This window comes from Mesobacillus jeotgali (genome assembly GCF_900166585.1).
Classification (GTDB): domain Bacteria; phylum Bacillota; class Bacilli; order Bacillales; family Cytobacillaceae; genus Mesobacillus; species Mesobacillus jeotgali_A.
Window position 1 is genome coordinate 57,672 of the sequence record NZ_FVZC01000008.1, and the last position, 115,343, is coordinate 173,014.

General features: G+C 42.4%; 107 protein-coding genes and 1 riboswitch (2 of these 108 cut by a window edge). Of the genes, 65 read left to right on the forward strand and 42 right to left on the reverse strand.

Translation table 11 applies throughout. The annotated features are described in order from the left end of the window. The 7 genes from B5X77_RS05630 to B5X77_RS05665 form a co-directional block, all read left to right on the forward strand. A protein-coding gene (locus B5X77_RS05630) for a hypothetical protein (protein WP_079506013.1) crosses the window boundary here: on the forward strand, positions 1–107 show its 3' portion. 1,333 nt of this gene lie to the left of the window's left edge; only the last 107 of its 1,440 coding nucleotides appear in the window; its start codon lies off the left edge, out of view; the stop codon is at positions 105–107. A 153-nt stretch (positions 108–260) separates the two neighbouring features. Continuing rightward, positions 261–839 (forward strand): hypothetical protein, encoded by a 579-nt coding sequence (locus B5X77_RS05635; protein WP_079506015.1) that lies wholly within the window; start codon positions 261–263, stop codon positions 837–839. Positions 840–846: 7 nt separating this feature from the next. Continuing rightward, entirely contained in the window at positions 847–2,535 is a 1,689-nt protein-coding gene (locus B5X77_RS05640) for a DNA primase family protein (RefSeq protein ID WP_079506017.1), read from the forward strand. Positions 2,536–2,900: 365 nt separating this feature from the next. Next, positions 2,901–4,511, forward strand: coding sequence for a recombinase family protein (locus B5X77_RS05645; protein ID WP_079506019.1), 1,611 nt, complete (start codon positions 2,901–2,903; stop codon positions 4,509–4,511). Between the two features lie 34 nt (positions 4,512–4,545). Then, a complete protein-coding gene (radC, locus tag B5X77_RS05650) occupies positions 4,546–5,055 on the forward strand; it encodes a RadC family protein (protein WP_079506021.1) in 510 nt (169 codons plus the stop codon). A gap of 186 nt (positions 5,056–5,241) precedes the next feature. After that, positions 5,242–5,502 carry a hypothetical protein gene (locus B5X77_RS05655; RefSeq protein ID WP_176167246.1) on the forward strand — a complete coding sequence of 87 codons (261 nt, stop codon included), beginning with the start codon at positions 5,242–5,244 and terminating at the stop codon, positions 5,500–5,502. 281 nt (positions 5,503–5,783) lie between these two features. Beyond that, positions 5,784–7,532 carry a DUF262 domain-containing protein gene (locus B5X77_RS05665; protein ID WP_079506027.1) on the forward strand — a complete coding sequence of 583 codons (1,749 nt, stop codon included), beginning with the start codon at positions 5,784–5,786 and terminating at the stop codon, positions 7,530–7,532. A 340-nt stretch (positions 7,533–7,872) separates the two neighbouring features. On the opposite strand, the gene B5X77_RS05670 is transcribed toward B5X77_RS05665, so the two are convergent. Further along, positions 7,873–8,151, reverse strand: coding sequence for a hypothetical protein (locus B5X77_RS05670; protein WP_079506029.1), 279 nt, complete (start codon positions 8,149–8,151; stop codon positions 7,873–7,875). Between the two features lie 591 nt (positions 8,152–8,742). On the opposite strand from B5X77_RS05670, the gene B5X77_RS05675 reads away from it, so the two are divergent. Beyond that, complete coding sequence (locus B5X77_RS05675; RefSeq protein ID WP_079506031.1) at positions 8,743–9,405, forward strand: hypothetical protein; 663 nt, start codon at positions 8,743–8,745, stop codon at positions 9,403–9,405. A 456-nt stretch (positions 9,406–9,861) separates the two neighbouring features. After that, positions 9,862–10,248 carry a GNAT family N-acetyltransferase gene (locus B5X77_RS05680; protein WP_257391774.1) on the forward strand — a complete coding sequence of 129 codons (387 nt, stop codon included), beginning with the start codon at positions 9,862–9,864 and terminating at the stop codon, positions 10,246–10,248. Between the two features lie 229 nt (positions 10,249–10,477). Here B5X77_RS05680 and B5X77_RS05685 read toward each other — a convergent pair whose 3' ends face one another. Next, positions 10,478–11,080 (reverse strand): TetR/AcrR family transcriptional regulator, encoded by a 603-nt coding sequence (locus B5X77_RS05685; protein ID WP_079506033.1) that lies wholly within the window; start codon positions 11,078–11,080, stop codon positions 10,478–10,480. 200 nt (positions 11,081–11,280) lie between these two features. On the opposite strand from B5X77_RS05685, the gene B5X77_RS05690 reads away from it, so the two are divergent. The 4 genes from B5X77_RS05690 (at position 11,281) to B5X77_RS05705 (ending at position 14,830) form a co-directional block, all read left to right on the forward strand. Beyond that, positions 11,281–12,018 (forward strand): SDR family NAD(P)-dependent oxidoreductase, encoded by a 738-nt coding sequence (locus tag B5X77_RS05690; protein WP_079506035.1) that lies wholly within the window; start codon positions 11,281–11,283, stop codon positions 12,016–12,018. 71 nt (positions 12,019–12,089) lie between these two features. Beyond that, the gene (locus B5X77_RS05695; protein ID WP_079506037.1) at positions 12,090–12,863 is read left to right on the forward strand and encodes an SDR family NAD(P)-dependent oxidoreductase; all 774 of its coding nucleotides are present in this window, start codon (positions 12,090–12,092) and stop codon (positions 12,861–12,863) included. Positions 12,864–13,193: 330 nt separating this feature from the next. Continuing rightward, positions 13,194–14,042 carry an MBL fold metallo-hydrolase gene (locus B5X77_RS05700; RefSeq protein ID WP_079506039.1) on the forward strand — a complete coding sequence of 283 codons (849 nt, stop codon included), beginning with the start codon at positions 13,194–13,196 and terminating at the stop codon, positions 14,040–14,042. A gap of 182 nt (positions 14,043–14,224) precedes the next feature. Beyond that, positions 14,225–14,830, forward strand: a complete 606-nt coding sequence (locus B5X77_RS05705; RefSeq protein WP_079506041.1) for a prolyl hydroxylase family protein — start codon at positions 14,225–14,227, stop codon at positions 14,828–14,830. Between the two features lie 152 nt (positions 14,831–14,982). Here B5X77_RS05705 and B5X77_RS05710 read toward each other — a convergent pair whose 3' ends face one another. Continuing rightward, the gene (locus B5X77_RS05710; protein WP_079506043.1) at positions 14,983–16,500 is read right to left on the reverse strand and encodes a PxKF domain-containing protein; all 1,518 of its coding nucleotides are present in this window, start codon (positions 16,498–16,500) and stop codon (positions 14,983–14,985) included. 23 nt (positions 16,501–16,523) lie between these two features. Beyond that, a riboswitch (cyclic di-GMP riboswitch) is annotated at positions 16,524–16,607 on the reverse strand. Positions 16,608–17,040: 433 nt separating this feature from the next. Here B5X77_RS05710 and B5X77_RS05715 point away from each other — a divergent pair. Further along, positions 17,041–17,610: a hypothetical protein gene (locus B5X77_RS05715; RefSeq protein ID WP_079506045.1), complete on the forward strand. Its 570-nt coding sequence runs from the start codon at positions 17,041–17,043 to the stop codon at positions 17,608–17,610. Positions 17,611–17,939: 329 nt separating this feature from the next. After that, positions 17,940–19,523 carry a malate:quinone oxidoreductase gene (locus tag B5X77_RS05720; RefSeq protein WP_079506047.1) on the forward strand — a complete coding sequence of 528 codons (1,584 nt, stop codon included), beginning with the start codon at positions 17,940–17,942 and terminating at the stop codon, positions 19,521–19,523. Positions 19,524–19,882: 359 nt separating this feature from the next. On the opposite strand, the gene ahpF is transcribed toward B5X77_RS05720, so the two are convergent. After that, on the reverse strand, positions 19,883–21,412 hold the full coding sequence (gene ahpF / locus B5X77_RS05725; protein WP_079506049.1) for an alkyl hydroperoxide reductase subunit F: 1,530 nt from the start codon (positions 21,410–21,412) through the stop codon (positions 19,883–19,885). 13 nt (positions 21,413–21,425) lie between these two features. Beyond that, positions 21,426–21,989 (reverse strand): alkyl hydroperoxide reductase subunit C, encoded by a 564-nt coding sequence (ahpC, locus tag B5X77_RS05730; RefSeq protein ID WP_079506051.1) that lies wholly within the window; start codon positions 21,987–21,989, stop codon positions 21,426–21,428. A 593-nt stretch (positions 21,990–22,582) separates the two neighbouring features. Here ahpC and B5X77_RS05735 point away from each other — a divergent pair. The 3 genes from B5X77_RS05735 to B5X77_RS05745 all read left to right on the forward strand — a co-directional run bounded on the left by B5X77_RS05735 (position 22,583) and on the right by B5X77_RS05745 (position 24,437). Beyond that, complete coding sequence (locus B5X77_RS05735) at positions 22,583–23,365, forward strand: hypothetical protein (protein ID WP_176167247.1); 783 nt, start codon at positions 22,583–22,585, stop codon at positions 23,363–23,365. A gap of 19 nt (positions 23,366–23,384) precedes the next feature. Beyond that, positions 23,385–23,723: a helix-turn-helix domain-containing protein gene (locus tag B5X77_RS05740; protein ID WP_079506055.1), complete on the forward strand. Its 339-nt coding sequence runs from the start codon at positions 23,385–23,387 to the stop codon at positions 23,721–23,723. Positions 23,724–23,819: 96 nt separating this feature from the next. Then, positions 23,820–24,437, forward strand: a complete 618-nt coding sequence (locus B5X77_RS05745; RefSeq protein ID WP_079506057.1) for a DUF3298 and DUF4163 domain-containing protein — start codon at positions 23,820–23,822, stop codon at positions 24,435–24,437. Between the two features lie 96 nt (positions 24,438–24,533). On the opposite strand, the gene B5X77_RS05750 is transcribed toward B5X77_RS05745, so the two are convergent. Further along, positions 24,534–25,763 carry a dicarboxylate/amino acid:cation symporter gene (locus B5X77_RS05750; RefSeq protein WP_079506059.1) on the reverse strand — a complete coding sequence of 410 codons (1,230 nt, stop codon included), beginning with the start codon at positions 25,761–25,763 and terminating at the stop codon, positions 24,534–24,536. Positions 25,764–25,986: 223 nt separating this feature from the next. Then, a complete protein-coding gene (locus tag B5X77_RS05755; protein WP_079506061.1) occupies positions 25,987–26,979 on the reverse strand; it encodes a DUF3231 family protein in 993 nt (330 codons plus the stop codon). Positions 26,980–27,109: 130 nt separating this feature from the next. On the opposite strand from B5X77_RS05755, the gene B5X77_RS23230 reads away from it, so the two are divergent. From B5X77_RS23230 to B5X77_RS05770, 4 genes are all read left to right on the forward strand, one after another. After that, on the forward strand, positions 27,110–27,259 hold the full coding sequence (locus tag B5X77_RS23230; RefSeq protein ID WP_176167248.1) for a lipoprotein: 150 nt from the start codon (positions 27,110–27,112) through the stop codon (positions 27,257–27,259). A gap of 120 nt (positions 27,260–27,379) precedes the next feature. Further along, positions 27,380–30,463, forward strand: a complete 3,084-nt coding sequence (locus B5X77_RS05760) for an efflux RND transporter permease subunit (RefSeq protein WP_079506063.1) — start codon at positions 27,380–27,382, stop codon at positions 30,461–30,463. A gap of 750 nt (positions 30,464–31,213) precedes the next feature. Then, a complete protein-coding gene (locus tag B5X77_RS05765) occupies positions 31,214–32,386 on the forward strand; it encodes a ParM/StbA family protein (protein ID WP_079506065.1) in 1,173 nt (390 codons plus the stop codon). Between the two features lie 14 nt (positions 32,387–32,400). Continuing rightward, positions 32,401–32,988: a hypothetical protein gene (locus B5X77_RS05770; protein WP_079506067.1), complete on the forward strand. Its 588-nt coding sequence runs from the start codon at positions 32,401–32,403 to the stop codon at positions 32,986–32,988. Positions 32,989–33,029: 41 nt separating this feature from the next. Here B5X77_RS05770 and pepF read toward each other — a convergent pair whose 3' ends face one another. Continuing rightward, the gene (gene pepF / locus B5X77_RS05775; RefSeq protein WP_079506068.1) at positions 33,030–34,847 is read right to left on the reverse strand and encodes an oligoendopeptidase F; all 1,818 of its coding nucleotides are present in this window, start codon (positions 34,845–34,847) and stop codon (positions 33,030–33,032) included. Between the two features lie 179 nt (positions 34,848–35,026). On the opposite strand from pepF, the gene B5X77_RS05780 reads away from it, so the two are divergent. Next, positions 35,027–36,652, forward strand: a complete 1,626-nt coding sequence (locus B5X77_RS05780; RefSeq protein WP_079506069.1) for an ATP-binding protein — start codon at positions 35,027–35,029, stop codon at positions 36,650–36,652. Positions 36,653–36,707: 55 nt separating this feature from the next. On the opposite strand, the gene B5X77_RS05785 is transcribed toward B5X77_RS05780, so the two are convergent. After that, complete coding sequence (locus B5X77_RS05785; protein ID WP_079506070.1) at positions 36,708–37,880, reverse strand: MFS transporter; 1,173 nt, start codon at positions 37,878–37,880, stop codon at positions 36,708–36,710. Positions 37,881–38,074: 194 nt separating this feature from the next. Here B5X77_RS05785 and B5X77_RS05790 point away from each other — a divergent pair, with 194 nt between their 5' ends. From B5X77_RS05790 to B5X77_RS05820, 7 genes are all read left to right on the forward strand, one after another. Next, positions 38,075–38,542, forward strand: a complete 468-nt coding sequence (locus B5X77_RS05790) for a DUF2243 domain-containing protein (protein ID WP_079506072.1) — start codon at positions 38,075–38,077, stop codon at positions 38,540–38,542. Positions 38,543–38,555: 13 nt separating this feature from the next. Next, on the forward strand, positions 38,556–39,011 hold the full coding sequence (locus B5X77_RS05795; protein WP_079506074.1) for a hypothetical protein: 456 nt from the start codon (positions 38,556–38,558) through the stop codon (positions 39,009–39,011). 128 nt (positions 39,012–39,139) lie between these two features. After that, on the forward strand, positions 39,140–40,267 hold the full coding sequence (locus tag B5X77_RS05800; RefSeq protein ID WP_079506076.1) for an NAD(P)/FAD-dependent oxidoreductase: 1,128 nt from the start codon (positions 39,140–39,142) through the stop codon (positions 40,265–40,267). Positions 40,268–40,517: 250 nt separating this feature from the next. After that, on the forward strand, positions 40,518–41,366 hold the full coding sequence (gene ypfJ, locus B5X77_RS05805) for a KPN_02809 family neutral zinc metallopeptidase (RefSeq protein ID WP_079506078.1): 849 nt from the start codon (positions 40,518–40,520) through the stop codon (positions 41,364–41,366). Between the two features lie 264 nt (positions 41,367–41,630). Then, a complete protein-coding gene (locus B5X77_RS05810) occupies positions 41,631–42,128 on the forward strand; it encodes a cupin domain-containing protein (protein ID WP_079506080.1) in 498 nt (165 codons plus the stop codon). Between the two features lie 154 nt (positions 42,129–42,282). Next, positions 42,283–42,630 carry a DsrE/DsrF/DrsH-like family protein gene (locus B5X77_RS05815; RefSeq protein ID WP_079506082.1) on the forward strand — a complete coding sequence of 116 codons (348 nt, stop codon included), beginning with the start codon at positions 42,283–42,285 and terminating at the stop codon, positions 42,628–42,630. Positions 42,631–42,645: 15 nt separating this feature from the next. Then, complete coding sequence (locus tag B5X77_RS05820; protein ID WP_079506084.1) at positions 42,646–43,026, forward strand: peroxiredoxin family protein; 381 nt, start codon at positions 42,646–42,648, stop codon at positions 43,024–43,026. 278 nt (positions 43,027–43,304) lie between these two features. On the opposite strand, the gene B5X77_RS05825 is transcribed toward B5X77_RS05820, so the two are convergent. After that, positions 43,305–44,561, reverse strand: a complete 1,257-nt coding sequence (locus B5X77_RS05825; protein ID WP_079506086.1) for a GGDEF domain-containing protein — start codon at positions 44,559–44,561, stop codon at positions 43,305–43,307. A 256-nt stretch (positions 44,562–44,817) separates the two neighbouring features. On the opposite strand from B5X77_RS05825, the gene B5X77_RS05830 reads away from it, so the two are divergent. Further along, positions 44,818–45,693, forward strand: a complete 876-nt coding sequence (locus B5X77_RS05830) for an SGNH/GDSL hydrolase family protein (RefSeq protein ID WP_079506088.1) — start codon at positions 44,818–44,820, stop codon at positions 45,691–45,693. A gap of 38 nt (positions 45,694–45,731) precedes the next feature. Here B5X77_RS05830 and B5X77_RS05835 read toward each other — a convergent pair whose 3' ends face one another. After that, positions 45,732–46,109, reverse strand: coding sequence for a VOC family protein (locus tag B5X77_RS05835; protein ID WP_079506090.1), 378 nt, complete (start codon positions 46,107–46,109; stop codon positions 45,732–45,734). 276 nt (positions 46,110–46,385) lie between these two features. Between B5X77_RS05835 and B5X77_RS05840 the strand changes: the two genes are divergently transcribed. After that, on the forward strand, positions 46,386–46,919 hold the full coding sequence (locus tag B5X77_RS05840) for a sigma-70 family RNA polymerase sigma factor (protein ID WP_079506092.1): 534 nt from the start codon (positions 46,386–46,388) through the stop codon (positions 46,917–46,919). Then, a complete protein-coding gene (locus B5X77_RS05845) occupies positions 46,897–47,883 on the forward strand; it encodes a DUF4179 domain-containing protein (protein ID WP_079506094.1) in 987 nt (328 codons plus the stop codon). Before B5X77_RS05840 ends, B5X77_RS05845 begins: the two co-directional genes overlap by 23 nt. Positions 47,884–47,886: 3 nt before the next feature. On the opposite strand, the gene B5X77_RS23235 is transcribed toward B5X77_RS05845, so the two are convergent. Both B5X77_RS23235 and B5X77_RS05850 read right to left on the reverse strand, forming a co-directional pair. Continuing rightward, positions 47,887–48,036 (reverse strand): hypothetical protein, encoded by a 150-nt coding sequence (locus B5X77_RS23235; protein ID WP_176167249.1) that lies wholly within the window; start codon positions 48,034–48,036, stop codon positions 47,887–47,889. A gap of 15 nt (positions 48,037–48,051) precedes the next feature. Next, a complete protein-coding gene (locus tag B5X77_RS05850) occupies positions 48,052–49,713 on the reverse strand; it encodes an SWIM zinc finger family protein (RefSeq protein WP_079506096.1) in 1,662 nt (553 codons plus the stop codon). A 213-nt stretch (positions 49,714–49,926) separates the two neighbouring features. On the opposite strand from B5X77_RS05850, the gene B5X77_RS05855 reads away from it, so the two are divergent. Then, positions 49,927–50,619, forward strand: a complete 693-nt coding sequence (locus tag B5X77_RS05855; RefSeq protein ID WP_079506098.1) for a response regulator transcription factor — start codon at positions 49,927–49,929, stop codon at positions 50,617–50,619. Continuing rightward, positions 50,597–52,831 carry a sensor histidine kinase gene (locus B5X77_RS05860; RefSeq protein WP_079506100.1) on the forward strand — a complete coding sequence of 745 codons (2,235 nt, stop codon included), beginning with the start codon at positions 50,597–50,599 and terminating at the stop codon, positions 52,829–52,831. The genes B5X77_RS05855 and B5X77_RS05860 overlap by 23 nt, the downstream gene beginning before the upstream one ends. Here the strand turns inward: B5X77_RS05860 and B5X77_RS05865 are convergent. Further along, on the reverse strand, positions 52,828–53,697 hold the full coding sequence (locus tag B5X77_RS05865; RefSeq protein ID WP_079506102.1) for a hypothetical protein: 870 nt from the start codon (positions 53,695–53,697) through the stop codon (positions 52,828–52,830). The genes B5X77_RS05860 and B5X77_RS05865 overlap by 4 nt on opposite strands. A 200-nt stretch (positions 53,698–53,897) precedes the next feature. Between B5X77_RS05865 and B5X77_RS05870 the strand changes: the two genes are divergently transcribed. Beyond that, complete coding sequence (locus B5X77_RS05870) at positions 53,898–55,103, forward strand: MFS transporter (RefSeq protein WP_079506104.1); 1,206 nt, start codon at positions 53,898–53,900, stop codon at positions 55,101–55,103. Between the two features lie 73 nt (positions 55,104–55,176). Here the strand turns inward: B5X77_RS05870 and B5X77_RS05875 are convergent, their stop codons facing one another. Further along, positions 55,177–55,545, reverse strand: coding sequence for a cbb3-type cytochrome c oxidase subunit I (locus tag B5X77_RS05875; protein ID WP_079506106.1), 369 nt, complete (start codon positions 55,543–55,545; stop codon positions 55,177–55,179). Positions 55,546–55,784: 239 nt separating this feature from the next. On the opposite strand from B5X77_RS05875, the gene B5X77_RS05880 reads away from it, so the two are divergent. Both B5X77_RS05880 and pgmB read left to right on the forward strand, forming a co-directional pair. Continuing rightward, positions 55,785–58,076, forward strand: coding sequence for a glycoside hydrolase family 65 protein (locus B5X77_RS05880; RefSeq protein WP_079506108.1), 2,292 nt, complete (start codon positions 55,785–55,787; stop codon positions 58,074–58,076). A gap of 302 nt (positions 58,077–58,378) precedes the next feature. Continuing rightward, a complete protein-coding gene (gene pgmB, locus B5X77_RS05885; protein WP_079506110.1) occupies positions 58,379–59,047 on the forward strand; it encodes a beta-phosphoglucomutase in 669 nt (222 codons plus the stop codon). Positions 59,048–59,232: 185 nt separating this feature from the next. On the opposite strand, the gene B5X77_RS05890 is transcribed toward pgmB, so the two are convergent. After that, a complete protein-coding gene (locus B5X77_RS05890) occupies positions 59,233–60,294 on the reverse strand; it encodes a hypothetical protein (protein WP_079506112.1) in 1,062 nt (353 codons plus the stop codon). A 175-nt stretch (positions 60,295–60,469) separates the two neighbouring features. Here B5X77_RS05890 and B5X77_RS05895 point away from each other — a divergent pair, with 175 nt between their 5' ends. Then, positions 60,470–61,372: an NAD(P)/FAD-dependent oxidoreductase gene (locus B5X77_RS05895; protein ID WP_079506114.1), complete on the forward strand. Its 903-nt coding sequence runs from the start codon at positions 60,470–60,472 to the stop codon at positions 61,370–61,372. A gap of 56 nt (positions 61,373–61,428) precedes the next feature. Here B5X77_RS05895 and B5X77_RS05900 read toward each other — a convergent pair whose 3' ends face one another. Then, on the reverse strand, positions 61,429–62,964 hold the full coding sequence (locus B5X77_RS05900; protein ID WP_079506116.1) for an FAD-dependent oxidoreductase: 1,536 nt from the start codon (positions 62,962–62,964) through the stop codon (positions 61,429–61,431). Between the two features lie 180 nt (positions 62,965–63,144). Between B5X77_RS05900 and B5X77_RS05905 the strand changes: the two genes are divergently transcribed. The 4 genes from B5X77_RS05905 (at position 63,145) to B5X77_RS22985 (ending at position 66,865) form a co-directional block, all read left to right on the forward strand. Further along, on the forward strand, positions 63,145–64,479 hold the full coding sequence (locus tag B5X77_RS05905; RefSeq protein ID WP_079506118.1) for a UDP-glucose dehydrogenase family protein: 1,335 nt from the start codon (positions 63,145–63,147) through the stop codon (positions 64,477–64,479). Between the two features lie 69 nt (positions 64,480–64,548). Then, positions 64,549–65,025, forward strand: a complete 477-nt coding sequence (ybaK, locus tag B5X77_RS05910; RefSeq protein ID WP_079506120.1) for a Cys-tRNA(Pro) deacylase — start codon at positions 64,549–64,551, stop codon at positions 65,023–65,025. 173 nt (positions 65,026–65,198) lie between these two features. Next, positions 65,199–66,296 (forward strand): PRK06851 family protein, encoded by a 1,098-nt coding sequence (locus tag B5X77_RS05915; protein ID WP_079506122.1) that lies wholly within the window; start codon positions 65,199–65,201, stop codon positions 66,294–66,296. A gap of 59 nt (positions 66,297–66,355) precedes the next feature. Beyond that, on the forward strand, positions 66,356–66,865 hold the full coding sequence (locus tag B5X77_RS22985) for a transporter (protein WP_373887800.1): 510 nt from the start codon (positions 66,356–66,358) through the stop codon (positions 66,863–66,865). 229 nt (positions 66,866–67,094) lie between these two features. Here B5X77_RS22985 and B5X77_RS05925 read toward each other — a convergent pair whose 3' ends face one another. The 6 genes from B5X77_RS05925 to B5X77_RS05950 all read right to left on the reverse strand — a co-directional run bounded on the left by B5X77_RS05925 (position 67,095) and on the right by B5X77_RS05950 (position 74,756). Beyond that, a complete protein-coding gene (locus B5X77_RS05925; RefSeq protein ID WP_176167285.1) occupies positions 67,095–68,372 on the reverse strand; it encodes a YjiH family protein in 1,278 nt (425 codons plus the stop codon). Between the two features lie 310 nt (positions 68,373–68,682). Then, the gene (locus tag B5X77_RS05930; RefSeq protein WP_079506128.1) at positions 68,683–70,341 is read right to left on the reverse strand and encodes a glycoside hydrolase family 13 protein; all 1,659 of its coding nucleotides are present in this window, start codon (positions 70,339–70,341) and stop codon (positions 68,683–68,685) included. 171 nt (positions 70,342–70,512) lie between these two features. Beyond that, a complete protein-coding gene (locus B5X77_RS05935; protein ID WP_079506130.1) occupies positions 70,513–71,538 on the reverse strand; it encodes a LacI family DNA-binding transcriptional regulator in 1,026 nt (341 codons plus the stop codon). Positions 71,539–71,562: 24 nt separating this feature from the next. Continuing rightward, a complete protein-coding gene (locus B5X77_RS05940) occupies positions 71,563–72,384 on the reverse strand; it encodes a carbohydrate ABC transporter permease (RefSeq protein ID WP_079506132.1) in 822 nt (273 codons plus the stop codon). Continuing rightward, positions 72,384–73,244, reverse strand: a complete 861-nt coding sequence (locus B5X77_RS05945) for a carbohydrate ABC transporter permease (RefSeq protein ID WP_079506134.1) — start codon at positions 73,242–73,244, stop codon at positions 72,384–72,386. Before B5X77_RS05945 ends, B5X77_RS05940 begins: the two co-directional genes overlap by 1 nt. Positions 73,245–73,451: 207 nt before the next feature. Continuing rightward, on the reverse strand, positions 73,452–74,756 hold the full coding sequence (locus tag B5X77_RS05950; RefSeq protein WP_079506136.1) for an ABC transporter substrate-binding protein: 1,305 nt from the start codon (positions 74,754–74,756) through the stop codon (positions 73,452–73,454). Between the two features lie 397 nt (positions 74,757–75,153). On the opposite strand from B5X77_RS05950, the gene B5X77_RS05955 reads away from it, so the two are divergent. Beyond that, entirely contained in the window at positions 75,154–76,014 is an 861-nt protein-coding gene (locus tag B5X77_RS05955; RefSeq protein WP_079506138.1) for a Cof-type HAD-IIB family hydrolase, read from the forward strand. A gap of 19 nt (positions 76,015–76,033) precedes the next feature. Then, a complete protein-coding gene (locus B5X77_RS05960; protein ID WP_079507588.1) occupies positions 76,034–77,131 on the forward strand; it encodes a PQQ-dependent sugar dehydrogenase in 1,098 nt (365 codons plus the stop codon). A 116-nt stretch (positions 77,132–77,247) separates the two neighbouring features. Here B5X77_RS05960 and B5X77_RS05965 read toward each other — a convergent pair whose 3' ends face one another. The 10 genes from B5X77_RS05965 to B5X77_RS06010 form a co-directional block, all read right to left on the reverse strand. Next, positions 77,248–77,904 (reverse strand): TetR/AcrR family transcriptional regulator, encoded by a 657-nt coding sequence (locus tag B5X77_RS05965; RefSeq protein ID WP_079506140.1) that lies wholly within the window; start codon positions 77,902–77,904, stop codon positions 77,248–77,250. A 22-nt stretch (positions 77,905–77,926) separates the two neighbouring features. Beyond that, positions 77,927–78,958 carry an ABC transporter permease gene (locus B5X77_RS05970; protein ID WP_079506142.1) on the reverse strand — a complete coding sequence of 344 codons (1,032 nt, stop codon included), beginning with the start codon at positions 78,956–78,958 and terminating at the stop codon, positions 77,927–77,929. Then, complete coding sequence (locus B5X77_RS05975) at positions 78,948–79,670, reverse strand: ABC transporter ATP-binding protein (RefSeq protein ID WP_079506144.1); 723 nt, start codon at positions 79,668–79,670, stop codon at positions 78,948–78,950. The genes B5X77_RS05970 and B5X77_RS05975 overlap by 11 nt, the downstream gene beginning before the upstream one ends. A 135-nt stretch (positions 79,671–79,805) precedes the next feature. Beyond that, positions 79,806–80,705 (reverse strand): FixH family protein, encoded by a 900-nt coding sequence (locus B5X77_RS05980; RefSeq protein WP_079506146.1) that lies wholly within the window; start codon positions 80,703–80,705, stop codon positions 79,806–79,808. Next, positions 80,702–81,376, reverse strand: a complete 675-nt coding sequence (locus tag B5X77_RS05985) for an ABC transporter ATP-binding protein (protein ID WP_079506148.1) — start codon at positions 81,374–81,376, stop codon at positions 80,702–80,704. Before B5X77_RS05985 ends, B5X77_RS05980 begins: the two co-directional genes overlap by 4 nt. Continuing rightward, on the reverse strand, positions 81,373–82,170 hold the full coding sequence (locus B5X77_RS05990; RefSeq protein WP_176167250.1) for an ABC transporter permease: 798 nt from the start codon (positions 82,168–82,170) through the stop codon (positions 81,373–81,375). The genes B5X77_RS05985 and B5X77_RS05990 overlap by 4 nt, the downstream gene beginning before the upstream one ends. After that, positions 82,134–83,462: a nitrous oxide reductase family maturation protein NosD gene (gene nosD / locus B5X77_RS05995; RefSeq protein WP_079506152.1), complete on the reverse strand. Its 1,329-nt coding sequence runs from the start codon at positions 83,460–83,462 to the stop codon at positions 82,134–82,136. Before nosD ends, B5X77_RS05990 begins: the two co-directional genes overlap by 37 nt. Before the next feature lie 2 nt (positions 83,463–83,464). Then, positions 83,465–84,025, reverse strand: coding sequence for a hypothetical protein (locus tag B5X77_RS06000; RefSeq protein WP_079506154.1), 561 nt, complete (start codon positions 84,023–84,025; stop codon positions 83,465–83,467). 281 nt (positions 84,026–84,306) lie between these two features. Next, on the reverse strand, positions 84,307–86,178 hold the full coding sequence (gene nosZ / locus B5X77_RS06005) for a Sec-dependent nitrous-oxide reductase (protein ID WP_139378311.1): 1,872 nt from the start codon (positions 86,176–86,178) through the stop codon (positions 84,307–84,309). A 175-nt stretch (positions 86,179–86,353) separates the two neighbouring features. Continuing rightward, complete coding sequence (locus tag B5X77_RS06010) at positions 86,354–86,803, reverse strand: cytochrome C (protein ID WP_079506158.1); 450 nt, start codon at positions 86,801–86,803, stop codon at positions 86,354–86,356. Between the two features lie 300 nt (positions 86,804–87,103). Here B5X77_RS06010 and B5X77_RS06015 point away from each other — a divergent pair, with 300 nt between their 5' ends. Then, on the forward strand, positions 87,104–87,436 hold the full coding sequence (locus B5X77_RS06015; RefSeq protein WP_079506160.1) for a hypothetical protein: 333 nt from the start codon (positions 87,104–87,106) through the stop codon (positions 87,434–87,436). A 24-nt stretch (positions 87,437–87,460) separates the two neighbouring features. Here the strand turns inward: B5X77_RS06015 and bshB2 are convergent, their stop codons facing one another. Together bshB2 and B5X77_RS06025 are read right to left on the reverse strand one after the other, a co-directional pair. After that, positions 87,461–88,126 (reverse strand): bacillithiol biosynthesis deacetylase BshB2, encoded by a 666-nt coding sequence (bshB2, locus tag B5X77_RS06020; RefSeq protein ID WP_079506162.1) that lies wholly within the window; start codon positions 88,124–88,126, stop codon positions 87,461–87,463. A 38-nt stretch (positions 88,127–88,164) separates the two neighbouring features. After that, on the reverse strand, positions 88,165–88,512 hold the full coding sequence (locus B5X77_RS06025) for a YojF family protein (protein WP_079506164.1): 348 nt from the start codon (positions 88,510–88,512) through the stop codon (positions 88,165–88,167). A gap of 268 nt (positions 88,513–88,780) precedes the next feature. Between B5X77_RS06025 and B5X77_RS06030 the strand changes: the two genes are divergently transcribed. Continuing rightward, positions 88,781–89,137 carry a DUF2512 family protein gene (locus B5X77_RS06030; protein ID WP_079506166.1) on the forward strand — a complete coding sequence of 119 codons (357 nt, stop codon included), beginning with the start codon at positions 88,781–88,783 and terminating at the stop codon, positions 89,135–89,137. Positions 89,138–89,361: 224 nt separating this feature from the next. Here B5X77_RS06030 and pdxK read toward each other — a convergent pair whose 3' ends face one another. After that, a complete protein-coding gene (gene pdxK / locus B5X77_RS06035) occupies positions 89,362–90,186 on the reverse strand; it encodes a pyridoxine/pyridoxal/pyridoxamine kinase (protein ID WP_079506168.1) in 825 nt (274 codons plus the stop codon). Between the two features lie 594 nt (positions 90,187–90,780). Here pdxK and fdhD point away from each other — a divergent pair. The 11 genes from fdhD to B5X77_RS06095 all read left to right on the forward strand — a co-directional run bounded on the left by fdhD (position 90,781) and on the right by B5X77_RS06095 (position 103,843). Continuing rightward, the gene (fdhD, locus tag B5X77_RS06040) at positions 90,781–91,575 is read left to right on the forward strand and encodes a formate dehydrogenase accessory sulfurtransferase FdhD (RefSeq protein ID WP_079506170.1); all 795 of its coding nucleotides are present in this window, start codon (positions 90,781–90,783) and stop codon (positions 91,573–91,575) included. Positions 91,576–91,639: 64 nt separating this feature from the next. Then, a complete protein-coding gene (gene fdnG / locus B5X77_RS06050; RefSeq protein WP_139378330.1) occupies positions 91,640–94,612 on the forward strand; it encodes a formate dehydrogenase-N subunit alpha in 2,973 nt (990 codons plus the stop codon). Continuing rightward, a complete protein-coding gene (locus tag B5X77_RS06055; protein ID WP_079506176.1) occupies positions 94,612–95,445 on the forward strand; it encodes a 4Fe-4S dicluster domain-containing protein in 834 nt (277 codons plus the stop codon). Before fdnG ends, B5X77_RS06055 begins: the two co-directional genes overlap by 1 nt. Further along, complete coding sequence (locus B5X77_RS06060) at positions 95,438–96,145, forward strand: formate dehydrogenase subunit gamma (RefSeq protein ID WP_079506178.1); 708 nt, start codon at positions 95,438–95,440, stop codon at positions 96,143–96,145. Before B5X77_RS06055 ends, B5X77_RS06060 begins: the two co-directional genes overlap by 8 nt. An 85-nt stretch (positions 96,146–96,230) precedes the next feature. Beyond that, the gene (locus tag B5X77_RS06065; RefSeq protein WP_079506180.1) at positions 96,231–97,040 is read left to right on the forward strand and encodes a formate dehydrogenase accessory protein FdhE; all 810 of its coding nucleotides are present in this window, start codon (positions 96,231–96,233) and stop codon (positions 97,038–97,040) included. A gap of 115 nt (positions 97,041–97,155) precedes the next feature. After that, on the forward strand, positions 97,156–97,755 hold the full coding sequence (gene mobA / locus B5X77_RS06070; protein WP_079506182.1) for a molybdenum cofactor guanylyltransferase: 600 nt from the start codon (positions 97,156–97,158) through the stop codon (positions 97,753–97,755). 31 nt (positions 97,756–97,786) lie between these two features. Next, positions 97,787–99,019: a molybdopterin molybdotransferase MoeA gene (locus tag B5X77_RS06075; protein ID WP_079506184.1), complete on the forward strand. Its 1,233-nt coding sequence runs from the start codon at positions 97,787–97,789 to the stop codon at positions 99,017–99,019. A gap of 13 nt (positions 99,020–99,032) precedes the next feature. Further along, on the forward strand, positions 99,033–100,952 hold the full coding sequence (locus B5X77_RS06080) for a molybdopterin biosynthesis protein (protein WP_079506186.1): 1,920 nt from the start codon (positions 99,033–99,035) through the stop codon (positions 100,950–100,952). Positions 100,953–101,998: 1,046 nt separating this feature from the next. Then, complete coding sequence (locus tag B5X77_RS06085; RefSeq protein WP_079506188.1) at positions 101,999–102,463, forward strand: molybdenum cofactor biosynthesis protein MoaE; 465 nt, start codon at positions 101,999–102,001, stop codon at positions 102,461–102,463. Then, positions 102,456–102,689 carry a molybdopterin converting factor subunit 1 gene (moaD, locus tag B5X77_RS06090; RefSeq protein ID WP_079506190.1) on the forward strand — a complete coding sequence of 78 codons (234 nt, stop codon included), beginning with the start codon at positions 102,456–102,458 and terminating at the stop codon, positions 102,687–102,689. Before B5X77_RS06085 ends, moaD begins: the two co-directional genes overlap by 8 nt. 134 nt (positions 102,690–102,823) lie before the next feature. Further along, the gene (locus B5X77_RS06095; protein WP_079506192.1) at positions 102,824–103,843 is read left to right on the forward strand and encodes a thiazole biosynthesis adenylyltransferase ThiF; all 1,020 of its coding nucleotides are present in this window, start codon (positions 102,824–102,826) and stop codon (positions 103,841–103,843) included. Between the two features lie 105 nt (positions 103,844–103,948). Here the strand turns inward: B5X77_RS06095 and B5X77_RS06100 are convergent, their stop codons facing one another. Further along, positions 103,949–104,278 (reverse strand): YflT domain-containing protein, encoded by a 330-nt coding sequence (locus B5X77_RS06100; RefSeq protein ID WP_079506194.1) that lies wholly within the window; start codon positions 104,276–104,278, stop codon positions 103,949–103,951. Positions 104,279–104,453: 175 nt separating this feature from the next. Here B5X77_RS06100 and B5X77_RS06105 point away from each other — a divergent pair, with 175 nt between their 5' ends. The 3 genes from B5X77_RS06105 to B5X77_RS06115 all read left to right on the forward strand — a co-directional run bounded on the left by B5X77_RS06105 (position 104,454) and on the right by B5X77_RS06115 (position 106,042). Further along, a complete protein-coding gene (locus B5X77_RS06105; protein WP_079506196.1) occupies positions 104,454–105,134 on the forward strand; it encodes a uracil-DNA glycosylase in 681 nt (226 codons plus the stop codon). Positions 105,135–105,318: 184 nt separating this feature from the next. Further along, positions 105,319–105,648, forward strand: coding sequence for a YwdI family protein (locus tag B5X77_RS06110; RefSeq protein ID WP_079506198.1), 330 nt, complete (start codon positions 105,319–105,321; stop codon positions 105,646–105,648). A gap of 22 nt (positions 105,649–105,670) precedes the next feature. Further along, the gene (locus B5X77_RS06115; protein WP_079506200.1) at positions 105,671–106,042 is read left to right on the forward strand and encodes a DUF423 domain-containing protein; all 372 of its coding nucleotides are present in this window, start codon (positions 105,671–105,673) and stop codon (positions 106,040–106,042) included. A 41-nt stretch (positions 106,043–106,083) separates the two neighbouring features. Here the strand turns inward: B5X77_RS06115 and B5X77_RS06120 are convergent, their stop codons facing one another. From B5X77_RS06120 to hemQ, 3 genes are all read right to left on the reverse strand, one after another. Then, a complete protein-coding gene (locus B5X77_RS06120) occupies positions 106,084–107,601 on the reverse strand; it encodes an MDR family MFS transporter (protein ID WP_079506202.1) in 1,518 nt (505 codons plus the stop codon). Between the two features lie 239 nt (positions 107,602–107,840). Then, positions 107,841–108,404, reverse strand: coding sequence for a spore coat protein GerQ (gerQ, locus tag B5X77_RS06125; protein ID WP_257391742.1), 564 nt, complete (start codon positions 108,402–108,404; stop codon positions 107,841–107,843). A 374-nt stretch (positions 108,405–108,778) separates the two neighbouring features. Beyond that, complete coding sequence (gene hemQ, locus B5X77_RS06135) at positions 108,779–109,522, reverse strand: hydrogen peroxide-dependent heme synthase (RefSeq protein WP_079506206.1); 744 nt, start codon at positions 109,520–109,522, stop codon at positions 108,779–108,781. Positions 109,523–109,776: 254 nt separating this feature from the next. Between hemQ and pta the strand changes: the two genes are divergently transcribed. Both pta and B5X77_RS06145 read left to right on the forward strand, forming a co-directional pair. Continuing rightward, positions 109,777–110,754 (forward strand): phosphate acetyltransferase, encoded by a 978-nt coding sequence (gene pta, locus B5X77_RS06140; RefSeq protein WP_079506208.1) that lies wholly within the window; start codon positions 109,777–109,779, stop codon positions 110,752–110,754. Between the two features lie 131 nt (positions 110,755–110,885). After that, entirely contained in the window at positions 110,886–111,731 is an 846-nt protein-coding gene (locus tag B5X77_RS06145; RefSeq protein ID WP_079506210.1) for an octanoyl-[GcvH]:protein N-octanoyltransferase, read from the forward strand. 158 nt (positions 111,732–111,889) lie between these two features. Here B5X77_RS06145 and B5X77_RS06150 read toward each other — a convergent pair. Both B5X77_RS06150 and B5X77_RS06155 read right to left on the reverse strand, forming a co-directional pair. Then, positions 111,890–113,238 (reverse strand): IS1182 family transposase gene (locus B5X77_RS06150; RefSeq protein ID WP_139378312.1). Its coding sequence is split into 2 segments (ribosomal slippage): positions 111,890–112,674 and positions 112,674–113,238, totalling 1,350 coding nucleotides; the frame shifts between segments, so codons are not numbered across the junction. Positions 113,239–113,451: 213 nt separating this feature from the next. Then, complete coding sequence (locus tag B5X77_RS06155; protein ID WP_079506212.1) at positions 113,452–114,306, reverse strand: RsfA family transcriptional regulator; 855 nt, start codon at positions 114,304–114,306, stop codon at positions 113,452–113,454. Between the two features lie 338 nt (positions 114,307–114,644). On the opposite strand from B5X77_RS06155, the gene B5X77_RS06160 reads away from it, so the two are divergent. Both B5X77_RS06160 and B5X77_RS06165 read left to right on the forward strand, forming a co-directional pair. Then, positions 114,645–114,866: a YuzB family protein gene (locus tag B5X77_RS06160; protein WP_079506214.1), complete on the forward strand. Its 222-nt coding sequence runs from the start codon at positions 114,645–114,647 to the stop codon at positions 114,864–114,866. Positions 114,867–115,144: 278 nt separating this feature from the next. After that, positions 115,145–115,343: the beginning of an HD domain-containing protein gene (locus B5X77_RS06165; protein WP_079506216.1), read on the forward strand. Its footprint extends 1,118 nt past the window's final position; the window shows 199 of its 1,317 coding nt (coding positions 1–199); it begins with the start codon at positions 115,145–115,147; its stop codon lies beyond the right edge, outside the window.

A 115,343-nucleotide genomic window follows, 5' to 3' on the forward strand; every position in this document is an offset into this window, starting at 1 on the left:
AAGTTTTGCAGGTCTTTAGTAGCTTTGAGGTTGATCCTGGCTTAATGAAAGATAAATTCCATAATGTAAATATAGATTTAGACAAATTATTTTTTGAAAAAAAATAAATTAAAAATAGTAAAGCCGCTCTCTTTCTCTGAGAGCGGCTTTACTATTATTAGGCTTTATGGGTGTTTATTTTGAATATTCCAAATAAACATCATGAAAACAGGGGTGTTACTTTTAGTTTGTAAGTAATAACTAAAAGGAGAGATAAGAATATGGCTCTTGTAAATGAATTGACTAAAGCAGAAGAAAAACTTATTGAGAAAATGACAGAAGGAAATTCTAACATTCAACTATTAGCAAGTGACGGTGTAAATTCATTTGTATGCATAGGTGACAAAAGAATTGATCCTATAGTTCTTCTGCTTTGTCACATTACACCAAGCGGAAAGGTTTGTAATGGAAATATTGGTAGTAGAAAAATAGCATTGTCAAACGAACAAAATATAACAAACCATGAGGTACGAATAATTGTGGACCGAAGGGATTCAGATGGAAAGCGTTTTTATTGTTATAGCAAAGAAGCAGCTTTTGTTCTCAAAGACGAAGATGAAGAAAATGAAAAAAATCTGCTGATTGCTTATATAGAAAACCAGTCATTTGCTCAATTAACAATTTTCAATAGTACATTACAAGGTAAGATTAGCGAAATAATTGTAAGAAAGGAATCCCTGCTAAAAGACCTACGTAACAATGCATTTACTTTAGTAACTACTCTTTTTCCTGCTATTCATAATTTACTTCTTGAAGATGAGGATGCTGAAATTTGCAAAATTAAAATGTTGAAGGAGTAATTAATGAATGAATAAAGCAGGCGATTTTCAGGATGTTATCCGAAAAAAAATAAACAGTTTACCAATTGACTTGGTCTCAGACGAATACTTATACGATCATGAATTAAGTGATTTAAAGGAATATAAAAGTTTATCAAAGGTAGTATTTAATGATATTCCAGAAGACTATTTAAGAAATCACGAGATTAATTCCGAATCGCTGGGAAGAACTCAAATACTTACCTTAGAGTATGGGGAATTAGATGATGGGTTCTTAGCCAATAATTCGTTGGATGAAGAACAAAGGAAGGTCTGGGATATAGTTTCTAAAATTGGCACAGCTGAGAAAGTTATTGTAAATGAAAAAAACATTAAGGGTGAGCCACACAAGGATTCAAATAATAAAAGCATCGAATATGATATTTATTCAAAAATACTCAATAGATATACCCTTAAATGTTTGAAAGGGAGCCTTTACCTTTATAACAGTAGCAAGGGCTGCTTCTTTGAACTTGAAGAATATCAAATTAGAACGTTAGTACGAAGCGGATGGTCAGATAAAGTGGAAAGACTTCTATCTAAGGGCAGAGTTGACGATATAATTGATCGTTTAAAGAGTAGTGAGGCAATTCAAATACAGGAAGACAATCTAGATTCCTACTCCCACTTAATTAATTTTAGTAATTGTGTATTGGACCTAAGAACAGGCAGGGAGTTAAGCCATTCTCCAAAATATCACTTTACTAGTTTTATAAATGCTAATTACAATACGCATCGGACGGAAGGGAAACACTTCTTACACTTCATCAATCAATGTACAAAAGGTGATAAGCAAAAGATAATGCAGATTCAGGAACTTACAGGGTATACAATCTCGAATTATACTAATGCAAAAAAATGGTTTGCACTTATTGGAGCCCCACACACTGGAAAAAGTACAATTCTTGAAGTATTAACAGAGATTATTGGAGAGGATTACACAAGTAACGTACCTCTTCATGAATTAAGCGGAAGATTTTCTTTATCCGATTTATTTAAGAAGAAGTTAAATGTTTGTGGTGAATTAAATGACAATGCCTTAAAAAATATAAATACAATAAAAGCGTTAACAGGAAATGATAGATTAAGAGCTGATATCAAATATAAAACTGCCATCAATTTTATTAATAAAGCAAAAATAATCATGGCTGGTAATGCCATGCCTCAATTACAGACATTGGACAATACCACTGCATTTACAGACAGAATTTTATTTGTAGTTTTTAATAATACGATTCAAGAGGATAAAAGAGACTACAAATTGAAGGAAAAGCTTCTTTCCGAAAAGGATTATATTGTCCAATGGGCTGTAGAGGGTTTGGAGCGTTTAATAAACAATAATTTTGTTTTTACTGAGTGTAGTGATTCTATTGAATTTAAAAAGCAGTATCAAAATGAAATGAGCAATATAAATGATTTCATAACGGTGATGTGTGAGTTAGAGCCTAATAACGATGAATGTAGGGTTCATAAGAGAGATCTTTATTCAGCATATATAAACTATGCCAGAGATAACTGCCATAATTTACTAAGCAAAAAAGATTTTTTTAATGAAATTAAAAAACTACCTATTCGACAATCAAAATTCCGATTTAGGAAGTCTACACCACTGGATGGATTCATTGGAATTACATTGAAACAAATAGTCCAAGAGCGTGAGCATTTAAAAGAATTTTGATAAATAAGCGGCTACTTTATCTACACAAATCATTGAAGGAGCCTAATTTACTCGCTTTACAACAACAAAGCCGTAGTTTTTAAGGTTAAGAATTTACTACGTTTTCTCTACAATTGGCTACAAATATGAAAGAGTTAAGATGCATGCATACTCAGTATATAAATAGAGTATTTACCAGGATATGAAATATATATTATAACATTGAGCAATGGTACAAGTCCTGATATGCATGTATTCCTACTAAAATTAAAAGGGGGAATACAGGTGGTCGAGAGTAATGAAAAAAACATATATACAGTTTTAATTGAATTAATAAGTGATTTGCTTTATCAAGAATTAATTGATGAAATGGAGGTGAAAGAAAAGTGATAAGAGCTGTTATATATGCAAGGGTTTCTACGGCAGAACAGGCAGAAGAAGGATATTCTATTGATGCACAAATTGATACGGTAAGAAAAAGGATTGAGTTGGATGGAAAGCAAGTAATATCTAACTATATTGATCGTGGCATCAGCGGTAAATCAATGGAGAAGAGGTTACAACTACAGCAGCTCCTTAAAGATGCAAAAGAAAAGAAATTTGATGAAGTATGGGTCTGGAAAACAAACAGATTAGCAAGAAATCACTTAGATTTACTTAAGATAGTAGAAGAGTTAAACAAAAGTAATGTGAATTTTAAAAGTTGTTCAGAACACTTTGACACAACAACTCCGCAAGGAAGACTAATGATGAATGTATTAGCATCTATTGGTGAGTTCGAAAGGGAGACCATAGTAGATAACGTGAAAATGGGAATGAAACAAAGAGCAAGACTTGGGAAATGGAATGGAGGTCAGGTATTAGGATATATAAGTGCCAAGAGTAATAAGGATGATACTAAAACAAGGTTAGAGGTAGTAGAAGAAGAAGCATTCACTGTTAGAGAAATATTTAAACTATATTCCGAAGGGAGGGGATTAAAGAGTCTTACAAATCATATTAATAAGCTTGGGTATAAATCAAAAAAGGGAAATATGTTTTCAATAAATGCAGTAAAAGAAATTCTGATGAATCCTATATACATTGGAAAGATTAGATATAATCGAAGGGAAAATTGGAGTGAGAAGAGGAGAAAGGGAACAAATAAAAATCCCATTATTGTGGATGGAGAGCATGATGCAATAATCACTATGGATTTATGGGAAAAGGTTCAGAAGTTGTATAGTCAGAGATCCCATAAGCCCAATAGAGTCTATAGTGGTTCTTATCCATTAACTGGCTTATTAAAGTGCCCTGCCTGTGGCTCGTCTATGGTCGCAGGAAGGGTTAAGAAAAAGCATAAGGATGGTAGTTATGTTATTCACAGATATTATCATTGTGGAGCTTGGAGAAATAAAGGTACTGCAGCATGTAGGTCAAATGGTGTAAAAGCAGATGAAGTAGAACAGTTTGTATTTAATAAGGTACAGAGTAGTTTAGTAAATGAAAGTGTACTAAGGGACATTGTAAATAATTTAAATGAGAAAAGGAAACGCACGATAAAACCTTTAGAGGAACAATTACAGCAAATGGAAAGAGATATTGGGGGATATGACAACAAAAAGAATAAATGGTTTGAGCTATTTGAGGACGGTATGATTACGAAAGAAGATCTTTCAAAAAGGCTTGGATCTATTTCAGAGGATATTGAAACGAAAAGGAAACATAAAGAATCAATTCAAGAAAAACTCCGATTAAATAATTCTGACCCTATTGAATTTCAAGTAGTTAAGAATTTAATGAATAATTTAAACGATATAATTAGAAATGCTAATCATGATCAGAAAAAAACAATATTAAATTTAGTGGTTGATAAGATTTTATTAAGTAAAGATAGGAAAATTGAATCAATAATATTACACTTTGATGGAAAATCAAAAAATCAAATATTAGGTAAAAAAGAGGACGGATCTTCAACTGAAGATCCGTCCTCTTTTAATTTCACTTTAGTTTTATAACCAAATTTTAAACGATATCATGGAGGAAGTTAAAATGAAAAATTATTTACCGATACAAAATGAGCAATTAAGGTTATTAGAAGTGGATCAATTTCAAAAGCAACCCGCTAAGAGAGTAAACATTGTTAGTCTAAAATTGGTTAAAGAGAATAGTTTCCTTTATCCAGAAAGAAATGTCAGGTCGCCAGAGGATGCTTATAAACTACTGAAACAATTCTTAGTTGAAGTAGATCGAGAGTATTTTATAGTTGTTTGCTTAGATACAAAGAATCAACCTACTGCAATAAATGTATGTCATATTGGGAGTTTAAATGCCAGCATAGTGCATCCGAGAGAAGTTCTGAAACCAGCTATACTTTCAAATTCTGCTTCCGTAATTGTAGCTCATAATCACCCTAGCAACGATCCAACTCCAAGTCGTGAAGATATTGAGGTGACCAAGAGATTAGTAGAAGCTGGAAAAATCATAGGTATCGATGTACTGGATCATCTTGTTGTGTGCGCAGATAAGTTTATTTCATTAAAAGAAAAAGGTCATATTTGAAATGTTTCTTAGTGATTCTATTCAATAAGCAAGGTTCCTATCATATAATGATGGGAACTATTTTTTTATAATATGAATTGGAGGTATATTGGCTATTTGTGGAGAAATATGTAAGTTGAACTAATAAAAAAAATAAGCAATTAAATAACATACCTTTTTCACTGGAAATTTAGGAAGGTTGAGTTGATGATTGAAGTAATATGGGAAAGAATAAATGAAAATGAAGGGCAAGTATTCAAACAAATTAAAGGCGGAGAATTTACCTATAAAGTAAAAGGTAATACGATAAAATTAAGCAGAACAAATCGTATTGTTTCTAAAAGCACCTTTGCTGAAGCCTTAAAGAATGTACCATTAGAAAATACTGTTCCATTACAAAGTCTACAGGCTCCGTCATATTTATTTGCCATCCTTATGGACAAGAGAATCAGACAAAATGATTGGTAAATAAAACTGACGATGTTGAGAAGGGGAATTGAGTGATGATGTGGATGAATGTCGATTATCCAGATAAATGTTGCACGGTACATAAAAAATCTTGTTCATATGTCTTATCTAGGGAAACCACAACTAAAGGAATTGAACGCAATTTAAAGGATGGTGGATGGTATCAATTCGAATCCATAAGTGATGCCGAAAACAACCATAGAAATTTTTATGGTCAACTAAGATACAAAAAATGTAAAAAGTGTTTCTAACATCTGGAGATTTAGAAAGGGGATAGAAAAATGGCGTTTCAAACAGCTCTCACAATTAGAGAAGTTATAGAAAACATTCATCGAAAAAAATATATTCTGCCAGCTATACAACGTGAATTCGTATGGGATACAGACCAAATTGAACGACTATTCGACTCATTGATGCAAGGTTATCCTGTAGGTTCATTTCTCTTTTGGTATGTAAATAAAGAAAAAAGTAAGGAATTTCAATTTTACGAGTTTATAAGAGAATATCATGAAAGAGATAACCGTCATAACCCCAATGCAAGTATTAGTGGTGAAGAGGATATTATAGCTATATTGGACGGTCAGCAACGTTTGACCTCGATGTATATTGGTTTAAAGGGGAGTTACGCATACAAACTTCCAAGAATGCGTAGAGAAAACCCTTTAGCATACCCTAAACAACAACTTTATGTTGATCTATTAGCACCTTCAGAAGAATTTGATACCGTATATGATTTTAGGTTCTTGACAGAAGAAGTAGCTGATGATGATAATGCAAATAATCTTGCTTACTGGTATAAGGTTTCCGATATTTTAGATATTAGGGATCAATATGAAGTGAATCAGTATCTCATAGAAAATGGGCTAAGTTCGATTGAAAAAGAAAAGGCTTTGTTTGCTAACCAGACACTTTTTAAACTTTACAAAGCTATTAATGAAACACCGAGTATAAATTACTATTTGGAAAAAGAACAGAAACTCGATAAAGTTTTAAATATCTTTATTCGTGTAAACAGTGGTGGAACAGCATTAAGCTATTCAGACTTACTACTCTCAATTGCAACTGCTCAATGGAAGAATAAAGATGCCCGAAAAGAAATCACTGAATTTGTAGACGAAATAAATCAGATTGGCGATGGATTTAACTTTAACAAGGATTTTGTATTGAAATCATGTTTAGTGCTTTGTGATTTCAGTGATATTGCATTTAAGGTTGATAATTTTGATTCAGAAACAATGCAGAAGATTGAGCAGAATTGGGATAATGTAAAAAAAGCTATTCGGTTAGCTGTAAGTCTTGTATCCAACTTTGGGTATAATCAAGAAACCTTAACATCTAATAATGCAATAATCCCAATTGCTTATTATTTATTGAAAATAGGATTACCACATAATTACGTTCAATCTTCTTCTTATAATAGTGACAGGCAGCGAATACATAAGTGGCTAATTCTTGCTTTATTGAAAAGAGTGTTTAGCGGACAGCCTGACAATGTTTTGAGACCATTAAGAAAAATTATACTAACTAACCATACTGAATTCCCGCTTAATGCTATTATTGATGAGTTTAAAGGTAGTACTAAATCTTTTTCGTTTAATGATGATGAGATTAGCAACTTGCTTACATATCAATATGGTCAGAAGCATACGTTCTCTGTGTTAGCATTACTTTATCCCACTTTAGATTTTAGAAACAAATTTCATCTTGATCACATATTTGCGAAAAGTTTATTTACAAAGAAAAAATTATCTAATAATGGTGTACCAGATGATAAACAAGATATTTTCATTAGTGAATGTAATTCAATAGTCAATCTACAACTTCTTGAAGGTATTCCAAATCAACAAAAGTCAAATTTGATGTTTGATGAATGGATAGTAAAAACGTACCCAGATCAAAATAAGAGAACAGATTATATGGATAAACACTATATACCAAACACAGGTTTAAATCTTTTAGACTTTGATAGTTTTATTGAAAAGCGTAGTGATTTAATCTTTAACAAGTTGAAATCCATTTTAACTGTTTAAATATTGTAGAATGCCTTCTGAATTTTGATGAAGGGATTATATGTGGGGAATTTTGAAGATTATTACAGACAAAAGAATGTACCACCTTTGCCATGCTTTGTACTATCAGATGATTTCAGCTTGCTGTCAAAGCATTTAGCTGTAGTAAAACTTTAGAAATATTAGTTAAAAATCCTAATTCTCTCATTTCTTTTGAGGAATTGGATTATGAATTTTCGCAATCGCGGCAAATTGTGGAAGACCATCTTCTATGCAATAAATAAATATTAGTGTTTCGTAGTTCTTAAACCAAGACAAATAGATACCCTTCCGACCGCACTGGTCGAGAGGGTATCTATGTTTATAGAGCATCTTCCAATTCTTTTTCAGTATACCCAAACATGTAATCTTCATCTTTTCCGTGTGAAGCCCAAATCTCTGCAGCTTCGTAAACGCTTAAAGATTCATCATTATCATCGTCGTCATCATCTAAACCATAGTTGCAATGTGTACAGTACGGATCACTATATTCATATTTTTTAGTTAATGACTCTCCACAACGTGGACATGGTGGGGTATCACCAGTATATGCATTCTCTTCTTCCGAACTTTTCCCTTTAAAGAAATCAAATATTCCCATACTGACTTCCTCCTTTGTTATATAACTTAACATTAAATGGCTGGGGTTTTTTCTGGTTTGTTAAATTATACCACGTTTAAAGTCTGAATATATACACAAATTCGAATGGTCTTACCGTACAGAAAACAATGATTATCGTTTGATAGTTAATGCTATGATAGAGGTGGTAGATATCAATGGATTAATCAGGATAAATAATAGAAGAATGTATAGCAAGTTTACCGTTTGAATTGGCACGGTGAACCGTATCATAAGTAAATGAGGTTTAACAAAATGCCTCTCCTTAAGATTGGGAGAGGCTGGAATAAAAATTATAGGAATGGTATTCAGTATGATAAGTTAAATCGATTGACTATTATAGGAATTCTATTAAACTAAAATTAGTTCTTGACGCGAGTTTTTCTCAAAATATTCTTTTTATCATTTTTACTTCGCATTTCTTATTTTGCCGCTTACAATCCTCTAATTGACGTCATAATAATCCGCTTTTTTTCGCTAGCATCTACCACTTTTGATTTTTATATTTTTCAATAATTATTTAAATAAATATGTCTATGTTGTTAAATGTTTTTATTGATAGGAGAGGGATGTATGGGATTTGAAGATGAATATCAGGTCTTTTTAAATGCTCATTTACAAGCAAGAACGGGTGAAAGGCTGCGGCGCCTACAAGAGGGTCACAAACAGGCTGAAAAGTTGTTCTTGAAGCAAGTGTGGTGGCCACTATTTTACCAATTCAAGTATCTTCATCCTGAATATGAAATTGATGATTACAAGGATGGCAAAAGGTATTTGGATTTTGCATATATTCGCCCCGGCATTCGGATTAGCCTAGAGGTCGACGGTTATGGTCCTCACCTAAAGAATATCAGCAGATGGCAATTCTCCGATAACCTAGAACGTCAAAACCAGCTGGTGATTGATAGATGGACAGTGATCCGCTTTTCTTTTGACCAAGTGAAAGACAATCCCCGTAGATGCCAACAGGTTGTTCAGCAAGTGATAGGCCGATGGCTGGGTGATGAGCTGGACCAGTCATCTCTGTCCTTTCTTGAAAAGGAAGTGCTTCGGCTGGTGATTCGAAAAGGAGAAAACATAAACCCAACAGAAGTCGAGAAATATTTAAAGCTTAGTGACAAGACTGTTAAAAAAATACTATCTCAACTAGTCGAAAAAAAGATGCTGATCCCCGCTTCTGGAACCAAGAGAATCCGTTCTTATCGGTTAGGCGATCGAGTTAATGAACCGGTCTGATTATTAGACGGAAGAATTCCGCTTAATTAGTAATTCTCATAAAAAATCGCTGAGATAGACGGAGAAATTCCACTTATTGGCTCGAAAAACGTGAAAATGTGGTATTTTACTTTGCATAACCGGAAAATCTCCCCTTACTTTCCTCGAAACGGGTTCCCTTCTATATTTAGCCGGATAATCTCCGTTTATTTTTTTCATGATGGGTTCATACATCATAAGGAAGAGAGATGAGAACCTTACTAGGAACCGAATCATAAATAAATGTGTTTTATAATATAGTCTGGTGAAATCATAGTGGTAATGATTAGACCAATCTTTCAAATAGACTATCCTTCAGGAAAAAAAGTATTTTATGAATATACGTCTGAAAAATATTATGAAATACATATAGAACGAAAAGATAATGGTTGAAATTTCTCGTTAACTGAAGATAGATTTGCGGTTCCATTTGTAAAGATATACGAAGAAGAAATTTTCGAAGCGTATAAGGAAGGTTCGGAATTTTATTTGGCGGAGTTTAATGAAGAAGAAGCCGCTATTATGGTAATACAACATATGGAGTGGAATAATACATTATTAATTCATGATCTATATGTACTTAATCGATTTAAGAAAAATGGGATTGGTGGAAGCTTAATTGAAGTTGCTAAGAAAAGAGCAATTGAGTTAGTCGTCAGAGCGATTTACTTAGAAACACAAACATCGAATTATCCAGCCATCCAGTTTTATTTAAAAAATGTTTTTGAATTAATTGGGTTTAATTCTATCTCTTATTCAAATGAAGATGTTAAAAATAAAGAAGCACAGGTAGAAATGGGCTATACATTAAAAATCCTCACTTAGACATATTACGAAGAACCGTATCATAAATAGAGGCAATTTTTTTTGAATAATGATTGTATATGAATCTTTCTATTACAGAAAATAAATAAGCTGGCCAAAACATCTCATCATGTGTGATTAATTGGCCAGCTTAATAGTATAGTTAACGTATACAATATAGCAAATTGTCCTTTCACTTTCTTCATTCTTCTTTATAAAATTGCTCCCCTGTCCTGATAAGACATCAAACTTATTTTCCTCTATATTCAAACGAGTATATATGTGTTTTCGCTAAATCAATTACTTCTTTGATAAACTCCTCTTGAGATTCTTTAAAATTCATTGTAATCCAATTCAGAATGAGGCCGTAAAAGCCGTAGGCTGTATAGCGTTTAAAATAATCCATATTTACTGGGATGTTGTTTATTGTTTTGAAAATAAATTGATCCCTATAGATGTTTAAGATAGATTGCGGAAATCTCGTATGTAATCCTGGTAAAGTATCATTGTATTTAATGAGTTCAAAAAAATTTCGGTGCTTATATATGTAGGAAACGAGATTAAAGGATGGGGCGTGCAGATTTGTTGTATATACTTTTTGTCCAGGTACATATGGTTTTCCTACTGAATCCTCTAATCCTTGAAGCATAGAATCGAGAACATCTTCAGCTAATTCGATTTTATCTTGGTAATGGATATAAAAGGTACTGCGATTATAAGATGCATAATTTACAATATCTTTTACAGAAAGAGAATGATATCCTTTCTCCTTTATGAGGTGAACTAATGCTTGTTTTAAATGTTCTTTTGTCCGATTTCGTTGTTTAGAAGACGTGCTTTGTTCATCACTCATGAAAAAAAACCTCCCTGGAAATAGACAAATCTTCCTATAGTGTCTACTAGATAGACACTTTTTAAAATCTTAATGATTGTTATATGTGAACAAAATAGTACAATTTAATTGTGAACAAAATAGCACAAAATTTAGCTAAGTATATCAATTTTAGTGGAAATTTGATAGTGCTATTTAAATTATACAGGGGGGTATCGATCATGGGGAAATTACAAAACAAAGTAGCTGTGATTACTGGTGGAGCATCTGGTATCGGTGCTGCGACAGCACGTTTATTCGTTTCAGAAGGGGCTAAAGTTGTTCTCGTTGATTTAAATGAAGAAAAAGGAAAAGCTTTTGAAGAGGAATTGAAAGCGCTTAACGCTGAAGCTCTATTTGTTAAAGCGAATATTACTAGTGAAGAAGAGGTAATCAATGTCTTTAAACAAGCAGTAGAAACTTTCGGCAGAGTAGATGTTGTATTCAACAATGCTGGTATCGGGCGCGTTCATCCCTCACATGATTTAGAGTACTCTGAATGGCGTAACACAGTAAATGTTGACTTAGATGGGGTATTTCTAGTAGCTCGCGAAGCTATCCGTGAGATGTTAAAAACAGGTGGAGGTACTATTGTTAATACTGCATCTATGTACGGTTTGGTTGGTTCACCTGGATCAGCAGCCTATAATGCAGCAAAGGGCGGTGTGATTAACTTAACACGTTCACTTGCACTAGAATACGCAGAGCAAAAGATTCGTATTAATGCATTATGCCCTGGGTTCATTGATACACCAATTATTCCAGAAGAAAGTAAACAAGCATTATCTGCAATTACTCCGATGAAACGTCTTGGTAAAGCAGAAGAGATGGCAAAGGCAGTACTTTTCATGGCCAGCGATGATTCTTCTTTCATGACTGGAAACAGCCTAATTATTGACGGCGGTTATACAGCACAATAATCCTATAATAGTAATCGAATTCAAATAACGAACAGATATATCTGAATTTATACCCCTGGAGGGATTTTGGAATGGGCAAATTTGATGGAAAAGTAGTAGTAATTACAGGTGCAGCCGGCGGTATTGGAAAAGCAACTGCAAAGAAATTAGCTGAGCAAGGAGCGAAACTTGCATTAGTGGATTTAAATTTAGAGGCAGTCGAACAAGTGGTATCAGAAATAGGTCTTGATGATTCAAGAGCGATTGCTCTTCAGGCAAACGTCGCAAAAGAAGAGGATGTCAAGGCGTATGTTGAGGCAACGATTGAAAAGTTTGGCAGAATTGACGGCTTCTTCAACAACGCAGGGATAGAAGGAATTACCGCAAACGTAGAAGATTATCCAACTGACACATTTGATTTAGTTTTGAATGTGAATGTTAAGGGTGCATTCCTTGGGCTAAAATACATTGTTCCTGTAATGAAAAAGCAAGGGGCTGGCAGTATTGTAAATACTGCATCTGGTGCCGGTTTAATTAGATCACCGGGGTTTGTTGGCTACAATAGTTCCAAACATGCAGTAATTGGCATGACCAAAGTAGTTGCATTAGAAGCAGCTCCATTTGGTGTTAGAGTGAACGTAGTGGCGCCTGGAGTAATCAATACACGTATGATGCGTCAAATTGAAAAAAATACGGTTCCTGAGGATGCTGAAGGAGCTAGAAAAGCATTTGGGTCTGCAGTACCAATGGGAAGATACGGAGAAGCAGAAGAAGTGGCAAATGTAGCAATTTTCTTGTTATCAGATGACGCTTCATATGTTTCACAATCTATCTATACAGTTGATGGCGGCCAAATCAACCAGTAATGCAAGTGTATGGATCTTCTGTTTCAAGAAGATCTTTCTCTGTATTTAAAGATGCCATTATTAGAGGTGATACAGATTACTGTGTCACCTTTTTTATTACAAAAACCGCCGTATAAAAAGGGGAGGTCAACTGTAAGTAAAAGTTTAGAACATATAGTTGATTACCGCAAATGGGCTAGGAAAAACCTTCAGTGGGGATCGAAGCGCAGGAGAGTTATATAAAAGTTTCGAGCAGAGGTGGACTTTATTTTGATATTGCATGGAAAGCCTGCCATAATGAGAAAAAACCGCTATTCGAATTAAATATGTAAAGAAAGTAGGCAAATTCTTATGCATTCCATTAACAAAATCGGCAGGAGTTTTTGGTATATCACTCCAGTATCGGTGACTGACCGGCCAATACTAGGAATGGTAGTAGGCTTAAATAAGACATTAATGATTGATGCAGGCAACTCGGAAGAACATGCCAATTATTTTCTGTCAGAGCTTTTAAAAAGGGGAGTTCCTAATCCTGATCTGGTTGTTCTTACTCATTGGCATTGGGATCATATTTTTGGGCTTTCCGCATTCTCTAATATAGTTTCTATAGCTTCCAAAAAAACGAAACAAGAAATGGAGAAGCTAATCCCGCTTTCGTGGTCAGATGAAGCATTAGATGCACGAGTGAAAGAGGGATCGGAAATTGAATTTTGTGCGAATGCAATCAAGGAGGAATATACCGAACACCGAGATATCTCAATAGTATTGCCGGATTTAACTTTTGAAAAACGAGTGGAAATTGACCTTGGTGGGGTAACTTGCTTCTTACAACACGTAGGTGGGGATCACGCTGCAGATTCAGTAATCGTTTATATTAAAGAAGAAAAAATTCTCTTTCTAGGTGACTGTATTTATCCAGATATTTTTTCCAGAAAACAAAACTACACAATCAAGGAAACGCTGCGGTTATTAGATGAATTAGAAGCATTTGACGCAGATACATACATACTTTCACATCAAAAGGCAATTTCAAAAGAAGAATTCAATAAGGAAGCTGCTATGCTTAGATCTATTGCAAAATATACAGATATTTGCAGCGGAGATAAACAAAAAATAATGGAGAAGTACGAAAAGTCCGTAAAAAGGGAACTTACAGAAGACGAAAGAGAAACAATCGCCGACTTTGTAAATGGTTATTAAATATTGGTTCGATTTGTGATGTTTTTATTCTGTGATCCTAAGTTGAGTGCTATATCTTTAATATTGAATAAGAGAGCAGGATTTATGCTGCTCTCTTTTTTATTGAGTTATAAAGTAAATGTACATAAAACGCTTCCATTACATAAGTTAAGGATAGATTAATGACAATAGAGGTGAATATAATGCAGGAGCCTAGTTTTATATACCACGAAAAAGCCCCCTTTATAGCCTGTTATGAAAATGTAGCAAACCAGAAGGAATGTAAAGAGCTCATAGACTTAGCTAAAGGAAAACTTCAACCGTCAGCTGTTGTTGGAGATTCAAATAAAAAATTATCCAGCTCACGGAAGTCAGAACAAGCTTGGATACACCATAATATTAACGAAAATGTTCTACAAATATCTGAGCGGATTGCTTCCATTGTTGGGAAGCCGCTTAACCATGCTGAGAAGCTGCAAGTTGTAGGATATCAACCTGGTGGTAAGTTTAATGCACATTTTGATACTTTTCAATCTTCTAGCCAACTAGGGAGAGAGTACTTACTTAAGGGAGGACAACGAATCTATACAGCCATTCTCTATTTAAATAGTGTGAAGGCTGGAGGCGAGACTTTCTTTCCTGCCCTTTCTCTCGAGATTTCCCCAATCCAGGGAAACTTATTGGTTTTTGAAAACTTCAGTAGAGTAACTGATCAAGTATATTTAATTGCCAAGCATGGATCCCGCCCATTAATAGAGGGAGAAAAGTGGATTGCGACCTTATGGTTTCGAGAAAAACCACAATATTGAATTTAAGCTGCTTTAAAGTAGAAACGGCCTGATATTTTTTAATTATCGGATAGGAGTTAAAGAGAATGGCAGATATCTATTCTTAATCGAATCGGAGTGGCAATTTAAAAAGGAATCAATCATGGACGGATCGATTCCTTTTTAAAGGTGTATTATTTTAGGCTCATTTTAACTGTATAAGCTGTTTTGTCATCAAGTTTGACTGTAATCAAATAAGTACCAGTTGATAACCCCTTAGTACTTAGGTTATAGATATATTGATTTGCTGCAGGATCATACCTGAATTCATTTCCTGTATTAGCTGTGCTAGTCACAATGGACTCAGTGACCGTACCTTGTACAGATTCGTTAACTTTTGCGATAGAAATAGAGGCATTAGCACTTGATACATAAGCTCCACTGAAATCTGTTAATTGGAACTTCACAGGCACGGTGCTGCCAGCTTTAAAGATGCTGGATCCATTGCTGTTTATTGGTTGTAAAACACCACCGAAATTGTATTCCACGGTATAGGTAAATTCTTGTGTTTCGATATTTCCAGCATTATCTGTTGCCGTTAATTCTACAATATGAGTACCAGGTTTTGATGTATCAATGGTACCACTAGTATTTTCAACTCCTGATAACGAATCAGATGCTGACCAACTTACCTTTTCATTCAGTTTGAAAGTGCCTTTTGCAGGTAAACTAATTTCCGGCTCAGTTTTATCAATTTTAATACCATTTACTGAAATAGAGGAAGAATTCCCGGCAAAATCAGTTGCAGTGCCTGTTGCAGATTGGTTTTCTCCTTCTGTGCTAAGTGTAACTGGCTGTGTATATTTTTCTACACCTGATAAATAATCATCTGCCTCAAATTTTACAATTACATCCCTATTATACCAACCATTTTCATTTGGTTCTGTAGTTGCCTTTCCTGTAATTGTAGGAGCAGTCTTATCGAGTTTAATTGTAATGGGAGCGGAAGTACCTAAATTCCCAGCTTTATCATATGCTGTTCCGGTAATACCTTCATGAACTCCATCAACTTCAAATGTTCTAGGGGAACTTATTGTACTTTCATTAACCCCAGATCCCCCTTCTTCATCCACAGCAGAGAAGTTAACTGTAACATTTTCGTTATACCAGCTATGAGTGTTTGCAACTTTATCAGGGGTAGCAGTGACCACTGGAGCTGTTGTATCTTGTACCTGTTTCTTGGTAACGACAAAAGTAATGGTGTCAGAATAATCATCTCCTAGCTTTGCTCCTTGTTGATTGTTATTAGTGTAGGAGAAATTATCCTTATTAAATTTAAATGTATATGTTCCTGGTCCTAATTTAGGATCAACTTGAATGGTTGCTGGAACACTTTTAGAACGTACATCGGCAGTTAGTTTTACTGTATCGGTATTGCTAGAAGAAAAAGTTCCGTTTGCATCTAATGTAAACAATGTAGGTAAACTAACGTCAGCATCAGTCACACTGCCATTTGAACTGACAATAAGGTTGAAAGATTGAGTTTCTCCTTGTTCAACATATACATTTGCCGATGAGGCAACGAATTCAGATGTAACGACAAGCTCCCCTGCTAAGGCAAAACCTGCTGGCACAAGGCCTGAGATAGCCAATGCAGTAACTGCGCTCAGGGCTTTCTTACTTAGTACATTTCTAAAACTAATTTTTTTCATTGTTTTCTCTCCTCTTAATAAGTAATTAAGAGGGCCGGTTACACTACTAGCTCCTTATAGCCCAAGTGTCCAGGTAAAGGCTATATATCGACGCTTCCCTGATAAAGCTGGATAAAAGTTTATTTAAACAGCTTTTATTTTTGATGTTTTGATATATTCCGTGGCCACTTTAATATATCGTACATCGTTCTTTAGAACTATTATAAATTAAACAATAGTTGATTGAAACCATTTCCATTCGACAAATACTAAATAATTATCGACATAAAGTCCCGAAATTTTGCTGATTTTTTCAGAGAAAAATTTATATGCCGTCCGACAAAAAACAGAATGTTTATCAAAATATAGAGGGAAAGGTTAATAGCTCTGCGCAATTAGAATCTTATCAATCACAGGGAAACTAGAAGAACCTCACACTTCAAAGCTGGGTTTTTAATTTCAATAGTGGAGACTTTATGTCACTGTCTGTATATAAAAAGTAAGTTATGTAGAGACTTGATAAAAGAAATCATGGATACCAATGGCAAGGGGGTTTCTTTTATGGACTATAAAGAATATTGGAAGCAAATATATAGAGAAAATGATGAATTAAGTCAGTTAGTATATTCATATTGGAAACAATACTCAGATCTGGGGAATTGGCAGTTTTGGCTAGTCCTTGCGTTCTTCTTGCTGCCATTAATTTTTTTATATTTTGTAATTGACCGGAAAAGAATATTTGAAATCTTTTTCTTTGGTTATACGGTCCATATCCTTTGGACCTACATAAACCAGGCTCTGGCCAATTACAATTACTTTATCCATACATATTTTCTATCGCCATTTTTCCCACCCGCACTCAGTATGACAGCTTCTGCGCTGCCAGTAGGATTTTTACTTTTATATCAATATTGTACTAAGAATAAAAAGAATTTTTATATTTATGTTTTATTGCTCAGTGCCGTATTTGCTTTTGGCTTTGCGACGATTGAAGAATACATAGGTTTAGTAGAGATGAGAAAAGGCATGAATCAGCTTTATGTCTTTTTCATCGACGTGATCATTGCATATATTTCTTATTGGTTTACAAAGTTGATCCTCAAAATTAAAGATAGGGGTATACTGGGGTAATTTGATACCTTTTTAAAGGCTGAACTTAGCTAGTATATAGGTTCAGCCTTTAACAAGGCATTTTGATTAATGAGGCTTATTTTACTTTGAAAAATAACCTTCAGCTATTATGAAAGAGTATATAAAGTAATGATTAATTATTAAAACAGGTAGTCACAAAGAGTTTTAAAGTAACTTTTTATAAGGCAAGAATTTCACATAAGCAGGTGGAATAAAAATCCATTTAAGCCCGTGGGAAGACTTCACACTTTTTTACAGTGGCAAAATAGTTTATAATTATCAGTAAATAGTAGATATTTTAATCATTAAGTCCTTATAATAGATATGTTATGGTTTTAACAGAGGCGGAAACGGTGTGCTCCCTTGCAATCCAGCGGAGCACTTACTCAAATATACGGACAAGGAAGGGTATAATGAGCAACGTACAGAAAGCAACAGACGTTATCTTAATAGGTGCTGGAGTCATGAGTGCGACGTTGGGATCATTGCTGAAAGAGTTAGCGCCAGAATGGGAAATCAAAGTATTTGAACAACTAGCTTCACCAGGTGAAGAGAGCTCCAATGAATGGAACAATGCAGGAACCGGCCACGCTGCTCTTTGTGAGCTGAACTATACACCTGAAAAACCGGACGGAACAATTGATATTAAAAAGGCCATTAACGTCAATGAACAGTTTCAGGTTTCAAGACAATTTTGGTCACATCTAGTAAAAAGCAATTTAATCCGTAATCCTCAGGACTTTATCAGGCCTCTGCCACATATGAGTTTAGTAGAAGGGGAAAAAGATGTAAGCTTTTTGAAAAAACGATTTAAAGCGCTTTCAGTTATCCCTATGTTTGAAGGGATGGAATATACCGAAGATCCTCAGAAACTGAAGGAGTGGATTCCTTTAGTCATGGAAGGCCGCACATCAACTGAACCGATTGCTGCCACAAAAATAGACTCGGGAACAGATGTTAACTTTGGAGCTTTAACCAGGATGTTGTTTGAGCATCTTGAAAACAAAAATGTTGAGATTAACTATAGGAATAGTGTAAAAGATATCAAACGTGATAGCGATGGTTCATGGGATGTCAAGGTTAAAAATCTTGATAGCGGTAAAGTCGAACACCATAAGGCTAAATTCATCTTTATCGGTGGTGGTGGCGGAAGCTTGCCATTGCTGCAAAAAACCGGCATTCCAGAATCCAAGCAGATTGGCGGGTTCCCAGTAAGCGGCTTGTTTATGGTCTGCAACAATCCCGAAGTAGTGGAGCAGCATCATGCAAAAGTCTATGGAAAAGCCAAGGTGGGCGCTCCTCCTATGTCTGTGCCCCATCTGGATACAAGATTCATCGATAACAAAAAGTCATTGTTATTTGGACCATTTGCAGGCTTTACACCTAAGTTCTTGAAGACAGGGTCTAATCTGGATTTGATTGGTTCTGTAAAACCTAGCAATGTCATTACGATGCTGGCTGCGGGCATGAAGGAAATGGCCTTGACGAAGTATCTGATCGAACAAGTAATGCTTTCCCATGAAAAACGCATGGAAGAATTGCGTGAATTCATTCCAAATGCGAAAAGTGAAGATTGGAGTATCGTAGTGGCTGGGCAACGTGTACAAGTCATTAAAGACACGGAATCCGGCAAAGGCACACTCCAATTTGGCACCGAAGTAGTAAGCGCTTCAGATGGGTCAGTAGCAGCATTGCTCGGCGCATCTCCAGGTGCATCCACTGCCGTAAATGTCATGCTTGAAGTTTTGGAAAAATGCTTTCCAGAGAAAATGTTTGAATGGAAAGATAAAATCAAAGAAATGGTTCCTTCCTATGGCGTCTCTCTAGTGGATAACCCGGAACTTTTCCATGAAATCCATGAGTCCACAGCGAAGACATTAGGATTGAGCGGAAAAGAGAGAGTTTATAGCTGATTCTTTGGTGATAGACTTTAATATGGCTAAAAACCTTTAATCCATTTTGGATTAAAGGTTTTTTTACTGGTGGGGCAGTTCTTTTGTTAGAACCGGGAGTATAAGTCAGGTTTGAAGATAAAAAGGGCAAAGCTGTCAAGAAAGCTCTGTTATTTTGACAGGATTAAAGGATAAGAGGATAAAGCTGTCAAGAAAGCATTGTTATTAAGACAGGTTTGAAGTCATGAGGCCTAAAGCTGTCAAAAAGTCTCATTATTGAGACAGGTTTTAATGAGAAGAGAGTAAAACTGTCAAGAAACAGAATCCTCAAAAATAAAAAACCGCTTCACTGCCAATCCAGGCAGCAAAGCGGCTTCTTCTTAGTTACGAATCAAGTAATCAAATGCACCCAATGCTGCGGTTGCACCTGATCCCATTGAAATGATGATCTGTTTGTATGCACTGTCCGTGCAGTCGCCAGCAGCGAATACGCCAGGAAGGTCTGTGGCACCGTGCTTGTCTACGACAATCTCACCGAAGCGAGTACGCTCAAGCGTGTCACTAAGCCATTCTGTGTTCGGTACTAGGCCGATCTGGACGAATACACCTTGTAATTCAACATGATGTTCTTCACCTGATGCACGGTCAATGTACGTTATACCATTCACTTTGTCGGTACCGGTAATTTCACTTGTCTGTGCGTTTGTCACTACAGTGACATTCGGAAGGCTGTGAAGGCGGTCTTGCAGAACTGCATCAGCTTTGAGTTCAGGGTTGAACTCAATCACTGTCACATGTTTTACGATTCCGGCAAGGTCAATTGCTGCTTCAATACCAGAGTTTCCTCCGCCGATAACCGCAACGTCTTTTCCTTCGAACAACGGTCCATCACAGTGAGGGCAGTAGGCAACCCCTTTGTTCTTGAACTCGGCTTCTCCTGGTACGTTGACATTCCGCCAGCGGGCTCCAGTTGAAATGATGACAGTTTTACTCTTAAGGACTGCGCCATTCTCAAGCTCAAGTTCAATAAGGTCTTTCTTTTCCAAACGCTTGGCACGCTGCAAGTTCATGATATCGACACCATATTCTTTAACATGCTCTTCAAGGCTTGCAACAAGCTTTGGTCCTTCTGTATGCTTCACACTGATGAAGTTTTCAATGCCTAATGTATCCATAACTTGTCCGCCAAAGCGTTCGGCAACGATGCCTGTACGGATTCCTTTACGCGCTGCATAGATGGCTGCACTTGAACCAGCTGGGCCGCCTCCGACAACAAGGACATCATAAGGCTCCTTGTCATTCAGCTCAGATGTATCAGGGCCTGAACCCATCTTCGCAAGGATCTCTTCAAGGGACATACGTCCGCTTCCGAATGGCTCGCCATTAAGGAATACTGTCGGTACTGCCATGACCTGCTTGCTTTCAACTTCATCTTTAAAAGCGGCACCATCAATCATGACATGTGAAATGCCAGGATTCAAAATGCTCATCAGGTTAAGGGCTTGGACCACATCAGGACAGTTATGGCAGCTAAGGCTGACATAAGTTTCAAAACGATATTCTTCTTTGATGGCTTTTACCTGGTCAATGACTTTCTGGTCAACTTTAGGAGCTCTTCCGCTAACCTGCAGCAGAGCAAGAACTAATGAAGTGAATTCATGTCCTAAAGGGATACCTGCGAAAGTCACCCCAGTGTCTTCGCCGATACGGTTGACACTGAAACTAGGTGTTCTTTCTAATTCTGCATGCTCCACTTTAATTCGGGATGACATTGTCGCCAATTCATCTACTAAAGTCAGCATGTCACGTGATACATCATCCGATCCTGCGCTAACTTTAAGCAGCACATCGCCCTCCATCATCTGAAGATATTGGGCTAATTGTGCTTTTATTTCTGCATCTAATAACATGGGTAAGTACCCCTTAAATCTTTCCTACAAGATCAAGGCTTGGCTTAAGTGTTGCTTCGCCTTCTTTCCATTTAGCAGGGCAAACTTCGCCTGGGTTGTTGCGTACATATTGTGCTGCTTTCAGCTTGCTGACTACCTGGCTAGCGTCACGGCCAATTCCGCCTGCATTGATTTCAACAGTCTGGATAACGCCGTCTGGATCGATGATGAAAGTTCCGCGCTCTGCAAGTCCATCTTCTTCGTTCAATACATCGAAGTTGCGAGAAATCTTCTGTGAAGGGTCCCCAATCATGATGTACTCGATTTTGCCGATTGCTTCTGAGTGGTCATGCCATGCTTTGTGAGTGAAGTGAGTATCAGTTGATACAGAATATACTTCCGCTCCCATTTCTTTTAGTGTTGCATATTGGTTCTGCATGTCTTCAAGCTCAGTTGGGCATACGAATGTGAAGTCTGCTGGATAGAATACAACTACGCTCCACTTGCCTTTGAAGTTTTCTTCAGAAACAGTGATGAATTCTCCGTTGTGGAATGCGTTTGCTGTGAATGGTAGAACTTGAGTACCGATTAATGCCATGATTAATTTCCTCCTTAAATTTGGGTAAATTATTTTTTTTTAATAGTTAGCTGAATTAAATCAGTTAACTATTCGGTAAACTAGAATTATTCTAATACAGTAACGATTATTATATAAATAACGGCCAGTGTCAAGTAAAAGGCCTCCAAATTACACCTTTAATATTTATTCCCATTGAGAGGGATGTTGATTCAGACTGTAAAAAAGCATATATAAACAGTGGTAATACTGGATAGTGGCATTGAACAGAGACGATTAAGTCTAGAGCAATTAAATGAATACAATTTTTATTTAGCCTCTACTATTGAGAAAATAAATCGAAGAGACACATTTCAACATTCCCTTGAAAAATTTGTCTAAAACAAAAAATATCCTTCACCAGTCCGTATGTAATAAAGTATAGTTAGCTTATACAGAAAGTGGATCCGGAGGCGAACATCATTAAGAACTTCAGCCAAAAAGCCTTTTATCTTTTTTTCCTTCTGCCTGCTTTGATTCTAACCTTTATTCATGTCAAGATTCCGCAAGAATTGGAATGGAATGTGTTTTTCTTCTTATGCATAATGGTGATTTTCGACAGGATCAATCTTAATGTGTTCGCTGGTTTTCGTTATTCGTTCTTCCATGTCATGTTATCGTTGATTATTTTTGACCGCTTTTCAGTTGTATATGGCTTCATTTATCTTTTGGTAGACAGCTTGTTTGCTATAATCTCCCGAAAAAGAGGGGATTTGAAGTCGACAATTGCTTTGCTGTCGATGTATATCCTGATTATTATTGTCTGTAATGAATTTTATAATGAGTTCACAGACCAAACTTACACCGCTCGGTATCTCACATTGATAATTATGCTGTTGTTAAGTATCATCTTAAAATACTTTTATGTATGGCTTGAAACAGGTGCTGTGACCAGTAAAATGTTCATTGACCGATTTGGCCCAATGACTTTTGAAGTCATGGTTATTTTTCCGATTCTGGCCTTTTTTGACCACATGAATGTAAATCTGGTTCTTATCCTTTTTCTCTCGTACTATACTTTTATTGGTTTTCTGCACAGAAAGTTCATCACAGTCAATCAGAAGCATGTTGAATCGTTGATTTACAGAATTGAAAAAAGATATAGCATTCACGTACACACTCTAGATTTGAATTCGTTAAAAGGAATCTATCATCCTGCCAGGAAAATGATTTTCATTGATGAAAAGCTCGATTATCCAGAGCAGCTTCAGACGATTGTCCATGAATTGCTTCATCACCAAACAAATAGGTTTCTTAAATTACCTGATATTATGGTGGAAATGATTATTACATTATTTGAGGCGATTCTTAGCTGGTACTATATCATCTCATATAAGCATGTCTCGAAAATAGACTAGAGGAAAAAGGGGAGTTTCTATGTCCACGCCATTAGGCCAGGAATTAAGGAGATTGAGAAAGGAAAGAGGATTACGTCTTGAAGACGTAGCGAATGGAACAGGGATTACGCTGCAGTACTTAAGCATGCTTGAAAAAGGGGCAAGGAAGTCGGTTTCATTTGAAATCATGTCGGATATTTCAAGGTTCTATGGAGTTCCACTTGATTATTTTGCTGCCTTCCTGAAAGAGGATGATTCAGAGCCTCTTACTGATGTAGAGATTATGCTGTGGCAGGCAATCAATGAAAAAGTCCGTGATGAAATTTACTATAAAAAAGGAAAGTCCTTAAAGGATATCTTTTCAAAAGTATTAAAATAAGAAGCGGCAGATCCTGCAGGGGTCTAGCCGCTTTTTTAGGCTTACAATCCTGTATTCGTGAATACAATGGCTAAAAACGATAAAGGAAGTGTCATGATGGCGATTTCTTTCCCGATAAGCATTCAAACGGTGAAAGTCAGCGGAGGCCCTAAAAGGACAGTCTACTTTCCAAGAGTCATAAATATGGCCAATCACGAGGTTGAAAGGATAATAAATCACAGCATCGTTTCCCAGGCACAGCAGCTTATTAACCAACAAATTGGAAATATGCCCTCGTCGGTTGAAGAAATGCTTGGTTACTATGAAATTAAAAATAACCAGAGGGATGTCCTCAGTTTGTCTCAGCTAAATTATACTTATCACTATCACGCAGCGCATGGAATGACCTATATAAAATCGCTCACGTTTGATCTGCAAAGCGGGAAGGTTAGTGAGCTGAAGGATTTATTTAAGCCGGGGAGCGACTATGTTAAAAGGCTTTCAGACATTATTGGAAAACAAATAAAAAATCGTAATATCCAGCTTCTTGGAGACTTCAAGGGAATTCGCGAAAATCAGGACTTTTACATTGCCGATAAAAGTCTTGTTGTGTACTTCCAATTATATGAAATCACTCCATACGTTTTTGGGTTTCCAATGTTTCTGATTTCTGTCTATGAGCTGGAGGATATTATTGATGAGAAGGGGCTTCTGGGGAAAATGGCAGGCGCATAATGTCCCCAGATTAAAGTATAGTGTGTGCCGTGACAGGTTAGGATTTGCTGTATACAAATAGCAAAAAACCGCATCTCTTCAGATGCGGTTTTCTATTTAACCAGCTGCTTCTGCTTTCTTTTCCGATTGATCAACGACTGCTGCTCCTACTACGTCTCCGACCACATTCGATGCGGTGCCAGCCATGCCGATAATCGCATCAACCCCAGCAATCAGTGCAACGACTTCAAGGGGGAGGTCAAACATCGTCAACACTACAGACAGGGTGACGAGGCCTGCGGCAGGGATGCCTGCTGTCCCGATTGAAAGGAGTGTACCAACAAGTATGATTGTGACGAAATCGATTACAGAGAAGTTGGCTCCTGTGACATTGGCGGCAAAGACAATCGATGCACCCATCCGGAGTGCTCCGCCATCGGAGTTGAATACCGCTCCAAGCGGCAAACTGAAATTCACCATTTTTTCGGAAATGCCCGCCTTCTTTGCACTCTCGATCGCCACCGGCAGGGAAGCGATGCTGCTGGAAGTAAAGAAGGCTGTGGTATACGCATCCTTCGTATTAACGAAAAAGCTTTTGACCGGAATCTTGAATAGCTTGAGAGTGCCACTATAGACAAAAACCCAGAGAATAATAATCCCCAGATAAAATACCGCTGTAAATTCAAGCAGCGAAGTTAATGTATCCCACCCCTGGGTTCCAAAAGTGGAGGCGCTAATTGAAAAAATACCAATTGGCGCGTACAGAAGGACGCCTTTTAAAATCCTGAAGAACAGTTCATTTGCTGCCTCAGATAAAGTTTGCAGCTGTGCTCCGAATTGCTGGATTTTATCCTCATGCGAAAACCTCATGCCTGAAATAGTAAATCCAATGATAATAGCGAGGAAAAGAATCGCCATTAGGTTCCCGGAGGTAAAAGCAGAAAAGAAGTTATCCGGAACGATATTGAAGATGACATCAGATATGGAGGGTGTCGCGGGCTTTTCCACCTCTGTATTTGGGAGTGACAGGGAATTCCCCGGATTGATCAAAAGGGCAAGCCCCAGACCAATCAGAACCGCAGCTGCCGTTGTCGCCCCATAATATAGAATCAGCTTTCCGCCTGTCCTTCCAAGCTGCGTGGGATTCATTTGATTGACTGCCAGTACAACGGTCAGGAAAACAACCGGTGTCGCAATCAAGTTAAGAAGCTTGATCAACAGCGTCCCAAAAGGTGTGAATACCTCCGCTTCCGCTCCCATTAAAACACCAGCGAAAATACCAAGGACAAAGCCAATGGTCATTTTTAAAATAAACGATGAATTTTTATATGTATTCCAAAGATTCACTTGTTGTACCGCCTCTTTTTATAATATAACTCTGTGAAAAGACATAAAACCTCCACATATAAATAAAACTACACCTGTTTCAGAAATGAGACAATAGATTGTTTCATACAAGGTATGATTTAAATTCTATATTTAGGATGAAAAAATAAAAAGACTTTGAGCACAAGGGGAACAAGTACGCAAAGTCTGGTAAATATTATTTTTTATTGGAATAAAAATGGTGTTATCCCTTCCGATTGAACACCTGCGGCGGCTGTTCGAGCCATTTTTCGGTTATGGTCAGCAGCAGGCCTTTTCCATAAAACTTTTTCATCAGGTTGGAGATTACGGTGAATTTGGTGACAATATCAGACCTTAAGCTGGAGGTCAAGGCCTGGTTAATCATAATGAAGCAAAACATCCCAAGGCAAGTATTCACGAAAAATAGCATCAGTTTATCAGAAAAAGGTGAATTCTTCACTTCAAAGAAGTTGAAATCTCCGGAAGCTGAATAAGGGATATTTTCTTTATTAAAAGTATCCTCAAGCGTATCGAGTACTTTATTGAGTGCGACAACTCCTTTGCTGAAATGTTGTTTTACTTCCTTATCACTAGCGAGCTTACTAAAAGATAATAGGACCATTTTTGAAAAGCGCGCTCGATGGAGGATTCTTGATAGGTTTGCGATTTCCGCTGCATTTACAGGCCTGGAGCCTCCGAATAAGCCATTGAGATACTTGATTTCACCTGCCATGTCAATGGTATGGTCCATTGCTACCTGTGGAGATTTCAGGAAGATTCCCTTCTGCAGCATCAAATTAGTGATTTCCTTCTGCAATTGGAGTGTGAATTGAATCGCCCCTTGAAAATAATCTATGGTATCCTTCCGTGTGCAATCCGGCAAAGCGCTTGGATAAGTTATAAGTGATAGCATGGAAATATCATGGCAAATATATAATATAAAAGTATCGGAAAAAACCTTTTCAACGTCCAGCCTGACATCCTTTTCTGTAAATCCCAGCGGTACCGTGAGATTCTCTTTTAAAAAAATATCCTTCAGGTCGTTCAGGCTTTTCTCAGAAAAAACGACCATTTTTTCTACAATCGTTTTCACTTCCATATCATGTGTTGTCTCATAGAAATATTGATAAAACCGTAATTCCATACTGCTTTTCAAGTATGATGACCATATATTCGAAATTTCTGTTGAGGTTAAACCCACATTTGTTTCCCCCATCCACGAGTCACTCCTTTCCCGTTATTGTTTGTCTTTATTAGATATTTATTACAAAAAATAGGTAGTTTTCATCACACTCACATAGAAACCACTTGTTACAGGGCATACTTTTTCAAAAGGAGGTTTTTTAATGAGAAAGTTTTTAATCATGTTCTTAATGGCAGTTTCAATGTTCTCTGTTACAGGCTGCGGCAATGATGCACCTCCTGAAGAAGATGAACAGCTCGAAGATGTTGAAGAAGAAGATGAAATTGGCGATGGAGAAGTTGATGATGAATAGATTTGCAAGCCCGCTTTAATTATAAAGCGGGTTTTACTTTGTGCATCTATGATTGACAAATGACCGGTCAGTCACTAACATTAGAATGTGTAAAAATGAAAAATTAAGGTAGGTGCAGCAGTGAAAAATCTGGTCAATTTTGTGCTTGGAAATAAACTTGCCGTTTGGCTGCTTACAATTATCATCACGGTATCAGGAATTTATTCAGGTACACGGATGAACATGGAGACCATCCCGAATATTTCGATTCCATACTTAATGGTTATGGATGTCTATCCAGGGGCAACGCCTGAAAAAGTAATGGAGGATGTATCAATTCCGATTGAGAAGGCGGTTGAGGGCCTTGAAGACGTAAAATATGTCTATTCTAATTCATATTCCAATATGTCCAGTATACAAGTGGAGTATGAATATGGCATTGACATGGATGAAGCAAAGCGGGCATTACAGTCTGCATTAGATACGGTTCAGCTGCCGGAAGGGGCACAGGAACCAACGATTACGGCCATCAGCATGAACATGATGCCAATTGCGGCACTAAGTGTCAGCAGTACGAAAGAGGATATTGTTGAGCTAACATCAACAGTCGAAGAAATCCTTCTTCCGAAAATCGAAAAAATTGATGGTGTTGCTTCCGTAACGATTACAGGACAACATATTGAAGAAGTAAATCTTGAGTATAATGAAGCGAAAATGAAGCAATTCGGTTTGACCGAAGATAAAGTGAAGGAAATGATCCAGGCCAGCAATTTAGATGTATCCCTGGGACTTTTTGAATTTGAGGAAAGCGAGCAGGCTGTTGCCGTTGATGGCAAATTCACGACTACTGAACAACTGAAGAACATGCTTATCCCTGTGACTCCTTCAGAGGCAAATCCATCACCTTTTGTGAAGCTGAGTGATATAGCTGAGATTGAACTAGTTGGCAAGGTTCAATCCATTTCCCGTACAAACGGAGACGATGCGATCGCTATACAGATTGTCAAGGAACAGCAAGCAAACACTGTTGATGTTGTAAATGAGGTAAAGGATTTAATAAAAGAAGAACAGGATAAAATTGATGGCCTGTCCATCGATGTATCACTGGACCAGGGGAAGCCAATTGAAGAATCTGTAACAACGATGATTGAAAAAGCGTTATTTGGCGGATTAATCGCAGTCCTGGTTATTCTTCTGTTTTTACGTGATTACAAGTCTACGATTATATCAATTGTATCGATTCCAGTTTCCATATTCATGGCACTGCTGCTGTTGAATTGGATGGAGATTACACTAAATATCATGACACTAGGCGCAATCACTGTTGCCATTGGACGCGTAATAGATGACTCGATTGTAGTAGTGGAGAATATTTATCGACGCCTTCATTTGAAAGAAGAAAAATTAACAGGGCGTGCTCTTGTACGTGAAGCGACAATAGAAATGTTCAAGCCGATCCTGTCTTCAACTCTTGTTACGGTTGCTGTTTTTGCACCGTTGATTTTCGTTGGCGGCATGGTAGGAGAATTGTTCGCTCCATTTGCACTGACCATGACTTTTGCTCTTGGTGCGTCATTGATTGTTGCCATTACGATTGTACCGGCGTTATCACATTTCCTGTTCAAAAAGAAATTATATGGTGAAAAAACAGAGAGCAGCCACAAAGAAGCTGGCAAATTAGCTAACTGGTATAAAGGTGTCTTGAACAAGTCGCTTAACCATAAAATCATCACATCCCTTATTGCCGTGGTTTTATTAGCAGGTAGTCTTGCGCTCACGCCGATAATCGGGTTCAGCTTTATGGGCAGCGAGGAAGAAAAGGTCATGTATTTAACCTATACGCCAGGACCGGGCGAACTTAAGGAAGACACTTTGGCAAATGTTGAAAAAGTGGAAGAAAAGATGCTCAAACGTGGCGATATTGATATCGTTCAAATCTCTGTTACAGAAGAGGCAGATCAAATGTCAGCAATGATGGGAACTGGATCTGGCGGTGCCTTGATGTATCTGATCTTCGACCCCGAAATGGAGAATTTCTCTGAAGTCAGGGAAGAAATCGAAGAGTATGTAATCAATATTGGACAAAGTGGTGAGTGGAAGAGCCAGAATTTCGGCGGTATGTCTATGCCTGAGAATGAAATAAGCTATACATTCTACAGCGAAGACCTGGACAAATTGACGAAAGCTGTAAACCTTGCTGAGAAAGAGATGAAAGATATTAAAGGCTTGGAAGACGTTAGTTCCAGTGCAGAGGAAGCATATGTGGAATACACCTTCAAAGTCGATCAGGACGAATTGCTCCAATATGGCTTAACAGCAGGACAAATCGTCATGATGTTGAATCCCAACAAAGCAAAAGATGTGTTGACAACTGTTGAAAAAGATGGTGAATCACTTGATGTCATCGTTCAGCAGGAACAGGCAAAGCAGCCGGAGTCGATTGACGATATCCTGGATACAGAAGTCCCAACTGCGAGGGGTACGACGATGCCATTGTCAGAACTGGTAACAGTAGAAAAAGGTACCACGATGAATACACTTGCACGCAGTAAAGGACAATACTATGCATCAGTATCAGGAACGGTTGTAGATGATGATATTTCAAAGGCATCTGCTGAGACTCAAAAAGCAATTGATAAGCTAGATATGCCGAAGGGCGTTGAAGTGGGTGTCGCCGGTGTACAGGCAGACATGACGGAAACATTTACACAGCTTGGTGCTGCGATGCTGGCAGCAATTGCGATTGTTTACTTCATACTAGTTGTCACCTTCCGTGAAGGTGTCGCGCCATTCGCGATCCTTTTCTCTCTTCCATTTGCAGTAATCGGTTCATTCGTAGGCCTGCTTATGGCTGATGAAACGATTTCCGTTTCTGTCATGATGGGTCTGTTGATGTTGATTGGTATTGTAGTTACGAATGCCATCGTCCTCGTAGACCGGATCATTCACATGGAACGAGAAGGATTGACTATGCGTGAAGCAGTGCTTGAGGCGGGTGCAACACGTTTACGTCCAATCCTTATGACAGCAATTGCTACTGTCGGTGCACTGATACCGCTGGCAATGGGTACAGGCGGGGGAGGCCTGATTTCAAAAGGTCTTGCCATTACCGTAATCGGGGGATTAACAAGCTCAACTTTGTTAACGCTGATTGTCGTGCCAATTGTTTATGAAGTTCTTTCAAAGATATTCAAGAAGAATCGTCGGGAAATACGAGAGGATTAATCAGTAGTCCAGGTGGATGAGCAGTCTTCCATCTGGGCTTTTTAATGTAGTTACCCCTCTGGCTTTTTATTTTTGAAACTATAAAGATCCCTTCCTTATTAGTTTACAAACGCTGTGAATATACCCGTTTTTCTTCCTCTTTCACCATGATCCGACAATCTCTTTCTTCATCTTTGATATTTAGATTATTGAGTAGGGGAGGGGACTTGGTCATGCTTATTTATGGTGAGTTTACTTTTAACAGATCCACACGACACTTATCACCTACCTAGATATTCTCCTTATGCTTTGCCATGTCCTATTCTTATCTGCTCCCATTCATTTTCTGTCCATCTGCCGTTACCCTTTAAAAATACATTCTTCAGTCAAGAATTCATTTTCAGACTGCTCTGTTAACCTCAAGATTTATCAAACGGCAGGGGAGGGGAGTTTTCTTATAGATATGAAACTAGGAAAAATAAGGTAAAATTATCAATGTATACAAAAATGTAGACATGTATACATAAAGTAAACAGTTCGTGTACAATTACGTTTACATGTTTACAAATAAGTATACATCCCATAGAATCAACATGTATACAACTTTGTATTCGTTGTGTACAATTATGTATACAAGCAGATTGAGGTTTACACCTCGTTTACATGTTTACAATTACATTTCTTTTTACTCGTAAATCTTGCAGTATCTATTATTTCCCTTTACCTTTAGAATAGTAGGTAAGTATACATAAATGAAAAGGAATGATATGAATGACGAAATCAAGAATTGCTGCAGTTGATGTTGGTAACGATTCTATTAAAGCTATTTTTGGAGAATTTGATAAAGAACTGAATATCCCGAATATCGTGGCGAGGGACACTGAAGACCGTCCTGTAATCGGAATCGAGGAGCTTGATACGAAAGATCCGCTAGATGGAATCCATATTCGTGTCCACTCCCCTGCCCTGAAAGAAAATAACGCTATCTATCGTGTCGGAAGTCTGGCAACAAAAAGCGATAACGCAACAGAACTGGATCCCGGAAGCAGCAAGTCAGAGGAAGACCAGACATTGATCATGCTCTTCGCTACGCTTGCATTGGATGCAGTCAATGAAGACAATGCTAAGCTTTTCCCGAAAAGCAAGAATGTCATTGATGCGAATTATACGCTCGGTACGGGCCTTCCGCTTCGTGAAGTCAAAGAAGGAAAAGACGCTGGTTACCGCTCCAAGCTGGTCGGATCCGTTCACCAGGTAGAATTCCTTGTAACTCCTAAATACCAGGGACTGAAAGTGAACATCAAATTCGATGAAGTGAAGGTTTATCCTGAAGGTTTCGCGGCTTATATCAATCTAGTAATGGATAATAGCCTGAAAATCATCAACAAGGATTTAATTGATAGAAGAATCTTGATCCAGGATATCGGCGGATTATCAACAGATATCGCTGTCATCAAGAACCGGAATGTCGATGATGACAAGGCACAGGGCTTCAACCTTGGTGTGTCTGAAGCGCTGGAACAAATAAGGGAAGAAATCCGCAGCAAGCATGGCGTGGAGTTAGACAGCCGTACGGATGTTGTGGAGATCATCACGCGCAAGAATGACCGCAACCATATCATGGTCAAGGGAAGCCGTACAAGTGTCCATGACATCACAGATCGCATTCTTCTTGAGCTGGCGAAAAAACAATATCGCCTACTGCGCAATGTTTGGGCGAAGAACTCCCAGACAGAAATTTGCTATTTCGTCGGCGGCGGAGCAACTGTCCTTAAGGAATATATCAAGACATTGAACAATAATTTAGATGGTTATAATATTGAGTTTTTCGAGGATGAAAAAGAGAGCATCTGGATGATGGCCAATGCTTACTATAAGCTCATCATGGATTTTGTTAAGAAATCTGAGAAGAGCAAAACTGCTTCAGAGCCTGTCAAAAGCTAAAGTAAGGTGATCCCATGAAAAAAACCAACCCAAATGAGATTAAGAGAGGACAAGCATTGTCATTTCGTGTTCCCTCTGATACACCAGACCATATCTTAAGACATCTTCAAAACTTGAAAGAAACCGAGAGAAGGAATTTTTCAAGTAAAATTGCTGAATTTGTCGTCAAAGGTGTGGGGAATTCTTATTCACGGGAACGAGAAACGATTACAATTCCCCTCCCTCGCAGTCTCAGCAAATCGCAGCGGGCTTGGATCAAGCATGAGCATTCGGAAGCTTTGCTGGGGAATATCGTCTATCATTTGTTGACAGACCCTTTGCGGGCAACCTCATTGCTGGCCTCTTTGAACAGCAACTCAACTGAAATCGATGAGGCACTTTATCTTCAGGAAGAAGATCTCCCATTGAACCCAATCGCATTAGCGGATGAGTCACCTGTAACCCGGGAAACTGCATCAACAGCTGAAATCGATTCGATGGACGATGACCTTGATTCATTTGATTGGGAGTCGGTACATCAACCAGAAACCCATGTTGAGGAAGAAAAGGAAGAGGATTTGGACGACCTTCTCGGAGACTTCCTCTCAAAAATGAACAAGTAATTGCTAAGAAACCCCATGGACTGCCATGGGGTTTCTTTACTTTATTGATAGGATGCTTCCAGCTGATCAATTAATGATCCGACATAGCCTACAGCCTTGCGCACAGGTTCTGGAGTCGACATGTCGAGTCCAGCATGTTTCAGCAATTCCAGCGGCTTCATGGTTCCGCCTGCCCGCAGCACTTCAAGCCAGCGGTCGACAGCCGGCTGCCCCTCCTCCTGGATCAATTGAGAAACAGCAGTTGAGGCAGTCAGGCCAGCAGAGTAGGTATACGGATACAAGCCCATATAATAGTGTGGCTGACGCATCCATGTTAGCCCGGCTCCTTCATCGATTTCTACTGTATCGCCCCAGAAGCCAGTCAGCACATCTGTTTTCATCTCAGTAAGAGTTTTAGCCGTAAGTGCATTGCCAGCTTCAGCATGTGCATATACCCTGCGCTGGAATTCAGCTTCCAGCAGGTGAGTCACAAAATTATGATAATAAGTACCCAGAAGCTGCAGGACGACCCAGCGAATCATCTGGGGATTAGCTTTATTTTGATCAAGAAGATAGTGGGCAAGCAGCATTTCGTTCATTGTCGATGGTGCTTCAATGAAATACATGGAAGGACGAACATTCATGATCCGCTGATTTTGATTAGCCAGGTAAAAATGGCCTGCGTGGCCGAATTCATGTGCCAGTGTGAAACAGCCGCGCATATTATCAGCCCAGGTAATCAGGATATATGGGTGTGAACCATAAGGACTGGAGCAAAAGGCACCTGTGGATTTACCTACATTATCAGCAAGGTCCACCCATCTGTCTTCGAAGCCTTCTTCAATCATTGTTATATAATCCGGTCCCATTACCTTTAAGGAATCGGTAATCAGCTGCCGTGCCTCCTCGTAAGTGACTTGAGGGTCAAAATCAGGATCGAATGGAGCTTTCAAATCACAAAACATCATTTTATTTAAACCCAGCACCTTCTTCTTTAGCTGGGCAAATCGGCGCATATGAGGTGCAAGCTCAGTGTAAATAATATCGATTTGGTTATTGTACATTTCCTTCGTTACCTGCTGAGGCTCCAAAAGCATATCGGTAACCGAATCATAATTCCGGAGTTTTGCTAAGGCAACCTGTTTTTTCACCTCGGTTGCATAGGTCGCTGCGATGGTATTTTTATATTGTTTAAGTGTTGAAACGAATGATCCATAGGCTTTTCTGCGGACATTAGTATCCGGTGAAAATTCATAGCGGCTCTCAAACAGTGCAAAAGAGACTGGCAATTTGTTGTCTTCCTCGTCTTGGATTGGAGCAAATTCCATATCAGCAAGTTTGGCCATATTGTATATATTGTATGGTGCTGAATGGACTTCGCCTAAAGCAGCAAGGACCTCTTCCGTTTCAGGCGATAGTTTATGCTTTTTCGTTTCCAGAAGCTCTAGAAGAGTCTTTTTGAAAGGCTCGAGTCCTTCCTCTTCCTGAACGAATTCTTCCACTTTTCCTTCTTCAAGTTCAAGAATTTCGGATGATATAAAGGATAGTGCGGCCATCGCCTTTGTGAAAACCGCGGCGACCTTATCTGAATTTGCCTGGTTTGCAGGGTCGGTTCCATCAGCCGATTGCTTCAAGCTTGCATATGTACGGACTTTGACCAATTTCTTTGTTAAGTCTTCCTGAGCGGTAAGGCATTCCAGCAGTGCATTTGCCCCGGTATGCAGGGTTCCTTTGAAGTTAGCAAATTTTGTAACGTCAACTTCAATTTCCTTCAGTGCCACCTCCCACTCCAGGTCGGATGTGAATAAATCATTGAGATCCCAGGTCAATGATTCAGGAACCTCTGAACGAGTAAGTCGCTTTTCAACGGTTTTATTCAAATTTATCTCCTCCTTCTAATGTTTATATTACTACGAAAGGCGAAATAATTTAAGTTAAAGATTAACTATTTCAAAAATTTAAAAACAATTAAGGGCTATTTGTCTTAAATTTTCTGGAAAAGGTTTATTCTCTGGTTTATGATAATTAATAAATTCGGAAATAAATAGGTGGGAGCCAGTTGATTTTAATAGATTATATAATTAATCTCTCAATGCTTTCCTTAATGGTCAGTACTCCTTTAGTCATTCGCTCTTATCTCAATCATAAGCCGCTCAAGCAACTATGGGTGTGGGCAGGATTATACGCGGGGGCTGTTTCCTGTGTGCTTGTTAGCTTATCTTTCCAGGATGAAGGTTACTCATATGATATCCGGTATGCCATAATCATCTTGGTCTTCGCTTACCTGGGACCAGGTGCAGGCATAATTTCCAGCAGCCTTGCATTGATGTCAAGGTTGATAGTATCTGAGAACTGGTTTCCTGCAATTGTTGGCTGGGTAGTGGTGATGATCATTTTGGTGGTAATTCACAATCTTACTATGCATTTAAAACCAGTGAAAAGAGTTATGATTCTACTGTGTTCTTACATAGTCACTTATATTATTACTGTACCGATCATTTTAAACGTAATTAGAGACAATCCAGTTTTTCACCTTCAATACTTATTGTTTGTTTCAATAGGCGTACTCATTGGTGGAATTATTATCGAATCATATGAAAAGCTGCATAGAATTATTCACGAACGAAAGAGGATGGAACAGACACTGGAGGAAAGTGAGTCAAAGTACCGCCTCATAGCTGAGAATACATCTGATCTCATCATGGTAATGGATAAAGAACATGCCATAAGTTATTTTTCTCCCTCTCATGAGGTGGTGTTGGGATACAAGGTTCCAGAGCTTGAAAAAACAGAAATATGTAAATTAATTCATCCAGATGACGTTGTGAATTTCAGGGAAACAATCACAAAGATCATGAAAAATAAAGAATCACTGCCAGTAGAGTTTCGTTTCCAGCATATAAGTGGTAAATGGATTGATTTTGAATCCCGCTGTATGCCGGTAATGAGTGATGAGCGGGTGATTGAGCATATTGTTATAATAAGCCGGGATATTTCTGAGCGCAAAAAAGCGGAGGAGATTCTTTTACAATCCGAAAAGCTATCGATTGTAGGGGAACTTGCAGCTGGGGTCGCGCATGAAATAAGGAATCCTCTTACTACAATAAAAGGGTTTCTCCAGCTATATGGAAAAGAAGATCATTCGAATGAAATTAACAACTTGCTTCTAAGCGAACTAGAAAGGATCGAAACAATAACCAGTGAAATGCTTTCTTTAGGAAAACCTCAGGCCATCCAGCTTAACCGGGCCAACTTATGTGATTTGATCGATCATACAGTCGATTTCCTATCCCCGCAGGCAAATATGAAAAATATACAATTCAGCCGGAGTTATCTGGGGGCAGATTTCTTCATAACATGTGAGCAAAATCAGATTAAGCAAGTGTTCCTCAATATTTTTAAAAACGCAATGGAGGCCATGCCCAAGGGTGGAAATATCGATATAAAATTGCGAAAAGGCATAGATGGTGAATGTGTTATTTCAATTCAAGATGAGGGCTGCGGAATCCCAGAAGAATTGCTTCCGCGCTTAGGTGAGCCATTTTATACATTGAAGGAGAAAGGAACGGGTCTCGGCTTGATGATTTGCCATAAAATTATTAAACAGCACAATGGTATGATTTCTTATCATAGTAAGTTAAGTAAAGGGACATTAGTTGAATTAAAACTCCCCTTAATCAATTAAAAAGTGAACTATAAATATGAGGAGGATGGCAAATATGCCATCCTCCTGTTTGTCCTTATTGGTTTACCGAGTGGGAAGTTTTTGTTCGTGCTTGATAAATTTGGTATAAAATCAGGGCAACTAATGATAAAACAATCCCGGAGATATAAGGCATCCCGATGGCAATCGAGAACAGCCATCCGCCTAACGGGGGCCCGATGATTCTGCCAAGGGAGTCAAAGGAAGAAAGCAGTCCGGTGGTTCCCCCGTGACCAGTTGTCGACTTTTTTGTCAGCAGGGAGGATACACTTGGACGGATCAATCCATTGCCAATTCCGAAGATGGTCAGGAATAGGGCTGCAGTTCCGAAACTCTCGGTCAGGAGAATCAATCCAAAACCTATGGCTGAAATGACAATACCCAGCTGGATGACGGCACCCTCGCCAAGCATCTTCGTCAGCCTCCCGACTAATCCGCCTTGTACGACGGCACCCGCAAGTCCCATTATCATGAAAATATAGCCCAATTCAACAGAGCCGAGTCCAGCTTTCTCCGCAGCGAAATACGCAAATGTTGCTTCAAGGCCCGATAAAGAAAGGGAAACGAAAAGCTGAAGCAAAAACAGCATGGACAGGGTTCCAGTGAAGGCCTTTAATAATGAAGTTCTCTCCCTTTCCTGACTAGTGCGATGTTCGGCCGAAAGCGACTCTTTTAAGGCAAAAGTGACGAATAAAAACGTAATTAGCGATGTCGCACCAGCAATGTAAAACGGCATGCTCAAGCTTGATTGGGAAAATACACCCCCGATTGCAGGCCCAAAAATGAAGCCGAGCCCAACCGAGGCGCCGATGATTCCCATCCCTTTTGCTCGGTCTTCTTCAGATGTGATATCCGCTACATAGGCCATGACTGTCGGCATATTGGCAGAAGATAAAAATCCGCCAATGATCCTTGCAGCAAACAGCATCCAGAGCTGTGTAGAGATAGCCATCAGGAAAAAGGAAAGAGACAGTCCAAGAATGCCTATCATAATGACCGGCTTCCTGCCGATTCTGTCTGAAATCCGCCCCCACATTGGCGCAAATAAAAACTGCATCAGAGAGTAAACAGCCATCAACAGCCCAAGTTCTGTCGGTGATGCCCCGATTTCTTCAGCGTAAAAAGGAATGACCGGAATGATGATCCCAAATCCGACCATAACAAGGAACATGACTAAAAATAAAATAGGCAGAGCCTTTTTTGTGTTCATTTAAGTATTCACTCCATTATTTCAACTATATCTCTTAACGATAAAGAAAATTATATCAGAAACCTTGATAATATAGCGAAAATTCAATGTCGTAAGAAGAAACTATTTTCTACTGTAAAGGATTCTAAAAGGTTAGGATTTGATATTTTGGGATATATAATTCAAAAGCTTGAAAATAGAGGAGAGGGTATTCGATGAGTCCGAAAACGAAAGCAAAATTTCTTGGCATTGGCAGTTTTATTCTTGGTTTTGGGTTTATGGGGTCGATGGATGGAATCATATTTCACCAGTTGCTTCAATGGCATAGTGTCGTGATGGAGACGACGCGGCCTGGCCAGATTGTCAGCGATGGAATATTCCATTTTGGAGTCACTGTTGCTTTGGTCGCTGGCGGAATCTTGCTTTGGCTTGCAGGAAGGCCAACTGAGGTTTCAAAGGGCATTAGCAAGCTTATTGCCAATTTTTTAATTGGTGCCGGAGTTTTTAATCTGGTTGAAGGGATTGTGAATCACCATATCGTCCAAATCCATCGAGTAAAGCCGGGGGATCCAAATGCAATAATGTATGACCTGGCATTCCTTGGATTAGGACTTTTGTTGGTAATCACAGGGAAGCTGATCAGGGGAAAAGCGTCAGTCTCTACTATCAGTAAAGAAGCATAATTGGAGTGAAAACATGTATAGGATCACCAGTTTTATCATCATCTTTTCATTTGTATCAGTAATGATTTATTTTCATATCCAAAATGGCCACTTTCAGGCTGCTGATGATGAAGAAGAACATCACCATGGAATAATTGCTGTACCTAATGGGACAGCAGCCCCTTCGATAGACGGAGAAGTAATGGAGGACTCATCAGGGTCCTGGCTTCTTAAAATCAAAACAACTAACTTTACCTTCACTCCTGAAAAGGCCGGTAAAGAGGAGATTAATTATAATGAAGGCCATGCACACATCTATTTAGATGGGAAAAAGATCAACAGATTGTATGGAAACTATTATAATCTTGGAGAGCTTGAATCTGGTATCCATGAGGTAAAAGTTACGGTGAATGCCAATGATCATAGAGTTTTTTCTGTTATGGGAGAAGAAATATCCTTCAAGGAAAGGTTCGAAGTGAATAAGCGGTAAAGTTTGTTTTTTTATATAGTTTTCGTATGAAGGCAAAATAGCCAAGGTAATTGTGTGCTGCTTTGAGTGTATCGTAGAATTTCTGTAGAATGGGATTACAGAATTCTTTTACGGAAAAAGGTGTAGATATGAAAAAACATTTAATCATAGGGGCAGGGATCCTGGGAGCATCGACTGCTTATCATCTGGCCAAAGCGGGGGAGCGGGTCACCATTATCGACCGTGGAGAACCTGGGCAGGCAACGGATGCTGCTGCGGGGATCATTTGTCCCTGGCTGAGCCAGAGACGGAATAAAGCCTGGTATTACCTGGCGAAAAATGGTGCCGCATATTATGACTCGCTGATTGACCAGCTTGAAAAAGATGGTGAACGTGAGACAGGTTTTCAAAGGACAGGTGCTATCAGTCTCCATACTGTTTCAGAAAAATTGGTCAAGATGGAAGAAAGAGCGATACAAAGAAGGGAAGAAGCTCCTGAAATAGGCGAAATCCATCAGCTTGATTCAAAGGATACAAGAGTGTTGTTCCCTCCGCTATCCGAGGAATTTTCATCTGTCTATGTAAGTGGAGCAGCACGGGTTAATGGACGGCTTCTCCGTCTTGCACTGTTAAAAGCTGCCCAAAAATATGGTGCCAGTTTGGCAGAAGGGAATGCCGTTCTTGATTTTTCCAATGGCAAGGTAACAGGGGCGATTGTAGGAGAAACTAGATATGAAGCTGATATGGTAATTTTAACAGCTGGTGCATGGGCGCCTGGGCTGTTGGAGCCGCTTGGATTGGAACTCAAGATTTCTCCGCAAAAAGCGCAGATCATCCATTTGCAGCTGGAAAACTTGGACACGGGAGATTGGCCTGTTGTGATGCCGCCAAATAACCAGTATATCGTGGCATTTGAAGGTGGAAAAGTGGTAATTGGCGCCACACATGAAGACGATATGGAATTTGACCGGCGGCCGACACTGGGCAGTATGCATGAAATCATGGATAAAGGCCTGGCGGTAGCGCCTGGAATGGCAAATGGAACTTATATTGAAACGAAGGTTGGCTTCCGTCCTGTTGCACCGAATTTCCTGCCGATTATTGGACCTGTGCCAGGCTTTGAGAATCTGTTACTTGCTAACGGACTCGGATCCTCTGGCCTGACAGTAGGGCCATATCTCGGTGCCCAGCTTGCAAAACTTGCCTCAGGTAATGAAGTTGATATCAATCTTGCCTTGTATGATGTTACAGAAGCGATAAACACACATATTTCCTAGGCAATGAATGAAGAAGTAAGCAGAACACTATTATGGTGCTTCTGCTTTTTTTGACCGATACGACAAGAAGAGAGAAAAAACTTCTGGTTTTTTGAAATGATTTACATGCCTTTAGTCTGCTGGAAAATATAACTACTGCAAAAAGATTAGTTGAAAGGCAATTAAATCGCGTCATAGCGGGTATAACACTAAGAAAATCATTAAGTATGTCCAATCAGTGTTTATTATAAAGCAGGGAGGAACCTTCAACATGCAATGGAAAGGCAGAAGAGCGAGCACAAATGTGGAAGATAGAAGAGGAATGGGCGGCGGAGGCATGCTCATGGGCGGAGGCCTTGGCGGTATTATTCTATTGGTGATCATGACATTCCTTGGCGGAGGCGATATGGGGGATGTTGTTAATAATATGACCAATGGCGGGAACCAGTCTCCTGCACCGTATGAGCAGACAGCCGAGGAAGAAGAGGCTGCCCAATTTGTTTCGGTCGTACTTGCCGATACAGAGGAAGTGTGGTCAAAGGTTTTTGCTGAACAAGGGATGGAGTATCAAGAACCGACCCTTGTTTTGTATTCAGGCAGTGTCCAGTCAGCATGCGGAATGGCTGGGTCACAGGTAGGACCGTTTTACTGTCCTGGTGACCAGAAGCTTTATATTGATTTGAGTTTTTACGAGGAACTGCAGACTAAGTTCCAGGCTCCTGGTGATTTTGCGATGGCTTATGTGGTTGCACATGAGGTGGGTCACCACGTACAGACATTGCTGGGAACAAGCGATAAATTGAATTCACTCCGCGGTAAGCTGGACCAGACGGAATTCAATAAATATCAAGTCCGTTTTGAGCTTCAAGCCGATTATTTGGCAGGTGTATGGGCGCATCATGCTCAGGGGATGGGAGTAGTTGAAGAAGGAGACCTTGAGGAAGCTATGAATGCTGCTAGTGCAGTCGGAGATGATACTATTCAGAAACGCTCCCAGGGTTATGTCGTTCCTGAAAGCTTCACACACGGTACATCGGAGCAAAGAAAGAGCTGGTTTAAAAAAGGCTATAAAGCCGGAAACCTTGAGCAGGGAGATACGTTTAACACCAGAGAATTTTAGGTAGAGATAAACATAGGTCTGCTTTGCCGATGCCATCATTGTGGGTGGCACTTCACTTTTAACAAACCGCTGTTTCGTAAAGATTTTTGTTGAAATCCTAAAGCCGATTTTAACGTGATAAAAGTCATTTTGCAGGTCTGTACTAAGTTGGCAAGCGTTATTTTTGTGAAGGAACCCAGATAATTCCATCCTATTTTGTAGTGAATAGCAACAAAGTTTGAGAAAAGAGCCTAACAAACTTAAAAGAAAGGAACAGATTCCACAATGGGAACACAAATACAATCGTTTTTTGCAAAAGATACCGGTGATATTCCTAACAATCCAATATTGCCGGTCATCGTCTATCAGGGTGTTTTTGACGATAATCTTAGCCTGGATGAACAATTCGAGCAGCATAATTGGACAGGTACATGGACAGGTGACATTTACGATTACCACCACTATCATACGAATACCCATGAAGTACTTGGTGTTAAATCAGGGAGCGCAACCGTACAAATCGGCGGGGACAGCGGAGAACGGCTAGAGCTTAAAGCTGGTGATGTAATTGTACTGCCGGCCGGAACAGGTCATAAGAAAATCGACAGCAGCCAGGATTTTGCCGTCGTTGGCGCCTATCCAAACGGCAGGAGTCCTGATTTGCAAACAGCAGACCCTGGCACCAGGGCACAGGCAATTGCCCAAATCAAAAATGTGCCCATCCCGGAAACTGATCCGGTGTATGGGGAAACAGGACCCCTGCTTCATAAATGGGTGAAATAATGAAGAATGAGACAGCAGCATCTTATTGGATAGGAGGCTGCTGTCTTTTTTATGCCTTTCTTAAATACCATTATGGGTATATAATGATAGTAACCCATTGACTGGGCAAAATAACTTGTTGAAGCAAAAAACGGATAGAAGGAAGGTCAGGCCGATGGCTAAAAAGAAGTTTGTATACTTCGTTTCCTTGAGTTCTAATGTTCCTTTTGTCTTGAAAAAAGCCCTGCAAAACGCAGAGGAGGAAAATGAGGTTGCGATTTTCTTTGATTTGGATGGTGCGAGGGTCCTGGATAAACGTTATTTAAAAATGATGGAGAGAACTCACAATATTGATTTGCAAAGACTTATGCAGCAGGCGATGGATATGGGGGTCAAGTTTTTTGGCTGTCAGATGAACGTACTGATCGCCCATGGACTCGAGCTTGTTGAAGGAGCTGCACTTTCAGGGGTTGCAACATTTTTAGAGACCGCCTACCAGGCGGATGCAGTGTTAAGTTACTGATGGAGGTGAAGGACTATGGAAAAAAAGAAGGTAGTAGTTATGGCTTTGCATGATGAATTGGAGTCTGCCTATCCTCCTTTGAACGTTGCAGTTGGAGCTGCTTCATCTGGAGCAGATGTCATTCTTGCTTTTTCCCGCAAAGGAGTGAATATCCTGGATAAACGGTATGTATCAGTCCCATCTGAGGACCTGGAATATTTGTCAAACGCATTGAATGACTTTGGAGTGTCTTCTGTCCACGATCTTCTTGAAATCGCTGTGGAAATGGGTGCCCAGCTGTATGTAGTTGATTTAGATGTAAATGATGATTTTGAGTTCATCCATCCGGCCGAACAGGTACCGATTAAATGGTTATTGAACGAAGCAGCATCCGCAGATTTATTTATGCATTTTTAGCTAGGATGTAATCTATCGTGCAGATTCAGACAGGATTGAGATGCAATGAATGAAAGCTGTCAAAAAAACCCCGTTATTAAGACAAGCTTGAGGTGCAATACAGGAAAGCTGTCAAAAAAACCCCGTTATTAAGACAGGATTGAGATGTAATGCATGAAAGCTGTCAAAAGCCCTTTATTAATACAGGTTCTTTGTAAAGCCGTAAATCGTTCCAAATAGTATGCGTCTGGTCTGCAAGCAAAAATAAAAAAAGACAGAGATATGAGTTCTCTGTCTTTTTACAAGACACTGACCGGGGTGTCCTGGGAAAGTTCGTTCTTGAAGGTGACTTTATTTTTGCCGTGTTCCTTCGATTGCAGCAGTAGCTGGTCTGCGTAGATATAGCCCTTTTCCATGGAAGTATATTGATTTAATTTAAAGTAGTACAGTCCAAAGGATGAGGTGATCGTGACTTTATGCCTGCCTGATTGATAGTCGACTTCCACGGAGCTTGTTTCGACTCCATGACGAATTTTTTCGACGAGCTCGACCGTTTGGCTGAGAGATCTGTTCCTTAGGATAATGGTGAATTCTTCCCCGCCGCTGCGGAAGACGTAATCGTTAACTGATAAATAAGATTTAAGAGTGTTGGCAAAATGCTGAATTACGCGGTCACCCACAGCATGATTATAGGAGTCATTGATCAGCTTGAATTTATCAATATCCGCAACGACGATACCGATTGTCTCACCAGACTGGTTCAACTCTGACATTTTTTTGTCCATGAACGCTCGGTTGGGAATGCGAGTCAGGAAGTCTGTATAGGCCATGTGTTCGAACTTGTCCCGTTCGATCTTGGTTTTGATGCTTTGTGATTTAGAGTGGAAGGATCGGCTCACAAGGTAATTGAGGATGAAAAGCCCTACAACCATCTCCCATTTCTGTTCCTCCAGCAAAAGCAGCAGCAATCCATTCGTGAACGCTGTTTTCCCAAGATCAAGCCAGTTATTGCTGTCCCGGAAAAACTTAACTGCCTGCTGGATGCTTTTGATTTCTCCCATGATATAAAAGGCTGTCGATAGAAAAGTATATGAAATCAATGTCGTAATCACTGTCAGGATGCACATCAGGATCCAGAATCCAAATGGAATATTCTCGAACAGCGGATAGCCCCATTGGAAAAGCAAATAGCCAATGGAGTAGATTAATGCATGTGCGCCTATATTGTAAAATGTATCCCAAAATTCATCTTCATCAGCTGTTTTGGAACTTTTCCTTGAAAAATAAACTGTGAAACGAAAGATCGTCTCAAAAATAAAAAGTCCAATAGGGCCAGCGAATATCCCAAATGATAAGCTATAGCTAATTCCATAGTCGAATTTCAAAGCCCCGTTTTGTGCTGTAATCCTCAAGTGATTGTAAAGAGTCGAGAATAACCAGTATATAAATAAGGCTATGAAAAATGTGTTTTTATCTAACGTAAAAACACCTAGACCAAAAGCAACGGCAATAGCAGCAAAAAATAATGTAAAATCATATACCCTAGCTTTCAGCATAGGCAAAATTTCCCCTCTCCCAAACTCTACCACCTAATTTTATCCTAATTATAAATATAGTTGCAAAGTAATTTTTTGATTTGTGCAAATTTTTGTGCTATTTATTTGTCAGTTGCATATCATAAAACGCTATAATGAAATTAAAGTAAAACAGTACAAGTAAGCAGCAATTATAAAGGGGATTTTCCAGAGTCTGTCGAATATTACAGAATATATTCAGAATATTTAATTAATAATAGATGGAGAGGGGTTATACATGGAATATCTATTTGTCGGGATTTTAGTGTTTTTATTGACAGTGGCTGTAGATTTAATACTATTTTATCAGCGGAAGAGCAAGGTGAAACAGCTGCCTTCCAATAATCCACAGGCTTTTCTGGAAAAAGGCCTTCGCCATGAAGGAAAAAAACTTGTTGCTGTAATTGGCGGCGATGCGGTCCATGGTAACATCAGCTACAATTTTGTTGATGACGCTGCCAGGAGGCGGAGCTGCCATAACTATCAATTCATCAATGCAGGCGTGAATGGGAGTACGGCTTATGATGTTTTGCAGCGCCTAAACGGTGTGATTTCCTGCCAGCCGGATTACGTGGTGATCCTGGTCGGCCTGAACGATGCCATCGCTAAAATAGCCCCTGATTTCGCCAGGAAAAACATAAATCTTGCAGAGCAATTAGAGAAGCCGTCATTGCTGGTGTACGAAAAGAACCTCGCTTTAATAGTATCCAGGCTGAAAGCAGAAACACATGCAAAAATCGGGCTGCTGTCGCTGCCGGTAGCTGGTGAAAATCTCTTTTCAAAAGCGAATAAGGAAATCGATCAGTATAATGAGGTCATCCAAAAAATCGCGGAAATAAATAATGTCTCATATTTGCCATTTAACGAAAAGTTAAAAGCTTATTTAAAGAGCAAAGGTCAAACGAGGGGCCGGTCATTGAAAAACAGCAAGAAACTGTACGAGAAAGCGGTCATTGAGCATTTCGTATACGGATACAGCCTTGATCGTATATCGGTCAGGAATGGATACTTGCTGCTGACGGATGGCATTCACCTGAACAGCACTGCAGGGATGATGGCCGCCCATCAAATCGAGCTATTCTTGAAGAAGAATGAATTGAAGGCTATTCAGTAAAAGGATACTGCTTTTGATGGCAGTATCCTTTTTATTTTTTAAAAAGTAACCTCTGACATAAATGCATGAGTATTATCTTCCGTATCCTTAAAGAACACCATCCATGTCTCTGTATGGCTGATTTTAGCAACAACATGCGGCTCTCCAACGAAATTCACGTCATTTGACAGAAGCTCTTCGTATTTTGCCGTCAAATCTTCCACTTTAAAGTAAATCACAGAGCTGGGATGGGCGAATCGCTCATTTTCCGGAAGGCTTAACATGAGCCTTACTCCCTCACAGTCGAAAAATGCCATAGTATCCGTATTGAATAATAGGGTAAGTCCTAATTTTTCCTTGTAAAAATCAGTGGCTCTTTCAATATTTCTAACAGGAATGCCAATTTGGGCAACGTTTTGGATTGGATTTGGATGCATGACCAGGCTCCTAATAATGTTTTTTCAGAAGGGTATTGAGAACAAAGTCAATGGACCTAGGATTATAAGCGGTGGAAAATGACCCATCTGATAGCTTCTTAATTCTGGTTGTTGGTCGCAAATTCCTTCTCTTTACTGGAAAAATATTCTTCCTCTAGTTTTCACCAGCAGGTATCACAGTTTAAAATGAATCCTATAGTACTCGAAAAATATAAAATAATCTTTGAAACTTTTTTAACCCTGATTGTGCTCTAAAGAGTGAAAGGAGGTCAGCAAATGAAAGAAGAGAAGCTTGTGAAAAAAGCAATCAAGGGAAATGCCGGTGCTTTTGAAGAGCTGTTGATGTTACATAGTGAGCGACTATACCGTACCGCTTTTTTATATGTGGGGAATAGGGAGGACGCCCTTGATATTGTCCAGGAAACCTCTTGTAAAGCGTTCCTTGCAATAGGCCAGCTAAAGAAGGAAGAATACTTTTTAACCTGGCTGACGAGGATTTTGATTCATTGCACGTACGATGTTTTGAGAAAAAGGAAAAAAGAAATGCCAGTCGAGAAATTGATTGAGCTGCCCGTGAGCAGCGAACATCAGGTTGCGGAGAGCCTGGACTTAATAGAGGCGGTGTCTATGCTAAAAGAGCAGTATCGGTCCGCAATTATCCTGTTTTACTATCATGACATGCCGTTGAGTGAGATTGCCAGAACGATGGACATTCCTGAGAATACCGTAAAAACCTATCTGCAACGAGGGCGAAAGGAACTGAAAACTAGATTGGGAGGTGTACCGGATGGAAAAGAAAATGTTTCATGAACGTATGAATCAGATAGAGGTACCCCAGGAGGAGGTCCTGAAAGCAATCCAGGATGGGGTAAGGAAAGGAAACTCCATGAAGGCAAAGAAAAATTCACAATTTAGAGGTCTTGGAATGGCAGTCGGAGCTGCTGCAGTCCTTTTCATTTCGTCGAGCGTTATGATCCCATCGGTTGGAAAAGTGATGGCGGATATTCCTTTGCTGTCAAAGCTGTATGAAAATGACAAAGTAGCGGAAAATCTCGCTTCTCAGCAATTGATTACAGAATTGAACGAAAAGGCAGCATTTGCTGGTATAGATGTTACCGTAACGGAGGCCTACTATGACGGGGCGATGATCGGCGTCAGTTTTGATGTGAAAGGAAACGTGAAGGGGGAAGAGGACGAGATTTATGCATTCTATGAAATCTTTGACCGGGACTCGAATATAGAAGAAACAATGGAATTGGTCAAACTGGTGCCGACTGAGGACGGCTACATGGGCCATATCCAGTTAAGCTATCCAAGAGCGGAATTGCCAGCAGAAACAACTTTGCCATTCAATATCATTGGAATTGGCGAAGTCAATGACAACTGGAAGGACGAACAGGGGAAATGGAATTTTGATGTTCCTATTAAACAGCTTCCATTCGAAACAGTTGCGCTTGGACAGGCAAGTGAGCTTGGTGATTATAAAATCACATTCGAAAAGTTGATCACCGGGAAATCTTCGACAGCCATTGACTATACACTGAGTTATCCTGAAGAAGACCAAAGAATGATGCTCGGGGGGCTTTTTGATGATAAGGGTAAGCACATAACTGGCGGGACATCAGATTCAAAATTGGAAAAGAAAATTAAAAATGGAAGAGTGATTGAGAAAAGACGAATCACTCTTCCAGTTGTACCGGCAACAGATTTCATAGAGGTCCGTCCTGTATTGGATTCAGGAGAGGAAATGGATTCTATCAAAATCGTTTTCTAAAAATTATGGTGCTGGGCAGTATCCAGCACCATTTATTTTTTGTCTGTATTTCAACGTCGCTATCTGCCCGACCTGGCCTGTTCCAGTCAACTTGAATTCTGCAGGTGGTGTGTCTTCCAGAAAAAACGGGATTTCTTCGCTGATCAATTTCATGATGGCCCCAACCTGTTAATTTATTTTATGCAGTTCATCCAAAAACGCCGGACGCCTTGGATATTTGCTTTTGAGCTCCCCAATCAGTTTGCGGCTGTTTGTTTCGCCGCAAACTTTTTTATATTTTTTGATGTCCTTACAGACTGCTTTATATTTATTCCGATCGGAAGCATGTTCGGCATCGCTCATGATCATTTTTATAAATAGGCTGTTGACTTCTGACAGATGGTTTTCGATAAGGTAGGGATATAATTCAACGATACTGGAGGGGTTCACTTTAACATATTCCAAAATGTGATCTACCAATTCTTCCTCTGTGATAATCGTTAAATATAAGCCCCGGCTATGGCCCTTTCCTAATTCCGTAAGCAACTTCTCGAAAACACCTTGCCAATCCTCCGCGCTATACAGTTTCTTTAACCTTTCATAGTCCTTATATTCATTATATTTAGTGACCAATTCATAAGCCAGGCTTCTCTGGCGATCCATGTCACCCATCTTTTCATAAACCTGATAGCGATAATCCTTCCACCTATGGATCAGGCCAGCGTAAGACGTGTCCTGTTGTTCGCCATCAAAACAAAGTTGCTCAGCCTTTTTATAATCCTGGCTGTCCATGGCTCGCTCGATTGCTGTTTCTCGGAACTTACTGTACTGCAGATTTTCCTTAATGAATGCTTCTACAATACTTTCTTTGGTATCAGAAACCTCAAGCAGCTTCAATTGCAGCTCTTTAATGCTTTCCGCTGTATGCTTCCAGCTCTCATCCTGAGGCGCATTCTTTAAAAGCTTATCCAGTTCTTTTTCCAATGTTGTTTTTAGTTTATGGTCTTTGCCAAATGGAAGAATCGCGTCAAGCAGGTCAAAACGCCATTCATCCCACCCGTCATACCGCTTGTTCTTTGCTTCCTTCAGCACTACTTTGAAAATTTCCTTTTGCTCTTCAGGTCTAAGCTCATTCAATCCTCTTTCAACTGCACTCTTGATCACTTTTATCGTCTTCCGGGTAACAAAGTTGATTTCACCTCCGGAGTCGTCTGCGTACTGGGTCATCGCAACAACAGGCGGCATAACTTCAATTGCGAGATTCACAGCCTGAACATAGCTGCCGCGTTCGAGTTTCTCTTCAGCATTATCAAGCACCATATAGGCTCCCTGCATTGCTTCAGTCATCTGTCTCCAATGAATGAATCCGCTGCTTTTAGCCCCTTTAATATAATCCCTGATCAGAGCTTTTGCCGTTGTGATTTCTTCTTCCGGGGAGGCGTACCTCAGCAGCAGCTGCCTCTCAATTTCCTCATTGTTATTGGTAAATTGAAGAATGATTGACACCAAGTCCTCCTTTGATTCCTGCATGAGCAAATGCCTTAAGTCTTCACCAGGTTCTTCAGGAGCGAGGTTTTCCTCTGGCTGTCCATCCCTTAACACAAAGAAAACGGCCGCCTGATGCTTGCATGTTTCACTCCAGTCATAGGGACAACTGCAGCTCGCTTGCTTGATTCCATCATTACCTTCGAGAAAAATCTCCACGATATAGGATTGTGAACCGCTGACAGTGGCCAGTACTCTATTAACCTCTGCATGGCGTAAATCCTTCACTGCCCCCTCTTTGAAAAGCTTGTGTCCGCGTTTTAAAATCACCGGTTCCAGGAAACTTACGAAATCTGAAATCTTCATTCGTCAACACACCGCCTCATCCATTTCTTCCATACTACCATTCCAGCCAAAAAATTACCTTTCCTCTCAGCCTCCATAAAAATATATAATAGATTCACACACTGCTTTTTCCAATATTAAGAAAAACTTAAGATTTATCGTCAGTGAATATTAAGGTTCACTGCCTAGAATAGAGGATATCAAAGCTTGCCTGTAAGGGAAGGGGGTTCATACGTGGAACAATACAATGTGCTCGTTGTTGATGATGAAAAAGAAATACGTGATGCTATTGAGATTTATTTGAAGAATGAAGGGATCAAGGTAATCAAGGCTGCGGATGGAATCGAGGCAATCGAGAAGCTGAATGAGCAGCCTGTTCATTTAATCCTGCTCGATGTGATGATGCCTCGGCAGGACGGGATTACGACGACCTTCCGAATTCGGGAGGATAAGAATATCCCAATCATTATTTTGAGCGCTAAAGCAGAGGATACGGACAAAATCCTCGGGCTTCAGGTCGGTGCTGATGACTATGTGACAAAGCCTTTCAATCCGCTCGAATTGATTGCGAGAGTGAAATCACAGCTCAGGAGATATGTCATGCTCGGTACATATGAAGGGAAGGCAAAGATTATTGACCTGAATGGCCTGACACTGGACCAATCTTCAAAGGAGGTCACTGCCCATGGCGAACCGGTAAAATTGACGCCAATCGAGTACAAGATCCTCGAGCTGCTGATGACAAACGCCGGCAGAGTGTTCTCCATAAATGATATTTATGAGCGTGTATGGAAGGAACCGAGCTACAATGCCGAAAACACAGTAGCGGTTCATATCCGCAAAATTCGCGAAAAAATAGAGATTGATCCGAAGAATCCAAGATTTTTGAAGGTGGTGTGGGGGATTGGATATAAAATCGAAAAGTAAGTATTTGTTTATAATTTGGGTGCTTTTGCTTGCATTTGGACTAAGCGGCCTGTTTTCGCTCCTTACAAATGGCAGCCGGTATATGCAGGGTAATTATTTTGAATCGGATGAATATAACTCGCAAATGAATCAGTTTATTGCCATGCTGAATATGTATGAACTTTATAAAATGCCAAAAGAAGAAATGAAAAAGCAAATCACCGTTTCAGATGAGGAAATTGAAGAACATCGTATGAGGTATGGCAATCTCGGTGACCAGATTTCCAATATCGGAATGCAATATGAAGATCAGATACAGGCGGCAATCGATTCAGGAAACAAGGCCGCTGAGAATGTTCTTACGAAGGAAAGAGATGGAAAGATCGCGGACATCACTGAAAATTTCAACAGCGATGAATATGTCCGTTCTAAAATCGTGAAAGAAAAAGAGAAGAAGGTAGATGAATTTTTTCGGGACCTGGAAGAATACAGCCGTGAATTCAATTATCTTGGGCAGGCATATAAATATTACCTGAAGGACAACTCAACAGGAGAAGTCATTACAAATCTTAGTCTATCAAAAAATGAAGAATCAGCGTCCGACTTCCTAAACAAAAAAGACATGTATTATGTGCTGGATTACGCGGGTTTGGAGAAAAGCTACATGTTCACTGGTTATAATGAGAACTTCCTTCCCTATAATGAAGTAGTTGAAGGGATCCTGGAGAACCAAAAAGACCGGGATATGACCGGCAAAATTGGGTTATCCAGGCATGCTTCTGAGAAGCATAGCGCCATCATGAATTACAAGGACTATCAGAAAGGGCAAAAGCTCTTTATCGGTTACCTTTTAGCAAGTATCGCTGCATTGATTGCGAGCTCTTTCCTGGCAAAACGGAAACCAGCCACGGTGTTTAGCTCATTCGAACAGCTGAAACCCATCTATCGTAGGATTCCGCTTGATATAAGAGCGGTATTGCTTTTAGTAACTGGTCTTTTCCTGTTGCTGTTCATGACGCTCGTCAGTGAACAATTTGTCTATTACCACTCAAATATATTGGCTTCACTTCTTGAGATGATCATCAGCCTTGTCGCTGCAGCTGCATTGCTGGCATTTGGCTTGATCCAGCTGGAGTTCCTGTCAGATTATCGGAAGGATTGGCCGAGGCTGAAGGAAGAGTTGAATGATAGTCTTTTAGTGAAAAGCTATCATGCGTTGCGGGATGCATTTATTTTCAAAAGCATCGGCTTCCAGTTGATCATCCTGCTTGGCATTGTCTTTATGCTGGGAATGCTCTTTGTGGCGGCACTTGTAGAACAAGGAACCTTAGTGGTTGTCCTTATGGCTTTTACAGTAGCTGCTTTGCCAATCTTGATTTTTTTGATGAGAAAAGCAGGCTACCTTAATAAAATCATCAAGAATACCGAAGAACTGGTCAAAGGAAATCTGGCTGCTGACATTCCTGTAAAAGGGAAATCGGTGTTTGCGAGACATGCGGAAAACGTCAACGCACTTAGGAATACCGTGAAAGTCTCTCACAAAGAACAGGCAAAAAGTGAGCGCCTAAAGACGGAGCTGATTACTAATGTGAGCCATGACTTGAGGACTCCGCTGACATCCATCATTACGTATACAGAGCTTTTAAAAACACCTGATCTTGCTCCGGAGGACAGGGACTCCTACATTGAAATTCTTGACCGAAAATCAAAGCGGTTGAAGGTTTTGATCGATGACCTATTCGAGGCAACGAAAATGGCCAGCGGCAATATCGAATTGAATAAGGAGAAGGTCGACCTTAACCAGCTGCTGCATCAGGCACTGGCCGAACATAATGAGGCGCTGAACCAGTCGTCCCTTCAACTGCGGGTATCACAGCCGGAACATCCGGTTTATGCCTTTGTTGATGGGCAAAAGCTCTGGAGGGTATTCGATAATCTCATCGGAAATATCCTGAAGTATGCATTGGAGAATACGAGGATTTATATTTCCGTAAAAGAAGACCATAACCAGGCTGTGCTTACCTTTAAAAATATTACGAAATACGAATTGGGCGACGATCTGGAAGAGCTATTTGAGCGCTTCAAGCGGGGTGATCAGTCCCGTCACACAGAAGGGTCCGGTCTTGGTCTGGCGATCGCTAAATCGATTATCGACCTGCACGATGGCACGCTTGATATTGAGGTCGATGGCGACCTGTTCAAGGTGACAGTAATTCTTGGAAAACTGAATTAATTCATGATACCCCCTTTACTCTGCAGAGGGGGTTCTTGCTTTTTTCTGATTTTCAAAAATAAAAATCTTGCAGTAAAAACCATGACTGCATGGAAAGTGATATTCCAGAATTTGTTCAATCGCAATTTCAGAAGACCGGTTTGTTCGAGAATCAGATCCATACCGATTGAGCTGATGAACATTATCAATCTGTACAGTATTCCGCTTTTTGAAGAGTTCATTAACAGGAATATAGCCCGGATTAAACTGTAGAGGGGAGCAATGATAAAATGCTCACGCCATGAATGATATTTTCCCCGTCCAAACCGGACCTGTCTGCCAACGGCTGAAATATATAGAAGTGTAACCTCGATAACTTGAGTTGACAGGTATTGGGCAATGACAAGAACCCATTCTTTTCTCGCATTCAGCCCTTTGTAAAACCAATCGCTGATAAAAAAATAGATATTCATGAAGAACACAGTGTAGCTGGGTCTCCACCAATGAGCTTTATAGATTTTTAAGTGATGAAAATAGCGCTCTATTACATAATAAATGAGCGTGCATCCAAGCTTCCAGTAACTGTTCTTTCGATAAATGGTCAAAAGGGTAGCGGTAATAGGAACATATAACGCCTGGGAAAAAATAGCGCCAAGAATCTGATCATGCGCCCGTTTTTTTAGAATGTATGGTTTATATGAATAGCCTTTGAACAAATTAAGGACCGGATATTCAAATAGAAATGCCATTCCAATATTGGAAAGCAGGAGTATCCATATATTCTTCTGCTGGCTTCTTTTTGCGAAAATAAAAAAAAGCAAAGTGTGAATCACAGCCAGCAGAAGAAAGGGTATAGAATTTTTTTTAACGCGCCTGTTTTTCCTCATGATACACTCCGCCTTTTTATGGATGTATCTATAATGTTCGCTTATTCTTAGAAATTATTTACTATCACCATCTCTGTAAACTTTCGGCATGACTAGTGTAAAGACAAGTGGTAATATAGAGAAGCAATAAATATTAATATGTTAAAACAAACAATTTTAGGGAAACTAATTGTATCGCGGGATTGTCGCAGGAGGGTTTTATGAAAAAGTCAGAGGAGATATCAGAAAAAAAACTGCTCGGGATTGCTGGATTAGGCTGGATGTTCGATGCGATGGATGTAGGAATATTGTCCTTTATCATTGCAGCACTTCAGGTAGACTGGGGACTTACAGGTAAGGAAATGGGATGGATTGGCAGTGTGAATTCCATTGGCATGGCTGTCGGTGCATTTGTGTTTGGATTGCTGGCAGACCGAATCGGCCGCAAAAATGTCTTCATTATCACTTTAATACTTTTCTCTGTTGGCAGCGGAATATCCGCAATGGCCACTACGCTTTCATTCTTCTTACTGCTAAGGTTCTTTATCGGTATGGGACTTGGCGGAGAATTGCCGGTGGCATCTACACTAGTTTCAGAAAGTGTACCAGCTGAAAAACGCGGTCGTGTCGTCGTCCTGCTTGAAAGCTTCTGGGCAGCAGGCTGGCTGATCGCAGCGTTAATTTCGTATTTCGTCATTCCGAAATTTGGCTGGCAAATGGCTTTGATTCTTAGTGCACTACCGGCGTTGTATGCACTGTATCTTCGTATCAATCTGCCTGATTCACCAAGATTTCTGGCAGTGGCCAAGAAAGAGCGGCTTACAATGAAGGAGAGCATTGCTGAGGTCTGGTCGAGGGAACATGTCAAGAAAACAGCAATGCTGTGGATTCTCTGGTTCAGTGTCGTTTTTTCCTACTATGGCATGTTCCTATGGCTGCCGAGTGTAATGGTCATGAAAGGCTTTACCTTGATTAAGAGCTTCCAGTATGTATTGATCATGACACTGGCCCAGCTTCCGGGGTATTTTACAGCAGCCTGGCTGATCGAAAAAGCAGGAAGAAAGTTCGTCCTTGTAGTCTATTTAATTGGAACTGCCCTGAGTGCCTACTTCTTTGGCACGGCAGATTCGCTGGCACTGCTGATTACAGCAGGGATCCTGCTGTCATTCTTCAATCTTGGTGCATGGGGAGCGTTGTACGCCTACACACCTGAACAATATCCAACAACCATCCGCGGTTCAGGAGCAGGAATGGCCGCATCCTTTGGCCGCGTCGGCGGAATAGTCGGACCGCTGATGGTACCATATCTGTTAGCGCAAAACTTATCGATTACCACGATCTTCACGATTTTCTGTATATCCATTCTGATCGGTGCCGCCGCTGTTTTTTTCTGGGGTACAGAGACGAAGCAGAAAGAGCTGGCATAGAAAAAAGTTCGCCTTTTGTGGAGGCGAACTTTTTTTGACATTATCTTATACCAGAATTAAATAATGCACTGCATTAAGACTTTACATTTTTAAAAACATTGATAAGAAAAAGAATTCCTCCCAGAACGACTACAAGTGAACCAACTATTGCAAATGATGTGAAAACCTCGTTTTTTGTTAGAATTGACAAGCTGATACCGCCTTGCATGACTGGAATACCGATGTTATGAAGCCAGAAGTGAGTGCTGGCTAGCCTGCTGTTACCGGCTGCAGGAAAAAGATAATAGATCGTTCCGAAAAGGGCCATTGAAACCCATCCTAGCAAATTCAAGTGTGCATGCACTGAACTGAGTTTAAAATCGTGTTGTATCCCCATGATAATCCCTAAAATAATGGCAATGACAAAATAAACAACAGCTACTTTTAAAAAGCGAATGCCCATATGTTCCCCTCCTTTAAGCAGTTCTTTCAGATTATATAAATTTGGTGAAAGTTTATTACATATTGACTATAAAAATTTTAAATGCATAAAGTTATGCCATTTCACCTGGAATTGTGATAGTAAAATAATAATAAGTTAAGCATGACACAAAAATATCACCTTTGTTTTAGTCATTTTTGCGGAAAATCATGATATAATAGTGCAAACGTTTGTACAACTTCTAAAAGGGAGATAAAGCTATGAAAAGATTATTTGGAATTAATAGCTGGAAGATCGTCGAAACGGACTTGCATAAAGAGGATTTCCGCCTGGCTGAAAGTATCATGAGCCTCGGTAATGGCCATATGGGGATGCGCGGGAATTTTGAAGAAACATATTCAGGAGACTTCCATCGCGGATCTTATATTGCTGGTGTCTGGTTCCCGGACAAAACACGTGTAGGCTGGTGGAAAAATGGCTATCCACATTATTTTGGCAAAGTCATCAACTCCACGAACTTCATCGGAATCAAAGTATATATTGACGATGAGGAATTAGATCTTCACAACGCAGAAGTAAGCGATTACTACCGTGAGCTTGATATGCAGCATGGTGTCTTGACACGCAGATTCACGGTCGTCCAAAACGGCAAGGAAACAGAAGTAGAAGCAGTGCGATTCCTGTCAGTAGCTGACAAGGAACTGGCCGCTATTCGTTACTCTGTTACTGCCAAGAACTATAATGGAAACGTTACCTTCGTTCCTTATCTTGATGGAGACGTCCGTAATGAAGACTCCAATTATGATGAGGATTTCTGGTATGAAATCAGCAGGGAAGCTGCAGATTACCGCGGCAGCCTTGTGATGAAGACAAAAGATAATCCTTTCGGCACGCCGACTTTCCAGGTAGCGACAACTATGCAAACGGTTGTCAACGGCGATGTGTCTAAGGTTGAAGTGAAGGAAAAAGCAGAATACGTAGAAAATGTCATTGAAGTGAAAGCTGAACAGGGACAAACTGTAACCCTATATAAATATGTCGCTGTTACCACCGACCGTGACTATGAAGCAGGCGAATTGGTTTCAAGAGGTCGTGAAGTGCTTGATCGTTCGGTTGAAAAAGGTTTTGAAAAACTATTAGTAGAGCACAAAAATGGCTGGCTGAGCCGCTGGGAAATCGCTGATATCGAAATTGCCGGTGATGACTCTGCCCAGCAGGGAATCCGTTTTAACCTGTTCCAGTTGTTCTCTACTTATTACGGTGAAGACTCCCGTTTGAACATCGGGCCTAAAGGTTTCACAGGTGAAAAATATGGCGGTGCCACTTACTGGGATACAGAAGCTTACGCAATTCCGCTCTATCTTTCTACTGCAGAGTCAGAGGTTGCACGCAACCTGCTGGTCTATCGCCACAACCAGCTTGACGGCGCTTACCATAACGCGAAGCAGCAGGGGCTGAATGGTGCACTTTACCCAATGGTTACTTTTACAGGCGTGGAGTGCCACAATGAGTGGGAGATCACTTTCGAGGAGATTCACCGTAACGGCGCGATCGCCTATGCAATTTATAACTACGTGAATTACACTGGAGACAAAGATTATCTCCACGAATACGGCATTGATGTGCTCGCCGGTATTTCCCGTTTCTGGGCGGACCGCGTCCATTTCAATAAGTCCAAGAATGTTTACATGATGCATGGCGTAACGGGTCCGAATGAATACGAAAACAATGTTAACAACAACTGGTACACGAACCGTATCGCTGTATGGACACTGAAATACACGCTTGAAGTCATCGATTTCCTTAAGCAGAATGGCCATGAGGCACGCCTTGCAGGCCTTGAGTTCTCTGCTGAAGAACTTGCAAAATGGCAGGATATCATTGAAAGAATGTACTTCCCTTATGATGAAGAAAAAGGTGTCTTTGTTCAGCACGATACATTCCTTGATAAAGATTTAATGACGGTCGATGAGCTTTCAGCAGAAGATCGCCCAATTAACCAGAACTGGTCATGGGATAAAATCCTGCGCAGCTGCTTCATCAAACAAGCGGACGTGCTTCAGGGCCTATACTTCTTCAACCACGAGTTCACAGAAGAAGAGAAACGCCGCAACTTTGAATTCTATGAGCCGATGACGGTCCATGAATCTTCACTGTCACCAAGCATACACGCAGTACTCGCTGCAGAGCTTGGCATGGAAGAAAAGGCGTACGAAATGTACAACCGCACGGCGCGCCTCGACCTTGACAACTACAACAACGATACAGAAGACGGCCTGCACATCACAAGCATGACCGGTGCATGGCTGGCCATCGTCCAGGGCTTCGCAGGCATGCGCACAGCAGAAGGCACGTTATCATTCGCGCCTTTCATCCCGAAAGCCTGGGATCAATACAGCTTCAACATCATCTACCGCGACCACTACATCAAGGTAGAAGTGAACCAGGAAAACGTCGTCCTGTCACAGCAAGGACCAGAACTTGCATTGAAGCTTTACAGTGAAGACGTAACTATCCCTGCAGATGGCGAGCTTTCTGTAAAATTGAAATAAGTTGATGAAGAGAGATCTTTAGGGAAGCCTGAAGGTCTCTCTCATTGGTGAGGTTTTATGGACATTTTGGAGAGTAAAAGGGATGTCTAAGAAAAGTGATTTAATAGACATTTTGGTGAGCGTGAAGGATCGTAATGTCTAAGAAGAGTGGTTTAATAGACATTTTGAAGATCGTTAAACCTCGAAATGTCCAAGAAAGGTGATTTAATAGAAAATTTGGAGAACGTAAAGGCTCGAAGTGTCTAAGAAGCCCACATGAGTCCTTATTAAATTGCATGAATCATAATGAAAGGAGTTTGACGATGACTAGACCACTAAAAGCATTCATTTTTGACCTTGATGGGGTCATTACGGATACTGCGGAATACCACTTTTTAGCGTGGAAGGCGCTGGCTGAGGATTTGGGCATTACTTTTACCCGCGATGATAACGAGGAGTTAAAAGGAGTGTCCCGGATGGATTCTCTCGAGAAAATTCTTGAGCTTGGCGGCCGCACTGAGGATTTTACAGCTGAGGAAAAAGACGCTTTGGCTGATAAGAAAAATGATCATTACTTGACATTAATCAGGAATATCACACCAAATGATCTTTTGCCTGCGATCAAGGAATTAATCACCGATATTAAGGCCAAGGGTCTAAAGCTGGGCCTGGCATCCGCAAGCAAGAATGCATTTACTGTGATGGAATCTCTAGGGATGAAATCTGAATTTGATATCATTGTTGATGCAAAGACTGTCGTGAACGGCAAGCCGCATCCTGAGGTTTTCCTTAGAGCTGCTGAAATGCTTGGCGTTGAACCGGAGGCGTGCATCGGTGTCGAGGATGCAGCGGCAGGTGTTCAGGCAATTAAAGCTGCAGGCATGTTCGCTGTTGCTGTCGGCCCGAAGGAAAGCTTTGAGAATGCTGATATCATCTATGCAAGCACTGCTGAGCTTTCATTTGATAAAATTGTTGAAGTATATAATGGTTAAAACTCTTGAACCCAGTCGCAATAGTGCGGCTGGGTTTTTACTTTTTTTGGATAACTAAGAGATTATCTCGTCTGAATGAGAGATAAGTGGCTTTTATTGAGAGATTATAAAGGTTTTCCGAGAGAATATTACTTTTTACCGAGAGATTATTGATGTTGATTGAGAGATTAATCATAAAAAAGCGATCACTCCGGAAGTGACCGCTTTACTTCACGATAAAAAGCATCTGGTTCATCGACATTGAGGACAATCCTATTCACTTTTCGCTTCAATCCATAGAGAAGATGGACATCTTGAGGCTCATGGAGCAGGATTTCGAACATTGGCTTTTCCTGAACCAAGTCTGGCACCCTGGCATCAAAGAGTTCAGCTTGTTCTTTGGAGCTGAATTTTTCTGGGCCCTCATAGTGTTTTATGTCCTTTATATTATCTAGGGGCAAATATATCATTTTTGAAAAGCCTGTCTGCAGTAATAAGTGGTCTTCAGCCAACAGAAACGGGGTCAGGCGAGTAGCCTGGAGCTCAGCCAACATGAAAAGGATACCGTAAATATTCAAAAATAGCAGGATATAAGACACAATCGGATTCCAGTTGTGCAGGAAGTAGTGCAGTCCAACGGATTCGATGGCAATAGCATGGATGATCATGATATAGACTGCGTTCACGCTTGTTTTTTTATGATAAGTAAAAGCCAGGCCATGATCGATCTCCACTTTCTTTTTCCATGAAAAAAGAGAGTAATGGAACATGGAAAACTCGGTGACAAGAATGTTTGCAGCATGATTGTCGGGCAGGTTTGCTTCAAAAGCCTTGCGAATGTTGGAAAGGAAAAAGGAGTTTCGTCTGGCCAGCCTTTTATATTCCTGAATCAATTTTGGCAGCTTCGTGATTACGGTATAGGCAATATACAGTTCAAACAGCAAAAATGCGCCTTCAGAAGCCATTAATAGATAGGGAAGGAAAGAATATTGTGATAGATGCTGTTGAGGAACGATGAAGTACGCGGCCGCAAAACCTGCTAGGATGACGATTCCCATATATTTAAGTGAATACCTTTTACGGATGATCAGGAAGTAAGTCAACAGAGGCAAAATGATTAGCAGGTCAAGCAGAGAGCCAATGACAGCACCTTCGGGAATTGGGCCAAACATGGTTGTACGGTAAAGAAAATAATTAGTTGCGAGAATCAAAGAGGCTAAAACTACGAAAAGAAATAATCTTGGTTTTTTCAAGACACCAATTGTCATTATTAACCACCTCAACCTAATTATAAATGATTTCATACTGTGAAAGTAGTAAATTTGACAGCTTTGACAAAACTAGTGTTTGTAAAAATAGTTAAAAAACGTTTGCCCGGATTATCCGTCCTTTAACAGGGAAATATGCTACTATGGCAATTTTTTAAAAAGGACGGTGTAGTGGATGTACGATTGTTTAATAGTTGGGGGCGGGATTGCCGGACTCCAGGCGGCCATTCAGCTTGGGCGATATGATCATAAGGTAATGGTGCTGGATGCTGGGGACGGCAGGTCGGCGATTTGCCAGAGCTACCATAATATCCTGGGCTACCCGGATGGTGTCAGCGGGCCCTACTTAAGGGATGTCGGCCGTAAGCAGGCTTCTCAATATGGGGTAGAGTTTATGATTGGCAAGGCAGAGGCTGCCCAGAAAACTGCGGATGGCTTTGAAGTTAAGGACGGAAACGGGAACACGTATAAAGCCAGGACGTTGCTTCTCGCAACAGGTGTTATGGACAGGATCCCTCCTTTTCCGGAACTGATGCCTACCCTGGGAATCAGTGTGTATGTATGTCCTGATTGTGATGGGCATGAGGTGAAGGACAAATCCACAATTGTAATGGGGGCAGGTACAGTCGGCGCCAACATGGCACTGACCTTAAATTACTTTACCGATCAGCTCACATACGTGAATCACGAACAAACAGAAGTCGATGAGGAAAAAATGCTTTTGATGAAAGAAAAAGGCATCAGGTACTTCGAGGGGCCAATTGAAAAGGTACTAGCCGATGGTCCGGATTTCAGGGGAGTGCAGCTCACGAATGGCGAGCAGCTGACTTCAGAGCGGGGGTTCATCGCCTTTGGAGGAAATGAAGTAAAGTCACAGCTGGCACATCAGCTTGGCGTGGAGCTTCATAAAAACAAGCATGTATTGGTCGATCCGCGGACTAAAATGACCAATATTGAAAAGGTGTGGGCGGCAGGGGACCTTGTAGCCCATTCCGAGCAGACAACAATTGCGATGGGAGACGGCATGCAGGCAAGCATCTGGATCCATAAGACCCTTATAGCGGATAAGGAAAAATAACCTTTATTAGAACTTGAAAAAGAAGCCGCCATTCGGTAAGGAATGGCGGCTTCCCTTTATTCTAAATCCACTCTTTCCAATGGCAGCTCTGCAGGCCCTTCTACCACATCTCCTTTGTAGGAGAAGCGTGATCCATGGCAAGGGCAGTCCCATGTCCGTTCTCCGTTGTTCCAGTTAAGTTCGCAGCCCATGTGGGTACAGGTAGTATCTACTACGTGCAACTGTCCGTTTTCATCACGATACGCTCCGGCTCGTTTGCCGTTAACTGTTACGACGGCGCCTTCATCATTATCGAGGCTCTCTGGACTGGTCGATGGCCGATCCAGTTTTCCTTTAACCAGTTCCTTTGCGACGAGGGCATTGTCAGCAACGAAAGTCGCCACATCTGGTTTTGCATGGAATCTTTGCGGTTCGAAAACGTCCACATACGGATTGTCTTTCCTAAGGACAAGATCGGACATGAGCAGCGCAGCGTTAATGCCGTTGCTCATTCCCCATTTTCGGTAGCCTGTTGCAACAAAGATGTTATCTGTGCTCGATGAGTATTTGCCGACGAAAGGAATTTTATCAAGCGTAGTCGGGTCTTGTGCGCTCCAGCGGAAAGGGATCTCCTTAACGCCGAACGTCTGCGCAGCGAACGCCTCGAGTGCCTCATAATACTGGTGTGTATTATCATCCTGTCCGGTGATATGGCTGTCTCCGCCAAACAGCACCAATTTCTCGCCATTCCAGTCTGTATACCTTAGTGAGCGAGTCGGCGTCTCGGCATTGATATACATGCCGCCCGGGAACTCTTTTTCGGTCCTGACAGCAAGCAAATAAGAACGATTGACTTGCATCCTTGAAAAAAAGAAGCCTTTTAAATCGTAAAATGGAAAGTGTGTGCTGATAATCATCTGGTTGCAATGGACCTTATGACCATCTCTTGTCGTGACCACAGGCTCGGATCCTTCTTCCATATCAACGGCGGTTGTATTTTCGTAAATTTGGCCGCCCATTTCTGTAAAACGCTCCACGAGATGCTTTAAAAATTTTAGCGGATGGAACTGAGCCTGGTTCCGCATGACAACGGCTGCCATCGCTTCGACTGGAATCGGCACTTTGGAAACATACTCACTGCCCACCACGCCCAGCTTCTCATAGGCCTTGAATTCCTTCAGGAGCTTTTCCATTTCTTTGTCGGAATTGGTATATAAATAGGCGTCTTCTTCGCTAAAATCACAATCAATCTGCTGTTCTTTCACTAGATTTTTGACAAATTGCATGGCATCATAGTTTGCCTGATAGTAGAGGCGCGCCTTATCCTCACCAAAATGGCTGATCAGTTCGTCATAAATCAGTCCATGCTGGGCTGTCACCTTTGCGGTTGTATGCCCTGTAGTGCCATTCAAAATTTTGCCGGCTTCAATCACGGTTACTTTGGCACCAGCCTTAGCCAGCAGATAGGCAGAGGTCAACCCTGTAATCCCGCCGCCTATAATCGCTACTTCTGTCTTCAGGTCTTCCTGCAGCTTGGGGAATGATGGCAGTTCCGCCGTTTTACGCCAGTATGGTTCAGGGAAACGAGGCAGCTTTGAAGTATAATCGTTCATCAACAATCCTCCTTAAACGTCTTCATAATAACTAATTTTTCCTGAAATAGTGAAAATCATGCTACTTTTCCTTTTACCCACTAAAAATATCCATAGACAAGTTTTTACCAAATTGAGCGGATTCACCAAGATCGTGGATTCAGCATGATAAAATAAGTATAAAAAAGTATGGAGGCCAATATGGAAATCACAGTTTTTGGGACAGGCTATGTTGGTCTTGTCACAGGTGTTTGTTTTGCTGAAATAGGCCATAATGTCACTTGTTTCGATATAGATGAAAATAAAATCAATACTCTTTCTAAAGGGAAGTGCCCGATTTATGAACCAGGTCTGGAAGAGATGCTTAAAAGGAATCTTTCTGAGGGAAGGCTGAACTTTACATCGGAGTCAAAGAAAGCTTGTCATAAGGCAGATTACATTTTCGTTGCGGTTGGTACGCCTGAAAATGAAGATGGGTCCGCGAACCTGGAATACCTGGAGGCTGCGATTGCCGAGATTGGGATGAATTTGATCAGAGATGCAATCATTGTCATTAAGAGCACTGTGCCTGTAGGGACAAATGAACGGATTCTTAAGCTTTTAAATGAAACTATTGAGAGTGAGTTGCGGGTAAAAGTCATTTCCAATCCTGAATTCCTCCGAGAGGGTTCTGGAATTCTCGACACCTTCCATGCGGACCGGGTTGTCATCGGCACGGATGATCCTGATGCGGGCAGTGCAGTGGCAAAGCTGTATAAACCCTTTGGCCGCCCGATTCTACAGACTGATGTCCGCAGTGCAGAGCTCATCAAGTATGCGTCCAACGCCTTCCTTGCGACCAAAATCAGTTTTATCAATGAAGTCGCCAACTTATGTGAACATACTGGTGCCAATATCGAGGATGTGGCTAAGGGAATGGGCATGGATGAAAGGATTGGCCGCCAGTTTTTAAAAGCCGGGATTGGCTATGGAGGCTCATGCTTTCCTAAGGACACCAAGGCGCTGGAAAAACTCACAGAGTACTATGATTATGATTTTAAAATCCTGAGGTCAGTCATTGAGGTGAACAGCAGGCAGAAGCAGCAGCTTTTTTATAAAGCGAAGGAAATGTTCGGGAGTTTTCAGGGGAAAAGGGTGGCAGTGCTGGGACTTGCTTTCAAGCCACACACAGACGATATCCGAGAAGCACCTGCCATCGAGCTGATTGCCAGGCTGCTGGAAGAGCATGCGGACATTTCCGTTTATGACCCGGCTGCTTCGGGCAATGTTGAAAACCTTTTTGGCAGCTTGCTTTATTATGCTGATCAAGTGGATACTGCCATCAAGGGAGCGGACGCGGTGTTCATCCTGACGGAGTGGCCGCAAATCATGCAATATGATTTGGAACGGTTTCCTTTATTGATGAGGCAGCCTATTGTTTTTGACGGCCGCAATTGCTATGACCTAAAGCATGCAGAAGCAGCAGGATTGACGTATATTTCAGTCGGCAGGAATGCGGTGAATGTCCATGCCAGCCTGAAGGGTCTCAAGTATTGATGGTCATTTTACCTGACTGGCAGTATAAGGTAAAATAAACCTAAACACCTCAGTTCAGGGGGGACAAGGATGGCTAAGGTTAAAACGAATGCGATGCGGATTCTCGATACACAGAAGGTGCCGTATGAAATACTTACTTATGACTCAAATGATGGAAAAATTGACGGTGTGTCTGTTGCTGGCAAAATTGGCCGCGAAACAGCACAGGTCTACAAAACGCTTGTTGCAGTGGGGGCAAGCAAGAATTTATATGTCTTCGTCATTCCGGTTGAAGCCGAGCTCGATTTGAAAAAGGCGGCAAAGGAAGCAGGCGAAAAGAAAGTGGAAATGCTCCCGGTCAAGGATATCCAGAAATTCACCGGCTATATCCGCGGCGGATGTTCACCGATTGGTATGAAAAAGAACTATGCTACATTTTTGGATGAAAGTGGAAAGGAACTGGAGACCATCATAGTTAGTGCCGGTAAAATCGGCTATCAGATTGAACTGTCACCCGAGAGTTTACTTCATGCTTCAGTTGGAAAATATAGCAATTTGATAAAATAGAAAAACTGTACCCTGTACAGCAGTCGCACTAAAAACGTCTGCTGCACAGGGTCTTTTTTTGTTCTCTTTAAAAAAGCTAACTAGGCATTCACCCAGCGTCAATCCCTTGCATATAGTAAGGGGGAAGTGGAAAACTTGCCGTTAGCGTTAACGGCTGGAGGGAGTGCGTTTATATGGCAGGAAAAATCCTCAACTATTTTGCCGGAGGCAACACGGCCCGCGGTTTTTACAGCTTGTATGATTCAAGCTTGCAAGGCTTGTCACGTTTATTCATCTTAAAAGGCGGTCCCGGAACAGGAAAATCATCGCTCATGAAAACAATAGGCAATGAATGGCAGAAAAAAGGCTATGATATTCAATTCCTGCACTGCTCGTCCGATAACAAATCAATTGATGGTGTATTAATCCCAGACTTGAATGCCGGTATTGTGGACGGCACGGCACCGCATGTCATTGAACCAAAGGCACCGGGGGCAGTGGAGGAGTATGTCAACCTTGGCGAAGCATGGGACTCAGGGAAGCTTCAGGAGCATAAGGAAACAATACTTGAGCTGAGTGAAAAAATCAGCAGTGCTTTCAATACGGCATACAGCCTTTTTGCTGATGCATTGAGGATTCATGATGAATGGGAAAAAATCTATATTGAAAATATGGATTTTGAAAAAGCGAATGATCTGACAAACAGATTGATCGAGAAGCTTTTTGGCGACAGCAGGTCAGCAGCTGGAAAAGGGCGGGTGCATGACAGGTTCCTTGGTGCCGCCACACCGGCTGGAGCGGTTGATTTTGTGCCCAACCTGACAGAAACAGTGGGTAAAAGATACTTCATCAAAGGCCGTCCTGGATCTGGGAAGTCGACCATGCTAAAAAAATTAGCCGCAGAAGCTCATTCCCGAGGTTATGACGTAGAGGTTTACCATTGCGGTTTTGATCCGCACAGCCTTGATATGGTGATCGTCCGCGAGCTGGATTTCGCCATTTTTGACAGCACTGCACCACATGAATATTTCCCCGAAAGAGAAACCGATGAAATCATCGATATGTATTCAGAATTAATCAATCCGGGTACGGATGAAAAATATGAAACAGAAATCAAGGATGTTGGCGGAAGGTATAAAGCCAAAATGAATGAAGCAATCGCTTCACTGGCCCATGCAAAAGAACTGCGTGATCAATTGGAAGCAATTTATATCAAAGCCATGGATTTTGCAAAGGTTGATGAAATCACAGGCCTGATAAAAAAAGAATTTGAAAGCCTTAGTGCCAATTAGCACCAAACTGGGCACTTTGCATACATTACATGGAATACATCTAGAGAGGGGATATGAGTTTGCATAACAATAACTTCTACCCGTATGGACAAAACCAGCAATTTGAAGAAGACTACGATATTTTTGAAAATGACTATTACCATCAGCAAGACTTGAGAACCTTTGGAGGATTCCCGGGAGGTGGTCCTGGCGGTTTTCCAGGCCAGGGTGGAGGCATTCCTGGCGGTGGATTTCCTGGGCAAGGCGGCGGCATTCCCGGCGGTGGATTTCCGGGTGGCGGACCAGGTGGATACCCTGGTGGGGGCCAGCAGGCAGGAAGCCCGCCAACAACACCGCCGCCAGCTTTCGTGCCGCAAGAGCAGGTGACTGCTTTTGCTGTCGACCCAGGCGCCATTAGAGGGTGTATGTACCGTTTTACGTACATCTGGCTGATCGATGGCAGAAGTTTCTGGTTCTATCCAATCTTCCTGGGACGCAATTCAGTCGCCGGCTGGAGATGGAGCCGCCGTCGCGGATGGGTATACTACGGCATGGATCTGAGACAAATCCGGTCATTCAGGTGCAGCTAGAATCAGAGCTTTTAAAAGAGGAGCATGCAGCTTCTCTTTTTTTACTGGAAAAAGTCAAGATTTTTTTCCAATTCGCGGAATGAGGGCAGAAATTAGCGGAATTAATCGTGGTTTTCGCGGAAATCCATTCAGTTTTCGCGGAATTCCCCCGTCCGAAATCCAACTCAAAAAACCCGGCTGGCATCCCGCCAACCGGTTTTCGAAGTGTTAAAACTGATTCAAACTCACATTAGAATAACATATGCGCAACCAGTACGATGATTGGCAATGTAATGATTGTACGCTGAAGGAAGATGATGAACAATTCCCAGAAGGAAACCGGAATTTTTGATCCCAGCAGCAATCCGCCTACTTCTGACATGTAGATCAGCTGGGTAACAGAAACAGCCGCGACGATGAATCTTGTCATTGGGCTGGCGATATCAGCACCGATAACTGAAGGCAGGAACATGTCCGCAAATCCGACAATCAATGTCTCGGATGCAGCCTTAGCCTCAGGAACCTGCATCAGCCCCAGCAGCGGAATGAACGGCATACCAAGCCATTGGAACACAGGTGTATATTCTGCCACAATTAAAGCAAGTGTACCAAGAGCCATGACGATTGGCGCGACGCCCATCCACATATCAAGTATATTACGGACACCAGCCATCAAGAAATCTTTTATGCTTTTATTGCCGGCTGCTTTTTCAACAGCCTGGGCCATTCCCCATGAGAACGGTGTATAACCTTCCGGGATGTCTTCTTCCGAATAGTCGGTGTTCTGTTCTGTGAAGTACGTATCCTGCTTCGTTGATAGTGGCGGGATTCTCGGAAGAATGATGGCAGCGATCACGCCTGCACCTGTAACCGTCAGATAAAAAGGAACGAACATGTGAGCCAGATGAACCTGGGAAATGACGACAAGGCTGAACGTGATGGAAACCACTGAGAAAGTCGTGCCAATGACAACAGCTTCTCTTTTGGTGTAATAACCTTCTTCATATTGCTTGCTAGTTAAAAGGACACCGATAGTGCCATCGCCAAGCCAGGATGTCAGGCAGTCGATTGAAGAACGGCCAGGCAATTTGAAAATGGGACGCATAACTTTTGTCATCAGGGTGCCAAACAATTCGAGCAAACCGAAGTCCAGGAGCAACGGAAGAAATAAGCCTGCAAACAGGAAAACTGCGAAAAGGATTGGCAAAAGGTCATTGAGCAGCAATCCTCCGGTGTTGGATGACCAAATCGCTTCCGGACCTAATTTGAATAAGGCCATAATTGCAAAAATAGCGCCAAGCAGTCTTGCAAAAAGCCAGATAGCTGGCACATCGAATAACGCCTTAAGGAAATGATTGCGATTCAGGATTTCTGGCCTGACGGTTTTTATTAGTAGAGTACCGATAAAAGTCAAAACTATGATTACAGTCATGATCGCCGGCAGGGTTCCGCCAAGCAAGTCCTGTACCCAACCAGACAATACCGCGATTGGGATGGTGATTTCTCCTTTGTAGGAGATCGGTATCATAAAAAAGAATATTCCTATTAATGAGGGAATGAGGAATGCTAATAAATTCCCTGTAGATCTCGTGTTACGTAATGGTTTTTCCAAAATTCATTCACCCTTAATACATATTTATAAGCCAAAAAACATTTTAATGCATAACCCCTGTTTTGCCAACAATTTTGCAAGCCCAATTCCTTCCTGTGTTATATTCTCCTAAAGAGGGTCAGCTAAACTGAAAACAGAAACTTAAGCCAACTTCTTATTATTTTGGCAAAGTGAATGAAAGGATTTACAAAAAATTAAGGGAGTGCCTTTTAGAAGGCACTCCCTTTTATTGAATATATACCCTTGTTTCATAAGGTTTTAGCGTATATTCTGTTCCCTGTCCTTGATCTGCCACTTCATAATTGTTAAGGAGCAGCTTGCTTGTCTCAAGCGGGAATCCGTCGAAATCAAATGTTGCTGGCTCATTAGAAAGATTGGAAATCACCAGGGCTTTTTTGCCGTCCAATGTGCGGGTATATGCATAAATTTGTTCATGGTTTTCAAGCACTAAATCATATGCGCCGTATGTGAATACATCATTGGCTTTCTTCATTTCGATCATTTTTTTATAAAAATGAAGGATGGAGTTCGGATCCTTAAGCTGTGCCTCTACATTGACGGCTGTGTAATTCGGATTCATTCCAAGCCAAGGCTTTCCAGTAGTAAAACCGGCATTCGCAGCGTCCGACCATTGCATTGGCGTGCGTGAATTATCGCGGCTTGTTGCCCAGATGAAGTCCATGATTTCTTCGTGTGGGACTCCATTCTCACGGCGGATTTGATACAGGTTTTTGATGGCAACATCATCATAATCTTCAATGGAAGGGAACTGGACATTCGTCATGCCGATCTCCTGTCCTTGATAAATGAAAGGCGTGCCTTGCATCAGGAAGTACATGGATGCAAGCGCAGTTGCACTTTCGCGCCAATATTCCTTGTCATCTCCCCAGGTCGAAACAATACGAGCTTTATCATGATTTTCAATGAATAGTGCATTCCATCCGTGGCCTTCAAGTCCCTTTTGCCAGCGGGTAAAAGTCTTCTTCAGTCTAGGCAGATCCAGGGCTTTCTTTTCTGAATCCCAAAGATCAAGATGTTCAAACTGGAATACCATATTAAATTTGCCTTGTTCTTCGCCAACCCATAGATCAGCTTCCTCAATACTCACGCCGTTAGCTTCGCCCACTGTCATGATGTCGTATTTTGAGAAGGTTTCCTGTTTTAGCTCCTCAAGGAAGGTCTGGATTCCATCGACATTCATATGCTTGGCAAAAGAAGAAACATATTGCTGTCCATCAGGATTAGGCATATCCTTAAGGCCAGCTTCCTTCTTGATATGGCTGATGGCATCGACACGGAAACCATCGATTCCCTTATCAAGCCACCAATTGATCATATCGTACAATGCAGTGCGGACTTCTTTATTTTCCCAGTTCAAGTCAGGCTGTTTACGGGAGAAGATATGCAGGAAGTACTGGTCCGTCATCTCATCATACTCCCAGGCAGATCCTCCAAAGATGCTCTCCCAGTTGTTCGGCTCCGCGCCATCTTTGCCATCGCGCCAGATATACCAGTCACGCTTCGCACTGTCCTTGGATTCACGTGATTCAATGAACCATTGATGCTCATCACTCGTGTGATTGATGACAAGATCAATGATCAGCTTCATGCCGCGCTTGTGTGTTTCAGCAAGCAGCCGGTCAAAATCTTCCATAGTCCCGAATTCATCCATGATATCCTGATAGTCACTGATATCATAACCATTATCATCATTAGGAGATTTGTACATCGGGCAAATCCAGATGACATCGATTCCTAAATCCTTCAAGTAATCAAGTTTTGAAATCATTCCTTGTAAATCGCCGATGCCGTCGCCGTTGGAATCCATGAAGCTCCTCGGATATACCTGATAGGCTACAGCCTCTTTCCACCATGTGTGTTTCATGTGAACCCTCATTTCTTTGTTTGATCCTGATGTTACCTGTCATTTTATATAATCATTTTGTACTGCTTGCAATTCACTTATGAATCGCAATGCAAGATTCATCTTTTTCCACCGCTCGCAACTCACTTATGAATCGCAATGCAAGAATAATCTTTTTCCACCGCTCGCAACTCACTTATGAACCGCACTGCAGGATTTTCGCTCAATCATTTTTGCCGGGATTGTGACTCTCTTCGGCAAAGCGTCCGGATTTTTGATGAGATCCAGTAAACAGTTTGCTGCTTCGAATCCGAGCTGGAAGATGTCGATATTAACTGAAGTGAGCTGTGGCTTCATATGTTCCGCCAGTGGTACGTCATTGAAGCTGACAATAGAGATATCATCTGGCACAGTGATATTCAATTCCTCCGAGTAACTCATTAGCTCGATTGCTGTAAAATCATCCGCTACTACCAGGGCAGTAGGGGGCTCATGTGAGGAAAGGAACGATTGGATGCCTTCTTTTCCTTCGGATTTTAAACATTGTTGATGGATGATATATTCTTCATCAAATGGAATGCCAGCTTCTTCAAGTGCCTGTTTGAAACCTTCAAGCCGGTCGATCGTAAACACATATTCGGTATTGACACCGATAAAGGCAATCCTCCTATGTCCAAGACCTACAAGATACTCTGTCACTTGCCTGGTGATATAGATATTATCATTATCTACATAGGTAATCCGCTCGGCATTCTTGCTCGGACGGCCGATGACCGTGAAGGGGAAGTTTCGGTCGAGCAGGTATTTCATGATTTTATCGTCTGTTTTCGAATAGAGAAGAATGATCCCGTCAACCCGGCCACCCTGCACCATCGAAACGACCTGTTCGTAAATTTCCTCATCTGTAATGCCAGTTGTAAGATAAACCCCGAATTGGTGTTCATGGGCTTTCATGCTGATTCCCCTGATGACTTCAGGAAAAAAGGGATTCTGTAATGCCTGGGTAGCCGAATTTGGCATGACGATACCGATCGTTTCTGTACTTTTTCCCACGAGACTGCGTGCCTGAAAATTAGGATGATATCCCAGTCTGTCCATCACTTTTCTCACGCGCTTCTTTGTTTCATCATTGATATGTGGATGATCCCCGATCACCCGTGAAACGGTGGAAGGTGACACGCCGGCTGCCTTGGCTACATCTTTGATGGTGACTGCCATTGGTTGTCTCTCCTATTGTATTGATTATTTTACCGAGCCTTCTGAAACACCCTTGATGATTTGCTTTTGCAGGAAGAAGTAGATAATAATGACCGGAATGATCGCAATCGTCAGTCCTGCCAGAGCCAGGTGCCATTGCTTCGTATATTCCCCAAAGAAGAAGAACATCTTTAGCGGTATTGTTTCCATTCCCTGCTGGTTGATGACAAGAGAAGGAAGCAGGTAGTCATTCCAGATCCAGATGATATTCAGGATTGCCACTGTAACAGACACTGGTTTTAGCATCGGGAAGATGATGTACCAGAAAATCTGGAACCGGTTCGCGCCATCAATCGTCGCAGCTTCATCAAGAGATTTCGAAATCCCGCTTAAGGTTCCATGATAGAGGAAAATCGATAAACTTGCACCAAAGCCAAGATACATAAAGATAAGTCCGGCTCTGTTAAGCATCTCAAGCTTACCGAAAATTGACACTAACGGAATCATGACTGATTGGAAAGGGATCAGCATCGCTGCAACGAAAAGCATGAAGATCACGCCGCTTGCTTTTCCCCCTCGCCTTGAAAGCGCATAGGCAGCCATAGAAGAAAAAACAATGATAACCGCAACGGCGAGCACAGTAATCAACACAGAGTTGAAGAAGGTTTTAATAAAATCAAGACGCTCAAATGCGACTGTGTAATTCTCGAATGAAAAAACATCCGGAAGCTTCAATGTATCCTCAAACATTTCTCGTTTTGTCTTAAATGAGTTGACAATCATCAAGTAAAACGGGGAAAGCCAGATCAGCGCAAGGATGATGCCGAGAATCTCAAGAATGATCCGGCTTTGCTTTTTCTTCTTCATTACATCTCGACCTCCCGTTTTTTATTGATATACACCTGTGTCAACGAAATCGCTGCAACAATCAGGAAGAATATGACCGCTTTTGCCTGAGCAAATGCCATTGCATTTTCCACGAAGGCCGTTTTGAAAATTTCCATCGCGACCATCTGGGTGGAGTTATACGGACCTCCGCCAGTCAGCGACAGGTTCTGGTCATAAAGCTTGAATGAGTTGGAAAGTGTCAGGAACAAGCTGACTGTGAAAGCAGGCATGACCAGCGGGAAAGTGACATGGTAAAAACGCTGGAAGCTGTTCGCACCATCAATTTCAGCTGCTTCGAGCAATTCCTGCGGAACACCTTCAAGGAAAGAGATATAGATGACCATGATGTAACCGGCCATTTGCCAGCTCATCAATATCGCCATTGCCCAGAAGCCTGTCGTTTCAGTGGATAGCCATCCCTGCAGGCCTTCGACACCGATCAGCTCACCGATGCTTGCAAATACCTTTGTAAAGATGAACTGCCAGATGAAGCCAAGGATCAGTCCGCCGATCAGGTTCGGCATGAAGAAAATCGTTCTAAGGATATTATTCGTTCTGAATTTTTGCGTGACCAGCAAAGCCAGGGAGAGGCCAAAAAAGTTGATCAGGAATACAGAAACGACAGTGAACTTTGTAGTGAACCATAGGGCGTTCCTGAATTCTTCTTCAGCAAAAAGTGCTTTATAATGTTCAAGGCCAACAAAAGATGGGGTCTTAATCCCATTCCAGTCTGTAAATGAGTAATAAAAGCCGTAAGCCAGCGGCAGAAGAACAACCACTGCCAGAGCAAGCAAGGCTGGAGCAAGGAAAAGCCAGTACCAGAGATTCCGGTTGCGCATCTGTAAATCCTCCTATTCTCTTAATGGTGCCATGGTAAGTAAATCTGCTCCTTAGCAGCTGAAGAAGAATTATGAAAAAGCCCTGCTGGCGGCTTTTTCATAATTCCGCATATACCAGCTCCAGAGCAAAACTGATAGCTTCACAGAAAAAAGATAGGAAACAAAACAGCCGCGGCCGTTCTGTTTCCTTCTTTGTTAAAAAGCCTGTTATTTACGAGCGTCTGCCCAAGCTTTGGAAGACTCTTTTACTAGTTCATCCCAGCTCATTTCGCCGCTCACGTATTTCTGGATGTTAACTCCAAGCTTTTCCTGTCCCCAGCCAGTTGGGTAACCCATGAAAGTCCAAGCCAGTGTTTTGCCAGCTGAAGAATATTCATAGATTTCTTTTGCAAGTGGATCAGAGATTTTGCCAGCGTCATATCCTTCATAAGCAGGAATGAATTTGAAGTCTTCAATTACAGCAGTCTTACCTTCTTCAGAAGTGTATAGCCAGTCAAGGAATTCCTTAGCTGCTGCAACTTCTTTTTCGTCCTTATTGCTGTTTACAGCCCAGTACATTGGAACGCCAACCGGGATAGAATCTTCTTTATAGCCTTCAACCGGGATTGGCAGGATTCCTACACCGCTGTTAGCAAGCTCTTCGTCGATTCCAGCGATAGAACCAGATACCCAGTTACCCTGCTGGATGATCGCAGCCTTGCCAGTAGAGAATAGCTCCTCAACTTGCTTAGCATAGTCAAGGCTTACAGTAGGCTGGTCAGAGTATTTGTTCTGGAGGTCCAAAATCTTTTTGAAAGCATCTCCGTGCTTGAAAGTAACTTCTTTGGATTCAAAAGCGTTAATCACATTCTGGTCGAATTCAGGTGCGAGGAACACGTTTGAAAGGTGCAGTCCTGTTACCCAGGTTTCTTTTGCTGGAAGAGCGAATACAGATGTAAGGCCAAGGTCTTTCTTCTTGCTGTCAAGTGTCTTAACCGCTTCTTCTAGAGCACTGTAGCTAGTAATGCTCTTAGGGTCGATTCCTGCTTTTTCAAAAATGCTCTTATTATAGATGAAGCCATAGCCTTCCTGGTTGTATGGAAGTCCAAGGATTTTGTCGTCTTTTGTTACACCTTCAAGAGTTCCGCTGAGCGCCGCTTTTGCAGCCTTTGTATCAGAAAGATCAGCAAGCTTTTCTTTCCAGTCTTCAACGTCCTGCGGTCCGCCTACGTTGTAAATAGTAGGTTCATTGCCTGAAGCGAATTTTGATTTAAGAGCAGCACCGTAATCTTCGCCGCCGCCGACAGTGGTGATGTTGATATCAACATCTTTGTTTGCTTCCTCATAAGCTTTGGCAAGGTCTTCGAACTGATCCTTGAATTCTACCTTGAACTGGAAAATGTCAACGGTTACTTGATCGCCGCCGCCATCTCCTGATTTTTTCGTGTCATCGCCTGATGAACATCCTGCTAGACCTCCGCCAACTAAAAGCCCAAGAGAAAGAACTGCTGGAAATAGCTTTTTTGCTTTCATTTTTGAGATACCCCCAAATTTTTTGTTTTTTTGCATGCAATACATGCGTTCCGAAAGCGTTTGCATATTTTTGCTAAGAAACTGAGAAGATATTGAATATATACAACACCTTTAAAACGCTTACATAAAGAGGGATGAAAGGCTGTAAACCTTGATAATTCTGAGGTTTCTTAAATTATCCCGCCATGCATTCTCTATATGCAAACGATTGCAGCTTGTGGCTACATAATAGCATATGAATTTATTAATGACAATATGAAAGTTTCAGAGAATTTAAGTTTATCTGCAAAGGTTCAATCCATCGAATGATGTATATACACGTATTATTTGCCTGGCATGGGTTTTAAGGTCTATCATGAATGTTAATACTGAAAATTAATTGCAGAAGGTGAAAAACATGATTAAATGCATAGCAACTGATATGGATGGAACATTATTGACAGCAACACAGGAGATTACGGCGGAAAACCGCGAAGCGATATTAATGGCGAAGGAACAGGGAATCGAGGTGGTAGTCGCTACCGGCCGCTCCTATGAGGAAGCAAGATTCGTACTGGAGGAATCGGGACTAAAGCTGCCAATGATTTGTGTGAATGGCGCTGAAGTTCGTTCTGAGGAAGGCGAGATTGTGGCCTCGAATCCACTGGATAAGGACAAGGCCCGGCAGTCTGCACTGCGTCTCGTCGAAAACGGTGTTTATTTTGAAGTTTACACAAACAAAGGTACATTCACCGAAGATGAGGATAAAGCGATCTCGATCATCGTGGATATTTTTTCAACCGCCAATCCTGAGGTGCCAATCGAGAAAATTGCTGAGGCAGCTGAGGAAAGGATGCATAAAGGGCTGATCACGAAAATAGATCAATATGATCGTTTATTTGAGGACGACCAATATGAAATTTATAAGCTCCTGGCTTTTTCTCTCGATGATGACAAGCTTGCGGGTGCCAGGGAGGGTCTGGCAGAAATAGAAGGACTTGCTGTCAGTTCATCCGGGCGGGAGAACATAGAGATCACAAGCCTGGACGCTCAAAAAGGCATTGCGCTGGAGAAATTCGTTCAATCTAGAGGAATCAGCCTTGATGAGACGATGGCGCTCGGAGATAACTTCAATGATGTATCCATGCTTGAAAAAGTCGGGAAACCGGTCGCAATGGGTAATGCAGCCGAAGAAATTAAAGTTCTATGCGGCGAAGTAACCCTTACAAATGAAGAGAGCGGTGTAGGGAAGGCGATCAAGAAGGTGCTGAAAGACTGATTTGGAAAGGACTGTTGTCATGAAAGGAATCTTGTATGTGTTGCTGGCAATGCTGATGGTTTTATCAGGATGTACAGGCAGTATGGAGGAAACAAAACCTGATGGTGAAGTGGATGAAAATCAGCCAGACAAGGAAGCGGTTGCCCAGGTCGGCCAGCTTGAGGCAGTGGCGGAAAATCTTGAGGTGCCATGGTCAATCAATAAAAGCGGGGAAACCTTTTACCTCAGTGAACGTCCTGGTTCGATTGTAAAAGTGTCAGGTGAAAATATGACCCGACAAAGTGTTTCATTGAAAAAGGACTTATCTCAGGCTGCTGAAGCCGGCCTGCTGGGATTTGTCCTGGCACCAGATTTCGAGCAATCCCAAAAGGCATTTGCATACTACACATACGAGAATGGCACCGGCCAGTTCAATCGGATTGTCGAACTGACTTTGCAAAATAATGAATGGACGGAAGGCAGGCTGCTGCTCGATAAAATTCCGAGCGGCCGCTTCCATCATGGAGGCAGGCTGAAGATGGGTCCAGACGGAAAGCTTTATGCGACAACAGGGGACGCTGCAGCAAATCCCGAAATCGCCCAGGATTTAGATTCCCTGGGCGGCAAAATTCTGCGGATGAATCCTGATGGTTCGGTTCCCGTGGATAATCCGTTTGAAAATTCATATGTATACAGCTACGGCCACCGCAATCCGCAGGGAATGACCTGGTCGAAGGATGGAACGATGTATGCCAGTGAGCACGGCCCATCTGCCCATGATGAAATCAATAGGATTGAAGCAGGTAAAAACTACGGATGGCCGGTGATTACCGGCGACGATACAAAGCAGGGCATGGAAACACCAATTTTCCAGTCAGGCAGAGACACATGGGCACCATCTGGCATGGCGGCCCATAATGGGAAGCTATATGTCGCTTCTTTAAGAGGAAATGCACTGCGTGAATTCGATCCAGCTGCCAAAACAACAACGGAAGTCGTCACCGGAGCAGGGCGGATCCGCGATGTCATGGTCGAAGGCGATTATATTTATTTTATCAGCAATAATACCGACGGCCGCGGCACTCCGAGCGAGGGCGATGACAAGTTATATCGCGTAAAGCTTGATGAATTACGGTAAAAAAGAGGAAGAGGGACTCTGTATGGGAGTTCATCTTCCTTTTTGTTGATTTATTGGCGAACTGGAAATTAAGCGTGTTTTTTTCAATTAAAAAAACCGAGCAATCAACGCCCGGTTCAATTCTTACTTTTCTGTCCAGCCAGCCCATGCAGGATGAATTGGATTGTGCGTTCTGTTTCTGCTTCGTCATCCCAATCTGCTTCTGGCAGGATCATATAGCGTGCGATCAAATATCCTAAGATGGCGGAAAACGTCAGCCTGAACACGCTGTAGGCAGGAATTTCAATGATTTGGCCTTTAGCCTGATAATACTCTACAAGCTTTATGAACCGCTCGTAGATTGCCAATCCGATATGTTCCTTGAAAAGCTCCTTCAATTCTGGATGAAAGGGGATTTCCTGCACCAGAATTTTCACTGTGGGCAGATTTTTAATAAGGAAGTCCCGGCGATTTTCGAGCATTGCTTTCAGAAAATCTTCAAAATGCTCAAAGTCTTGATCCAGAACCTTCGTTAAATCTTTTATGATAAAAGGTGCCACGAACTTAGCCATCACCGGAGCGACAATCGCCAGCAGCAAATCCTTTTTCGTTTTATAATGTCTGAAAATCGTTCCTTCAGCTACGCCTGCCTTTTTGGCAATTTCGCTGGTTGATGTGGCGGAAAATCCTTTTTCGGCGAAGGATTCAATCGCAGAGAGGATAATTTTCTTCTGCTTATCCGTCAGCTCTTCTCCGTCCATCAACTCATCTATTTTTAATTCTTGATCTATCATTATTTACTCCTTTCACCTGGGCCTAAACTGAACGGTGCTTCCGCAGCGCTAAAATATTCAGGAACATGAATAGAGCAGAGAAACCTGCAAGCATCAGCATATTCCCGTAGATAGCATCCCAACCGTATCCTCTCACCATGATATCACGCAGTGCTTCTGCAGCATAATACAGCGGCGTAATCGGGCCAAGCCAGCTTAGCCAATCGGAAATTGTCTCCAGATTGATCAGGCCAGAGAAGAAAAACTGCGGAACGATGATGACCGGGATGAATTGGATCATTTGAAATTCATTATTTGCAAACGCTGAAAGCAGAGTGCCAAGTGTCAGTGCCGTCATCGACAGCAATAAAGTGATCAGCAATACGTAGAAAAAGGAACCTTCCATCAGCATTCCAAGGATATAGATCGCATACCAGGCGATAAGTGTTGCCTGCAGCATTGTAAAGAGTCCGAAGCCGAGGACGTAACCGGTGACAATTTCCCATTTGCGCAGCGGGCTTGACAGCAACTTTTCAAGTGTGCCGCTCGTTCTTTCACGCAAAAAAGAAATCCCGGAAATGATGAACACAAAGAAGAAAGCGAAGAACCCCAGCAATACGGGTCCGAAATAATCAAATTGTCCCATATCCTCGGAGCCGTGCAGATAAGCGGCCATCAGTTCAGAATTCCCCTTAGCTGGCACCAATGACTTGGTTGCTTGCTGGAACCATTTCATAAAAGCTCCATTAACTGTTGGATCGCTTCCTTCCAGGACGATTTTATCGATCATAGGGCCATTAAAAACTAGATACCCATCGATTTTACGGTCCAATGCATCCTCTTTTGCGGCTTTGGCCGATTCATATTCTGTTGTTTTGGCATCCTCCAACTCTAGCTTTTCCAGGATAGGGCCAGGTACATTGACCAATCCAACCCTGGGAACATAGTTTTCTCCATTAAAAACAAGGTGGAGCATCGTAAGGATGAGAAGAGGTGCAACAAGCATCATCGCTAGCGTCCTTTTGTCCCTGAGAAATTGCCGGATAATCCTGATAACTAAAGCTCTAATTCTCATGATGGACACCTCCGTATGCTAAAAATGCTTCCTCGACGCTGGCTGAACCAGTCTTTTCCTTCAACTCAGCAGGAGTGCCGACCGCAATCAAGCGTCCATCGCGAATCAGGCCCAATCTGTCACATTTCTCTGCTTCATCCATTACATGTGTCGTGACGATGAGTGTCTTGCCGCTAGTTTTTAAGTCATAAAATCCCGCCCAGATGCTCTGTCGCAAAACGGGGTCGATTCCGACGGTCGGCTCATCGAGGATCAGCAGCTCAGGTTCATGCAGCAATGCTGCAGCAAGGGAGAGGCGCCGCTTCATTCCCCCGGAGTAATTGGTTACCAGTTTATTAAGATGTGGTGATAGATCCACCAGTTCCATCACTTCCAGAATGCGCTTTTTTCGGTGAGGGCCTTTTAGTCCGAACAGCGACGCGAAGAACTCCAGGTTTTCTTTCGCGGACAATTCGGTATAAAGCGCATCGGATTGCGCCATGTAGCCAATTTTTTCAATCAACTTCAATGACGGCATTTTTTCACCAAATAGATAGTTTTCGCCTTCAGTTGGCATATCCAGACCAACAAGCTGCCTGACGAGAGTGGTTTTGCCTGCTCCTGAGGGACCAAGCAGACCGAAAATTTCACCGCTTTCAATTTCTAAGTTGATGTTTTTTAAAACGTCATGCTTTCCATACCGTTTGCTTACATTTTTAATGGAGACAATCATTTCGCAGGCACCATCCTTATTAAAGTGAGTAATCACTCACTAATAGTATAGAGAGTTTAATTGATTTTGTATAGTGAGTAATCACTCATTTTATTCTCCAGGAAACGACATAAAAAAACCCTCTTTAAGAGGGCATTACATAATCTTTATTTTAAGAGAATTCACCTGGCTTACCAGCAATTCTTCGTATTCCTTTTCAGCTGTAAACTGGATTTCCTGATCCTCGGCCTTTGGATTTTCCTTTTTTACTTTTTCAATTAAATCATTCTGAACCTTCTGGGTGAGGACAATGCGGGCATATTGCTCATGCTGGATGTTCCAGAACTTTTCTTCCCCAAAATCAGAAATCAGCTTTTGGGCCGCTTCAGATGCCTTATATTGATTGCGGACGTTTTCAATCGCAACGCTTATTTCATGTTCACTTGCCTTATGTCCTTTCTCAAGTCCCAGCATGGCCATAGCCCTCAGCCGGATAATTTGCGTCAGCAGCTGGTTTTTGTCCTGGTTCAGTTTCTCCTGGTTATCCCAATAGGCAAGTGCCTCATCCAGCTTTTCGCCCGTATACTTCTCGCGGTCTGTTTCACGGTTGATTTCGATATGAAGTTTATTGATGAACTGGTAAAATTCCAGATCTTCATCGGTGATCCATTGACCGTTTATGGAAGCAACACCTTTCGCTTTTTTAACAGTCAGGTCCATAATTTCTTCTTGTTTAAGTCCATCCTTCTCCAGATTAAAAGCAGCTTCCCATTCTCCTGCCATTGAAAAAGCAGCACTTCCTGCATAAACTCCGTCAGATACTTCTTCCAGGTCAACCTTGATCGTTCCATGATCCATGCTGGCCATCGCAAACTCTGCCGCAATAATTAGATCCTTTACTGCCTTTCCGTCTTCCGTCACTTCAATTTCAAATTTTGATTCTTCACCGTTTGCAAAAACTGGTTCGCTGATGACATTCAATTTCCATTCCGGCTCCTGATTGCAGCCAGCCAGCAGGATTGTTATTAATATGAACAAAGATATTAGCTTTTTCACTTTTCCATTCCCCCTAGGTCCTGAGTCTTTAAAAAATCTTCGACTGTGTATTTTGTCATTTTTCCATTATCTAAAAATGCGACATGTGTACATATTTTCTTAATCTCATCCAGGTGATGGGAAGAGAGCAGGATGGTTTTGTCTCTCAGGGATTGAAGGACTTCTAAAATTTCCTTCCGCCCCATTGGATCGATTCCGCTTGTCGGTTCATCAAGGACCAGGATATCGGCGTCCTGATACAGGGTGATGGCAAGCCCTAATCGCTGGAGCATCCCCTTCGAATAGCGTTTAACAGTACTGTTGCGGTCTTCCCATAAGCCGACTGACGTCAAGATTTGCTCTATTCTTACAGGATCAGCCTTCCCCGTGCCTGCCTGTGCAAAGAAAGTGATATTTTCGTAACCTGTCAGAGCTGGATACAGCATAAATTTTTCCGGCAGATAGGCAATCTCATTTTTCCAGCGTTTATTATTTTTCCGTGACTTCCCGTTCACCAGGATTTCACCTTTCCTGATTGGAATAAGTCCAAGCAAACTATTGATAAAGGTGGATTTTCCTGCGCCGTTTCTGCCGACAAGCGCACACACCTCATTTTTTTCTATTGATAAGCTGATATCATTTAAGATTTCCTTATGGCCATAGGACTGTGTTAAGCCAGATACATTGATCATTCCGAACCCTCCTTGCGATGAAGCAGTACAGAGCATGTAAATGAAGCAGCCATCCAGAATAGAAGGCACGCCCCGAGGAAAACACCCGGCTGCAGCCACATGAAAGATTTTAATAGATGCGACATGTGCCCGAATGAGTAAATGCCCAATCCTGTCTCAAGGTACAACCTTACAGCCTGAATGGGATTAAGGAAATAGGCGATGGAAAAAAGCTTTACATTCTCATGGGATACATCCTGGATCATGGAAAGCAAGGCAAAGTCATGCAAGAAAAAGAAGTAGAACCAGGTGATGACCGCAATCGCGGCAATTTGCATCCTTGACCTGCTGATGCTGCCAATCAGTGCGCCAATTTGCGTAAAAATCATCATAAGAACTGAGACTGATAGAATAAAGACGAAGTACGTTCCAACTTCCGTTTTAAAGAAGACTTTTAAAGGAATGAAGAAAATGAAAAACCAGCCGAAGAGCGGAGCCAGGAGTACTGCATGCAGTCCAGCGCTCTTTTTTAAAAGGAAGGTCATATAACTCTCCTGCCTTGTTAATAGCATGACAAGTGTTTTTTGTTCCTTTTCCTGAAAGATGGAGAAGGCACCGATAAACAGGGACAAAATTGGAATAAAATAAATCAGTGTGTCAAACAGATTGATCAGCAGGATATAAAAGCCCTGATCATAGGAAAGAGCGGATGACCTCACAAGCAGAAGGACAGAGACAAGCATGACTGTTCCGATTGCGAGCCAAAGCCCTTTGCCTCTTATATTTTCCTTCCATTCCTTCCAAATGAAAAACATAGCAGTTTTCTCCTTTTTGCAAAGATTGCCGTTATGCCAACGGCTATTACGATTAAGAGTGGCCATTTTGGTTTTCGTTTTCCGGTGAGCGGATGCGGATCCTCAAACATCACCTTGTCGTGATCCAGCAACTGGTTCATTTTTTCGTAGATTTTAATGGCCGGGCTTTTTAGAAAAAGATAGACAAGTTCCTGATCCTCAATCAGTTCATAGAGCGAGGATTTATAAACCGCTGGGCTGTCACCGACTCCATTATGGTCGAGGTCAAGCGCAGGGAAGGACATGCCCCAATCGTTGCCGGTTCCTTCAAAGCTCCACTCATTCCTGCCAGTACCGCCCAGTGTGACAGCTGGTATGGTATTTTCTTCAATCGTATTTTCAGTAAAGATCTGCTCATTTGAACTGGCCCAGAGTTCAATCCCGATCTGGTTTTGCGAGATATGGTTCGACCGAATCAGGTTGTCGGTCGATTGATCTATATATAACCCTCTCTGGTTCATGTAGAAAGTGTTGTTCTCAATTTTATTTTCGTTTGCTGATAACACAAGCAATCCAAAGGATCGGTGTCCATAATTAAAGATGAATTGATTATTTTCCAGCTTAAGCTGATTGGAGTGCATGATGGCAGCTCCGCCTGTATTAAAGGTGAATATGTTGTTTTTAAATTCGTTGCGGTCCGAATACATATAATGCAGACCGTAACGTGTTTGGGTTATTTCATTGTTTAAGGCTTTATTGTCATTGCTATAATCGAAGAACATACCGTCTCTCGTGCCTTCGATATGATTCTTTTTCAATAGGTTTCCATTTGAGTAATATACATGCAGTCCATTGCCCTGGGCTGCTATTTCCTTTTTTCCAAGCCCCTTAATTCTTACATTTTCTATGATGTTCTGGTGAGCTTTGCTTAAATAAACACCGTGGAAGGATTGCTCAATCCTGATATTTCGAATGATGTTTTTATCTGTATATATTTTGATTGCGGCATATTCTTCCGGGCTATTGCGGTCCATTCCGCTCTTTTTCACCTCAAGGTCTGTAACGGTGACACCTGGAGCACGAACAGAAATGACATTGCCTTTGCCATCTCCTTCAATGACCGTTCCTCTCGTCCCAATTAGGGTTAGCGGCTTATCGATCACGATATTCCCGGCATAGGTTTTATTTTCAAGCTTGATCACTGCACCGTCTTTGGCTGTATCAATGACGGCCTGCAGGTTTTCCGCTGCCGTCCCCTTTTCCGGAAAAATAATAACGGAAAAGAGCAAGAGCAGCCAAAAGATTTTTTTCATGGTCAACGATCCTTCCAAAGGGGAATGAGAATCAGGATGAATGCTGCTATTACCAAAAAGGAACCAGTGCCAAGGTAGCTGTTTGTAATGAAGTTTGCCAGTGTGTTCTCGCCTAAAATCGGCGGGACAAATGGATCGACTTTTATGGGTGCTGTCGGGCTTAAGTCTGTTCCAAAGTCATGAAGCCAGCGGCGAAGATCCCAGACACCAAGCAGCCCGCCAATTGAAAATATTCCAATCAGGAAGTAAAGAATCATTTTCTTCCTCAGGATGGCGGTGATAAGTGTAAGCCCGGCCAACCCGCCAATTAAATATTTTAAGTAGTTAAGCTCTGGAAAGTTCTCTTCACTGAATCCTTTCATGCCGATATAGTGGTTCAGTCCATTGACGATATCGATTTCGCCCTCCAGTTTGTCTGGGTAGACAATGATGTTCAATCCTTCTGGATATTGCGGTGCAAAGAACTCCATACCCCACCATGGGAAAAATAAAGATGCGGCTATCAATGCGGCTGCTGCAGCAATCAATCCAGAGGAGAGGATGGAGAGTTTTTTTCCGGCCAAGTGAATCACGCCTTTCAGTTTGAAAGATTTAAGGCTCTTTTCTCAAACTTTGTTGCTATTGATGACAAAATAGGATGGAATTGCCTAAGTTTCTGCACAAAATGAACGCTTATGAAGAGAAAAGAGCTTGCCAACTTAGTACCGACCTACAAAATGGCTATAATCACGTTAAAATCGGCTTTAGGATTTTAACAACAATCTTTACGAAAACAGCTAAGATTTAAAAGATGTGAGGGTATCAGCATTCGAGGCGGATACCCTTCACATTTATTAAATGGATCTTACGGTTTTACAAGGAAGTACCCGGTCATTTCCTGGTGCAGGGCTGAACAGAAGTTTGTGCAGTAGATTGGGAATGTTCCTGGTTTATCGGCGGTGAATTCTACTGTATTTGTCTGTCCCGGCTGTACCTCAATGTTCAAATCATAGCCATTGATGGCGAAACCGTGGGTAATGTCCTGGTCAAAGTCGATATTTGTCAGGTGGATAAAGACTTTATCTCCTTTTTTGACTTCGATTTGGTCAGGACGTTCCGCTTTTGCGTCAAAAATGAATTTCGAACGCATGGCGATTCCATAAACATGGACTTCGTTGCCTTTCCGTTCAATGCGTGTTTCCTCCTGGCTGTAAACGGCGTCAGGGTTCTTTTTATCCTTAGGGTACACTGTGATCGTTTTGATTTTATCGGCCTTGATCATTTGTGCGTAGTGCGGTTCCGGGTTGACCGGAGCAGATTGGATGACCTCCATCTTGTCGCCCCGCAGGTCGATCAGCTGCATCGATTCAGGATGGGAAGGTCCTACCGATAAATAGCTGTCTTTAGCGATTTTATTCAAAGCGATAATGTATTTTCCATCCGGTGCGACGGTATCGCCTTCAGCGGCAACAGAGTGGCCAGGAGAGTACTGTACAGGCACCCGGTCAAGGGTTTCCCCAGTCTTCGGATCCCATTTTACGATTTCAGAAGAAATGAACATCGTTGTATAGGCCATCCCTTTATCATCAAATTGGGTATGAAGAGGCCCAAGGGCGTTTTCCGGGTTCACTTCTCTTTCCATAACGGACTCGTATTTAATGATTGGAATACCGTTACGTTCGCCTGCGAACTCTTTGTTTTGGATCGCCTTGAAGGCTTTTTCAAAAGAGAAAACGGTCATGGCCGGTGCCAGTTTTCCAGAGGCGATAAAGTGCTTTCCATCAGGAGTTACATCGACACCGTGCGGCGATTTAGCCACTGGAACCAGATACATGCCGCCTTTATGCTTTTCAGGGAAAATCATCTTCTGTCCGGTCACTTCATCATATTTTCCGTCCTTGACCATTTGCTCTAGTTCTTTCCAGTTGAACAGGACAATAAAGTCACGGTCTGCCTGGGAAGCATTGATCTCCAGGTTGGTTGTTGCTTCTTCAGTATTATAAGTAGTCATGACTGCCCAGTCCTTGGATCCTTTTTTCCCGGCATCAGATAAATCATAGGACCATGGCGGAAGAGCAACCTGGTAGGCGATATTCAATTTTTCATTTTTGTCATCAAAAGTGACGGCGGACATGACACCGCGGTACTTCTCGCTATATTCGTCAAGCGGTGCATACTCTCTTCCGATCGGCACTGCAAAACGGGTAGGCAGGAACATATACTCCGTGTTCTCGGTAACAAACGCAGCACAGTGCGGACCGCTCGTATTTGGAACGTCGATGATATCCTTGACTGTGAACGTTTCAAGGTTCATGACTGCTGCACGGCTGTTCCCTACATCGGTTGCAAACATGTATTTGCCATCATAATCACCATTTGTTTCGGAAAAGGCAGGGTGATGGAGATCTCCCCAGCTATAGCCGCCCATCATTTTTTTGGAGTGATTATCGAACCCGTAGCCAGTTGCTGAATCCGGGCTGAATACCGGTACCGTCCTGATATGCCTCATGGAAGGGACGCCATAAATGAACATTTGTCCTGAATGTCCCCCAGAAGCAAATAAGTAGTACTCATCTTTTTCACCAAAAGGAACATATACTTTTTCGGCATTCGTCTTGTTTTTGCTGCTGTTTGCAACTGCTTCGTTTTGGGTTCCAGGAGAAAAATCTGCGAAGAAAACAGTCGCTGCCAGGAGTCCGGTTGCAAGCCCCGAGGCGATTGGAATCCATTTTTTCATCAACCTTGCACCACCTTGTTTAGTTTAGTATCAGAAAGCATTTTTTACATTGAGGATTGGCCAGCTCCAGCGCCTAGCCCCTCGAGACGTTTCGGTCCTGCCAACGAAGTCAAAAAGCAACTTCACTGGCAAGCCCTCCAACGCTTGTCGGGGGCTGACCAAGTCGCTTGCGCTTTTATTTTTTAGAAGCTTCTTCTAAAAGCTTTACTACTTCAGAAATCTCTTGTTCTGATAGTGGATTTCCGCCAATAACCCCCGACATGACAGCTGATGTAGGTTCTTTTAGGAACTGGTCAATCGGTTTTCCATGTTTTCCTTCAACATTTTCAAAAGCCTTGGATAAATCGGGGCCTGTTGCACCGCCAGTCAGATTTAGGGAAGAAACAGAATGGCAGCCAAGGCAGCCCTTGGACTTTAAAATGTTTTCATCTGCAGATACCGTTTCAGCAGCAGGCTGTTCTTCCTTCTTCTCTTGTTGACGATCGCTTGCCGGCTTGGATGGACTCTTTTCGGTTGTTGGTGCAGCGGCTTTATCACTGTTGCCGCCAATAACCTCAAATGCGACATAACCGGCCCCAAGGCCAATCAAAGCGCTTACGATAAAAATGATTAAAGCTTTTTGCATGGACTTCATTACCCCCTTATCGAATGAATTCACTAACATCGTACATGGGGATGAGGGGTCAAAAGTGTGATGCAGTTCACAGTAAAATAGGGGAATTGTGAAAGGTATATGAACAGGGTGTGTCTAATTTATGAAGTGGTTTTAAATCAATGGACCCCTATAAATCTTATTGAAGAGCAAAGCAATGAAAGAGAAGGGTATGAAAACAGGGGAGAAAGAGGATTTTTAAGTGTTTTGATGAATTAATAACATAATGCATTTCCTTTCATAATCAATCGAAAAGCAGGGAGTGATGGTTTGTTGAAGAAGAAAAAGCGGCTGATTCTATCGATCGTCCCACTAGCTTTGGTTAGTGGACTTTTAATTTATGAGGCAAATTTAAAGGTGTACTCAAAAATAGATGCTCAAACCCTGGCCTATAATGATAAGGAATTTTTTAAAGGATATGACACCTATAAAAAGTATTACGAGAATGGCGAGAGAAACTTTGAAATGGACAAATTGATTGGTAAAACAGACAAAAGCAGGTTTCCCGGGTTCAAAGAGTCCGTTTGGAGCATAAAGGGAGAATCGGAAAACAAAGTTGTTTTTGTGAAGGGGTTGATGGCAGAGGGAGTATATGAAAGGAAATAAAAAATCCACCCGAAATTAGGTGGATTAAAATTTATATGTCCAAAAACGTTCGTTATTCAGCCATGCCAATGTCTGCGGATCCTTTTCCTTGAGTTTCTCAGCCATTCCCTCAAGCATCAGTTCAGTCTGGGAACGGTGTGCACGGATTGCATCAAGCTTGATGTCGGCAACCGCACTGATATCATGGACAATATCAGGTTCTCCAAGCTCTTCCACGCAATTCCGTGAAAATGCTACGCAATGCAGCTTCGGTCGATCTGCCTCACCAATTTTTTCCACAGCGCGCACGACGGCAGCCCCTGTAGCCTCATGGTCGGGATGGACAGAATATCCCGGATAGAAGGTGATGACAAGTGAAGGATTCAGTTCCGCAATCAACGAGGACATCAGGTTGGTAAGCATATTCTCATCCTCGAACTCAACCGTCTTGTCACGGAAACCCAGCATGCGCAAATCATTGATTCCGAGAGTCCTTGCTGCGTCCTTCAATTCCTTTTTTCGTATAGCAGGGAGGGTTTCCCGGTTCGCGAACGGGGGATTTCCCATATTTCGTCCCATCTGCCCGAGTGTCAAGCAGGCATATGTGACAGGTGTGCCCATATTGACATGGGATGCAATCGTTCCGGAAACCCCGAATGCCTCATCATCTGGATGAGGGAACACGACAAGTACTTGTCTTTCTTTTTCCATCATAAATCTCTCCTTTCAGTGAGACTGTCCAGAGTCTCTTATTCGAACGGTGTTTCGCTTATCTCAAGGGCAACAGCAAGCTTTCCGTTAAAATCATGCCCGGCCAGCAGCAGCCTTCCTTTGTCGTCAATTTCATAATGTGTGATTCCCTCGGCATAAACCCAGCCAAATGGAATCTTTAAACCGGCCCGATATGGACCTTCGCCAGTAATCTTCGCTCGTTCGTAGACCACTCTGGCATTGCGGATATACGCACCAGAAGAGAAGAATGACTCGTTATTGTGGGATGCGTAGGCACCATTTGTTGTTTCTAAATGAATATACACTTCTTTGTCTTTAAAGCGGTCCAGGGCTTCCTGGACATCTGTAATAATTACGGGATCCATCAATATTCCTCCTTCCCGGGTTTCGATGTATTCAGTTTATAATAGCCGAACGGACAGTTCTCTATGTTAAAAATGGCTTTTTCATACTTCAGCCTTTCCATTTATCGCATAACTGCAGGCCTCTCGGCTGTTTTTCCATTATAAGAAACGATTATATCTATATTACTAAAAAATCTTTCTCAAAGCGAAATGTACGCTCGGAGGTTTTTACAGAAAGTGTTTAATGAGGGAGCCAAATGGAAATAGTGAAGAAAAAAGGAGGGAGCATATGGAGCACGCAAAAGCTTTATTGATTAAAGGCATCATGACATTTGTCGTCCTGCTTCTATTGTTGGGCAGCTATGCAGGAATCGGGGACATCTTGATTATCACCCTTGTTCTTGGAGCTGTATCCTACCTGGCCGGGGATTTGTTCATTCTCCCAAAAACAAGCAATCTTACTGCTTCACTGGCAGACCTTGCCCTGTCATTTTTCGTCATATGGGGACTGGGGCTGATGCTGTTTGAACAGACCAATGGTTTGATTGGGGCATCACTTTTTGCTGCAGTATTAATCGCATCAGGCGAGTGGTTCTTCCATAGTTATCTGGCAGATCGGGTTCTTCATATCAATCGGAAAATATAATGAAAAAAAGGATGGCGGCTGCCATCCTTTTTGTTTTGTCAGAGTCAGTAAATATAAAGTTCACTTCGACGATTGTCCAGCTCCGGTGCTTAGCCAGTTTTCATCCTTGAGAAGGCTTCATGGAGTATCTTGCGAGAAGCGTTAGCTTTGAGCAGCTCGAAACGCTTGTCCAGCTGCGGCTCCTAACTCCTCGAGACGTGTGTCCAGTGTCACCTCCGCTCTTCTTATTCCCCGCGATTGCCGGCTGCATACTTGTTGTACGCAAGGTGCGCTGTTGGCCCTACATATTCGTTCAGCCTGAATCCATGTTTAATTGCTTCGGTGATGAACCCTTTTGCGACTTCAAGAGCTTCAGGGACGGTTTTGCCTTTTGCCAGCTGTGCTGTGATGGCGGATGCGAATGTGCAGCCTGCGCCATGTGTAAAGCTTGTTTCGACTTTTTCAGATTCGAATAAAGTGAAATCTTTTCCATCATATAGAAGATCGACAGCTTTTTCGTGATTCAGCTTGTTTCCGCCCTTGATCATGACGTTCTTCGCGCCAAGGTCATGGATTTTCACGGCTGCTTCCTTCATATCATCAACCGTCCGGATTGGTCCTGTCTGAGCCAGCTGCCATGCTTCGAAAAGATTCGGAGTGACGACTGTTGCTCTTGGAAGCAGCAACTCCCTCATTGCATCTGTGTTCTCAGGCATGAGAACCTCATCTTCTCCCTTACATACCATGACTGGGTCGATGACAACCTTGTCCAATTTATACTCATCGATCTTGCGTGCAGAAAGCTCAATGATATCGACTGTTCCAAGCATTCCTGTCTTCATCGCATCTATTCCAACGGAAAGAATTGTTTCCAGCTGCTTTTCGACAAGGTCAACCGGCTGCGGGAATACTTCGTGGTGCCAGTGGTTCTTTGGGTCCATCGTCACGATCGTCGTCAGAGCAGTCATTCCATATACGCCGAGCTCCTGGAACGTTTTAAGGTCAGCCTGGATGCCCGCGCCGCCGCTTGTATCGGATCCTGCGATTGTCAGTACCTTTTTCAAACTCATGTAAATTACCTCCATTTATAGAGTGGCGAAAGCCTGTCTTGTGGCATGACCATCACCTTGAACACTTTCTTATGATTATACCAATTCTGTCTGAATAGACAAAGAATTGGTTTTAGTAGAAGAAGGAATAGGAAAAAATTAACTTTTGACAAATTTGTGGCATTGGCACGTTGACGTGATGAAAGTTACTGAGGGTAAAAATGAATTCCTATAGGATGGGTAATGGGTATTTTGATTCAGCTATATTTTTTCGCAAAACGAAAATATTGATTTAAGACTTTGTTAAAAAAATAGACAATTTTCATCTATATTTTTGTAACAATTGAAGCGGTTACAGCCACATATTATCCATTACATTTAAGGCATAGGGGTATTATTCCTTTTTCCATAGTGAAATGATTTTTAATATATGGATCAAACAGCTTATGTTTTACTTCTGTAGGATAAACACTGCTGTAATCTGTGCTGCTCCATTGAAAGAGAGTTTTTAGAAGTTTGCAAGATTGATCACAGTCTTTCAAATCCACTGAACTGGAAGAATGTCGACTGCTGCACCGGACCCAATGATGAATGACAAGATAAGGGGTGAAGAACATGACTAAGAAAGGCTGTCCTGAAGAGTACCCAATTAGTCTCAAGCTGAATGGATATGAGATAGCGGTCTTCCAGCTGACAAATCAGGATTTGGAAGACTGGGTATATGGCTACCTTTTTTCAGAAGGGTTAATTGATGGCCCAGATGATGTTGTCAGTGTAAGTTTTAGCGAAAAGACTGGCACATTGAATGTGTCATTATGTAATTCCTTCGATCCTGAGCAAATGTTTTCGAAAAAGAAACACTATACAGCAGGCTGCGGCCGGGGTGTGACCTTCTTTTCGATGACAGACGTCAAGAAGTTCAATAAAGTGAATTCCGATGAAATTTATTCGCTGACATATTTATTGAAAAAACGCGCGGAATTCGCGCAGAATTCGCCGTTATACCTGGAAACAGGCGGCATGCATGGTGCCTGTATCATCCTTGAGGATGGCAGCATCGAGGTCCGTGAAGACATCGGCAGGCATAATGCCGTCGACAAGATTATTGGCCACGCGATTCGAAAGCGTTTGCAGCCTGACCGGCTTGTCCTTTTGACGACCGGCAGGGTTTCATATGAAATGCTCTCAAAAGCAGCGAAATTTGGTTTTGCGGTCATCGGTTCCCGCACGGCTGCCACCAAGCAGGCAGTTCAGCTGGCTCGATTCCTCCATATTGAGGTCGTCGGCTACCTTCGCGGGAAAATGGCGACGATTTATACATCAGCCGGGAGAATCAATGATGATTTGACTCCCCGTGCCGCTGCTGAAGACCTGCTTGAAAGGGGGGAAGCCCAGCAAGTATTGAATTGACACTATCTGTGGGATTAGGGATGTTCATAGCAACTATTGGGAAGGAGAGAGAGAGATGGTTGAAATCAACCTGAATCGCCGGCAATTCTTAAAGCTGTCAGGTGCCACTGCGGCAACACTGGCTATCGTCGAGCTGGGCTTCAATGAAAAAGAAGTCCATGCGAAAACAAAGGGACTCAAGATTGCCAAAGCTACTGTTACACCTACTATTTGTCCATACTGTGCTGTGGGCTGTGGAATTTTAGTCCATACAAAAAACAATGATGTGGTTTATACGGAAGGGGATCCGGATCATCCCATCAACGAAGGAAGTCTTTGCAGCAAAGGGACAACGATCAGACAATTATTCACCTCTGAAAAGCGCGTCCTGAAGCCTCGCTACAGAGCACCAGGAAGCGATAAATGGGAAGAGAAAGACTGGGGATGGATGCTTGATACCATTGCCAAGCGCGTGAAGGAAACACGGGACAAAACATTCGTCGAGAAATCGGGCGGCATGTTCGTAAACAAAACGGAAGCGATCGCCAGCCTTGGCGGCGCAGCACTTGATAACGAAGAAACTTATTTGCTCGCGAAAATGATGAGAGGGCTTGGTGTCACCTATCTAGAGCACCAGGCACGAATATGACATAGTTCAACGGTTGCCGGTCTGGCACCTTCATATGGTCGTGGAGCAATGACTAACCACTGGAATGATCTGCAGCATACAGATTGTGCTTTAATTATTGGAGCCAACCCTGCGGAAAACCATCCAATCAGTTTTAGATGGCTTCTAAAAGCCAGGGAAAACGGAGGGAAAATACTATCAGTCGACCCGCGTTTCACAAGAACGTCTTCACAGGCTGACACGTATGCTCCGCTGCGTTCTGGAACCGATATTCCTTTTATCGGCGGATTGATCAATTATGCAATTGAAAAAAATCTGTTCCACAAAGAGTATGTTGCTAAATATACAAATGCCTCTTTCATTGTCAAGGAAGGCTTCAAATTTAAAGATGGCTTGTTCAGCGGATATGACGAAAAAACCCGTTCATACGACAAGGCGAGCTGGTCTTTTGAAACGAATGAAGATGGAACTCCGGTCAAGGATGAAACACTTCAGCATCCTCGAAGCGTGTTCCAGCTGATGAAAAAGCACTATTCCCGCTATGATGCGGACACTGTTACCACAGTCACAGGAACACCTAAAGAAGAGTATCTGAAGGTGGCTGAGGCTTTCTGTTCAACAGGAAAGCCTGGAAAATCGGGTACGATCCTGTATGCGATGGGTACAACACAGCATACGGTCGGTACCCAGAACGTACGTGCATATGCGATGCTGCAGCTTCTGCTTGGAAACATCGGCTTGCCTGGCGGCGGAGTAAACGCACTTCGCGGAGAATCGAACGTACAGGGCTCCACCGACTTCGGGCTTTTGTTTGGGGACCTTCCTGGATATCTTGGAGCGCCAAAAGAGCTTCCTGAACACGCAACACTTAAGGCCTATCTCGAAAAAGAAACGCCTGCTGCAGGATATTGGAGCAACAAACCGAAATTCGTTGTCAGCCTTCTCAAGGCATGGTATGGCCCGAATGCCACTAAAGACAATGAGTTCTGCTATCAATACCTTCCAAAAGGAAACAAGAACTACTCCCATATCGCCCTATTCAATGCGATGTATAAAGGGGAGCTGGATGGCGCATTCCTTTTCGGGACCAACCCTGTTGTCGGCGGACCGAATGCAGGCAAGGAAAAGGAAGCATTAAGCAACCTTGACTGGCTAGTGGCAATCGACCTTTGGGAAACGGAAACTTCAGCTTTCTGGCAAAAAGAAGCGGGCAGCGACCCGTCAAAAATTAACACAGAAGTGTTCCTGCTTCCTGCTGCATCTTCATATGAAAAAGAAGGAACGGTTTCCAACAGCGGACGCTGGATGCAGTATCGCTGGAAGGCGATTGATCCTAAAGGTGAAGCTAAGGCAGATATGGAAATTATCCATATGCTGGTGCGAAGGATCAAAGGCTTGTACAAAAATGAAAGCTCGCCAGCTGCAAAAGCAATTAACTCATTGTACTGGAACTATGGCGAACATGATCATCCTGAATTCGATTTGGTAGCACGTGAAATCAATGGCTATTACACAAAGACAGGCAAACAGGTCGAGAACTTCGGCTCGCTTGCTGATGATGGGTCAACCTGCTCCGGAAACTGGATTTACTCTGGCTTCTATCCGGAAGAAGGCAATCTGTCCAAGCGCCGTGATAATAAGGATAACGGCATGGGCAATTTCCTGAACTGGTCCTATGCATGGCCGATGAACCGCCGTATTCTCTACAACCGTGCTGCTGCAGATCCAGCCGGCAAGCCATGGAGCAAGGATAAGGCAGTCATCTGGTGGGATGCAGCTGCCAAAAAGTGGACTGGACATGATATACCAGACTTTAAAGCGGTCGTGGCTCCTGCTGATAAGGGCGGTACGAATCCATTCATCATGATGAAGGATGGCGTCGGCGGCATGTTTGCTCCAACGCTCAACGATGGCCCGTTCCCTGAGCATTATGAACCGTTTGAAAGCCCGGTGCCAAATGCATTCTCAAGCCAGGAAATGAACCCTACCATCAAGGTGTGGGATGGCGACTTCAACCTTAAAGGGACAAAGAAACAGTTCCCGATCGTAGCAACAACTTACCGTGTAAGTGAACACTGGCAGTCAGGATCTATGACAAGGAACCAGCAATGGCTGTCAGAATTGATGGGCCATATGTACATTGAAATGAGTGAAGAACTCGCGAAGGAAAAAGGCATCAAGAACAAGGACCAGGTGATTGTCACCTCTGCTCGCGGAGAAGTGAAAGCCTATGCGATGGTGACGAAACGCTTCAAGCCGCATATGGTTAACGGCAAGAAAGTCCATCAGATCGGCATGCCCTGGCACTTTGGATATAAAGGATATGCAACAGGGGACACAGCAAACCGCTTAACACCTCATATCGGGGACGCAAACACAATGATTCCTGAATATAAGGCATTCCTCTGCAACGTAAGGAGGGCTGACTAATGGCAACGGCTGAATATGTAAAATTTGTTGACGTGACCAAATGTGACGGCTGCCGCGCCTGCATGGTCGCCTGCAAAAACTGGAACGACCTTCCGGCTGAACCGGAAGCCTTCCAGGGCAGCGTCCAATCACATGCGAATGTAACAGCGAACACTTGGAACGTGCTGTCATTCATCGAACATGAAAATGGAAAAGGCAATCTAGAATATCTTTTCCGTCATTCATCCTGTTTCCATTGCTCTGAAGCTGCCTGCGTAAAGGTCTGCCCAGAGGATGCCATGCACTACACAGAATTTGGCACAGTCGATGTGAACACGGATAAATGCGTAGGCTGCGGTTACTGCGTGCAGAACTGCCCATTCGATGTGGTCCAGCTGGCAACATACAAAGACAAAAACGGCAAGGAATACAAGAAGGCCCAGAAATGCACAATGTGCGTCGACCGTCTTGAGGAAGGCATGCAGCCTGCTTGTGTCACTACCTGCCATACAGACGCAATGGAGTTCGGCACAAAAGATGAAATGCTCAAGAAAGCTGAAAAGCGCCTGAGCGAAATCAAGGAAAGATTCCCTAACGCCATGATCTACAACCCAGAAGGAGTCGGCGGTACTCATACCATTTACGTCCTTGCTGAAAAGCCTTCTGTATATGGATTGCCAGAAAAGCCTAAGGTTCCGACATCAGCGGTAGTCTGGAAGGATTACGCACAGCCAATCGGAAAAATGATGCTTGGTGCTACAAGCATGGCGCTTGTAGGCGCATTCGTCAGCAATAAGCTGTTCAATAAAGAAGGAAAAGGCCATGAAGAGGATGGAGGTGGCAGCCATGAGTAAAACACAATACTCAGGTGTGAAGGTAAAGCGGTTTTCAAAAGGCTTTGTAATTGCACATGCTGTGAACGCCATTTCATTTTTCGCCCTTTATATCACGGCTTTGCCAATGTACACAGAATGGTTCGACTGGCTATATCCAGTATTGGGCGGTCCAGAAGGAGCAAGATTGCTGCACAGGATCTTTGCGATTGCGTTCGTGACGCCTACTTTTATCTGGCTGATCATGGATCCAAAGGGATTCCTGCGCTGGGGTAAAGAACTTGTTACCTGGAAAAAGAGAGATTTGCAGTTTTTCACAGAGTTCGTTAAAGAACTGTTCGGCTTCAAGTTCAAGCATGTAAAACAGACATTCTTCAATGCTGGTGAAAAAATCAACTCGATCATCCAGATTTTCACGGCCATCCTGATCATTGGATCCGGCTTCCCGATGTGGTTTCCAGACTTGTTCCCGAAAGCTATGGTCCAATGGGCATATGTGGCTCATAACGTAGGCTTCGGTCTGGCAATTGCAGTCGTAGTCGGCCATATCTATCTGAGTGTCATCCACAAAAATTCACGTCCGGGCTATACGGGCGTGATCACAGGTGAGGTTCCGGCAGAGTGGGCACAGGACCACTACACAGAGTGGTATGAAGAAGAGGTCAAGAAAGGCAACTTCCCTGATCTTGATAAAGGCAAGAACAAGAAAAAAGGCGCGTAAATCTTCAGGTAAAGGGAATGGAGGCCCAAAAGGGTTCCATTCCCTTCAAAATTTAGAATAATAGAATGAAAGGGAGGCTTCTTCAATGAAAAAGTCCGTTGTCTCAAAAGAGTACCAGAAACTGCAGAAGGATATCCTCCGTCTGCAGGAAGAATGGAAGACCTCACTTGATCCTGGCCGTATCCAGCCAAAGCTTGATAAAGCGGCAATGGAGGCAGGGGTGCCAGTCACAGCGTTAACGGCTATTGACTTTGATATTACCCTATTCTTACAGTGGATAGAGGATATAGGCCAGCTTTTAGCGAATTATCAACCAGAACTGGAAAGTTCGATGGAATCTATCAAAAAATTATTAGACGAACCTATGGCTATAAAATGGATCGATGAGGCATTTGCTTTCAATCATGTTTATTTTGCGAGTTTCGCCAATGAACACGGAGTGGACGCATGGATTCCTCAATTTATTGCCGAAACGGTTTTGCGCCCTTATTTACAAGTGACAGCGGAGAAAGTCCAGAATGAGATTCAGTATGCCGTTCATGGTGCCGGCTGCCCAGTTTGCGGTGAACCGGTACGCCTCGCACAGCTTGAAGATGGAGGCAAAAAGGTTCTGCATTGCCCGCGCTGCATGGCCCACTGGCATGATAAACGCATTACGTGCTCGCATTGTGGCAATGAGGATCATGAAACAGTCCAGTTCCTGACCATCGAGGGCGAATCTGCTGCACAAATCCAAATTTGTGAGGAATGCAAAGGATATACGAAAGTCATTGATACAAGACAATATATTGTGAAGCCTACACCGGCAATGCTAGACTTGAATACAATCCACCTGGACTTTGTTGCACAGGAAAATGGCTACAAAGCCACAGGAGAAACGAAACAGACAAATTAGAATGGCCTTTCGAACCATTCAATGAATTTCGCTCTTGTATGGCAAGAGCAGCGCGGAAATAGCTCGAGAAAATTTAATACTAGCCAAAACAGCTTAAAAAAGAAGGTGCTGTAGGATGAAAGCCGGAGCGATAATTTTATCAGGCGGCAAATCTAGCAGGATGGGAACGAATAAGGCTCTCCTGAAATTTCACGAAAAAACGAATATTGAGAGAATTAAGGATGAGTTACAGCACGTATTTGATGATATAATTCTAGTAACGAATGATCCTGAAACCTATCAGTTTTTAAATATAAAAAGTGTGGCCGACCAGTTTCCGGGTTCCGGTCCTCTGGCAGGAATCCATGCGGGTCTTGAGGCCTCAGATTACGAAGAGAATTTCATCGTGGCCTGTGATATGCCATTTGTGTCCGCGGAGCTTGCCGTGAACCTTGTAAAAGCGCTCAAGCATCATGATGCTGTAGTACCCGTCAGTGATGGCAGAAAGCATCCGCTTTTTGCAGCGTATCAAAAACGGGTCGCAGGCGAAGCTGAGAAGTGTATCGAGGACGGAACACTAAGGATCAAGCAGATGCTTGAAAAATTGGATGTCAGATACCTTGATGAGTCAGACTTGCAGCTTTATTGCGGAGGAAGCCTTGAACGTGTCTTTTTCAATATGAATCATCCAGAAGAATATGAAAGTGCAAAGAAATGGGCAGAATCCGGGGAGTAGTTTTCAGGTGCGAGAAAGGAAGTTAGGCAGCATGCAATTTTTCAAAGTGAAAACGGTTGAAGAGACCTTTGCGTTAATTGATGAGAAAATCAGCAAAATCAAAGAAACCGAAGTTCGCGTGCTCGATGAGGCACTTCATTATATCCTTGCCGAGGATATCAAGGCGGAAGAAAATGTTCCCGGCTTTGACCGGTCGACTGTCGATGGCTATGCTGTCATCGCTAGGGATACATATGGTTCCTCTGAATCGATGCCGGGATTTTTGAATGTCGCCGGAGAGGTCCACATGGGAGAAGAAGCCTTAAGAGCGGTCAGCAGGGGAGAGGCAATTTATGTCCCGACGGGCGGAATGCTTCCTCCGGGCAGTGACAGCGTGCTGATGATTGAGCATTGCGAGGAAATCGGCGGGCTTTTGAATACGTACAAGCAAATCGCCCCGGGAGAGAATGTCATTCGTTCAGGCGAAGACATCCGTGCAGGCGAGGTGCTTTTAACTCAAGGGACGAAATTGCGGCCGCAGGAGCTCGGAGCCCTGGCGGCACTGGGTATTTCCAAGGTGAAAGTCTACCGCAAACTGAAAGCTGCCTACCTATCTTCAGGGGACGAAATCGTTCCTTATGAAACGAAAATACTTGAAACCGGACAAATTCGTGACATCAACTACCTGACAGTCAAGGGCCTTGCCAATGAATGGGATATCGAGGTCATATATGGCGGCATCACCCGCGATGACTATCAGGAATTCGCCAGTAAGGCACGTGAATTATATGAGCAGGCCGACTGCCTAATTTTATCAGGCGGAAGCTCGGTCGGAACGAAGGACTATACAACCGAGGTCATCCAGTCCCTTGGAGATCCGGGCGTATTTGTCCATGGTATATCTATCAAGCCAGGCAAGCCGACGATTCTGGCAGTGGCCGATGGAAAACCGGTCATTGGGCTGCCTGGCCATCCGGCCTCCGCCATGATTATCTTCAAGCTTTTTGGCGAACATGTCTTCAGGAAGCTGAAGGGTGAAAAATACGAACAAAAACCTGAGCGGATTTTCGCCCGCATTGTAAAAAATATCGCATCCTCACCAGGAAGATCCGATTATATTCGGGTCAGGCTGGAGAAAAAGGATGGAGAATGGTGGGCCGAACCGATCATCGGCAAATCCGGCCTTATTACAACATTGGTTAAAAGTGATGGAATCGTCGAGATTGTTTCCGAAAAAGAGGGGATTTCTCAAGGCGAATATGTTCCAGTGATCTTGACGAGATAGGGGGAGCCGCATCATGGATCAAATACGTTACAACCGAAAGATTTATCTTGAAGACAAGCCGCGCGCAGAAGCCAGGGATGAAGCATTGGCTGCGTTTGACCTGCCTCAGGAAAAAGAGTGGATCCCGGCTGCCGCTGCCCTTGGACGAATTACTGCTGAACCTGTTTTCGCCAATGTGTCCATGCCCTTTTACCATGCATCCGCGATGGACGGGATTGCCGTCAATGCCGAGGATACGTATGAAGCACATGAGCAGCGCCCGCTCCATTTGAAAAAGGGCGAGCAGTTCAAATATGTCGATACCGGGAATGCCATCCCTCCGGAATTCAATGCGGTGATTATGGTTGAAAATATTCATGTCATTGACGATGAGACAATTGAAATCATCGAACCGGCAACGCCATGGCAGCATATCCGCCCGATCGGCGAGGATATCGTCCAGGAGGAAATGCTGTTCACCCAGGGCCATCAACTGCGTCCTGCCGACCTCGGGGCCCTCCTTGCGGCCCAGGTTACAGAAGTATGCGTCGTCAAGAAGCCGCTCGTGACCATTATTCCAACAGGTAATGAGCTTGTCAGTGCAGGCTCTTCGTTGTCATCAGGCAGGATCATTGAATTCAATGGCACTGTTTTCAGCGCTTACGTAGAAGATTGGGGCGGAAAGCCTTATTTGCACCCTATCGTGAAGGATGAGCCCGAGAAAATCAGAGAAGCGTTGTTAGAGGCGGTCGAAACATCGGATGTTGTCGTCATTAATGCGGGGTCATCAGCTGGTTCAAAAGACTATACAGTACACATACTTGAGGAGCTTGGCACTGTTTTTACCCATGGAGTCGCAACAAGGCCGGGTAAGCCAGTCATCCTTGGAAAAATTAAAGATAAAGTGGTCGTAGGTGTGCCAGGTTATCCAGTCTCAGCATATATGGCGCTTGAGTGGTTCGTACGGCCGCTCATTTGCAAGTATTTAGGCATAGCTGAACCCCAAAGACAGAAACTTCAGGTGAAGCTAGGCCGCAGGATCGTCTCCACAATGGGGGCGGAGGACTTTGTCCGAATGAATATCGGCTATGTGGATGGACAATTTGTCGCCAATCCGCTGACGCGCGCGGCGGGAGTCACTATGTCACTGGTGCGCGCTGACGGTTTGCTTGTAGTGCCGCCGGAAGAACTGGGATACGAACAGGGAGATACAGTCGAAGTGGAGCTTTACAAATCCGTAGAAGAGATCAAGAACGCAATCGTCTTCAGCGGAAGCCATGATTTGACGATTGACCTGCTATCCTCTCAGCTAAAAAAACAGCGGACCGACATGAAAATTGTTTCTTCCCATGTTGGCAGCATGGCCGGTTTGATGGCAATCAGAAAAGGGGAAGCCCATGTAGCGGGCATTCATTTGCTTGACCCGGAGACAAAGGAATATAATGTTACCTACGTAAGAAAATTTCTAGCCGGTCAAGACGCAGTCCTATATCCTTTCTTAAAAAGAACACAGGGCTGGATGCTTCCAAAAGGCAATCCGCTCGGAATTGAAAATGTCGGTGATATCGCTGTGAAAGGTGCAGATTATGCCAACAGGCAAAAAGGCGCCGGTACACGGATCCTGTTTGACTTATTGTTAAAAGAAGCAGGTTTGTCAGCAGACGATGTGAACGGATATGACCGTGAAATGTTCTCCCACCTGAGCGTCGCTGCTGAAGTGAAGGGGAACAACAACGCAGCCGGGCTTGGCATCTTCCCGGCTGCAAGGGCGATGGGCCTCGACTTCATCCCAGTCGCAGACGAAAGCTATGATTTGTTGATGACAAAAGCATTCTTCGAAAGCGAAAAGGGTATATGGTTAAGGTCAGTGATCCAATCACAAGCCTTCAAAGCCGAAGTCGCCAAAATCGGCGGCTACGCAGTCGTCGAGAATCCGGAACCGGTTCACTTTTAATATAGCAAGGGTCTGGAGATTAAGCTTTACGGACAAACAGAAGGCGGAAATCGAGAAAAATGTCCGATAGAAGGTGTCTAACGGTCAAAACGGCGTCAGAAACCGTGAAAAGTGTCCGATAGAAGGTGTCTAACGGACAAAACGGCGTAGAAACCGTGAAAGTGTCCGATAGAAGGTGTCTAACGGACAAAACGGCGTCAGAAACCGTGAAAAATGTCCATTAGAATGTGTATAACGGACAAAACGGCGTCAGAAACCGTGAAAAGCGTCCGATAGAAGGTGTCTAACGGACAAAACGGCGTCAGAAAGTGTGAAAAATGTCCGATAGAAGGTGTCTAACGGACAAAACGGCGGTAGAAACTGTGAAAAGTGTCCGATAGAAGGTGTCTAAAGGACAAATCGAGGTCAGAAACCGTGAAAAGCGTCCGATAGAAGGTGTCTAACGGACAAAACGGCGTCAGATACTGTGAAAAGCGTCCGATAGAAGGTGTCTAACTGGTCAAAACGGCGTCAGAAACGGAGAAAAGTGTCCGATAGAAGGTGTCTAACGGACAAAACGGCGTCAGAAACCGGGAAAAGCGTCCGATAGAAGGTGTCTAATGGACAAATCGAGGTCAGAATCCGTGAAAAATGTCCATTAGAATGTGTCTAACGGACAAAACGGCGTCAGAAACCGGGAAAAGCGTCCGATAGAAGGTGTCTAACGGACAAAACGGCGGTAGAAACCGTGAAAAGCGTCCGATAGAAGGTGTCTAACGGACAAAACGGCGTCAGAAACCGGGAAAAGCGTCCGATAGAAGGTGTCTAACGGACAAAACGGCCGCAGAAACCGTGAAAAGCGTCCGATAGAAGGTGTCTAATGGACAAATCGAGGTCAGAAACCGTGAAAAATGTCCGATAGAAGGTGTCTAACGGACAAAACGGCGTCAGAAACCGTGAAAAGTGTCCGTCATAAGGTCTCTTACGGACAAAAAACGAGGAAAACTCCAGAGAAATGTCCATTAAAGAATTGTCCTGATGCGGATCAATTTATTGAGGTGATATTGATGAACTACGAAATTGCAAAAGAACCTATCAACATTCAATCGGTCATTGATAAAGTGGTCCAGCGTGATGCAGGGGCAATCACCACATTCATTGGCACTGTCCGCGAACTGACAAAGGGCAAAAAAACCCTTTACCTTATATATGAAGCATATGAACCAATGGCTGTTAAGAAACTTGAACAGATTGGCACGGAGATCCAGGAGCGCTGGAATGGCGCCCAGGTCGCAATTACACATCGTGTCGGAAAGCTAGACATCACGGATATCGCTGTAGTCATCGCTGTTTCCACGCCTCACCGAAACGATGCATATGAAGCAAACCGTTATGCGATCGAACGCATCAAGGAAATCGTCCCGATCTGGAAAAAAGAGCACTGGGAAGACGGCCAGGAATGGATTGGCAATCAACTAGAAACTGTCCCATATCCGACAGGGAAACCGGAGGAGAAGGATCTCAATGAATAAAATTTTATTTTTTGCCCATTTACGAGATGAAGCGGGCCATGAATCAGTTGAAATCGAAGCAGCTGGTAAAACAGTTGGTGAGCTAAAACAAATTGTTGCTGAAAAATATGGAATCCAGAAGCTGGATACTTCAATGACAGCAATCAACGAAGAATTTTCATCGAACGACGAAGTCATTAAAGATGGAGACACAATCGCCTTTATTCCGCCTGTTTCTGGCGGTTGATCACTAATAGCTCATACAGCGCCCCGTTTTGTTGACTGGATGGTCGATGGAATCAGGGCGTTTGTTTTGAAAAAAATAACTTACTAAGTTAGATGTCCAGCTCCAAACACTTTGCTTACAAGGAGGGTACACCTATGTCAGAAAGATATTCACGCCAGACACTGTTTCCTCCGATCGGAAAATCCGGACAGGAAAAAATCCGCAGCAAGCATGTCCTGATGATCGGTGCAGGTGCACTTGGTTCGGGCAATGCCGAGCTTCTGGTAAGGGCAGGTATCGGCCGGCTGACGATTGTTGACCGTGACTATGTCGAAGCAAGCAATCTGCAAAGACAGCAATTATATACGGAAGAAGATGTCGCTGAAAAGCTTCCAAAGGCTGCAGCAGCTGAAAAAAGACTGAAGGCCATCAACTCTGACGTTGAAATCAGGGCATTCATTGCTGATGCTACTCCCGAAAAACTGGCTGAGCTCATCGAAGGAGTCGATTTGGTCATCGATGCTACAGATAACTTCGAAACAAGGATGGCGATCAATGATATTTCTCAGAAATTCAAGATTCCCTGGATATATGGAGCATGCGTAGCCAGCTTTGGAATGAGTTTTTCAATCATACCCGGAAAAACGCCATGCCTGAACTGTTTGCTGAAGACCGTGCCGTTACAGGGACTGACCTGCGATACTGGGGGCATTATCGGACCGGCTGTACAAATGGTGATTGCCCACCAGAGTGCCGAAGCACTAAAAATTCTTGTTGAAGACTGGGATGCGGTCAGGACTTCTTTTGTCAGCTTCGATTTATGGCGGAACCAGTATACGAGCATGAAAATGTCGAAAGCGAAGGACCCAGGTTGCCTCTCCTGCGGTGAGCATCCTGAATATCCTTACTTGAATGCGGAAAATATGACGAAAACCACAGTCCTGTGCGGACGGGACACTGTACAAATCAGGCCTCCGAAACAACAGCAGCTTAATCTCCAGGTGACTGCGGAAAAAATGAAGGAATTAGGCTACCAGGTGAAGGGAAATCCTTATCTCGTATCTGTTGAAATGCCGGACAACAGGATGGTCATTTTCCAGGACGGACGCGCATTGATTCATGGAACAAAGGATCTGGCCCAGGCTCGCAGTATCTATCAGAGATTTTTTGGATGAAAAAGAGAGAGCATAGGAACGCGCAAACCCCCTGCTGGCTTCAGCAGGGGGTTTCTATGATAAACGATCTCAACGATCGGATATGCTATTGTTTCTGAGGGTTTTTTATTTTACTTCATCGGTTGCGACGAGGACTAAGCGCCCTTTATCCAATTCCGCCTCATACTTCTCAGCCTCTTGCTTTGAAAGGCCAAGAGATTCAAATTTGTTGCGAAGTTCGTCTCCGCGGGACTTGAACATATTTCCGATGGAATCAAAGAAGCCCTGCTCCTTGAAACCCATTCCGCCTGTTTCGGTTGCTTCAGTCAAGTGCTCACTTCGGTCTTCGTCATGGGCGAAAATATAAATATTTTCTTTTCCAAAACCAGCGGCTTCAAGAGAAGTGATTTTTTCAGTGGCTTGTACACCATTTTCAACTATTTCTACTTTCAACATGATATCTTCCTCCTTAAGAGTCTTTATAATTTATTCTAGTTTGGGAAGGTTTTATAGCCTTCACCGTCTACACTATTTATATAACCGTTATTTGCTCTATTAAACATGCTGGCATATGTTCACATATTGTTTTGGTAAATCGGGTAGTTAGATAAAAAAGAAAGGAGCGAGCTGGATGAGCCTATTGAAAAATGGCTGGGCGCCGCTGTTGGCAGAGGAGTTCGAGAAAGCCTATTATCTGAATTTGAGAGAATTCCTGATGGAAGAATACCAGAATGAAACGGTTTATCCCGAGAAGGAAGATATCTTCAATGCGCTGAGGTATACAGACTATGAGGATGTGAAAGTTGTCATTCTTGGCCAGGATCCATATCATGGACCAGGACAGGCACATGGCTTGAGTTTTTCAGTAAAACCAGGGGTAGCTATTCCTCCATCACTCCGGAACATGTTCAAGGAACTGAAGGAAGACCTTGGCTGTACGATTCCCAATCATGGATATTTAAAAAAATGGGCAGATCAGGGTGTCCTGTTGTTGAACACAGTCCTTACCGTCAGGAAAGGTGAAGCACATTCACACAGGGGGAAAGGATGGGAAATCTTCACTGATAAAGTGATCAGCCTGCTGAATGAACGTGAAAAACCTGTGATTTTCATCCTGTGGGGCAAGCCTGCCCAAAGTAAATTGAAACTGATTGATGAAAATAAACATCAAATCATCCAATCAGTCCATCCAAGCCCATTATCCGCAAGAAGAGGGTTTTTTGGGAGCAGGCCTTTTTCCAGGGTGAATGTGATGCTAAGGGAATGGGAGAGCAGGGAAATTGATTGGCAGATTGAAAATATCAACGAGTAAAGGCTCTGGGGAACCAGAGTTTTTTTCTGGTGATGTAATGCAAAATCGACATGTTCCACGTGGAACTGACAGCATTTTTTTCACAAAGTCGAAAAAATAGATGAAGTATTGTAGAATGGAACGGTAAAACAATACAGAATTTAAATGCTCATACATATTAAGTACCGCCTGTGGAGGTGAGTTAATGAATATTTCACTGCAAAAATTGTTATTGAAGATGGAAGAAGAATTAAATCTGGCTCAATCTGCACAATCAGAAGCGGCTCAGCGTGAACGGATCCAGTCGATCAAAACGCTATGCGAGCTCGTCCTTGATGAGCCACAGCAGCTGGGGGCCAGTAAGTCCGGGCAGAGGAACAGCACTCAACAACAATCAGTCCAGCAATTTGTTCCTGCTCAACCAGTATTCGCTCAGCCGCAAATACCAGTAAGCCAGCAGCCATCCATGGTTCCGCAGCCGAAAAAGCTTCAAATGGAAGATGAGGCAAACGGAGACTCGCTGTTCGATTTTTAATTTTAAAATAGAGGTGAAAGTCATGAAGTTATTTATAATCATCGGGGCCATCAACGCATTCCTTTCAGTTGCACTCGGAGCGTTTGGTGCGCACGGACTGGAAGGCAAGGTTGAACCAAAATATTTAGAAACATGGAAAACGGGGGTTACATACCAGATGTTCCACGCAACTGGCCTTTTAATTCTTGGGGTATTGTTAGGAAAACTTCCGGCAACTTCCCTTCTTAGCTGGTCAGGCTGGCTGATGCTGATCGGAATTATCTTATTTTCCGGAAGCCTGTATGCCTTGACACTCACTAAAATCAGCATCCTTGGGGCAATTACCCCCCTTGGCGGAGTTTCCTTCCTGGCCGCATGGGTATTGCTGATCGTTGCAGCGGTTAAATATCTATAAAATAAAGAGCACGCTGGAAGGTGTGCTCTTTAAATATGCCATTATGATCCTTTTATGATCGTTTTATTGATTTCAACACGTTCTTTCCCCATTAGCAGGACAGCAACAGCTGAAATAGCAATTGGAACTAAAGCTAGTGCAAAGATATGAGTGATAGAAGCTGACATAGCTTCAACAATTTTATCAAGCACGAAGCCAGGGATTTGGGAGCGTTGTCCAGATTGGAATAACTGCTGCGGGTCCCCCATCAGTTGATTTCCTTGCCCGCCATCCATTCCGCCGAAGGCGCTTTTCAGCCTATCCATAAAAGTGTTATTCTGTATTGTCCCGAATATGGTAATGCCAAGTGTCATTCCAAGCGAACGAAGGAATGAATTCGTTGAGTTAGCTGATCCACGGTGTCGCGGATCAAGATTGTGGATGGAAGCTGTAGGGAGAAGGGAGAAAGAGAATCCCATTCCAAAACCAACCAGTATCATGAAAAGTGTCAGAACCAGCCTGGTTGTATCCGGTGACATCATGCTGAGCAGCAGCATCCCCGCAAAGTAGGCAATAACGGAAATGAGCATAAGATTGCGATAGCTGGTCTTTGTCTGAAAAATACCGCCAACTGCACTGCCGGCAACAGAACCAAGCATCATAGGAGTCAATACAAGTCCAGCCGCCTTTGCCGAGCCCCCATAAACCGCCTGCACAAATATAGGAATATAGACTGCAAGAATGATAAACGTTGCTCCATAGAGGAATGCAAGCACCTGCGATGCTGCAAACAGCCTCCTTTTAAACATCCAGAAAGAAATGATGGGTTCCTCTGCTTTTCTTTCAGCAATAATAAATACTAAAAAGAATAAGGCGAAACTTACAAATAACCCTATGATTTGAAAAGAATCCCAGTTGTATTGTTTTCCTCCGAGTTCGAGGGCAAACATTAAGCTGACAACTGCGACAACCAATGTGAAGGCACCTGCCCAGTCAATTTTTTGCCTCGCATGCTGAGCAGATTCATGATAGTACTTCACGATGAAAAATAAAGAAACAATGCCAATAGGTACATTGATGTAAAATACCCAATGCCAGCTGAACCAGTCAGTGATATAGGCACCAAGCAGAGGTCCAAGGACGCTTGAAGTTCCGAAAACCGTGCCAAGCAGGCCGGTCATTTTTCCACGTTTCTCAGGCGGAAATAGATCAAACACAATCGTAAAAGCAATCGGCATCAAAGCTCCGCCGCCGATTCCCTGAATCGCCCGGAAAATGCTGAGCTGCACCATCGTCTGGGCAATTCCGCAAAGAGCAGAGCCTATCAAGAAAACGAGCAATCCAAATATGTAAAAACGCTTCCGGCCATACATATCCGACAGCTTCCCGAAAATAGGCATACCAGCCATAACGGTAACCATATAGGCAGAGGTTACCCAGATAAACTTGTCAAAGTCGCCAAGATCCGCGACAATGGTCCCCATTGCAGTCGCTACAATTGTATTGTCCATCGCTGCCATCAGAATCCCAAGCAGCAACCCTGCCACAACCAGCTTAATATTGCTCTCATTAGAAACCATAAAATCCTCCAAGACTAATTTTTGGAAATACTAGTATATAAAGTTTATTTTTCTAGTGGAAACATTGTCAAGATTCTAGAGGCTGATCAAAAATTATTTTTAGTTGAATGTGAACAGGAAGGATCAGTCAGTAAAGACAGGAAAGAAGCTCTCAACATGCCAGCTGACAAAATGTCAAAGTCATAATGAATCCAAAAGAAAAACGGCCGAAGCCGCTTGTGAAATGGTTTTAAATTTAATTAGCGTGGAGGATAAGTTGTCAGTCCAGCTCCGCCGAATGGATAATCGTACTCTATTTCTTCATCAAAAGTAACGTAATCAAGGTAAATCATCGGCAGTAAAATTCGTTTCCCTGTTTGCGGGTCACTTAGTATGAGGTGATCCCTTCCTGCTGCTTCAATGATTCCCTGGAAAACTTTCGCGTTCCATTCGGTGTTGTTTTCAAAAGTTGCATAGACGGTTGCGAGTTTGCCTTTATTAAGCCGAAGAATATTCTCGATATAGGATGCCTCGATTGGAAGCATTCCTGGTATCTGGACGCCTGGCGCACCTGCCCCGGCACCTGTACCAGGCAATGCACCCCCGGATTGGGTAGGGAAGGTTGTTCCTTGTGGGAATCCTGACTGGCCCATCTGTCCCATTTGCCCCATTTGCCCAGTTTGGCCCATCTGCCCCATTTGCCCCATCGGAGACATTTGAGACATCTGTCTTTGAGAATTTGCCTGTTCTTCTGTGCCGCTGAACGGCTGGTACATTTGCGGATAAGTAGTGTAGTTATAGTATGGATTATTGTATTGAGTCATTGTGTAGCCTCCTTGAAATTAATTTTCCTTTCCTTCAAATTCACCTTTTTATGTAAATGGTGAAATTGAGCATTTACAGGATGGGGTACAAGTAAAATCAATCCTCACTATTTCATTCATATGAGGTAAGCTTCATTTTATGACTCAAACATTTTTGGGAGTGTGGAGAAACCTTGTTAGTGACTCGCATTAACGGAACTGCTTTTGGAAGGGGTTCTATAAAGTCTGTTTTAGTGCCGGGATATGGCTGGTATTATGGTTTCCGTGCCTTGCTGCCATTTGGAAGGGGAATTGGCTGTGAAAGAGAAGGAAGTCTCAGCGTTCGTTGTAAGTATAAAAAAAATCCCCAGGCTTCTGCCCTGGGGACTTTCATATTAAACATGCAGGAATGAAGTGATGCGGTCTTCTTCAAGAAGGTTTCCTACGAAGAATGAACCGAATTCGCCGTAGCGTGCGCTCACTTCATCAAAACGCATTTCATAAACAAGTTTCTTGAATTGAAGGACATCGTCTGCGAACAGTGTTACGCCCCACTCGTAGTCGTCAAAGCCTACGGAACCAGTAATGATCTGCTTGACTTTGCCGGCATACTGGCGGCCGATCATGCCGTGGCTGCGCATCATATTGCGGCGGTCTTCCATCGGAAGCATGTACCAGTTGTCTTCACCCTGGCGGCGCTTGTCCATCGGATAGAAGCAAACATACTTCGCCTTTGGAAGTTCAGGGTACAGGCGAGCAAGAATCTGCGGGTTCTGGTAAGGATCTTCACCTGCTGGCAGGTAGTTGCTCAGCTCGACAACAGAAACATAAGAATGAGCAGGAATAGTGTATTCAGCAAGTCTGGACTTGTTGAATTCTGTCTCGATTTCATTCAACTCTTCCATAGTAGGACGCAGGATCATCATCATGAAATCTGCTTTTTGGCCGACGATTGTATACAGGGCATGGCTGCCTTGCTTTTCAGCCTGAGTTTTATTCCACTTTTCCACAAGGCCGAGGAACTCCTGGATGATTTCCTGGCGCTCTTCCGCGGGAAGCATTTTCCAGGTTGTCCAATCTACTGTGCGGAAATCATGAAGGGAATACCAGCCATCCAAAGTCTGTGCTGCTTCAGTCATTTTATATCACTCCTATAAATCATCAATATACCAATATCATATCATAGTTTCTCCATCCGTCATGTTTATAAAACCCTGTTTGTTTATAGTGTGCGGAAAAAGGATATTTTGTTAAAGATTGCAAATAGTAAAAGGGGCAGGAATATATGCTTGAAAATTTTCAATAAAAAGACTTCTGTGGTGTAAACGGTAACATTCTTGAATTTTAAGGTTGGTAAAGTATGCTATAAGTATAGATTAAAGGAGGAGTCAGCATGAGTGATTTATTTGAAGGCTTAAAAGCCAGATTAAGCGGACAAAATTTACGGATCGTGTTTCCGGAAGGCCTCGACGAACGGATTCTTGCTGCAGCGGGAAGACTGGCTGCAGACGGTGTATTAACGCCAATTTTAATAGGGAATATTGAACAAATCCAGGCAAAGGCGAATGACATGGATGTGTCGCTCGATGCAGCAGAAATTTACGATCCTGCCAACTTTGCGATGATGGATGAGCTTGTGGCTGCATTCGTTGAGAGACGAAAAGGAAAGGCAACCGAAGAACAGGCTCGCAAGATTCTTCTTGATGAAAACTACTTCGGAACCATGCTTGTTTATTCGAATAAAGCAGATGGTCTTGTAAGCGGGGCGGCTCATTCGACTGCCGATACAGTAAGACCGGCATTGCAGATCATAAAAACGAAAGAAGGCGTCCGCAAGACTTCAGGTGTCTTCATTATGGTGCGTGAAGATGAAAAGTATGTGTTTGCCGACTGTGCGATCAATATCGCTCCTGACAGCCAGGACCTTGCGGAAATCGCGATTGAAAGTGCGAAAACTGCTAGAATGTTCGATGTCGAGCCACGTGTGGCAATGTTAAGCTTCTCCACTAAGGGTTCAGCTGTATCTCCTGAGACGGAAAGAGTATCAAAGGCAGTTGATGAAGCCAAGCTTCGTGACCCATTATTGATTGTTGATGGAGAGTTCCAATTCGATGCAGCCTTTGTTCCTTCTGTGGCTGAAAAGAAAGCTCCAGATTCAGTCATCATGGGAAATGCGAATGTATTCGTATTCCCGAGCCTTGAAGCAGGAAATATTGGCTATAAAATCGCACAGCGTCTTGGCGGATTTGAAGCAGTAGGACCAATTCTGCAGGGTCTCAACCGCCCTGTCAACGATCTGTCCCGCGGCTGCAGCGAAGAAGATGTGTACAAGCTTGCTTTGATTACTGCAGCTCAGGCACTTACGAAATAAAATGCAATTTATGGCCGGTCGATTTTTCGACCGGCCTTTTTGCTGGATAAAGTCAAAAGCGGTTTTATTTTAGTTTATCCTTATATGCTATAATATCAACGAAAAGCACAGATAGAAAAGAGGAAAACAGGATGGATGAGGCGCTCAATTTATTGCGTCAGGATAAATGGAGATTGATCGACCAGTCGGCGCTCGGCCCGCAGTTTCATGCTCTGCAGTCATTCGGGACGGATGATACTTTGTGTGAATCGGTCGGTAAAGGCCAGTCACCGGCAACCGCGAGGGCATGGGTCCATCATGACACGGTCGTGCTGGGCATCCAGGATACCAGGCTGCCTTATCTTGAAGAGGGACTTAACTATCTCGAGGAGCAGGGCTACCAATATATTGTCCGCAATTCCGGCGGACTTGCCGTCGTTTTGGATGAAGGGGTCCTGAATTTGTCACTCATCCTTCCAGAGAAGGAAAAAGGGATCGACATCAACCGTGGCTATGATGCTATGTGGTTGCTGATCAAGGAAATGTTTGCTGACTTCAATAAAAAAATTGAGGCGAGGGAAATACCTGCTTCCTATTGTCCGGGAAGCTATGATTTGAGTATCGACGGAAAAAAATTCGCCGGTATTTCCCAGCGCCGCCTGAAGAAAGGGGTCGCCGTGCAAATCTATCTTTGCGTAACCGGCAGCGGCAGTCAGAGGGCAGATTTGATCCGTGAATTTTATGACCGCGCCAAAAAAGGAGAAATCACCAAATTCACCTATCCGGAAGTCCAGCCAGAGGTTATGGCCTCACTATCCGAATTATTTGGGGTAGAGCTGACCATTCAGGATGTCATGCTGCGATTTTTAACATTCCTTAATGTCAACAGCAACGAGTTGACATCAGGATATCTGAATGGGGAAGAAATTGAGCTGTTTGATCATTATTATACTCGTGTCATCGAACGGAATGAGAAATTCCTCGAGCCTCAGAGGTAAACCAATATAGATAATGAAAAGCCGGAAATCAATGATTTCCGGCTCAGCTTGTGGAGAAAGGTACTATTTTTTCCTTCCACAAGCTTTTTTTTATTGGGTAACTTTCTTTTTTATGGACATATTCACCTTTTGAGTTAGGAAACGACTGATCGCCACCATTATCCTAGCTTGGCTAGGTGTGTGGCAATCTTTTTTATATTCTGACACGCTGCGGTGAGTAACACCTGCTCACTCGCATTGTGTAAGCCTCGCAACCGGCAATAGCGAAGCCCATGCAGTTCTTTCGAATCTGCGAAGCTTCGCTCGACTTTTTCTTTTCTATATTTATAAAGCATTTTTCCGGAGAGGGAGAGTCTGTTTAGGCGGACCTTTTCCTTGAAGTCCTCCCACACATGACGAGTTATGACCTTTTGTTTATTTTTTGATCTTGTGCACTCCTTCAGGAGTGGGCATTCTGAACATTTTTTAGAGTCGGACTTATATTCACGGTATCCATCTCTTGTTGTGGTGCGGTAAACCAACTCTTGGTCATTAGGACAAGTATAGATGTCTTGTTCTTTGTCATATGTAAACTTCCATTTTGGGAAAAGACCTTTTGTTGGCTGATATCTCCGATGGGCAATTACACCAAAAATACTTCGGTCGTGTAGACCTTTACAAATTGGATTTGTTAAATATCCTGAGTCGAGCGCCACAGCTTCTACTTTAAATCCAAAACGATCAATTTGACGATCCAATCTAGAAAGGTAAGGGACAGAGTCATGGACATTTCCAGGTGTTACATAGGCATCTGTTATGATATTAAACTTCATATCTGTTGTTCGGTGGTCCAGATAACAGAACATTTCCTGCTTATTATCTCTGGACATGAAGCCACAATCAGGATCGGTTGTACTTTTTCGAATTTCCTTGGTCTCTGTCACCTCCTCTCTTTCTTTTAGTGCTTTTTTCCGTGGTTTGTTCTATCTTCATCAACAGCTTTATTGAGTTCTTCTATGTATTCCCTAGTCTCGATTTCGATTTCTTCACGAGTAAATTTGTGTTTATTTGCATTGGCTTTAAGGTGAGTGGAGTCAGTAAATAACACCCTTCCACCCACCATTTTATGATTAATGGCCAGAAGGACAATTTCATCAAAGATCTCTTGAAAGATGTTCGTATCCTTAAAACGTTTTCGTCGATTCCAACTGATTGTCGAATGATCTAGTACTGGATCATTCAGCTTTAAACCCAGGAACCACCTGTAGGCAACATTCATCTGAACTTCCCGTTCTAATTGTCGTTCAGAACGAATGCCATAAAAATAACCAATGAACATCATCTTAAAAAGCATAATAGGGTCCGAAGGGCGACCGTTATTCTCAGAATAAAATGGACGGACTTTTTTCTCGATAAAAGAAAAATCTATGTACTTATCAACCTTTCGTAGAAAGTGGTCCTCAGGGACCAAGTCTTCAATGAAAACAAATTCAGCTTCATTTTGTGAATCTCTTCTAGGTCTGAACATCCAATCCACCATCCTCAGTAGTATTACTAATATTATAACAAATTAACGCGGTGAATTGATGAAGTTATTAATAAAAAATATAGGCTGTCGAGAGTTTCTCGACAGCCTGAGCCGGAAATCAATGATTTCCGGCTTTTTTAAAAAAACATAAGAGGGGGTTGCTGCCAATGTCTCCTTCACCAACTATTATCTATTTATTTAGTAACTAGATTTCTACTCGGCTACTTTTTCGAGATTGCCATTGCGGTCCATCTTGAATTTGGTTGCCGGACGCTCTTCCTCTTCAAATAAAGCTAGCTTTCGGGCACGATTCATGATTTTCATAAGTGTTTCATAATCTTCCTGCATGGTATTCGTATTTTCTTCAAGTCTGTTGATTTTTTCCTGCAGCTCATCGTTCTGTTTCCTTAAACTATGGATTTCACGCTTCAATCTTTCATTCTCGCTCTTATAAATGTCAACCTGCAGCGATGAGCCGTTCAGGCTTTGCAGGTACGCAATTACATGTCCCATTGTCAGGCCTGTTGCCGGTACAGTGTGACGAACAGGTGTCGTCTGGGATACACGTGTCTGCATCGTCTGGACAGGCATTTCGGCCACTTCTGCTGCTGTTTCCGCAGAGTAATCCTTTTCTTTCTCCTTGTTCACTAACTCTTGCATTTCCGCCATGAGAACAGCGTCAATCTGTTTGTCATCCTGCTCAAGAACGGATAGGTCAAAGGTAGGCTGGCTATCTGTCTGTTCAGGTATAGAAAGCGAACCTGTCAAACTTTCATCCAGTGTTGGCACTGGTGGACTGTATAGCAGTTTCTTCTTGCCGCCCTGATCTTTTCCTAGGATTCTCTGTCTCTGTTTCCGCTGCTTCTTGGCAAGCTGCAAAGCTTTTTCATAGTTATGCCTAACAACAGCATTCCAGCGGAATCCGCATGCGGCTGAAGTACGGTCGAGCTTGTCGCCCACCTCTTCAAAAGCATTCAATTGTGTGCTGCCTTCTCTGACATGGCGGAGCACGGTTTCAGCAAGCAATAAATCATTTTCCTCTGTCCAGGCGTCCTGGCGTGTCTTCATTCTTCTTCAACTCCCTTTAACTTTGGTTAACTATTGAAACTTATATTTCAATCATGTCCTCAAATTGGAAACCTTATACATCGTATAATCGAAGGATAGTAGATTTTTCGCGTGAATTAGGTGTTTTTCATATAGATAGATAAGCAAATGGACCTGTTCAACAGCTTGCATTCATGTTCAATAAGAGGTAAAATACGCTTTAGTCTATAAGAAAAGCGCATGCGCCTTGTACAGCCCCTGAAGGTACAAGCCGGCAAACGGGTTTATGCCGGCAGAATCGATTATCAGGCGAGCCAGGCGGCGCAGCTGGACAGTTTTAAAAGAAAGGGTTGTCCTAAATGGCAAACGAATTCCGTGTTTGCGACGATTGTCAGGCCGTAAACCTTAAAACATTGATTCCGAAGCTAAAGCAGCTTGATCCTGAAGCGACAGTTGATATCGGCTGCCAGTCCTATTGCGGACCAGGCAGGAAGAAAACCTTCGCGTTCGTCAACAACCGGCCAGTCGCAGCGCTGTCTGAAGAAGAGCTAATGGAAAAAGTTCAGAAGAAACTGAAGTAATTTTCAGGCTATCATTTATATAATGGCTTCCGGTTAAGCCTCTATAAATCACCTTTAAACAAATGTTTAGAGGTGATTTTTTTTCCAAAGCAAACTGGCAAACTAGTTTATCCAGGCCTGATTATTGGAATGTAGATAGTGGGGAAATGTTTTTAGCCGTTAAAGACGCGATGTGGAAATAGATATGCAATTTTTGTAAAAATTTGCAGAAAATCAAGATGATTTGACGAATGAAACAGGCTATAATAAAAACAAGCTAATCAGGAAGAAGGAGAACGATGGGGTATTCGGAAGAAAAATTACTTGAAGAAAAAGTATTCAAAGATCCAGTACACCGGTATGTCCATGTCCGTGACCGGGTGATCTGGGATTTGATCGGGACAAAGGAGTTCCAGCGCCTGAGAAGGATCAAGCAGCTTGGCACAACGTATCTGACCTTCCACGGAGCAGAGCATAGCCGCTTCAACCATTCGCTGG

Excerpts from the sequence above, each read along its gene's own strand:
- B5X77_RS05870 (WP_079506104.1), top strand. The coding sequence starts at position 53,898 with ATGAAAAAGTCAGAGGAGATATCAGAAAAAAAACTGCTCGGGATTGCT.
- ahpC (WP_079506051.1), bottom strand. The coding sequence starts at position 21,989 with ATGGCATTAATCGGTACTCAAGTTCTACCATTCACAGCAAACGCATTC.
- hemQ (WP_079506206.1), bottom strand. The coding sequence starts at position 109,522 with ATGACTGAAGCAGCACAGACTTTGGATGGCTGGTATTCCCTTCATGAT.
- B5X77_RS05990 (WP_176167250.1), bottom strand. The coding sequence starts at position 82,170 with ATGTTTTTCATTTGGAAGGAATGGAAGGAAAATATAAGAGGCAAAGGG.
- B5X77_RS05695 (WP_079506037.1), top strand. The coding sequence starts at position 12,090 with ATGGGCAAATTTGATGGAAAAGTAGTAGTAATTACAGGTGCAGCCGGC.
- B5X77_RS05955 (WP_079506138.1), top strand. The coding sequence starts at position 75,154 with ATGATTAAATGCATAGCAACTGATATGGATGGAACATTATTGACAGCA.
- B5X77_RS05840 (WP_079506092.1), top strand. The coding sequence starts at position 46,386 with ATGAAAGAAGAGAAGCTTGTGAAAAAAGCAATCAAGGGAAATGCCGGT.
- B5X77_RS05915 (WP_079506122.1), top strand. The coding sequence starts at position 65,199 with ATGGCAGGAAAAATCCTCAACTATTTTGCCGGAGGCAACACGGCCCGC.
- mobA (WP_079506182.1), top strand. The coding sequence starts at position 97,156 with ATGAAAGCCGGAGCGATAATTTTATCAGGCGGCAAATCTAGCAGGATG.
- B5X77_RS06110 (WP_079506198.1), top strand. The coding sequence starts at position 105,319 with ATGAATATTTCACTGCAAAAATTGTTATTGAAGATGGAAGAAGAATTA.
- B5X77_RS05850 (WP_079506096.1), bottom strand. The coding sequence starts at position 49,713 with ATGAAGATTTCAGATTTCGTAAGTTTCCTGGAACCGGTGATTTTAAAA.
- B5X77_RS05890 (WP_079506112.1), bottom strand. The coding sequence starts at position 60,294 with ATGACAATTGGTGTCTTGAAAAAACCAAGATTATTTCTTTTCGTAGTT.
- B5X77_RS06160 (WP_079506214.1), top strand. The coding sequence starts at position 114,645 with ATGGCAAACGAATTCCGTGTTTGCGACGATTGTCAGGCCGTAAACCTT.
- B5X77_RS05795 (WP_079506074.1), top strand. The coding sequence starts at position 38,556 with ATGTATAGGATCACCAGTTTTATCATCATCTTTTCATTTGTATCAGTA.
- B5X77_RS23235 (WP_176167249.1), bottom strand. The coding sequence starts at position 48,036 with ATGAAATTGATCAGCGAAGAAATCCCGTTTTTTCTGGAAGACACACCA.
- B5X77_RS05705 (WP_079506041.1), top strand. The coding sequence starts at position 14,225 with ATGCAGGAGCCTAGTTTTATATACCACGAAAAAGCCCCCTTTATAGCC.
- radC (WP_079506021.1), top strand. The coding sequence starts at position 4,546 with ATGAAAAATTATTTACCGATACAAAATGAGCAATTAAGGTTATTAGAA.
- B5X77_RS06075 (WP_079506184.1), top strand. The coding sequence starts at position 97,787 with ATGCAATTTTTCAAAGTGAAAACGGTTGAAGAGACCTTTGCGTTAATT.
- B5X77_RS05930 (WP_079506128.1), bottom strand. The coding sequence starts at position 70,341 with ATGAAACACACATGGTGGAAAGAGGCTGTAGCCTATCAGGTATATCCG.
- B5X77_RS05960 (WP_079507588.1), top strand. The coding sequence starts at position 76,034 with ATGAAAGGAATCTTGTATGTGTTGCTGGCAATGCTGATGGTTTTATCA.
- B5X77_RS05945 (WP_079506134.1), bottom strand. The coding sequence starts at position 73,244 with ATGCGCAACCGGAATCTCTGGTACTGGCTTTTCCTTGCTCCAGCCTTG.
- B5X77_RS05700 (WP_079506039.1), top strand. The coding sequence starts at position 13,194 with ATGCATTCCATTAACAAAATCGGCAGGAGTTTTTGGTATATCACTCCA.
- B5X77_RS05905 (WP_079506118.1), top strand. The coding sequence starts at position 63,145 with ATGGAAATCACAGTTTTTGGGACAGGCTATGTTGGTCTTGTCACAGGT.
- B5X77_RS05740 (WP_079506055.1), top strand. The coding sequence starts at position 23,385 with ATGTCCACGCCATTAGGCCAGGAATTAAGGAGATTGAGAAAGGAAAGA.
- B5X77_RS05710 (WP_079506043.1), bottom strand. The coding sequence starts at position 16,500 with ATGAAAAAAATTAGTTTTAGAAATGTACTAAGTAAGAAAGCCCTGAGC.
- bshB2 (WP_079506162.1), bottom strand. The coding sequence starts at position 88,126 with ATGGAAAAAGAAAGACAAGTACTTGTCGTGTTCCCTCATCCAGATGAT.
- ybaK (WP_079506120.1), top strand. The coding sequence starts at position 64,549 with ATGGCTAAGGTTAAAACGAATGCGATGCGGATTCTCGATACACAGAAG.
- B5X77_RS05720 (WP_079506047.1), top strand. The coding sequence starts at position 17,940 with ATGGTTTTAACAGAGGCGGAAACGGTGTGCTCCCTTGCAATCCAGCGG.
- B5X77_RS05940 (WP_079506132.1), bottom strand. The coding sequence starts at position 72,384 with ATGAAGAAGAAAAAGCAAAGCCGGATCATTCTTGAGATTCTCGGCATC.
- B5X77_RS05640 (WP_079506017.1), top strand. The coding sequence starts at position 847 with ATGAATAAAGCAGGCGATTTTCAGGATGTTATCCGAAAAAAAATAAAC.
- B5X77_RS06085 (WP_079506188.1), top strand. The coding sequence starts at position 101,999 with ATGAACTACGAAATTGCAAAAGAACCTATCAACATTCAATCGGTCATT.
- B5X77_RS06025 (WP_079506164.1), bottom strand. The coding sequence starts at position 88,512 with ATGGATCCCGTAATTATTACAGATGTCCAGGAAGCCCTGGACCGCTTT.
- gerQ (WP_257391742.1), bottom strand. The coding sequence starts at position 108,404 with ATGACTCAATACAATAATCCATACTATAACTACACTACTTATCCGCAA.
- B5X77_RS05985 (WP_079506148.1), bottom strand. The coding sequence starts at position 81,376 with ATGATCAATGTATCTGGCTTAACACAGTCCTATGGCCATAAGGAAATC.
- B5X77_RS06155 (WP_079506212.1), bottom strand. The coding sequence starts at position 114,306 with ATGAAGACACGCCAGGACGCCTGGACAGAGGAAAATGATTTATTGCTT.
- B5X77_RS05670 (WP_079506029.1), bottom strand. The coding sequence starts at position 8,151 with ATGGGAATATTTGATTTCTTTAAAGGGAAAAGTTCGGAAGAAGAGAAT.
- ypfJ (WP_079506078.1), top strand. The coding sequence starts at position 40,518 with ATGCAATGGAAAGGCAGAAGAGCGAGCACAAATGTGGAAGATAGAAGA.
- B5X77_RS05755 (WP_079506061.1), bottom strand. The coding sequence starts at position 26,979 with ATGGGGGAAACAAATGTGGGTTTAACCTCAACAGAAATTTCGAATATA.
- B5X77_RS06065 (WP_079506180.1), top strand. The coding sequence starts at position 96,231 with ATGAAAAAGTCCGTTGTCTCAAAAGAGTACCAGAAACTGCAGAAGGAT.
- pdxK (WP_079506168.1), bottom strand. The coding sequence starts at position 90,186 with ATGAGTTTGAAAAAGGTACTGACAATCGCAGGATCCGATACAAGCGGC.
- B5X77_RS06145 (WP_079506210.1), top strand. The coding sequence starts at position 110,886 with ATGGATGAGGCGCTCAATTTATTGCGTCAGGATAAATGGAGATTGATC.
- B5X77_RS05830 (WP_079506088.1), top strand. The coding sequence starts at position 44,818 with ATGGAATATCTATTTGTCGGGATTTTAGTGTTTTTATTGACAGTGGCT.
- B5X77_RS05865 (WP_079506102.1), bottom strand. The coding sequence starts at position 53,697 with ATGAGGAAAAACAGGCGCGTTAAAAAAAATTCTATACCCTTTCTTCTG.
- B5X77_RS05765 (WP_079506065.1), top strand. The coding sequence starts at position 31,214 with ATGACGAAATCAAGAATTGCTGCAGTTGATGTTGGTAACGATTCTATT.
- B5X77_RS05845 (WP_079506094.1), top strand. The coding sequence starts at position 46,897 with ATGGAAAAGAAAATGTTTCATGAACGTATGAATCAGATAGAGGTACCC.
- B5X77_RS05690 (WP_079506035.1), top strand. The coding sequence starts at position 11,281 with ATGGGGAAATTACAAAACAAAGTAGCTGTGATTACTGGTGGAGCATCT.
- moaD (WP_079506190.1), top strand. The coding sequence starts at position 102,456 with ATGAATAAAATTTTATTTTTTGCCCATTTACGAGATGAAGCGGGCCAT.
- nosZ (WP_139378311.1), bottom strand. The coding sequence starts at position 86,178 with ATGAAAAAATGGATTCCAATCGCCTCGGGGCTTGCAACCGGACTCCTG.
- ahpF (WP_079506049.1), bottom strand. The coding sequence starts at position 21,412 with ATGTTATTAGATGCAGAAATAAAAGCACAATTAGCCCAATATCTTCAG.
- B5X77_RS06115 (WP_079506200.1), top strand. The coding sequence starts at position 105,671 with ATGAAGTTATTTATAATCATCGGGGCCATCAACGCATTCCTTTCAGTT.
- B5X77_RS05785 (WP_079506070.1), bottom strand. The coding sequence starts at position 37,880 with ATGAACACAAAAAAGGCTCTGCCTATTTTATTTTTAGTCATGTTCCTT.
- B5X77_RS05665 (WP_079506027.1), top strand. The coding sequence starts at position 5,784 with ATGGCGTTTCAAACAGCTCTCACAATTAGAGAAGTTATAGAAAACATT.
- B5X77_RS06080 (WP_079506186.1), top strand. The coding sequence starts at position 99,033 with ATGGATCAAATACGTTACAACCGAAAGATTTATCTTGAAGACAAGCCG.
- B5X77_RS06100 (WP_079506194.1), bottom strand. The coding sequence starts at position 104,278 with ATGTTGAAAGTAGAAATAGTTGAAAATGGTGTACAAGCCACTGAAAAA.
- B5X77_RS05800 (WP_079506076.1), top strand. The coding sequence starts at position 39,140 with ATGAAAAAACATTTAATCATAGGGGCAGGGATCCTGGGAGCATCGACT.
- nosD (WP_079506152.1), bottom strand. The coding sequence starts at position 83,462 with ATGAAAAAAATCTTTTGGCTGCTCTTGCTCTTTTCCGTTATTATTTTT.
- B5X77_RS05835 (WP_079506090.1), bottom strand. The coding sequence starts at position 46,109 with ATGCATCCAAATCCAATCCAAAACGTTGCCCAAATTGGCATTCCTGTT.
- B5X77_RS05935 (WP_079506130.1), bottom strand. The coding sequence starts at position 71,538 with ATGGCAGTCACCATCAAAGATGTAGCCAAGGCAGCCGGCGTGTCACCT.
- B5X77_RS05970 (WP_079506142.1), bottom strand. The coding sequence starts at position 78,958 with ATGAGAATTAGAGCTTTAGTTATCAGGATTATCCGGCAATTTCTCAGG.
- B5X77_RS05950 (WP_079506136.1), bottom strand. The coding sequence starts at position 74,756 with ATGAAAGCAAAAAAGCTATTTCCAGCAGTTCTTTCTCTTGGGCTTTTA.
- B5X77_RS05745 (WP_079506057.1), top strand. The coding sequence starts at position 23,820 with ATGGCGATTTCTTTCCCGATAAGCATTCAAACGGTGAAAGTCAGCGGA.
- B5X77_RS05635 (WP_079506015.1), top strand. The coding sequence starts at position 261 with ATGGCTCTTGTAAATGAATTGACTAAAGCAGAAGAAAAACTTATTGAG.
- B5X77_RS05655 (WP_176167246.1), top strand. The coding sequence starts at position 5,242 with ATGATTGAAGTAATATGGGAAAGAATAAATGAAAATGAAGGGCAAGTA.
- B5X77_RS06095 (WP_079506192.1), top strand. The coding sequence starts at position 102,824 with ATGTCAGAAAGATATTCACGCCAGACACTGTTTCCTCCGATCGGAAAA.
- B5X77_RS05895 (WP_079506114.1), top strand. The coding sequence starts at position 60,470 with ATGTACGATTGTTTAATAGTTGGGGGCGGGATTGCCGGACTCCAGGCG.
- B5X77_RS05675 (WP_079506031.1), top strand. The coding sequence starts at position 8,743 with ATGGGATTTGAAGATGAATATCAGGTCTTTTTAAATGCTCATTTACAA.
- B5X77_RS05770 (WP_079506067.1), top strand. The coding sequence starts at position 32,401 with ATGAAAAAAACCAACCCAAATGAGATTAAGAGAGGACAAGCATTGTCA.
- B5X77_RS05815 (WP_079506082.1), top strand. The coding sequence starts at position 42,283 with ATGGCTAAAAAGAAGTTTGTATACTTCGTTTCCTTGAGTTCTAATGTT.
- B5X77_RS05925 (WP_176167285.1), bottom strand. The coding sequence starts at position 68,372 with ATGATACCGATCTCCTACAAAGGAGAAATCACCATCCCAATCGCGGTA.
- B5X77_RS05825 (WP_079506086.1), bottom strand. The coding sequence starts at position 44,561 with ATGCTGAAAGCTAGGGTATATGATTTTACATTATTTTTTGCTGCTATT.
- B5X77_RS05790 (WP_079506072.1), top strand. The coding sequence starts at position 38,075 with ATGAGTCCGAAAACGAAAGCAAAATTTCTTGGCATTGGCAGTTTTATT.
- B5X77_RS05820 (WP_079506084.1), top strand. The coding sequence starts at position 42,646 with ATGGAAAAAAAGAAGGTAGTAGTTATGGCTTTGCATGATGAATTGGAG.
- B5X77_RS05975 (WP_079506144.1), bottom strand. The coding sequence starts at position 79,670 with ATGATTGTCTCCATTAAAAATGTAAGCAAACGGTATGGAAAGCATGAC.
- B5X77_RS06010 (WP_079506158.1), bottom strand. The coding sequence starts at position 86,803 with ATGCAAAAAGCTTTAATCATTTTTATCGTAAGCGCTTTGATTGGCCTT.
- B5X77_RS05900 (WP_079506116.1), bottom strand. The coding sequence starts at position 62,964 with ATGAACGATTATACTTCAAAGCTGCCTCGTTTCCCTGAACCATACTGG.
- B5X77_RS06105 (WP_079506196.1), top strand. The coding sequence starts at position 104,454 with ATGAGCCTATTGAAAAATGGCTGGGCGCCGCTGTTGGCAGAGGAGTTC.
- B5X77_RS06055 (WP_079506176.1), top strand. The coding sequence starts at position 94,612 with ATGGCAACGGCTGAATATGTAAAATTTGTTGACGTGACCAAATGTGAC.
- B5X77_RS05810 (WP_079506080.1), top strand. The coding sequence starts at position 41,631 with ATGGGAACACAAATACAATCGTTTTTTGCAAAAGATACCGGTGATATT.
- B5X77_RS05685 (WP_079506033.1), bottom strand. The coding sequence starts at position 11,080 with ATGAGTGATGAACAAAGCACGTCTTCTAAACAACGAAATCGGACAAAA.
- pgmB (WP_079506110.1), top strand. The coding sequence starts at position 58,379 with ATGACTAGACCACTAAAAGCATTCATTTTTGACCTTGATGGGGTCATT.
- pta (WP_079506208.1), top strand. The coding sequence starts at position 109,777 with ATGAGTGATTTATTTGAAGGCTTAAAAGCCAGATTAAGCGGACAAAAT.
- B5X77_RS05875 (WP_079506106.1), bottom strand. The coding sequence starts at position 55,545 with ATGGGCATTCGCTTTTTAAAAGTAGCTGTTGTTTATTTTGTCATTGCC.
- fdhD (WP_079506170.1), top strand. The coding sequence starts at position 90,781 with ATGACTAAGAAAGGCTGTCCTGAAGAGTACCCAATTAGTCTCAAGCTG.
- B5X77_RS05715 (WP_079506045.1), top strand. The coding sequence starts at position 17,041 with ATGGACTATAAAGAATATTGGAAGCAAATATATAGAGAAAATGATGAA.
- B5X77_RS23230 (WP_176167248.1), top strand. The coding sequence starts at position 27,110 with ATGAGAAAGTTTTTAATCATGTTCTTAATGGCAGTTTCAATGTTCTCT.
- B5X77_RS06060 (WP_079506178.1), top strand. The coding sequence starts at position 95,438 with ATGAGTAAAACACAATACTCAGGTGTGAAGGTAAAGCGGTTTTCAAAA.
- B5X77_RS05965 (WP_079506140.1), bottom strand. The coding sequence starts at position 77,904 with ATGATAGATCAAGAATTAAAAATAGATGAGTTGATGGACGGAGAAGAG.
- B5X77_RS05880 (WP_079506108.1), top strand. The coding sequence starts at position 55,785 with ATGAAAAGATTATTTGGAATTAATAGCTGGAAGATCGTCGAAACGGAC.
- B5X77_RS06120 (WP_079506202.1), bottom strand. The coding sequence starts at position 107,601 with ATGGTTTCTAATGAGAGCAATATTAAGCTGGTTGTGGCAGGGTTGCTG.
- B5X77_RS06030 (WP_079506166.1), top strand. The coding sequence starts at position 88,781 with ATGGAGCACGCAAAAGCTTTATTGATTAAAGGCATCATGACATTTGTC.